The sequence below is a fragment of the Acinetobacter sp. 826659 genome, from assembly GCF_000588515.1.
Taxonomy (GTDB): domain Bacteria; phylum Pseudomonadota; class Gammaproteobacteria; order Pseudomonadales; family Moraxellaceae; genus Acinetobacter; species Acinetobacter pittii.
The window spans coordinates 115344-230686 of the sequence record NZ_JFYD01000002.1; the positions used below are offsets into that span (position 1 = coordinate 115344).

At 39.0% G+C, this 115343-nt stretch carries 109 protein-coding genes, 6 tRNA genes, 1 other RNA gene and 1 riboswitch (2 of these 117 cut by a window edge); of the genes, 68 read left to right on the forward strand and 48 right to left on the reverse strand.

Going from position 1 to position 115343, the window contains the following annotated elements; genetic code table 11:
• Positions 1–96: the 5' portion of a DUF2062 domain-containing protein gene (locus J663_RS05035; protein ID WP_017401861.1), read on the reverse strand. Its footprint begins 471 nt before the window's first position; only the first 96 of its 567 coding nucleotides appear in the window; its start codon is at positions 94–96; its stop codon lies beyond the left edge, outside the window.
• Positions 97–458: 362 nt separating this feature from the next.
• Between J663_RS05035 and J663_RS05040 the strand changes: the two genes are divergently transcribed.
• From J663_RS05040 to J663_RS05070, 7 genes are all read left to right on the forward strand, one after another.
• On the forward strand, positions 459–1052 hold the full coding sequence (locus J663_RS05040) for a LysE family translocator (RefSeq protein WP_005071033.1): 594 nt from the start codon (positions 459–461) through the stop codon (positions 1050–1052).
• Positions 1053–1166: 114 nt separating this feature from the next.
• Positions 1167–1736 carry a dCTP deaminase gene (gene dcd, locus J663_RS05045; RefSeq protein ID WP_003653416.1) on the forward strand — a complete coding sequence of 190 codons (570 nt, stop codon included), beginning with the start codon at positions 1167–1169 and terminating at the stop codon, positions 1734–1736.
• Between the two features lie 303 nt (positions 1737–2039).
• Positions 2040–3518 (forward strand): hypothetical protein, encoded by a 1479-nt coding sequence (locus tag J663_RS05050; RefSeq protein ID WP_033848242.1) that lies wholly within the window; start codon positions 2040–2042, stop codon positions 3516–3518.
• A gap of 230 nt (positions 3519–3748) precedes the next feature.
• Positions 3749–5782 (forward strand): hypothetical protein, encoded by a 2034-nt coding sequence (locus tag J663_RS05055; RefSeq protein ID WP_033848243.1) that lies wholly within the window; start codon positions 3749–3751, stop codon positions 5780–5782.
• Positions 5783–5797: 15 nt separating this feature from the next.
• Positions 5798–6523, forward strand: coding sequence for a DUF6160 family protein (locus tag J663_RS05060; RefSeq protein WP_032012510.1), 726 nt, complete (start codon positions 5798–5800; stop codon positions 6521–6523).
• 32 nt (positions 6524–6555) lie between these two features.
• Positions 6556–8967, forward strand: coding sequence for a DUF6160 family protein (locus J663_RS05065; RefSeq protein ID WP_033848245.1), 2412 nt, complete (start codon positions 6556–6558; stop codon positions 8965–8967).
• Positions 8968–9128: 161 nt separating this feature from the next.
• Positions 9129–10082, forward strand: a complete 954-nt coding sequence (locus tag J663_RS05070; RefSeq protein ID WP_033848247.1) for a DUF6160 family protein — start codon at positions 9129–9131, stop codon at positions 10080–10082.
• Between the two features lie 80 nt (positions 10083–10162).
• Here the strand turns inward: J663_RS05070 and J663_RS05075 are convergent, their stop codons facing one another.
• Both J663_RS05075 and J663_RS05080 read right to left on the reverse strand, forming a co-directional pair.
• Positions 10163–11107, reverse strand: a complete 945-nt coding sequence (locus J663_RS05075) for a tRNA dihydrouridine synthase (protein ID WP_068972712.1) — start codon at positions 11105–11107, stop codon at positions 10163–10165.
• An 84-nt stretch (positions 11108–11191) separates the two neighbouring features.
• Positions 11192–12001, reverse strand: coding sequence for a cytochrome C assembly family protein (locus J663_RS05080; protein WP_033848251.1), 810 nt, complete (start codon positions 11999–12001; stop codon positions 11192–11194).
• 140 nt (positions 12002–12141) lie between these two features.
• Here J663_RS05080 and ffh point away from each other — a divergent pair, with 140 nt between their 5' ends.
• Positions 12142–13554, forward strand: a complete 1413-nt coding sequence (gene ffh / locus J663_RS05085; RefSeq protein ID WP_002120334.1) for a signal recognition particle protein — start codon at positions 12142–12144, stop codon at positions 13552–13554.
• Positions 13555–13603: 49 nt separating this feature from the next.
• Here the strand turns inward: ffh and J663_RS05090 are convergent, their stop codons facing one another.
• Together J663_RS05090 and J663_RS05095 are read right to left on the reverse strand one after the other, a co-directional pair.
• Positions 13604–14338, reverse strand: coding sequence for a pantothenate kinase (locus J663_RS05090; protein ID WP_033848254.1), 735 nt, complete (start codon positions 14336–14338; stop codon positions 13604–13606).
• A gap of 14 nt (positions 14339–14352) precedes the next feature.
• On the reverse strand, positions 14353–15105 hold the full coding sequence (locus J663_RS05095; protein ID WP_033848255.1) for a biotin--[acetyl-CoA-carboxylase] ligase: 753 nt from the start codon (positions 15103–15105) through the stop codon (positions 14353–14355).
• Positions 15106–15135: 30 nt separating this feature from the next.
• On the opposite strand from J663_RS05095, the gene J663_RS05100 reads away from it, so the two are divergent.
• The 7 genes from J663_RS05100 to J663_RS05130 all read left to right on the forward strand — a co-directional run bounded on the left by J663_RS05100 (position 15136) and on the right by J663_RS05130 (position 25732).
• Complete coding sequence (locus J663_RS05100; protein ID WP_014205929.1) at positions 15136–15939, forward strand: sulfite exporter TauE/SafE family protein; 804 nt, start codon at positions 15136–15138, stop codon at positions 15937–15939.
• Between the two features lie 256 nt (positions 15940–16195).
• A complete protein-coding gene (locus tag J663_RS05105; protein WP_002120391.1) occupies positions 16196–16891 on the forward strand; it encodes a GntR family transcriptional regulator in 696 nt (231 codons plus the stop codon).
• A 10-nt stretch (positions 16892–16901) separates the two neighbouring features.
• The gene (gene smc, locus J663_RS05110; protein WP_033848257.1) at positions 16902–20351 is read left to right on the forward strand and encodes a chromosome segregation protein SMC; all 3450 of its coding nucleotides are present in this window, start codon (positions 16902–16904) and stop codon (positions 20349–20351) included.
• Between the two features lies 1 nt (position 20352).
• On the forward strand, positions 20353–21399 hold the full coding sequence (locus J663_RS05115) for a cell division protein ZipA C-terminal FtsZ-binding domain-containing protein (RefSeq protein WP_033848259.1): 1047 nt from the start codon (positions 20353–20355) through the stop codon (positions 21397–21399).
• A 94-nt stretch (positions 21400–21493) separates the two neighbouring features.
• Positions 21494–23533 carry an NAD-dependent DNA ligase LigA gene (gene ligA, locus J663_RS05120; protein WP_033848261.1) on the forward strand — a complete coding sequence of 680 codons (2040 nt, stop codon included), beginning with the start codon at positions 21494–21496 and terminating at the stop codon, positions 23531–23533.
• A 252-nt stretch (positions 23534–23785) separates the two neighbouring features.
• Entirely contained in the window at positions 23786–24250 is a 465-nt protein-coding gene (gene ftn, locus J663_RS05125; RefSeq protein WP_033848264.1) for a heteropolymeric bacterioferritin subunit Ftn, read from the forward strand.
• Positions 24251–24538: 288 nt separating this feature from the next.
• The gene (locus J663_RS05130; RefSeq protein ID WP_033848266.1) at positions 24539–25732 is read left to right on the forward strand and encodes an MFS transporter; all 1194 of its coding nucleotides are present in this window, start codon (positions 24539–24541) and stop codon (positions 25730–25732) included.
• 69 nt (positions 25733–25801) lie between these two features.
• On the opposite strand, the gene J663_RS05135 is transcribed toward J663_RS05130, so the two are convergent.
• Both J663_RS05135 and otsB read right to left on the reverse strand, forming a co-directional pair.
• Positions 25802–27235 carry an alpha,alpha-trehalose-phosphate synthase (UDP-forming) gene (locus J663_RS05135; RefSeq protein WP_033848268.1) on the reverse strand — a complete coding sequence of 478 codons (1434 nt, stop codon included), beginning with the start codon at positions 27233–27235 and terminating at the stop codon, positions 25802–25804.
• The gene (gene otsB, locus J663_RS05140; RefSeq protein ID WP_033848270.1) at positions 27223–28074 is read right to left on the reverse strand and encodes a trehalose-phosphatase; all 852 of its coding nucleotides are present in this window, start codon (positions 28072–28074) and stop codon (positions 27223–27225) included. The genes J663_RS05135 and otsB overlap by 13 nt, the downstream gene beginning before the upstream one ends.
• Before the next feature lie 356 nt (positions 28075–28430).
• Between otsB and J663_RS05145 the strand changes: the two genes are divergently transcribed.
• From J663_RS05145 to bioD, 5 genes are all read left to right on the forward strand, one after another.
• The gene (locus tag J663_RS05145; protein ID WP_033848273.1) at positions 28431–29162 is read left to right on the forward strand and encodes an alpha/beta fold hydrolase; all 732 of its coding nucleotides are present in this window, start codon (positions 28431–28433) and stop codon (positions 29160–29162) included.
• Between the two features lie 93 nt (positions 29163–29255).
• Entirely contained in the window at positions 29256–30536 is a 1281-nt protein-coding gene (gene bioA / locus J663_RS05150) for an adenosylmethionine--8-amino-7-oxononanoate transaminase (protein WP_033848275.1), read from the forward strand.
• Position 30537: 1 nt separating this feature from the next.
• The gene (locus J663_RS05155; RefSeq protein ID WP_033848276.1) at positions 30538–31695 is read left to right on the forward strand and encodes an 8-amino-7-oxononanoate synthase; all 1158 of its coding nucleotides are present in this window, start codon (positions 30538–30540) and stop codon (positions 31693–31695) included.
• On the forward strand, positions 31692–32441 hold the full coding sequence (bioC, locus tag J663_RS05160; protein ID WP_033848278.1) for a malonyl-ACP O-methyltransferase BioC: 750 nt from the start codon (positions 31692–31694) through the stop codon (positions 32439–32441). Before J663_RS05155 ends, bioC begins: the two co-directional genes overlap by 4 nt.
• Positions 32442–33086 carry a dethiobiotin synthase gene (gene bioD / locus J663_RS05165; RefSeq protein WP_033848280.1) on the forward strand — a complete coding sequence of 215 codons (645 nt, stop codon included), beginning with the start codon at positions 32442–32444 and terminating at the stop codon, positions 33084–33086.
• A 62-nt stretch (positions 33087–33148) separates the two neighbouring features.
• Here bioD and rluB read toward each other — a convergent pair whose 3' ends face one another.
• The 5 genes from rluB to J663_RS05190 all read right to left on the reverse strand — a co-directional run bounded on the left by rluB (position 33149) and on the right by J663_RS05190 (position 37092).
• Complete coding sequence (rluB, locus tag J663_RS05170; protein WP_016142048.1) at positions 33149–34072, reverse strand: 23S rRNA pseudouridine(2605) synthase RluB; 924 nt, start codon at positions 34070–34072, stop codon at positions 33149–33151.
• 41 nt (positions 34073–34113) lie between these two features.
• Positions 34114–34710 (reverse strand): SMC-Scp complex subunit ScpB, encoded by a 597-nt coding sequence (gene scpB / locus J663_RS05175; protein ID WP_002120355.1) that lies wholly within the window; start codon positions 34708–34710, stop codon positions 34114–34116.
• Positions 34707–35498, reverse strand: coding sequence for a segregation and condensation protein A (locus J663_RS05180; RefSeq protein ID WP_033848284.1), 792 nt, complete (start codon positions 35496–35498; stop codon positions 34707–34709). Before J663_RS05180 ends, scpB begins: the two co-directional genes overlap by 4 nt.
• 223 nt (positions 35499–35721) lie before the next feature.
• Positions 35722–36339: an L-threonylcarbamoyladenylate synthase gene (locus J663_RS05185; protein WP_002120255.1), complete on the reverse strand. Its 618-nt coding sequence runs from the start codon at positions 36337–36339 to the stop codon at positions 35722–35724.
• A 90-nt stretch (positions 36340–36429) separates the two neighbouring features.
• A complete protein-coding gene (locus J663_RS05190; protein WP_033848286.1) occupies positions 36430–37092 on the reverse strand; it encodes an elongation factor P hydroxylase in 663 nt (220 codons plus the stop codon).
• 96 nt (positions 37093–37188) lie between these two features.
• On the opposite strand from J663_RS05190, the gene J663_RS05195 reads away from it, so the two are divergent.
• The 6 genes from J663_RS05195 to lysM all read left to right on the forward strand — a co-directional run bounded on the left by J663_RS05195 (position 37189) and on the right by lysM (position 40859).
• The gene (locus J663_RS05195; protein WP_002120393.1) at positions 37189–37749 is read left to right on the forward strand and encodes a YceD family protein; all 561 of its coding nucleotides are present in this window, start codon (positions 37189–37191) and stop codon (positions 37747–37749) included.
• 74 nt (positions 37750–37823) lie between these two features.
• Positions 37824–38009: a 50S ribosomal protein L32 gene (gene rpmF / locus J663_RS05200; RefSeq protein WP_000290730.1), complete on the forward strand. Its 186-nt coding sequence runs from the start codon at positions 37824–37826 to the stop codon at positions 38007–38009.
• A 151-nt stretch (positions 38010–38160) separates the two neighbouring features.
• Positions 38161–39147, forward strand: coding sequence for an ACP S-malonyltransferase (gene fabD, locus J663_RS05205; protein ID WP_033848289.1), 987 nt, complete (start codon positions 38161–38163; stop codon positions 39145–39147).
• Positions 39144–39878, forward strand: a complete 735-nt coding sequence (fabG, locus tag J663_RS05210; protein WP_002120395.1) for a 3-oxoacyl-ACP reductase FabG — start codon at positions 39144–39146, stop codon at positions 39876–39878. Before fabD ends, fabG begins: the two co-directional genes overlap by 4 nt.
• Positions 39879–39962: 84 nt before the next feature.
• Positions 39963–40199, forward strand: a complete 237-nt coding sequence (gene acpP, locus J663_RS05215) for an acyl carrier protein (RefSeq protein WP_001279871.1) — start codon at positions 39963–39965, stop codon at positions 40197–40199.
• A gap of 186 nt (positions 40200–40385) precedes the next feature.
• The gene (gene lysM / locus J663_RS05220) at positions 40386–40859 is read left to right on the forward strand and encodes a peptidoglycan-binding protein LysM (RefSeq protein WP_033848292.1); all 474 of its coding nucleotides are present in this window, start codon (positions 40386–40388) and stop codon (positions 40857–40859) included.
• A gap of 44 nt (positions 40860–40903) precedes the next feature.
• Here lysM and J663_RS05225 read toward each other — a convergent pair whose 3' ends face one another.
• Positions 40904–41671, reverse strand: coding sequence for a hydroxymethylpyrimidine/phosphomethylpyrimidine kinase (locus tag J663_RS05225; RefSeq protein WP_033848294.1), 768 nt, complete (start codon positions 41669–41671; stop codon positions 40904–40906).
• 97 nt (positions 41672–41768) lie between these two features.
• Between J663_RS05225 and J663_RS05230 the strand changes: the two genes are divergently transcribed.
• Positions 41769–42443: an HAD-IA family hydrolase gene (locus J663_RS05230; protein WP_002120346.1), complete on the forward strand. Its 675-nt coding sequence runs from the start codon at positions 41769–41771 to the stop codon at positions 42441–42443.
• A gap of 58 nt (positions 42444–42501) precedes the next feature.
• On the opposite strand, the gene ribB is transcribed toward J663_RS05230, so the two are convergent.
• Positions 42502–43161, reverse strand: coding sequence for a 3,4-dihydroxy-2-butanone-4-phosphate synthase (ribB, locus tag J663_RS05235; RefSeq protein ID WP_033848296.1), 660 nt, complete (start codon positions 43159–43161; stop codon positions 42502–42504).
• 90 nt (positions 43162–43251) lie between these two features.
• Positions 43252–43402: riboswitch (FMN riboswitch) on the reverse strand.
• 176 nt (positions 43403–43578) lie between these two features.
• Here ribB and J663_RS05240 point away from each other — a divergent pair.
• Positions 43579–45363, forward strand: coding sequence for a DUF2157 domain-containing protein (locus J663_RS05240; RefSeq protein WP_033848297.1), 1785 nt, complete (start codon positions 43579–43581; stop codon positions 45361–45363).
• Entirely contained in the window at positions 45360–45920 is a 561-nt protein-coding gene (locus tag J663_RS05245; protein ID WP_033848299.1) for a GDYXXLXY domain-containing protein, read from the forward strand. Before J663_RS05240 ends, J663_RS05245 begins: the two co-directional genes overlap by 4 nt.
• A 45-nt stretch (positions 45921–45965) precedes the next feature.
• On the opposite strand, the gene panD is transcribed toward J663_RS05245, so the two are convergent.
• The 11 genes from panD to J663_RS05300 form a co-directional block, all read right to left on the reverse strand.
• Positions 45966–46346 carry an aspartate 1-decarboxylase gene (panD, locus tag J663_RS05250; protein WP_002120296.1) on the reverse strand — a complete coding sequence of 127 codons (381 nt, stop codon included), beginning with the start codon at positions 46344–46346 and terminating at the stop codon, positions 45966–45968.
• A gap of 131 nt (positions 46347–46477) precedes the next feature.
• Positions 46478–47059, reverse strand: coding sequence for an aminoacyl-tRNA hydrolase (gene pth / locus J663_RS05255; RefSeq protein ID WP_002120328.1), 582 nt, complete (start codon positions 47057–47059; stop codon positions 46478–46480).
• 20 nt (positions 47060–47079) lie between these two features.
• Positions 47080–47376 (reverse strand): 50S ribosomal protein L25, encoded by a 297-nt coding sequence (gene rplY, locus J663_RS05260; RefSeq protein WP_002120443.1) that lies wholly within the window; start codon positions 47374–47376, stop codon positions 47080–47082.
• Between the two features lie 96 nt (positions 47377–47472).
• The gene (locus J663_RS05265) at positions 47473–48423 is read right to left on the reverse strand and encodes a ribose-phosphate pyrophosphokinase (RefSeq protein ID WP_002120445.1); all 951 of its coding nucleotides are present in this window, start codon (positions 48421–48423) and stop codon (positions 47473–47475) included.
• A 36-nt stretch (positions 48424–48459) separates the two neighbouring features.
• Positions 48460–48534: transfer RNA gene (locus J663_RS05270), tRNA-Gln, on the reverse strand.
• Between the two features lie 91 nt (positions 48535–48625).
• Positions 48626–48700, reverse strand: a tRNA-Gln gene (locus J663_RS05275).
• Positions 48701–48720: 20 nt separating this feature from the next.
• Positions 48721–48795 (reverse strand) — tRNA-Gln (locus J663_RS05280).
• A 26-nt stretch (positions 48796–48821) separates the two neighbouring features.
• Positions 48822–48896: transfer RNA gene (locus tag J663_RS05285), tRNA-Gln, on the reverse strand.
• The gene (gene ispE / locus J663_RS05290; RefSeq protein ID WP_033848302.1) at positions 48895–49728 is read right to left on the reverse strand and encodes a 4-(cytidine 5'-diphospho)-2-C-methyl-D-erythritol kinase; all 834 of its coding nucleotides are present in this window, start codon (positions 49726–49728) and stop codon (positions 48895–48897) included. Before ispE ends, J663_RS05285 begins: the two co-directional genes overlap by 2 nt.
• 18 nt (positions 49729–49746) lie before the next feature.
• Positions 49747–50325, reverse strand: a complete 579-nt coding sequence (lolB, locus tag J663_RS05295; RefSeq protein ID WP_033848304.1) for a lipoprotein insertase outer membrane protein LolB — start codon at positions 50323–50325, stop codon at positions 49747–49749.
• Positions 50326–50329: 4 nt separating this feature from the next.
• Complete coding sequence (locus J663_RS05300) at positions 50330–52039, reverse strand: tetratricopeptide repeat protein (protein WP_005070953.1); 1710 nt, start codon at positions 52037–52039, stop codon at positions 50330–50332.
• 88 nt (positions 52040–52127) lie between these two features.
• Here J663_RS05300 and hemA point away from each other — a divergent pair, with 88 nt between their 5' ends.
• Positions 52128–53411, forward strand: coding sequence for a glutamyl-tRNA reductase (hemA, locus tag J663_RS05305; protein WP_005803203.1), 1284 nt, complete (start codon positions 52128–52130; stop codon positions 53409–53411).
• Here the strand turns inward: hemA and J663_RS05310 are convergent.
• Positions 53408–55276: a DNA primase gene (locus J663_RS05310; RefSeq protein WP_033848306.1), complete on the reverse strand. Its 1869-nt coding sequence runs from the start codon at positions 55274–55276 to the stop codon at positions 53408–53410. The two genes, hemA and J663_RS05310, sit on opposite strands and share 4 nt — an antisense overlap.
• Positions 55277–55433: 157 nt before the next feature.
• Complete coding sequence (locus J663_RS05315) at positions 55434–56597, reverse strand: outer membrane protein assembly factor BamD (protein WP_032004253.1); 1164 nt, start codon at positions 56595–56597, stop codon at positions 55434–55436.
• 71 nt (positions 56598–56668) lie between these two features.
• On the opposite strand from J663_RS05315, the gene rluD reads away from it, so the two are divergent.
• From rluD to J663_RS05335, 4 genes are all read left to right on the forward strand, one after another.
• The gene (gene rluD / locus J663_RS05320) at positions 56669–57721 is read left to right on the forward strand and encodes a 23S rRNA pseudouridine(1911/1915/1917) synthase RluD (protein ID WP_032038599.1); all 1053 of its coding nucleotides are present in this window, start codon (positions 56669–56671) and stop codon (positions 57719–57721) included.
• Between the two features lie 10 nt (positions 57722–57731).
• Entirely contained in the window at positions 57732–58469 is a 738-nt protein-coding gene (gene pgeF / locus J663_RS05325) for a peptidoglycan editing factor PgeF (RefSeq protein ID WP_033848310.1), read from the forward strand.
• Positions 58470–58658: 189 nt separating this feature from the next.
• Complete coding sequence (locus J663_RS05330) at positions 58659–59210, forward strand: flavodoxin family protein (RefSeq protein WP_033848311.1); 552 nt, start codon at positions 58659–58661, stop codon at positions 59208–59210.
• A gap of 153 nt (positions 59211–59363) precedes the next feature.
• A complete protein-coding gene (locus J663_RS05335; protein ID WP_033848314.1) occupies positions 59364–60635 on the forward strand; it encodes a hypothetical protein in 1272 nt (423 codons plus the stop codon).
• 50 nt (positions 60636–60685) lie between these two features.
• Here the strand turns inward: J663_RS05335 and smpB are convergent, their stop codons facing one another.
• Positions 60686–61162 (reverse strand): SsrA-binding protein SmpB, encoded by a 477-nt coding sequence (smpB, locus tag J663_RS05340; protein WP_002120348.1) that lies wholly within the window; start codon positions 61160–61162, stop codon positions 60686–60688.
• Positions 61163–61296: 134 nt separating this feature from the next.
• Between smpB and coaD the strand changes: the two genes are divergently transcribed.
• From coaD to J663_RS05360, 5 genes are all read left to right on the forward strand, one after another.
• A complete protein-coding gene (gene coaD, locus J663_RS05345) occupies positions 61297–61788 on the forward strand; it encodes a pantetheine-phosphate adenylyltransferase (RefSeq protein ID WP_005070938.1) in 492 nt (163 codons plus the stop codon).
• A gap of 1 nt (position 61789) precedes the next feature.
• A complete protein-coding gene (locus J663_RS05350; protein WP_033848316.1) occupies positions 61790–62053 on the forward strand; it encodes a YfhL family 4Fe-4S dicluster ferredoxin in 264 nt (87 codons plus the stop codon).
• Between the two features lie 27 nt (positions 62054–62080).
• Positions 62081–62436: RNase P RNA component class A (gene rnpB, locus J663_RS18560), an RNA gene on the forward strand.
• A gap of 64 nt (positions 62437–62500) precedes the next feature.
• Positions 62501–62577: transfer RNA gene (locus tag J663_RS05355), tRNA-Met, on the forward strand.
• A 148-nt stretch (positions 62578–62725) separates the two neighbouring features.
• Positions 62726–63910, forward strand: a complete 1185-nt coding sequence (locus J663_RS05360) for a porin (RefSeq protein WP_033848318.1) — start codon at positions 62726–62728, stop codon at positions 63908–63910.
• Between the two features lie 52 nt (positions 63911–63962).
• On the opposite strand, the gene J663_RS05365 is transcribed toward J663_RS05360, so the two are convergent.
• The gene (locus J663_RS05365) at positions 63963–64943 is read right to left on the reverse strand and encodes a LysR family transcriptional regulator (protein WP_005803192.1); all 981 of its coding nucleotides are present in this window, start codon (positions 64941–64943) and stop codon (positions 63963–63965) included.
• A 103-nt stretch (positions 64944–65046) separates the two neighbouring features.
• Here J663_RS05365 and J663_RS05370 point away from each other — a divergent pair, with 103 nt between their 5' ends.
• The 7 genes from J663_RS05370 (at position 65047) to J663_RS05400 (ending at position 72729) form a co-directional block, all read left to right on the forward strand.
• Entirely contained in the window at positions 65047–66159 is a 1113-nt protein-coding gene (locus J663_RS05370) for a tartrate dehydrogenase (RefSeq protein ID WP_005803190.1), read from the forward strand.
• A 20-nt stretch (positions 66160–66179) separates the two neighbouring features.
• Complete coding sequence (locus J663_RS05375; RefSeq protein ID WP_081404629.1) at positions 66180–67832, forward strand: BCCT family carnitine transporter; 1653 nt, start codon at positions 66180–66182, stop codon at positions 67830–67832.
• An 11-nt stretch (positions 67833–67843) separates the two neighbouring features.
• Entirely contained in the window at positions 67844–68818 is a 975-nt protein-coding gene (locus J663_RS05380; RefSeq protein WP_033848322.1) for an alpha/beta hydrolase, read from the forward strand.
• A 42-nt stretch (positions 68819–68860) separates the two neighbouring features.
• Positions 68861–69976: a carnitine monooxygenase subunit alpha gene (gene cntA, locus J663_RS05385; protein WP_033848324.1), complete on the forward strand. Its 1116-nt coding sequence runs from the start codon at positions 68861–68863 to the stop codon at positions 69974–69976.
• Between the two features lie 63 nt (positions 69977–70039).
• Positions 70040–71491: an NAD-dependent succinate-semialdehyde dehydrogenase gene (locus J663_RS05390; RefSeq protein ID WP_033848325.1), complete on the forward strand. Its 1452-nt coding sequence runs from the start codon at positions 70040–70042 to the stop codon at positions 71489–71491.
• 47 nt (positions 71492–71538) lie between these two features.
• On the forward strand, positions 71539–72495 hold the full coding sequence (gene cntB / locus J663_RS05395; protein ID WP_033848326.1) for a carnitine monooxygenase, reductase subunit CntB: 957 nt from the start codon (positions 71539–71541) through the stop codon (positions 72493–72495).
• Positions 72496–72652: 157 nt separating this feature from the next.
• Positions 72653–72729: transfer RNA gene (locus tag J663_RS05400), tRNA-Met, on the forward strand.
• A gap of 43 nt (positions 72730–72772) precedes the next feature.
• Here the strand turns inward: J663_RS05400 and J663_RS05405 are convergent.
• The 5 genes from J663_RS05405 to J663_RS05425 form a co-directional block, all read right to left on the reverse strand.
• Positions 72773–73801, reverse strand: coding sequence for a hypothetical protein (locus tag J663_RS05405; protein WP_033848328.1), 1029 nt, complete (start codon positions 73799–73801; stop codon positions 72773–72775).
• A complete protein-coding gene (locus tag J663_RS05410; RefSeq protein WP_033848330.1) occupies positions 73794–75419 on the reverse strand; it encodes an NAD+ synthase in 1626 nt (541 codons plus the stop codon). Before J663_RS05410 ends, J663_RS05405 begins: the two co-directional genes overlap by 8 nt.
• A gap of 385 nt (positions 75420–75804) precedes the next feature.
• Positions 75805–76365, reverse strand: coding sequence for a hypothetical protein (locus J663_RS05415; RefSeq protein WP_033848332.1), 561 nt, complete (start codon positions 76363–76365; stop codon positions 75805–75807).
• 161 nt (positions 76366–76526) lie between these two features.
• Positions 76527–76979, reverse strand: a complete 453-nt coding sequence (hemJ, locus tag J663_RS05420; protein ID WP_002120291.1) for a protoporphyrinogen oxidase HemJ — start codon at positions 76977–76979, stop codon at positions 76527–76529.
• Positions 76980–76997: 18 nt separating this feature from the next.
• On the reverse strand, positions 76998–78227 hold the full coding sequence (locus tag J663_RS05425; RefSeq protein WP_014205967.1) for a beta-ketoacyl synthase N-terminal-like domain-containing protein: 1230 nt from the start codon (positions 78225–78227) through the stop codon (positions 76998–77000).
• 300 nt (positions 78228–78527) lie between these two features.
• On the opposite strand from J663_RS05425, the gene J663_RS05430 reads away from it, so the two are divergent.
• From J663_RS05430 to rimI, 8 genes are all read left to right on the forward strand, one after another.
• Positions 78528–79847 (forward strand): EcsC family protein, encoded by a 1320-nt coding sequence (locus J663_RS05430; protein ID WP_002120376.1) that lies wholly within the window; start codon positions 78528–78530, stop codon positions 79845–79847.
• A gap of 200 nt (positions 79848–80047) precedes the next feature.
• Complete coding sequence (gene rpsL / locus J663_RS05435; RefSeq protein ID WP_002050319.1) at positions 80048–80422, forward strand: 30S ribosomal protein S12; 375 nt, start codon at positions 80048–80050, stop codon at positions 80420–80422.
• A 160-nt stretch (positions 80423–80582) separates the two neighbouring features.
• Positions 80583–81053 carry a 30S ribosomal protein S7 gene (rpsG, locus tag J663_RS05440; protein WP_001138055.1) on the forward strand — a complete coding sequence of 157 codons (471 nt, stop codon included), beginning with the start codon at positions 80583–80585 and terminating at the stop codon, positions 81051–81053.
• A gap of 177 nt (positions 81054–81230) precedes the next feature.
• Positions 81231–83369 carry an elongation factor G gene (fusA, locus tag J663_RS05445; RefSeq protein ID WP_002120436.1) on the forward strand — a complete coding sequence of 713 codons (2139 nt, stop codon included), beginning with the start codon at positions 81231–81233 and terminating at the stop codon, positions 83367–83369.
• A gap of 95 nt (positions 83370–83464) precedes the next feature.
• On the forward strand, positions 83465–84655 hold the full coding sequence (gene tuf / locus J663_RS05450; protein ID WP_005065785.1) for an elongation factor Tu: 1191 nt from the start codon (positions 83465–83467) through the stop codon (positions 84653–84655).
• A gap of 205 nt (positions 84656–84860) precedes the next feature.
• Positions 84861–85742 carry a metal-dependent hydrolase gene (locus tag J663_RS05455; protein ID WP_033848334.1) on the forward strand — a complete coding sequence of 294 codons (882 nt, stop codon included), beginning with the start codon at positions 84861–84863 and terminating at the stop codon, positions 85740–85742.
• A 235-nt stretch (positions 85743–85977) separates the two neighbouring features.
• The gene (locus tag J663_RS05460) at positions 85978–86853 is read left to right on the forward strand and encodes a metal-dependent hydrolase (protein ID WP_033848338.1); all 876 of its coding nucleotides are present in this window, start codon (positions 85978–85980) and stop codon (positions 86851–86853) included.
• A 108-nt stretch (positions 86854–86961) separates the two neighbouring features.
• On the forward strand, positions 86962–87423 hold the full coding sequence (rimI, locus tag J663_RS05465) for a ribosomal protein S18-alanine N-acetyltransferase (protein WP_002121701.1): 462 nt from the start codon (positions 86962–86964) through the stop codon (positions 87421–87423).
• Here rimI and J663_RS05470 read toward each other — a convergent pair.
• The 3 genes from J663_RS05470 to trxB form a co-directional block, all read right to left on the reverse strand.
• Positions 87409–88224, reverse strand: coding sequence for an arginyltransferase (locus J663_RS05470; protein WP_004703325.1), 816 nt, complete (start codon positions 88222–88224; stop codon positions 87409–87411). The genes rimI and J663_RS05470 overlap by 15 nt on opposite strands.
• 18 nt (positions 88225–88242) lie before the next feature.
• A complete protein-coding gene (gene aat, locus J663_RS05475; protein WP_033848341.1) occupies positions 88243–88974 on the reverse strand; it encodes a leucyl/phenylalanyl-tRNA--protein transferase in 732 nt (243 codons plus the stop codon).
• Between the two features lie 122 nt (positions 88975–89096).
• The gene (gene trxB, locus J663_RS05480; protein ID WP_002121722.1) at positions 89097–90044 is read right to left on the reverse strand and encodes a thioredoxin-disulfide reductase; all 948 of its coding nucleotides are present in this window, start codon (positions 90042–90044) and stop codon (positions 89097–89099) included.
• Between the two features lie 268 nt (positions 90045–90312).
• Between trxB and J663_RS05485 the strand changes: the two genes are divergently transcribed.
• Complete coding sequence (locus J663_RS05485; protein ID WP_033848343.1) at positions 90313–93366, forward strand: DNA translocase FtsK; 3054 nt, start codon at positions 90313–90315, stop codon at positions 93364–93366.
• 150 nt (positions 93367–93516) lie between these two features.
• The gene (gene rhtC, locus J663_RS05490; RefSeq protein WP_031947563.1) at positions 93517–94137 is read left to right on the forward strand and encodes a threonine export protein RhtC; all 621 of its coding nucleotides are present in this window, start codon (positions 93517–93519) and stop codon (positions 94135–94137) included.
• Between the two features lie 55 nt (positions 94138–94192).
• Here rhtC and J663_RS05495 read toward each other — a convergent pair whose 3' ends face one another.
• The 7 genes from J663_RS05495 to J663_RS05525 form a co-directional block, all read right to left on the reverse strand.
• Positions 94193–94732: a hypothetical protein gene (locus tag J663_RS05495; protein ID WP_033848346.1), complete on the reverse strand. Its 540-nt coding sequence runs from the start codon at positions 94730–94732 to the stop codon at positions 94193–94195.
• A 145-nt stretch (positions 94733–94877) separates the two neighbouring features.
• Entirely contained in the window at positions 94878–95165 is a 288-nt protein-coding gene (locus J663_RS05500) for a PA4642 family protein (RefSeq protein ID WP_033848348.1), read from the reverse strand.
• Between the two features lie 83 nt (positions 95166–95248).
• Positions 95249–95521 carry a cell division topological specificity factor MinE gene (minE, locus tag J663_RS05505; RefSeq protein ID WP_000896934.1) on the reverse strand — a complete coding sequence of 91 codons (273 nt, stop codon included), beginning with the start codon at positions 95519–95521 and terminating at the stop codon, positions 95249–95251.
• 2 nt (positions 95522–95523) lie between these two features.
• Positions 95524–96336 (reverse strand): septum site-determining protein MinD, encoded by an 813-nt coding sequence (gene minD, locus J663_RS05510; RefSeq protein ID WP_002121719.1) that lies wholly within the window; start codon positions 96334–96336, stop codon positions 95524–95526.
• A 66-nt stretch (positions 96337–96402) separates the two neighbouring features.
• Positions 96403–97131: a septum site-determining protein MinC gene (minC, locus tag J663_RS05515; protein ID WP_033848349.1), complete on the reverse strand. Its 729-nt coding sequence runs from the start codon at positions 97129–97131 to the stop codon at positions 96403–96405.
• Positions 97132–97251: 120 nt separating this feature from the next.
• Complete coding sequence (locus tag J663_RS05520) at positions 97252–98298, reverse strand: hypothetical protein (RefSeq protein ID WP_033848351.1); 1047 nt, start codon at positions 98296–98298, stop codon at positions 97252–97254.
• 16 nt (positions 98299–98314) lie between these two features.
• A complete protein-coding gene (locus J663_RS05525; protein ID WP_033848352.1) occupies positions 98315–99241 on the reverse strand; it encodes an acyltransferase in 927 nt (308 codons plus the stop codon).
• A 246-nt stretch (positions 99242–99487) separates the two neighbouring features.
• Here J663_RS05525 and J663_RS05530 point away from each other — a divergent pair, with 246 nt between their 5' ends.
• From J663_RS05530 to J663_RS05575, 10 genes are all read left to right on the forward strand, one after another.
• The gene (locus tag J663_RS05530) at positions 99488–100141 is read left to right on the forward strand and encodes an OmpA family lipoprotein (RefSeq protein WP_005070886.1); all 654 of its coding nucleotides are present in this window, start codon (positions 99488–99490) and stop codon (positions 100139–100141) included.
• A 193-nt stretch (positions 100142–100334) separates the two neighbouring features.
• The gene (locus J663_RS05535; protein WP_033848355.1) at positions 100335–102374 is read left to right on the forward strand and encodes a UvrD-helicase domain-containing protein; all 2040 of its coding nucleotides are present in this window, start codon (positions 100335–100337) and stop codon (positions 102372–102374) included.
• Positions 102375–102398: 24 nt separating this feature from the next.
• Positions 102399–102851, forward strand: a complete 453-nt coding sequence (dut, locus tag J663_RS05540) for a dUTP diphosphatase (RefSeq protein ID WP_002121799.1) — start codon at positions 102399–102401, stop codon at positions 102849–102851.
• 197 nt (positions 102852–103048) lie between these two features.
• The gene (locus tag J663_RS05545; protein ID WP_033848357.1) at positions 103049–104467 is read left to right on the forward strand and encodes a phosphomannomutase/phosphoglucomutase; all 1419 of its coding nucleotides are present in this window, start codon (positions 103049–103051) and stop codon (positions 104465–104467) included.
• Positions 104468–104482: 15 nt separating this feature from the next.
• Positions 104483–105388: an acetylglutamate kinase gene (argB, locus tag J663_RS05550; RefSeq protein WP_002121716.1), complete on the forward strand. Its 906-nt coding sequence runs from the start codon at positions 104483–104485 to the stop codon at positions 105386–105388.
• A 122-nt stretch (positions 105389–105510) separates the two neighbouring features.
• A complete protein-coding gene (locus J663_RS05555; protein WP_032057672.1) occupies positions 105511–106293 on the forward strand; it encodes a GNAT family N-acetyltransferase in 783 nt (260 codons plus the stop codon).
• 108 nt (positions 106294–106401) lie between these two features.
• Positions 106402–107250 (forward strand): class II glutamine amidotransferase, encoded by an 849-nt coding sequence (locus tag J663_RS05560; protein WP_033848359.1) that lies wholly within the window; start codon positions 106402–106404, stop codon positions 107248–107250.
• A 251-nt stretch (positions 107251–107501) separates the two neighbouring features.
• Positions 107502–107957, forward strand: a complete 456-nt coding sequence (locus tag J663_RS05565) for a bacteriohemerythrin (RefSeq protein WP_002121698.1) — start codon at positions 107502–107504, stop codon at positions 107955–107957.
• A 153-nt stretch (positions 107958–108110) separates the two neighbouring features.
• A complete protein-coding gene (locus J663_RS05570) occupies positions 108111–109178 on the forward strand; it encodes a membrane protein (RefSeq protein ID WP_033848729.1) in 1068 nt (355 codons plus the stop codon).
• Positions 109178–109492, forward strand: coding sequence for an RnfH family protein (locus tag J663_RS05575; protein ID WP_033848361.1), 315 nt, complete (start codon positions 109178–109180; stop codon positions 109490–109492). The genes J663_RS05570 and J663_RS05575 overlap by 1 nt, the downstream gene beginning before the upstream one ends.
• Before the next feature lie 64 nt (positions 109493–109556).
• Here the strand turns inward: J663_RS05575 and J663_RS05580 are convergent, their stop codons facing one another.
• A complete protein-coding gene (locus J663_RS05580) occupies positions 109557–109955 on the reverse strand; it encodes an outer membrane protein assembly factor BamE (RefSeq protein ID WP_002121740.1) in 399 nt (132 codons plus the stop codon).
• Positions 109956–110066: 111 nt separating this feature from the next.
• Between J663_RS05580 and fur the strand changes: the two genes are divergently transcribed.
• On the forward strand, positions 110067–110504 hold the full coding sequence (fur, locus tag J663_RS05585) for a ferric iron uptake transcriptional regulator (protein WP_002121758.1): 438 nt from the start codon (positions 110067–110069) through the stop codon (positions 110502–110504).
• 69 nt (positions 110505–110573) lie between these two features.
• Here fur and J663_RS05590 read toward each other — a convergent pair whose 3' ends face one another.
• Both J663_RS05590 and J663_RS05595 read right to left on the reverse strand, forming a co-directional pair.
• Positions 110574–111692, reverse strand: coding sequence for a PilT/PilU family type 4a pilus ATPase (locus J663_RS05590; protein ID WP_005070855.1), 1119 nt, complete (start codon positions 111690–111692; stop codon positions 110574–110576).
• Between the two features lie 19 nt (positions 111693–111711).
• Positions 111712–112749: a type IV pilus twitching motility protein PilT gene (locus J663_RS05595; RefSeq protein WP_002121749.1), complete on the reverse strand. Its 1038-nt coding sequence runs from the start codon at positions 112747–112749 to the stop codon at positions 111712–111714.
• Positions 112750–112875: 126 nt separating this feature from the next.
• Between J663_RS05595 and J663_RS05600 the strand changes: the two genes are divergently transcribed.
• Positions 112876–113568, forward strand: a complete 693-nt coding sequence (locus J663_RS05600; protein WP_033848363.1) for a YggS family pyridoxal phosphate-dependent enzyme — start codon at positions 112876–112878, stop codon at positions 113566–113568.
• A 200-nt stretch (positions 113569–113768) separates the two neighbouring features.
• On the opposite strand, the gene J663_RS05605 is transcribed toward J663_RS05600, so the two are convergent.
• Positions 113769–115343 carry the 3' end of an AAA family ATPase gene (locus J663_RS05605; RefSeq protein ID WP_033848364.1) on the reverse strand. It continues 2022 nt past the right edge of the window, so 1575 of the gene's 3597 nt are visible here — the last part of the coding sequence; its start codon lies beyond the right edge, outside the window; it ends in the stop codon at positions 113769–113771.

The window sequence follows — 115343 nt, forward strand, 5'->3', positions numbered from 1 at the left end:
AAGGGTTTTTTTACCAAAAATCCTTAGAAATTTCATATTTGAAACTTTCTCGGGGGAGGGAAGCCAAGATTGAAAAAAATGCTTTGCCATAATCATTAAGGGTAGTAAAGCGCGATGCTCTATATAAAAAATCAGAAACAATATATGAATTGAAACTTATTAAAAGCTTAAAATTTAAACTTACCAGTGCTATATATTTTTTATTATAAAGACTTTTGATGGAAAAATAGACTTAAAATAAAAATAGTTATGTTACTTAACTCAGAATCTATTTGAAAAGTATAACAACTGACCGTAAAGTTTTCTTCTCGACTTTATGTGATAATTTTGTAAATGTTTGTTTTTATATACTTTATTTTTATTTTGAAAATAACTTGAAATACTTTGTCTTACAATTACCTTTTGCCTTGTGACAGGATATCTATTAATCTGAGATGACTATATTGTGAGGTCATTCAATGATTTCATGGCTTTTTATTGGCTTAGTAGCCACAATTTTACTTACTCCAGGCCCAACCAATACTCTGCTCGCTTCTTCAGGAGTACAAGTGGGTTTAAGGAAGTCAGTAAAACTTATTCCAGCAGAAGTTTTGGGTTATGTAATCTCTATTTCTGCATGGGGAATGCTGATTGGAAAAGTGTCTAGCACACTACCAATGCTGCCGCCTATTCTAAAGCTATTGAGCGCTTGCTATATTATTTTCTTAGCCATCAAGTTATGGCATACGGCAAATCAAGAAGTTGAATTAAATCAGCCAACAATTCGTGCTCGTGAGTTATTCTGCGCCACTTTATTAAACCCAAAAGCATTACTGTTTGCCTCAGCAATTTTCCCAGTAGCTGCATGGAGTAATTTTCATATTTATTTAATTCATATGATGGCTTATTTAGCGCTTATTACCCCAATTGCATTGTTCTGGATTTTCTTGGGATCGGTTTTAGCATCTAAAAAAGTAGGTTGGTTAAATCAAACTAACTTGCAAAAAACTGCTTCACTTGTATTGGTCAGCTTTTCAATTCCAATTAGTTATTCTGCTTTACTGAACCTTTAAATGTACCGCTGAGCTATTCTTATTTGTTTGAGTAGCTTTGTGTTGTTTTCATAATTGGTTTTTTAAGTTAAAGTACGTCGAAATCAATGAATTTACCTTTTGGATAGAAAATACATGGCCATTAAGTCTGATCGTTGGATTCGCGAAATGAGCGAAAAACACGGCATGATTGAACCTTATGCAGAGAATCAAGTCCGTTTTGATGAAAATGGTGAAAAGTTGATTTCCTACGGGGTCTCTAGCTATGGTTATGATGTACGCTGTGCCCGTGAATTCAAGGTTTTTACAAACGTACATTCTGCAATTGTCGATCCAAAGAATTTTGATGACAAAAGTTTTATCGATATTGAGTCTGACGTTTGTATTATTCCGCCAAACTCATTTGCCCTAGCGCGTACAATTGAATATTTCCGTATTCCTCGCAATGTGTTGACTGTATGTCTAGGCAAGTCGACCTATGCTCGCTGCGGTATTATTGTAAATGTGACTCCATTAGAACCGGAATGGGAAGGTCACGTTACGTTAGAATTTTCAAATACGACAAATTTACCTGCACGTATTTATGCTGGGGAAGGCGTAGCACAAATGCTATTCTTTGAAAGTGATGAAGTATGTGAAACCTCTTATAAAGACCGTGGTGGTAAATACCAAGGTCAAACAGGTGTTACGCTTCCTAAAACTTAATGTTTCCTCGATGAAAAGATTTTAAAAAATAATGGGTCACTTAGGTGGCCCAATTTTATAAATAAAATTTTGTGAAAAGCGTTTATCGGAATTATGATAAACGACAGTTACCTTTTGTAAAAAATGATATAAAATGATCAATAAATAATTTGTTTTTTTGTTCTGCATCACAGAATTTAAAAGCAAATGTGGTTGATATAAGGCTCTCTTTGATAATTTTTAGTTAAATATTTATCAAATGCAGATAGGCCAAATAAAAAGAAATTAAACAGGATTATGCCCCCACGGATACGGAGGTCGGCCATGCGACAGTTTACGTCTCTTCATGTAGCTATATTAGCGCTTGGAAGCTTATGCTTTTCTTCGGCGCATGCTGCTTCTACATTAGTTCCTATGTCAGATGATGAATTATCAGCGACTCGAGGCCAAGCCTTGATGAGTATGTCTTATATTGCGCCTACGGATTCTGCAAACTTAGAAAAGCTCCGTAATAGCAATAGTAATATTGGTTTTTTCAAATTAGGTATGGAAGCTGAATTAGAAATTAACACCAATATTCGTAAACTACAGTTAGGCTGTGGCGGTGTTAATGGGGCAGGGGGCTGTGATATTGATATTGATAATCTCAGCTTAAGTGGTCAAAAATTTGACTCTAATGGTAACCCTTTGCCCATGTCAAGTGAAGACAGAGCTTCATCATCTGCTGTTTTAACAAATCCGTTCATAGAGTTTGCAATTAAAAATCCTAATTCTGCTTCGACTCGTGAGGTTGCTGGTCTAAGATTGAGTGCGGAGAAATTTATTGGGTTACTTACAGCTGGTACTGAAAATACGACTAGACCAAATGGTATTAATTCAATTTCGGGTTATATGCAGGTTCAATCCGATAGCAGTGGTTTAATTAAAGGTTATGCCACAACTTCGGCCACTCGAGATAATTTATATGGGGCAAACGCAGTTACAGGTCGTTTGCAAGCTTTAAGTGCAGGTAGCCTTGCTGAAGTTCAATTTATTACATCTAATGGGGGATTTAATATCCCTGGCATTCAAAATAACTATTTTGAGATTGCTCCGATTCAGGTCAATGGTAATCGTATCAGTTCTAAAGTCCTTTCTGCGCCGGTCAAAGTCCCTAATATTTATGTAGGACATAGTAGTTCTTATCCTGTAGATGGTACCGTGCAATATAATGCAGCAGGTCCCCATGACCCTACATACCCTGAACCGACTGGCATTTATACTCAAGGTGGTAAAGTTGAAGCTACTGTAACAGACTGCACTTTATTTGCTTGTTTAGTTGCTGGCCCAGGTAAAAAGTTTTCAAATGTATACATGAATGGTACGATTTCAAATATTACTGCGAATTTAAATTTAACACAGTCATTAGGTCTAATTCATAATTTACCTATCAACTCACCAATGTATTTAGCTCTGCAAAATCAGGCCTTGCAATGGCCTGGTGCGAAACCAGATGATATTGCTCAAAAAGGGTGGTGGATGTCTTTTGCACAACCAGTTAACGTCGGTAATATTATTCCTCAGGATGCGATTGATATTTCACCGTTATTTCCACAAATTTCAACTGCTGTTTCTGCATATTTACAATCTCATCCAGCGCAAACCTCAGATCTCGATGGCCTATTATTAGGAGCAGATTTAGATGTTAATATCGGTACTATTGATTTAAAAAATAGTCCGTTAACATTGAATTTAAATAATTTGCAGTTAACTAACCAAAACTTTAAAACTAACTGTCATGGTCCTAATTTGACATTTTGTTAAATCTTATGTGGATAGTTACACTAGTTTGCATTCATCGGAAAAGTAATTTTTTACATGCTTTTTTTTGCATTTGTGCAAATATTCTTCATAATAGAAATGTGGAAAAGTTGGCAATATCTTTTAGATTTGCTTCTTTGTCTAAGGTGAAAAGGAAAGATTCACCTGACCTCAAGGATTGTTAAAGAAAAATAAATATGGTGCACGGCATCGTATAAAACAGGAAGGTCAAGATGACTACACTTAATTATACGGTAAGGTTTCAAAAAACCGTTTTAGCAAGTTTAATCGGGCTTTGTATCAGTCAATCTAGTTTCGCGCTTGAAGAACTTTCTGATGCAGGTTTAAGTGAAACTACTGGTGAAGGTATTGCTATCTTGCCACAGAATACTTATATGGTATTTCGTGGCGCAGGTGCTAATGAAACACCAAATCAGATTTTAACTGATCGTACTAAAGATACTGGTTATATCAATTACGTACCTGTTGGTCCGTTAAGTATGACAGCCGCAGATACGAATAAAAATGGTTCAATTGATTCAGGTGATCGTGCAGTAGGTAAAGCCGATATTTTTCTTTATGGTTTAGCGCTTTCTAAATCTGATAATGATACTAATACAAGAATAGCCACTACTGATTCTGCCGCCACGATTTCAAGTTGGGGAACTGCTGTTAACCCATGGATTTTTAAAGTTGCTACAGAAAACTTAGTACCGAATTTTAGTGCGACAAATTGTAGTGGTGCAGCTGATCCAACTTGCCAAGTGACTAATTTAGCTCTAGAAGCACCTTTGTATGAGGTAGGAACAAAAGACGCTGCTGGTATAGATGCATATAAGCTAAAACTAGGCTTATGGACAGATATTTTTGTCCGAAATCCAAATAAAATAAATGGTGCTGCAGATCAATTTAATTATGGTGATTCAAATGGTTTAATTGGAACAAGTACAGATGCAAGTCGTGCAAACCGTCTTCGTTTACAAGGGATTTGGAATAACTTTAGTTTAAATGGTAGCCGTTTGCAGCTTTTCCAGACCCTAGGTGGAGCGACATCCGCGGGAGGAATGAGCCCTTTCTATAACGATACTTTAGGCTTTGCTGGAGTTATTCGTTTAAATAGTGGGGACGCCTCTAATTTAAGAGCAACGATTACTGCAAATACTCCTACCTCAACAGTTGGCCCATGGGTAAACCGTTACAGCACGCAATATACTGGCGCACCAAGTAATAATTCTCCAAGTTCAGACTGGTTATATCGTATTCGTAGCCAGACTACGACTGTTACATCAACAGGTTCATGGACCGCACCAACTGATAGTGCCATGAATAATGTATTACGTTTAAGTACACGTGAATCTGGTACTGGGCAGGGTAATTTAGTAACGCCTGCAATTAATGGCGGACTTGCTCCAACTTTTGATGCGAATGAAGGTTTGTATATTTATAATCCAAATATTAACCTTGTGTTAGGGTCTTTATATCAACCATTGGTTCTAAGCTCGGATGGCAAGAACTTTAGTTTAGAACTTGCGCGTATTCCAAATAAACCTGAAATTTATAAGAAAATCTATACAGACTATAGTGGGGCAGACAGTAGTTATTTAGGATCAACTTGTAATATTTATCAATGTGGTACGAATGTAACCTTAGGCGGTAAAACTTATCAAGGTTCTAGCGCAACACATAGTAGTATTTCATTTGGTTCAACTGTTTATAATGCTGCGACCAACACTTTAGAGGCTTTTAAAGGTAATAATACTCAAGATGCGGTCGGTATTTCATTTGGTAAGTTACCTACCGGTACTGTAGCAGCGCCAACGCAGACAAGAAACTTTTATCAATTACAAAATCAGGAACGTCGCGTAAATAGTTATACATGTAGTTTAATTTTTACTTGTTATGACTGGCAATACCGTACAGCAACAGGTTGGACTGGCAATGCGGGCTCAGGTTTACGATTTGATTCTCAAGGTGCGAACTGGGCTAATATAGATAGTACTGCTTATTATAACCCAACAGTAAATAATACAGGTTATACCTTAGCTGATGCAGGGAATGGAGCTCAGTTTGTTGTACCGAATGGTACTCCTTTACCTGATGCACTTTATAATAATGGACGTTGGACTACTACTACACCAAATGCAGATTTAAATACTTATAAATTATCAGGAGCACAAATCAGCTCTTCGATTAGTAATAACATGGGGTCTGCTGTCATTGACGGTGTTTTAATACAGCACTTGAAACTGACAACTAAAGGCCTATAAGAGGAGGAGAGTGATATGAAAAAAATAAGTACTTTAATCCTCGCTCTTTGTGCAACGGTCACTCATGCAGAGCTACAAACTTTAGACAATGAAGCATTACAGGCGATTAATGGTCAAGCTGGTGCTGATTTATCTTTAATGCTCAATTTAAACCAAACAGCTAACGGTGTATTTGACAATGGTAGTGGTGGTGTCTGTGAGAACGTAGAGTTTTGCCATATCGGCTTTGCAATTAATAAGCGTTTTGTACAAGCAGATGCAACGAAACCAAGTGGTTGGGCCGAAAATAGTGATAGTGGTAATAAACTTTGGCTCGTATTTAAAGGCGTACAAGGTACTTTAAATATTCAAAAGATGGGTTTGGATGGCGCTGATTTAAAGTATTTGGATAAAAATAATACTGAAATGATTAAGCCTGCGATTCAGCTTAGTTTTAGTGCGGCACAGCCAATTTTAATTCGTAACTTTGGTTTTAATGCTTTATCAATTGAGCAAGATAACTTTACCAGCTCAACAACAGCGCAAGGGTCGAGTGCAAATATGTATGATTATGCATATTTCAAAAAGCCAACTTATGCTGCCACTGCTAATAGTGCAAACCAGCAAGTTGCTACTGCAACACCATCGGCGTATGACCATGGACGTGAAACTGGTTTTATGGGCTTGATGATGAATGGAAATTTGGCTATCCAAGGAAAAGTCATGGTCTTTAGCTGTGATGGCAGCCATCCTCGTTGTTAAGGGCTAATGTAGATTTCAAAGGAACTGAAGTGATGAAAAAAAATAAAGAAAATCACAGCTCAAAGTTTATTTTAAACGCATTAACAACCAGCATGTTGTTAGTGAGCGGACATGTTTTTGCGTTAGAAGCTTTAACAGATGCTGACATGAGTGCTGTTAATGGACAAGATGGGATTTCGATTCAAACGACGTTTAATGAAATCAATATTGATAATGCTTACTGGGATGATCATGCAGGTACATCTAGTAGTGCAGATCAGGTCTTAAGAGCGCAAGCAGGCGGGATAAAAGTTCAAAAAAGTAATGCATCTAATCAGCCTTTAAGTACAAATTACCGTTTAGATGTAGGGAGTAACCCAACTACGGGTAAAACTGGACTCGACTTTTCTATGCAAAGCAGTCCATCACTTATTACCGTAAATAGCGTTAAAGTTTGTAATAGTTCAGCTACATGCTCGCCAACTTTAGGGCAGTTGGCTATTCAAACGACCTCTCCTTTAAATTTGGCACTTACAACCCAAGATGGCTTATTTAATGCAAATAGCCAGTCAAGCATGACGCTTGGTATTAATAATGCCAATATTTATTTAGGGCAATTAGATGCTCGTAGTCAGCTAAATCAGTTAATTTTAAGAAATTTTAACTTTAATTTTGTCGGTAAAGGAGCCATGCTGATTGACCCAATTCGTGGCGTGGTTTTACAGACAAATACTGGAACTAATGTCGCTGGTGTAGGACAAACCCCAAATAGTACCTATGGCTATGTTGATTTTAATCGTGTAGCAGATTCAGCTTCTGGTCTAACAGCAGGCACATATGTAGACAGTAGTGGAAAAGTAACTAATTCAGGCCTGAATATTGAGGTCATGTTAAGTTCTAATGTCGATAAAACTAACCCTTATGCTTTAGATGCAACCAATAGTCCCCAAAATGCGAAAGGCTTGATTCGTTTAGGTGCTAGCGGACGTATGGTAAATAGTTATTTACAAGTCCGTGGCATGGATGGTACGTCAGATACAACAATATTAGGTACAGCAAATACCGCTGCGGGTACGGGCTCAAGTAATAGTATTTTAGGTAATTCTGGAATTGCCTTTCGTATGAAAGGTGAATTCACTAAAGACAATGACTCAATGCTAGGCTCAGATGGCAAAGCAACCACTTTAGAAATTGGTGGAGCAGGTCTGAATGCCTATGGTTTCGAATTTGGTAATTTAACAGGTCTTAACTCAGCTACACGCGGTTATTTTGACAGCGGAAATATTTATTTAAATCTTGCTGATACAAAAACATTATTAATGCCAAACAACGCGACCTTAAATGCAATTCGTTTAGGGTCGGGTACTTTAACAACAGCTGCTGATTACCAACATAATATTCACCGTGATACGGTGACTAATCCGTTTAGCTTAATTCTTGCGATGCGTGGAGCAGAGTTTCAAGCATTTTCAAGACGCGGTCGTTTTACGACAAGTGCAAATGTTGCTGCTGCCAATCAGTTTGCAGATAATGGTGCAAATAATCAGTGGGGCTTAGCCTTACCTTTTTATAATTTAAATGCTAACGCTGCTGTATATGGTTTAGATGCACCAGCAAATAGTGCTTATTACTATACAAAAGATGCAAATGGTAAGCCTATTCGAAATGCTGTGGCTACATCTGGAACCACTTCGCGTTTAGGTTTTGGTATTGCTGCTGGAACTACGGGACGTGATGCGACTGGAACTAAAACAACCTCAATTTTATTAATTGATGGTTCTCCAAATGCTAATAATGGTGGTAGTCCTACTGATTATTACATGGGCTTACGTAATATCGATATGTTCCTAAAAGGCAATGGAAGTATTGGTTTAGAAAATGGCAGTCTTAATATTAGTTTAAAAGAGATGCTACTTGCTTTATCAACAGAAATTGCAGCAGGTTATTTACCAGGGGCTAAATATAAAACTTGTCCAGCGACGGGTTCATGTACTTCACCTATCGATAATTTTGCCAAAAATAATGATGTCTTATTTGGTCTAAAACTCCGTTTAGGTGGCGATCTTAACTTATCAATTGTGCCAAATAGTTCAATTGCAGATGGAAGTGCTTTAACTGTACTCGGCGATTTCACAGTGCCTGCGACAGCAACTGGAAATACGGTTCAAATTAGTGATCCGATTGATGGTTCTGCAATTGGTTTTGACAATATTACAGGAAAGCTAGCGTTTAATACCGCTTTGGTTGTGGGTAAAGATACAACAAGTGGTTTAGGTAAAGTTGGGGTAAATACAGCGGTTTATTTCAACCCTGATAAGAGTATTGACGGTGCATTACGTGTTAAAGATATTAATTTCTATCCGCCTTCAACAGGAGCGGGAGCACGTTTAGGTGAGCTTGCAATTACTGGTGGACGTTTAAATAGTAGCTTTAGTATTGTGCCTAGAAATGGGGCCTTTAACTAATAAATAAAAGTGACGATTATCGTCACTTTTTTATATAAATTTTATTTTAGTGTGATTGGATTTGCATTCGTCGGGTTATAGAGATAATTGCTTTGTACTTGAATATTATTCTGATAGTCTGAACAAATAATAAGCGTTTGTCTCTTAAGGATTAGAGCGACATGAAGAATAAAAATATAGGATATTGGCTGCTACTTGTCAGTAGTTCAAGTGTTTTTGCAATGCAACCTTTGGATGATCAAAGCCTTGCAGCAACGACGGGCCAAAATGGTTTAACTTTAGGAATTCAGGCCGATAAAGTTAAATTTAATCAAGTCGCACTTATTGATACTAACGGTATTGCTTCAACTTCTTATAACAGCAAGGCTGGTTTTATTATTGCTGGAAACTCTACTAATCCAGTTGCTGGTATAGAGTTTATTAAAGCCGCTGTATCGGGTAATCCTTCTTTTAATATTGCAATGGATACCGATGCTGGGGGTGGAAATCCTTTTTTAAATTTAGCTATATCTATGGGGAATGATGTAAACGGAATTCGACTTCTACCTTTTTCAGTTTATTTAGCCCCAAGTACATCTTTATCTAGTCCATCCGATTATGCATTAACAAGTTATGCACCAAAATCAATTTTTAGTTCGGGAACGACAGTAAATACGGGTGTAAAAGAAATCATTCGTTCTAGTGGAAATCTTGATATTAACTTTGTACAAACCAATAAACCCCGTTTAAACATTCAACTGGGTCATGCTGCCCAGTCCGTTATGGTTAAATTTGGTGGGGCAATTCAATCTATTTGTTCTGCTGCTACGGGTTGTCCAATTACTTTAGTGTCCGATAATACGGGTGCTACATTTGGGTTTAAGTTTGCAGGAACAAATACCTCAACTGGTTTTGTGTTAGATGGTTTTTATGCAGGAGTTGATCCAACTGGATTAACTTTTGGGAATACAGGCGCATCTAGTAAATTTGATGCTTCACTTAATAATGTCACTTTAGGGAATATGGGTACTCAAAATACAACAACGTTTAATAATTTACCTAATGGTTCTATGGGGAGTTTTGGTGTCACTGGTGTTTCTGTAACTGACTTTAAAATGAAAGTAAGCGGCTTTTAAAAAAGAATAATAGCTTAACCTGAAATACGAAAGAGGGTAGTTGTGAAAACAATCGCCCTCTTTTTTAAGGTTATAGCGAGTTAAATAGTATCTGATCTGGTATGTTCTAATTGTTGAACAATTTCATCTAAAGCTTTAATACGTTTCACTTGGTCCCATAATTCTTTCGCTTGAGGATAGGCTTTGGTCATCATGCCTAACCACTGCTTATAACGACCAACCATCCCAATTTCTGTTTTTGCTTGACCGTTTAAAAAGCGAATTTGTAAGTCAACGAGTTGTTCCCAACTAAATAATGCTTCATCCATATTTTGGCGAATGCATTGGGTTAAATCTGGAGTCGTTACCGCACCACGGCCAATCATTAAGTCTTCACAGCCAGATTGTTGCTGACAAGCTCTAGCATCAGCATTGGTCCAGATTTCACCGTTAGCAATCACATTAATTTTTAAAGCTTCTTTAATAGGTAGAATTTTTTCCCAATAAGCTGGTGGTGTATAGCCATCTGCTTTAGTTCGAGCGTGTACAGTTAACCAGCTTGCACCTGCATCTTCAACAGCGTGGGCATTTTCCATCGTATGGTTTTCATCAAGATAACCTAAACGCATTTTTGCTGAAACAGGAATGTGTGCAGGTACAGCATCTCTTACTGCTTTAATCAGCATATGTACCACGTCTGGCTCATCAAGAAGGACTGAACCACCACGATGTCGATTAACGGTTTTTGCAGGACAACCGAAATTAAGGTCGATTGCAGGTGCACCCAATTCAACAACTTTTGCTGCGTTTGCTGCCAGCATATCTGGATTATTACCTAGAAACTGAACATGAACAGGGGTACTGGCTGCTGTTTTACCATCATTTTTTAGTTCAGGACAAAAACTATAATAGATGTGGTCTGGCAAAATACTGTCTGTAACGCGAATAAATTCGGTCACACACCAGTCGAAATCACCAACAGATGTGAGTGTATCCCGCATGATCGGGTCAGTTAAACCTTCCATTGGAGCGAGTATGAGTTTCACAGTCTGTGTCACCTGAGTAAAACGAAAACAGCGTTATACGGGATATGCATAACGCTGTCTAGTATCGATTAAATTTTAATTTCTCTAGCGCCCTAAGATCATCTCAAGTACAAATTTACTGCCGATAAATCCGATTGCTAAAAGTACAAAACCTATTAAGGTAAAATGAATTGCTTTTTGACCTCTCCAACCAAGCTTGTAATGGCCGATCAGTAATGCACCATAGATAAACCAAGAAATAATACTAAATACGGTTTTATGAGCAAGATGCTGAGCAAAGAAGTTATCAATGGTTAAAAAACCAAATGTAAGCGCAATCGTTAATAAAATGAAACCAGTAATGATTAGGTCAAATAATAAAGATTCCATCGCCTGAATTGGCGGGAGTAAGTTGACCCAGAAACGTTTTTTTTGTTTCTTTTTGAGTTCACGATTTTGGAACCACATCAAGATCGCATGTATGGTTGCCATCAGTAAAACTGCATAGGCAGAAAGCGAAAGAATGATATGAGTATCAAGTCCTAACGAATGCTGTTCAATAAATTGATCTGGTCGACTAAAGGCAAATCCTAAAATAAGACCAATAGCTGCGACAGGAATGCCTAACAAGTTTAACGGCAAAATAGGGCGGAAAGTACTAAAAATTAAGCTTAACAATAACATAAGCCCCGATGTAAAAGACATCAGGTTAAATACATCGTAGTTAATTCCTGCTGGTGTAAGCATAGCATCGCATAAAACTGTGCCGTGCAGTACTAATGCCAAGATAGTAACAAAAGCAAATAACCATGAGTTTGGTTCACGTTTTGACATTAAACGAATAAACAGATACCAGAAAGAAGTGGTATATGCGATGAGTGCCAAAATTGTATAAACCAAGGGGAGGCTAATCATGTCAAACCTTTTTCAGGATTAATTCATCTATATAAGATATAAATTCGCTGCGAACTAAAGTATCCTATAGCATTCTATGCATAAATTTTCTATTTCGAGAAAGATTTTTTTGCAACTAGCCATTTTAAGCGGATTTTGCAATGTTTGATACCTTAACAGAACGACTCACACAGAGTTTAAGAAATGTTACTGGCTCAGGGCAGCTGACCGAAGACAATATTAAAGATACCTTACGTGAAGTACGTATGGCACTTCTTGAAGCCGATGTCGCGTTACCTGTAACTCGTGAATTTATCGCGAAAGTTAAGGAAGAGGCATTGGGCCAAGAAGTGATGACTCAGTTATCACCAGGCCAGGCATTTGTAAAAATTGTCTATGACGAACTCACCAAGATGATGGGTGAGGCGAATGAAACACTGGATTTAAGTGCGAAACCTCCTGTTGTAGTATTACTTGCTGGTTTACAAGGTGCAGGTAAAACAACAACTGCTGCCAAGCTGGCACGTTTCTTAAAAGAACGTCAAAAGAAAAAAGTAATGACTGTTTCTGCCGACGTTTACCGTCCGGCAGCAATTAAACAGTTAGAAACTGTTTCAAATGAAGTTGGCGCAGGCTTTATTCCTTCAGATCCTTCTGAAAAGCCAATTGATATTGTTAATCGTGCAATTGAACAGGCAAAAATCCAATTTGCCGATGTATTGATTGTCGATACAGCAGGCCGTCTACATGTCGATGCAGACATGATGGACGAAATTAAAGAATTGCATGCAGCAGTTAAGCCGACTGAAACCTTGTTTGTGGTTGATGCCATGACAGGTCAGGATGCTGCAAATACAGCAAAAGCATTTAATGATGCTTTAGCACTTACAGGTGTAATTCTTACTAAAACTGATGGTGATGCACGTGGTGGTGCTGCGCTTTCTGTGCGCGCCATTACTGGTAAGCCAATCAAGTTCTTAGGTATGGGTGAGAAGCTTGATGCTTTAGAACCATTCCATCCGGACCGTGTTGCTCAACGTATTTTAGGTATGGGTGACGTACTTTCTTTAGTCGAAGAAGTTGAACGCAAAATCGACAAAGAAAAAGCCGAAAAAATGGCGAAAAAATTGCAAAAAGGCGGTAGCTTCAACTTTGAAGATATGCTGATGCAATTTGAGCAAATGAAAAAAATGGGCGGCATGATGGGCTTCTTAGACAAGTTGCCTGGCATGAGCGGTGCAGGAATTCAGCAAGCGATTGAGCAAGCGAACCCTGAAAAGCAAGTCAAGAAGATGGAAGCTATTATCCAGTCAATGACTGTTAAAGAGCGCCGTAATCCAGACTTGATGAACCCAAGTCGTAAAAAACGTATTGCGGCAGGTTGTGGTATGGATGTTGCCGAAGTGAATAAACTTATCAAGCAACAAGCACAAATGGCCAAAATGATGAAGAAGTTTGCCAATCCATCTGGTATGAGCAAAATGATGCGTTCATTAGGCAATATGCAAAAACAATTTGGCGGCGGCGGTGGCGGAATGGGTCCACTGTTTGGTAACAACGACCAAAAGAAATAAACTTATAAAATAAAAGGCGCAGATAGCGCCTTTTATTTTATTGTGTGTTTTAGTCTTTAGGATAATGAGCAATATATTGTTGTAGTCCTTTGAGTAAAAGATCGGTTTCCACAACAGGCTCATATTTTTGTAAAAACTTGGCAAATAGTGTTGCATCGCCACCAGTTAGCAGCAGCTTTTTTGGAGATTGCTGCATAATATTTTCAATGGTACTAATCAGGCCTAATAAAATACCGTGATGTACTGCATCTACAGTGTTATTGCCCGGATTTAGGTTGTCAAAAGCTGAGTCTGGAATTTTAATACCCTTGGTATTTTGAATAAGAGCATCTCGCTGCAAATACAAATTAGGCAGGATGTAACCTCCTAAATGCTGTTTACCTTGAGTTAGGTCAATTGTGAGTGCTGTTCCGCAACCAATAATGCAATAGTTTTCATCTGCTTGAGCTACAGCTAACACTTGTAACCAGCGGTCAATCCCGAGCTGACTCGGAACTTCATAACCGCACTTTAACTCAGCATATTCAGCATGCACTTTGGCAAAAACAACAGGAATTTCAAGCCATTTTAAAATCTGCTGAATACGTTGATTGTTCTCGGTATCGAGTACTGAAGAAATTCCAATGCGATGCAGACCTTGATGTTTAAAGTGTTGAATTAACCCAAGTAATAAATCGGCAGGGGACTGTAAATGTAGCTCAGCTGCATGTTCAATAGTTTGCTGATTTTCAGTAATCCAATACTTTAAACGGGTGTTCCCGATATCAAGCCATAAACTTTTCATGGAAGAACACCTGTTTATTGATTCACTTGCGGTCTTAAGCGACCTTGATAAAACTGCTGTGGTTCTGGAGTTTCAAGAATTACTGCACCTTCATTGGAAATTCCAACGAAACGGCCATGTATCAGTCCTTGACTATGTTCAAACTGAACTAGCTGATTAATCCATGCAGCGTGGTGGTTAAAACGTCCTGCTAAATTGTAGCAGCCATGATCAAACCAGCGAGCAGCATTTTGAATTGCAACATAAAGCTCTGAAATTAACTCAAGACGACTCATTTGCTCTAGGCCTAAATTCTCTAAAGAGGTAATTGGCTGATCACTATCAGTCACGGGTGGTGTTTTTAAATTAATACCTACACCTACAATAGCCTGATGCTGAGACAGTGGTTCGACTAAAATTCCACCCCATTTACCCTGAGCACTGTATAAATCGTTTGGCCATTTCACTTGCAGATTCAGAGCTTGTAACTGGGGGATTTGCAAAATATTCAGAGCAACTTCAAGTGCTAAGCGACCATCTAAGGGTGTTCGAGTTTGCACCAATGTGCTTAAATAAATGTTTCCTTCAGGTGAAATCCATTGCCGTTGATGTTGACCTCGCCCTTGAGTTTGTTGAGCACTGCAAACCAAGCCCGTTGTAATGCCTTTTTGGGCAATTTCACGAATATCATCATTGGTCGAAGTTGTGGTTGCTTTTAATAAAACCACTTCTGGAAGCTGGTTTTTTGCGCTTAAAAGTTGTTGTAGTTGGCGAGTCTCTAAATCCATGTTGAATATGAGCAGAGTGGTAAAACATTTATGGAGTTAATCATATATTTACTCATTGGCGCAATTGCTGGTTTTACTGCCGGATTGTTTGGGGTTGGTGGTGGACTAATTATTGTACCAATCCTCTATGTGGTTTTTACCCAATTGCACTACGATCCCGCGGTAATCATGCATATTGCAGTCGGAACATCGCTTGCAACCATTATTGTGACGTCTTTTAGTTCTGTTTCAGCTCATCATAAAAAGGGTGCAGTACTTTGGCCTGTTTTTCGTAATTTAGCGCCTGGACTGGTGTTGGGCTCATTTTTAGGGGCGGGTATTGCCGACCTGATGTCTGGCCAGCATTTGCAACTTCTTATTGGTATTTTTGCGGTTGTGATGGCCTATCGGATGTTTAAAGGAGCACATGTAGTTGTTGATCCAACGCGTCAGCTCCCTTCAACCCCTATGCAATTCATGGCGGGGGGGGGGATTGGTATTGCCTCTGCAATTTTTGGAATTGGGGGAGGAAGTTTAACCGTTCCATATTTAAACCGTCATGGCGTGGTCATGCAAAAAGCAGTCGCGACTTCTGCCGCTTGCGGTTTACCAATTGCAGTTGCTGGAGCGATTGGCTTTATGTGGTTTGGTGCAAAAGAACAAATCTCAGTGCCTAACACGATTGGTTATGTACATATCTATGCGTTTATTGGCATTAGTGTCATGAGCTTTGTCACAGCGAAGTTTGGAGCAAAGGTTGCTCATGCGTTGTCGCCGCAGATGTTAAAAAAATGTTTTGCTTGCCTGTTAGTGGTGGTAGGCAGTTATTTTATTTATAAAGGCATTATGCACTAGAGACTAAAATCTTAAATTTATAAGACAGTGGTGTAAAAGCTTGAATTTTTAGGAATTCGAGCTTTTTTTATTCATAGAATATAAGAGCGCTCCAAGCTTTTATTCATCTGATTTTGGTGTTGTTTTTAAATGAGTTGGCTTAAAATGCAATAAAATTGTCAGACAATGACATAGTTTTTAATCGATGGGATCAGTTAAAAACAAGGATGCGAAAGAAAAGCATGGATTAATGCATATAAAAAGTAGCGGGTGATTTATGAATCTCGAAGACACAGAAAGTCTTTCTGAGCAAATTGTCAAATATATTAGCGAACAGATCATTAGTGGCGAGCTAGTAGAAGGCGAACGTATTCAAGAACTACGTATTGCCAAAGAACTTGACGTTAGCCGAGGATCAGTTCGTGAAGCATTGTTATTATTAGAGCGTACTCATTTAATTGAGATATTTCCACGCCGTGGGGCAATTGTTTCAGAAATGTCTGCACAACAAGTTAAAGCGTTGTTTGATACAAATATGATGTTATTGGGGCATATTGTACAACGCATGAGCGAAACATGGCGTGCGCATGAAGCAGATCAATTACAGTTGCTATTAGAGCAACTTCTTGAGCATGTCAAAGCAGGTGATATCGAAAAATTTTATGATGGGGTGTTCCAATATTTAGCTGAACAGCAAGATATGGTGGGTAATCCTTATCTAATGAAATTTTATAAAGAGTTATTACCTTCATTACGTCGTAGTTATTTTTTGACCTTAAATACCTCTAAGCGGGAACTACAAGAAGCATTTGCATTATTTAAACTCGTGACTGATGCAATTTTAATCCGAAAATCACAACAAGCCGCTTTATTTATGGAAGATTTTTGTCGACACTTACGTAACCTTGTGTTGGAATCGCTGACACGAATGAAACAGATTGAATTGGCTTGGGCAAGACGCTCACGCCGCTAGTTAGGGCATTATGCGTTTAAGCAGTTTAAAACTTTCCGGCTTTAAATCTTTTGCAGATAGTACAACCTTAAATTTTAAGGCTAACCGCACAGCAGTGGTTGGCCCAAATGGTTGTGGCAAATCCAATGTAATCGATGCAATCCGCTGGGTGATGGGTGAGTCAAACGCTCGTCAGCTCCGTGGTGGTAGCATGCAAGATGTTATTTTTACAGGGACTTCCAAACGTAAGCCCGTTGGTGTGGCCAGTGTTGAGCTACGCTTTGATAATACTTATGGAAAGTTGGGCGGATCGTATAATGCTTATAATGAGTTAGCTGTTCGCCGTCAGGTCACTCGTGAAGGTAAGTCAGAATATTTCTTGAATGGTACACGTTGTCGCCGCCGTGATATTACCGATATTTTCTTAGGAACAGGCTTAGGACCACGCTCATATGCGGTCATTGAGCAAGGCATGATTAACCGCTTGGTTGATGCCAAGCCTGAAGAAATGCGTGTGTTCATTGAGGAAGCCGCGGGTGTTTCTCGTTATCAGGCTCGTCGCCGTGAAACTTTGCAGCATCTTGAACATACAGAGCAAAACCTTTCACGCTTAGACGATATTGCACTAGAGTTAAAATCGCAGCTTAAAACGCTTAAGCGTCAGTCGGAAGCAGCGGTTCAATATAAAACTTTAGAAAGCCAGATTCGTACGCTCAAAATTGAAATTTTGTCTTTTCAGGCAGAGAAAAGTGTACGCCTACAAGAAGAATATACCGTTCAAATGAATGAATTGGGTGAAACCTTTAAATTGGTTCGCTCAGAATTAAGCACGATTGAACATGATTTAGAAGCAACCAGTGCTTTGTTTCAGCGACTTATTCAGCAATCTTCACCGCTACAACAAGAATGGCAACAAGCTGAAAAGAAACTATCTGAACTTAAAATGACTCTTGAACAAAAACAGAGTCTATACCAGCAAAATAGTACGACTCTCGTTCAGTTAGAGCAGCAAAGATTCCAAACTAAAGAACGTTTACAGCTTTCTGAATTGCAACTTGAAACACTGAATAATCAGCTAGAAGAACAAACAGAAGCTTTAGCTGGAGTTGAGTATACAGCGACGGAGGCTGAACAAAACTTTGCTGATTTACAGTCTCAGCAAAAACAAGCACAACAACAGTTTGAACAAATAAAAGCTCAGGTTGAAAAACAACAGCAGCAAAAAATGCAGATGTCAGCTCAAATTGAACAGTTGGGTAAAAATGTTCAGCGCATTGAGCAGCAAAAAGAAACATTGCAACATCAAGCAAACCAAATTCAATCGCATGTTCATGAAGATGAGCAGGGCGAGCTTGAGCAACTGCAACAGAAATTACTTGGCGAAATCGCGTCGCTTGAAACTGAAATTGAGCAACAATTACTGCATTTAGAGCAATCTCAACAGCAACATCAATCAAGTAAAAATCAGCAGCAAACGCTGAAAACAGAAATCCAAGTTTTATTATCAGAGCAGAAAAACCTAAGCCAGCTTGTTGCAAAGCAAAGTCCAAAACAACATCAAGATACGCTACGTTTAATGCAGGCTCTAGAGTTAACAGAGCAAGGTAAACCACATGCGCAGATTGTTGAGAAGTTTTTAGCAAAATGGTTACAAGCTCATATTCTTGAGACTGAACAAGTCTTTCAAGAAGGAGTTGCTCGCCAGCTAAAACCTTCAGAGCAAACAAGTAAATTTAAAGGTAACTTGGCTTGTTTAAATGAGTGGATTGCATCGCCACAGCTATCAATCTTTTCAAATGTAGCGATTGCACAAGATTTGACTCAAGCTTTAAATGAGCAAAAGCAGTTGCAACATGGCCAGTCTGTTTTGACTTTAGATGGCTATCATGTCGGGCAGGATTGGGTGATTGCCCTTATGTATGATGACGAAAGTCAAAGTGCACAAGGTATGCTGAGCCACCGTATTCGTCTAGATGAAATTGAACAAGCTCTTGAAAAGCAACAACCTCAATTACAAGCACTAGATGAAATTGTAGTTCAGCAAAAAGATGAATTAGCGCAATTACAGTCTGGTGTGCAGCACAAACAGCAAGTTGTGAAACAAAAACAAAAAGACTTGCAACAGCTTGATGTACAAATTGCCAAGCAACAAACCGCAGCACAAGCATTTTTATTGCAAAAACAGCAATTAAAAGATCAACTTGGTCAGTTAGATATGCAGCTTGAAGAAGATGCAATGCAAAAAGATGATCTTGAAATTGATTTGCATGCATTAGCAATTAAGCTCGAAACCATTTTACCTGACTATAAAACTTTGCAATTTCGGGTAGAAGAATTAACAGAGCAGTTAGACGAGCAGCAACAAGCCTTGCAACATCAGCAACAAGAACGTGAAATTTTACGCCGTAATAGCACGCAGACAACTCAACAGATTGAGTTGCTTGAAAAAGATATCTCATTCTTGCAAAGCCAATATCAGCAAATTAATGTTCAAATGGAGCAAGCGAAAAAGTTTGTTGACCCTATTCAATTAGAACTACCAAATCTTGAGTCAGAGTTTCAGCAACAATTTGCTCAAACTGAAAAGTTGCAAAAGAACTGGAATGAATGGCAGCTTGAACTCAATAGTGTGCAGGAAAAACAGCAGACTTTGACCGATCAGCGTCATCAATATCAACAAAAAGATGAGCAGCTCAGAGAACAACTTGAAGAGAAGCGTTTGGCATGGCAAGCGGCCAAGTCAGATCGTGAACATTACCAAGAGCAGCTCAAAGAGCTAAATGCCGAACTCCAAAAAGGCTTACAAATCGATTTAACTGAGCACCAGCAAAAACTGGAAAAAGTACAGAAACAGTTTGAAAAAATTGGAGCGGTTAACCTTGCCGCTTCACAAGAGTTTGAAGAAGTTTCTCAGCGTTTTGATGAGCTGAGTCACCAGATTCAAGATTTGGAAAATACGGTAGCTCAATTAAAAGATGCGATGAAAAGCATTGACCAAGAAACCCGTAAGCTGTTTATGACAACTTTTGATCAGATCAATCAGGAGTTGCAAAACCTGTTTCCAAAGGTTTTTAATGGTGGTGAGGCGAGTTTAAGTCTTGAAGATGACTGGCAATCTGGTGTTAAACTGATGGCAAGGCCACCGGGTAAGAAAAATAGTTCTCTAGCATTACTTTCTGGTGGAGAAAAGGCTTTAACAGCGTTAGCATTAGTATTTGCGATTTTTAGATTAAATCCGGCACCGTTTTGTGTACTAGATGAAGTGGACGCACCACTTGATGATGCGAATGTTCAGAGATATTGTAATTTGGTAAAAGAACTTTCTGAACATGTACAATTCATTTACATTACACATAATAAGCTGGCGATGACCATGGCAACTGATTTGTTGGGTGTGACCATGCCTGAACCGGGTACATCAAAATTAGTCACTGTCGATTTAGAACAGGCAAAAGAATACGGGTTAGTTTCGGAGTCATAGAATGGAAATCAATACGATTATTGGCATCGTTGTTGCCATTATAATTATGCTAATTGGCTTAAAAATGATTTTAAAAAAGCCAAACCATGCTGAACCCTCATTAGACAGTGATTTGCATATTAATCCTGATAGTAATCAACCGGTTATACCTAGGCACGTGAGAGATCAGCTTGAGAAAACTGAAGCTGAATCTGTAGCGGTGACTAGTGCAGAGCGAGTAGAACCGACTTTAAGCGAAGCTGCGCCGTCACAAATACCTGAGACAAAACAGTCAGAAATTGAGACCGTAGAACCCGCTAAAGCAATTCAAACTGAACAAACTCAAGCAGTTGTTGAAAACGCTTCTGTAGAAAAAATTAAATCTGAACAAATAGTACCAAGCTCTACCATTCATAAAGATGGTTCAGTTGAGTTGGTTGATACAGTTTCTGTTAAACCGGAAGCTGAAGCTTTAGCAAAAGAAAATCTGGAAGCTGAAAGCGAAAAAACTGAGCCTGAGTTGAGTTTAAACCCGAATATTGAAACTGCCGAAATTGCTGAGTTTGAAGGCGAGAGTAATATTCTGGATGTGCATTTACATGAACAGCAACGTTATGATGATGAAAGTGCATTAGCGATGGCTGAACAGATTATTGCGCTAAATGTTTATCCAAACCCTCGTCGTGCATTGTCTGGTGATAAAGCGCTTAAAGTGCTGTTAAAATATGGTTTACGCTACGGTGAAATGTCGTGCTTCCATCGTTATGAAAATACCGATGAGCCGAGTGTACTCATGTTCTCTGTATTGCGTATGACAGACAATGGACCAGCTGGGTTTGATCTTGAAACGCTATCTACTGAACAAGTTCAAGGGTTAGCATTTTTCCTTGCCCTTCCAAACAGTAAAGCCGTGACTGGTTTTGACATGATGGCGAGTATTGCAGGTTTAATTGCTCGCGAAATTGATGGCAAAGTTTACGATGAGAATAATCTTGAATTTACGCCACAGTTAAAAGAGCACTGGCGTCATCATGTGATTGATTATCGTCCGGCACAGGCGACTGCCTAGTTTTAATTTTTTACGTTCGTTGCGATAATTGCAACATATCTAGTCGCAGCTCAGGGTGGAGAAATTTCCACCCTTTTTTATGGTGAATAACATAATGGCAACAACTTCCGTGATCGAACAGATGCGTCAGCTTATTCAACTGATTGCAAAGCATAACCATGCCTACTATGTCATGGATCAGCCGACAATCTCGGACAGTGAATATGATCATTTATTTCACCAGTTAAAAGCTTTAGAAAAGCAATATCCTGATCTGGTTCAATCAGATTCGCCAACAACAAAAGTAGGCGGACAAGCTCTCTCTAAATTTCAAAGTGTGACTCATGTCGTTCCGATGCTTTCTTTGGGGAACGTTTTTAATCAGGAAGACTTGTTTGCATTTGCACGTCGTGTTGAAGAGCGTTTGCCTAATCAAAAAGTACAATACGAAGTCGAACTAAAACTTGATGGTCTTGCGATTTCTCTCTGGTATGAAAATGGCCTATTAGTACGTGGCGTTACACGTGGTGACGGAGAAACTGGTGAGGACATTACCCAGAACGTTAAAACGATTCGTAATTTGCCTAAAGTGTTACATTCAGATCACTTTGAAATTCCACGTTTGCTGGAAGTTCGTGGTGAAGTACTTATGCCAAAGTCCGGTTTTGAAAAACTCAATGCCGAACAGGAAGCCAAAGGCGATAAAACATTTGCAAACCCGCGTAATGCCGCAGCTGGTAGTTTAAGACAACTCGATCCTAATATTGCTGCGGCTCGACCTTTAGCATTTTATGCTTACGGCATCGCTCAATGTGAACCTAATCATGGCTTAACTACCATGCATGACAGCCTGCAATGGCTCACAAAACTTGGATTTGAAATTGCTGAACGTCAATATCTGTGTAATTCAATTCAAGAAGTACAGCAACGTTATGAGCAAATTCAGCAAGAACGTTCAGATTTACAAGTTGAAATTGATGGGATGGTTGTAAAGGTTGATGACTTAAAGCAACAGCAACAACTTGGTTTTTTAAGTCGTGAACCACGTTGGGCAACTGCTTATAAATTCCCTGCACAAGCTGCATTAACTACGGTTGATCAGATTGATTGGCAAGTGGGGCGTACAGGTACTTTGACTCCAGTAGCGCGTTTAAAGCCTGTATTGGTGGGGGGAGTAACGGTTTCCAATGTAACTTTACACAACATTGGTGAGATCCATCGCCTAGATGTACGTGTTGGTGACACGGTGAGTGTTTATCGTACAGGCGATGTTATTCCTAAAGTAGAAAAAGTTTGGCCAGAATTCCGTCCTGTTGATGCCGAAGTTGTACATTTACCTGAAAACTGTCCTGTTTGTGCTTCACCAGTTGTAATGCCTGAAGGGGAAGCTTTAGCACGTTGTTCTGGTGGACTGTATTGTGCTGCTCAGCGTATTGAAGCGATTCGTCACTTCGTATCACGTAAAGCTCTAGATATTGAAGGTCTAGGCGATCGTTGGGTAGAGTCTTTATTACATCTCGATTTGCTCAAAGATGTTGCAGATATTTACCATTTGCACGAACACCGAGAAACTTTACTCGGGATTGAAAAAATGGGCGAGAAATCGGTACAGAACCTAATTGATGCCATTGAAGCTAGTAAGAAGACGACTCTAGCACGTTTTATTTATGCTTTAGGAATTCGTGGTGTAGGTGAAACAACAGCTAGGATGTTAGCCAATACTTTCCAAACTTTAGAAGCGCTTAAAGCTGCTGATGTTGAAACTTTAAAGAAAACCCCAGATGTTGGTGATATTACTGCAGAGTGGATTGCTGACTTTTTCTTGGCACCGCACAACATTGAAGTGCTTGATCGCTTAATTGCAGCGGGCATTCATTGGGATGCACCGACTGCACCAACACGGCAGCCATTAAATGGCGAAAGCTGGGTATTAACGGGCACATTAGAGCAAATGACGCGTGATCAGGCTACTCAAATGCTACAAGCATTAGGTGCGCGTGTAAGTGGTAGTGTATCGAGTAAAACCAAATGTGTTGTTGCGGGCGAGAAGGCTGGTTCGAAATTAGAAAAAGCAGCAAAACTAGGTATTGCTGTTATGAATGAGACTGATTTCTTATCACTTATGGCAAGCTACGGGCAGACTTTAAGCGAATAGATCTACCGAAATAAGAACCATTGATTTTAGTTACAAATTTATAAATTGATGGTTTGAGCCATATTTTAACGCTTGTCTGAACTTATAAATTGGACAAGCGTTTCTTTTTGCAGAGGAAATTTAAATAACTTAAACTGTAAATGCGTATGTTTCTCATTTTAATTTGATAAAAATCATAAACTTAACTAATTTTTATTTTGCAATCATTTTTAAGATTGCCCATAATAGTCTTCATACGATAGGAGATTTATTATGCGTGGCAATCCAGAAGTCATAGACTATTTAAATATGCTCATTGGCGGAGAATTGGCTGCCCGTGATCAATATTTAATCCATTCTCGTATGTATGAAGATTGGGGTTTAAATAAAATTTATGAGCGTATTGATCATGAGATGCAAGAAGAAGCTTCTCATGCTGATGCGATCATTCGCCGTGTATTGTTCTTAGGTGCTAAACCAAACATGCATCGTGAAAATATCAATGTTGGTACAGACGTTGTATCTTGTTTAAAAGCTGATTTGGCGCTTGAATATCATGTTCGTGAAAAATTAGCGACAGGTATCAAACTTTGTGAAGAGAAGGGCGATTACATTAGCCGTGATATGTTGCGTCAACAATTATCAGATACAGAAGAAGACCATACATACTGGTTAGAAAAGCAATTACGTTTAATTGAGTTGATTGGCTTACAAAACTATATTCAATCTCAAATTTAATAAAAAGACCCAGCTAAGGCTGGGTTTTTTATTGGCTCATTTTAATAAAATGAAACCTTAACTTGGATGTTAATTTTGTCAAATTGAACATATTCAAAGCTTTACTATATAAGGCTTTGGCAGTTACAAAAAAGTCAGAAAAATTGTATCGCCCCCCCTGTTTTTTTTATGAAATTGTTTATAATTTCGCCAATAAAACCCTTGCCTAGAAATTTAATGAGGCAAGGGTTTTTCTATGGAAAATCGGTTGGTATGGATCGCCAATGATTTATGGTGAGTTCGCGAAATATGTTATTTACCAAACCTGCTGTTTTAAATACAGCTACTCTCCTAAGCACACAGCGTCTTGCAACACGACTAAGCTTTTTTAGTTTAGGTTTTGCGACTGCAGCTTGGGCACCTCTTATTCCTTTTGCACAGCAGCGTTTAAACCTAAATCATGCCGATTTTGGTTTACTTTTGCTGTGTATGGGTATTGGCTCAATGATTGCTATGCCTGCGACTGGTGCTTTAGTAAAGCGCTGGGGATGTCGTCCGTTAATTGCTTTGGCATTGATGTTGTTAATGGTCTTATTGCCTAGCCTTACGATATGGAGCAGCATTGTGACCATGGCTGTAGCATTGTTTATCTTTGGATCGGCAGCAGGATGTCTTGGAGTAGCTATCAACTTACAAGCAGTAGTTGTTGAAAAACATAGTGTGCGAGCTCTCATGTCGAGCTTCCATGGAATGTGCAGTCTTGGTGGCTTAACAGGCGCTATGCTTGTGACAGCACTATTAGCCGTGGGCCTTTCTCCTTTATTGAGCACTTTATCAGTTGTTATGATTTTGCTTGTTATTGGTGGCGTTGCTATTCCTTCTTGTTTAACGTCTTTTGAACAGGATGAAAAGCCACATGAAGATACAACTCAAGCACCGAAAAAATTTTATCGTCCTGATGGCATTATTCTGCTTATTGGTATGATGTGCTTTATTGCCTTTTTATCAGAAGGTGCAGCAATGGACTGGGGGGGTATTTATTTAACAAGTAAATATCAGCTTAATCCTGCTTTTGCTGGTCTGGCTTACACTTTCTTTGCGCTTAGCATGACGACTGGTCGTTTTGCAGGTCATATCTTGCTTAAGCAATGGGGTGAAAAAAATATTGTGACTTATAGTGCGATTGGTGCTGCTATTGGTATGGCTGTTATTGTAACGGCACCAGTGTGGCAAGTGGTTGTATTGGGTTATGCATTATTAGGATTAGGTTGTTCTAATATTGTACCCGTGATGTTTTCTCGTGTTGGTCGACAAAACAATATGCCTAAAGCAGCAGCACTTTCTTTAGTATCAACAATTGCCTATACAGGTTCATTAAGTGGGCCAGCTTTAATCGGTTTAATTGGAGAATGGACTGGTTTAAGTACGGTTTTAACAGGAGTAGCTGTATTACTATTTATTATTGCTTTACTTAACCGTTTTACATTAGTAAAGACAAATTAATTTATAAATAATAATCACCAAATAGCGAACCTCGAGAAATTAAATTTCTCGAGGTTCTTTTATTTAGATTTATAGAACCTGATAAATAGATTGATAATTATCTTGTAATAAGCGCTGAGGCTTCATTAGTAAAGTTGGTGTCTTTTCTAAATCATCCAAGAAATTGTTTCGCCAATTGGTAAGATCAGATGATGTTAATCCCTCTATCAATTGTTGATAACGATTAATACGCTCAGTTTTAGACATTTCTAAAGCCATTTTTAAAGTATCCATCATTGCGGCTCTATCTTGCGGATCAACAATCAAGGCTTGAGACATCTGTTCAGCAGCACCAGCATATTTAGATAAAATGAGCACACCTGGATTTTCTGGGTCTTGTGCCGCAATATACTCTTTAGCCACTAGATTCATACCATCACGTAGTGAACTAATCCAGCAAATATCTGCATGGCGATAAATATGCATGAGATTATGGTGTTGTACCGTGTCATAGCAGCAATCTACAGGTCTCCAGTCTTCATGTGCAAACTCTTCGTTAATTAACTCTAGCTTGGTTTTAAAACGTTGGTATAAGCGTTGATAAGCTGGAATATCGGTACGAGAAGGGATTGCCACTTGAAGATGTCGAACTAAGCCATGATATTCAGGGCTAGTTTCCAAAAAGGTTGCAAATGCATTAAATCTTTCAAGTAAACCTTTTGAATAATCAATGCGATCAACTCCAATAATTGTCTTTTGACGTGGTATTTCTTCAAAATTAAACACCGAAGAGGTCGCCAAATCTTGTTGGGCTTGCTTTTGTATAAGTTCAGGCTGAACACCAATTGGGTACGATTTAATTAATATTTGACGTTTTTTGTAGCTAATACTGTTGCTTTGAATTTTTTGAGCTTCGAGTAAATTCAGACAAGTCTGCATGCAGGCATTTTGGTCAATCTGAGTTTGTAAGCCAATAACATCATATTGACTCAAGTCTTGAATTAACTCATGGGCTACCGGAATTTTGTGCCAAATATTTAGACTGGCAAAAGGAATATGTAAGAAGAAACCAATTTTGTTTTGCATGCCTAATTCACGGCAATAGCGAGCCACACTAAAAAAGTGGTAATCGTGCACCCAAATAAGATCTTCAGGCTGAGCAAGCTCTTTTAGCTTTTGAGCAAATAAGCGATTAACCTTTTGATAGGTATTATATTCTTCTGCATCATATTCAATCAGATCATCTCTGCCATGCATTGCTGGCCACAAAACTTTGTTAGCAAAACCACAATAATATTGGGCATATTGCTGATGAGTGAGGGGGCAGGTAATGTAGTCAATTCCTTGAGAATAAGCCTGCTCAAACTCTGGCGCTTCGCTATCGGTAATTTGCTGCCCATTCCAGCCTAACCAGATGCCGTTACTATCATTTAGTGCATCTTGTACAGCTACAGCAAGACCGCCTGCTGAAGCTTTACCCGATGGCATACTTATTCTGTTCGATAATACGATTAATTTAGACATAATTTTTCTCCATTCTGATTTTGGCTATTTTTGACATATAAGCTTTTTATTCTGTTTTGAAATAAAAGAAGAAAATCCGCGACATTATCAATATCTTTTAATCTATATTTTGCTTGTGTTTCACCCAGACCTACTTTAATACTAAGGCCAGATTGCTGATTAATGTAAGTGAAACCAGATTCATCTGTTAAATCATCACCTATAAAAATAGGTAATACAGCAGGTAAATCAAGATGATTTAATATAGTTTCAATTGCTCTACCTTTATCAGCTTGGTTTGGGATTAATTCAACAACAAATTTTCCTTTATTTATTTTTAAGTGGGGGTGATTGAGATTAATTTGCTGCATAATATTAATAGCATTATTTTCTAAATTAGGATTTTTACGATAATGTAAGGCAATAGAATATCCTTTATCCTCAATTAATAATTCGGGATATTTTTCACAACTTTTGAGAATATCTTGTTTTAATTTTTTGAAATTAATACTGCTTAAATCTGGTCGAATATAATTTCCTGAATCAAAATAAATATCTAAACCATGTAAACCAGCAATTGGAACTTCAATAGGATGTAGTAGTTTGCTTGCTGTATCTACATCACGACCTGTTACAGCAATAACAGGTATATTTAATTTAGTAATTTTTTTTATAACTTCTAATGTAGTCTGTGGAATAAAACTATGCTCAGGATTAATTTGAAAGGGTGCTAGTGTGCCATCAATATCCAAAAATAAGCAGTAATTTTTATCGAAAGATAAGTTATTTATAATATCGTTGGGTGTAACAAAAGATGTATTTTTTTCTCTCCCATCAGATATTGTGTTTTGACTGTTCATATTAGCCTTCCTAATACTTTTTGATCAATAATTAATCTTCTAGCATTAAAATGAATTGATGAGTCATTTCTTTTAATAAAAAAACATAAGTATTAACATTAATTACATTGCATAATGGATTTATAGGCGAAGTGTGGAGTATGTTGTTTTTTGATTGGCTTCAATGTTTAGATAATTAAATTTTTGTATGTTTACTATGAATAATGCAGGTCTTGTTTATCAATATATTTCAGAATATTAAATACTCATAAATAGTTGATTTTACTTTTTGAAATCTAATTTTTATGTTGATTTTAAAAGATATTTTAAATCAATATTATTATATAATCCTTATAAAATCGGCTTTGAGCAGGCATATGAAGTTACAAAATAAAATTTTATTAATTACAGGTTGGGGAGTAGGTGTCGAACCTTTGCAATCCCTTAAATTGCATTTGGAAAAAATGGGGTTTGAGACACAACTTATTAATATTTTTAATGTTTTAGATAGTAACTTTCAAGAACAGCTTGATTTAGTGTCTGAGGTTAATGTGGTGATAGGCTGGTCTTTAGGTGGGCAGTTAGCAACTCAATTGGTTAATACTTTTTATGAACAAACAGGGCAAACTAAAACGTTAATTACGCTCGCTTCAAATCCATGTTTTGTTACCAACGATAATTGGCAAACTGCTATGCCTGCTGATGTGTTTAGTCAATTTAACACTTCTTTTTTACAAAACCCGCAAGCCACTTTAAAGCGTTTTTATTACTTAATTACACTCGGTTCATCTCAGGCTAAACAAGATTGGGTAAGCATACAAAACATAGCAAATCCGCCTTCAAGTGAATTGCTATCAGAAGGTTTGCAAATGCTTGAACAACTAAATTTGGTAGATAACTTAAAAAACTATCTAGGTCCGCAGCTTCATGTGTTTGCCGAGCAAGATAATGTTGTTCCTTGCAAAATTATTGAAAATTTCAAGAATATCACGACAGAAAACATGAATTATAAAGTGCTAAAAGGCGCTACTCATGCTTTTCCATATCTAGAAGTGGACCGAACAATTGAAGAAATCTGCCAATTTTTAACAATTCATCAGCAAAGTTAATAAGCTTTGGTTGATCTCGCAATTTTCTTTCATTCTTAACAGGTTTAACATGTGCTAAATGAAAGATTTAATTGCTGTAAAAGGGTATAGAGGATGACCGATAATTTTGATTTGGAACATATTTGGCATCCATATACCTCAATGACCCAACCTTTACCAACATTTAAAGTTAAACGTGCCTATGGGGCAACGATTGAACTAGATGATGGTACAACTTTAATTGATGGTATGTCGTCATGGTGGTGTGCAATTCACGGCTATAACCACCCTGAACTCAATCAGGCAGTGACAGATCAATTACAAAACATGTCGCATATCATGTTTGGTGGTTTAACTCATGATCCTGCCATTGAACTTGGAAAAATTCTTTTAAAAATTACTCCACCGAGTCTCGATAAAATTTTCTATGCAGATTCAGGTTCGGTTGCCGTTGAAGTTGCTTTGAAAATGGCTGTGCAATTCTGGACAGCACAAGGCCAACCACAAAAAACAAATTTTATTACTACGCGTTCTGGTTACCACGGTGATACATGGAATGCGATGTCTGTTTGTGATCCAGTGACAGGTATGCATCAGATTTTTGGTACAAGTTTACCGAACCGTATTTTTGTAGCAGCACCGCAAACCAAATTTCATGAAGAGTGGAATCAAGAAGATATTGCTGAGCTAGAACAAGCTATTCAGCAAAATCATGAAAACCTTGCTGCACTGATTATTGAGCCGATTGTACAAGGTGCAGGGGGTATGCGTTTTTATCATCCTGAATATTTACGTCAGGCGAAAGCACTTTGTGAACAATATAATCTGTTATTAATTTTTGATGAAATTGCGACTGGTTTTGGTCGCACGGGTAAGCTTTTTGCTTGGGAACATGCAAGAGTTGAGCCAGACATTATGTGCATAGGTAAAGGGCTAACAGGCGGCTACATGACGTTATCTGCTACCTTAACGACAAAGCAGGTTGCAGAAACCATTAGTCGCGGTGAGGCCGGGGTGTTTATGCATGGCCCAACCTTTATGGCCAATCCACTTGCTTGCGCGGTCGCTTTAAAAAGTACCCAATTATTAATTGAGCAAGATTGGCAGGCTAATATTGAGCGAATTGAACAACAGCTTAGCCAATATTTAACGCCTTTAAGTCAGCTTGATTATGTTGCCGATGTGCGAGTGCTGGGTGCAATTGGTGTAGTAGAACTCACCTTTAATGTTGATATGAAAACCTTACAGCAACAATTTGTAGACCGCGGAATCTGGATCCGTCCTTTTGGAAAATTAGTTTATGTGATGCCACCGTATGTCATCACGCATCAAGAGTTAAGCGATTTGCTCGAACAGTTGGTTGAAGTTGTTCAAACGATGCAGGGAGCGAATTAAGATGTCATTGCTTGAACATTTTTCTGCCGAATTGGATGAGTTAAAGCAACAAGGTAACTTTAGACAATTTACCCAAAATGTGCAGCACGGACGTTTTATTACGATCCAAAATAAAACGATGCTCAACTTAGCTTCAAATGATTATCTTGGGTTGGCTGCTGATATCAATCTTCGTCAAGAGTTTTTAGATAGCTTTCCAATCGAGCGTAGCTATTTTAGTTCTTCATCTTCACGTCTATTAACGGGCAATTTTGACGAATATGAACAATTAGAAAATAGCCTAAGCCAAGCGTTTGGTGGTCGGGCGGCACTATTATTTAATAGTGGCTACCATATGAATATCGGTATTTTGCCAGCTATTGCTGATAGTAAAACTTTAATATTGGCGGATAAGTTAGTTCATGCCAGTATGATTGACGGGATCCGTTTATCTGGCGCTCAGTATGTGCGTTATCGACATAACGATTTACAACACTTGGAACAACTCCTCCAAAAATATCATGATGATGACAAGATTGAACGAATCATTGTGGTCACAGAAAGTATTTTTAGTATGGACGGTGATGAGACGGATTTAGCCGCTTTAGTTCAGCTAAAAAAACGTTTTGCTAAAACTATGTTATATGTCGATGAAGCGCATTCAATTGGGGTTCGTGGTCAGCAAGGCTTAGGATGTGCTGAACAATATAATGTGATTCAGGAAATTGATTTTCTGGTCGGTACATTAGGCAAAGCATTAGCAGCAGTCGGTGGTTACATTATTTGTGATCCAATTATTAAAGATTATCTCATTAATAAAATGCGCCCACTTATTTTTAGTACTGCACAGCCTCCGATTGTTATGGCATGGGCAAACTTTATTTTTCAAAAAGTATTAGTCTCTCAATCTCAGCGTGAGCACTTAAAAAATATTAGCCAATATCTTCAACAAGCTGTTGTGCAAAAGGGTTATGTAAGCCCATCGCCCAGCCATATTATTCCAGTCATTGTTGGAGAAAGTCAGGCTGCGATCGATAAAGCGAAATACGTTCAGGAAAGTGGTTTCTATGCTATGCCTGTACGTCCACCAACAGTACCTAAAAACAGTTCGCGTTTGCGTATTTCTTTAACGTCAATGGTGCAGCAACATGAACTTGAAGAATTGGTGAGTTTTCTGTGAGTTTGAATAAAAACTTGGTTGCCCAGCGTTTTGCCAAAGCAGGGCAAAGCTATTCAGAACATGCAATTGTTCAAAAACAAATTTGCCAAAATTTAACAGGTTTAGTTCAGCAGTTTTGTCCGACTACGATGTCGCGTGTCTTTGAAATTGGTTGTGGTTCTGGCAATTTAACTTGTCTTCTTGCTACCTCTTTTCAGTTTGAAGAGTTAATTTTGAATGATCTATATGCAGATGTGCAGCAGCACTTTAGTCATCAAGAAAATTTAAAATGGTTGATTGGGGATATTGAAACTTTAGATTTCCCTCAGCAGCTGGATATGATTGTTTCAGGTTCAGCTTTACAGTGGATGCAAGATTTACCGCATTTGCTCGAACGTTGTAATGAGGCTTTAACTGAGCGAGGTTGGTTGTGCTTCTCAACATTCGGTTCTAAAAACTTATTAGAGATTAAAGAATTAACAGGACAAGGTTTAAGTTATTGGTCAGTTGAAAATTGGAATAGTGCCTTAATTCAGGCTGGTTTTGAGATTTTGCATTTGTCAGAATCAGAAACTCAACTCTATTTCGATTCACCTAAAGACGTGTTACAGCATTTAAAAGCAACAGGTGTAACAGCAACTGCTCAGCATCGTTGGACTAAGCAAACTTTACAACAGTTTTATCAAGATTATGAGCAGTTTAAGTGTGCCGAAGGATATTCCCTAACGTATCATCCGATTTATTGTATTGCCCGGAGAATGAAGTAAATGAGTGGCCAGATCTATTTTGTGAGTGGGATTGATACCGAAATTGGTAAAACCTACGCGACAGGTTTCTTAGCAAAATTATGGACTGAGCAGGGTAAAAAAGTGATTACCCAAAAACTCATTCAAACAGGTAACGCTGATATTTCTGAGGATATTGAAAAACATCGTGAAATTATGGGGCAGGGCTGGTTTCAAGAAGATCATGACAAGCTAACCATGCCTGAAATCTTCAGTTATCCTGCTTCACCTCATCTTGCAACACGTCTTGATAACCGAGAAATTGATTTTCAAAAAATTGAAAATGCAACCAAAACATTGGCGGAGCGTTTTGAAATCGTATTGTTGGAAGGTGCAGGAGGCTTAATGGTGCCACTAACCACCAGTCTGCTGACCATTGATTACGTCGCTCAGCATCAGTTTCCTGTTATTTTAGTAACATCGGGCCGTTTAGGAAGTATTAACCATACTTTGCTTAGTCTTGAAGCACTTAAGTCTCGTGGGCTGAAGTTGCATGCCTTGGTTTATAACCTAAAAGATGAATCAAAAGATCCATTAATTTCTCAAGATACTTCAAATTTTTTGAAAGATTACTTAGCTATTCATTTTCCCGAAGCTGAATGGATTGAACTGGCAAAAATGAATTAAGTTAAACAGGTTATAAAAAAACCGCTCTAATTTGAGCGGTTTTTTTACATCTTATGAATATTTTAGAACTTCTTCGAACCACGGTTAAAACCAGTCGCTTTACGTTGGTTCCCTGTGTTAACAGGAGCTTCTTTTTCATCATCACGACGTTGTTGACGTAAGTAACCGCCACGACGTGCTGCCATTGGTTTTTCAGTCATACGATCAGTACGACGTTTTGCCATACCAAATAAACCTGTACCTTGACGTGGTTTTAACTCAACTGATTTTGCTAAGTTGTCGATGTCAGTTTTGTCGAGTTCCATCCAACGACCAGTACGTAATTCGCGCGGTAAAATAACTGTGCCGTAGCGTGTACGTAATAAACGGCTGACTTTAAGATCTTGCGATTCGAAAATCCGACGTACTTCGCGGTTACGACCTTCTTTTACTACAACTTGGTACCAGCGGTTAATACCTTCACCACCAATTTCAGAGAATGATTCGAATTTGGCAGGGCCATCTTCGAGCTCTACTCCGTTGACCATGTTTTGGCGTAGTTTTGGCGTTACTTCACCCATTACTCGAACAGCGTATTCACGTTCGATTTCATTAGATGGGTGCATTAAGCGGTTAGCAAGTTCACCATCATTTGTGAATAGTAATAAACCAGTACTGTTAATATCCAGACGACCTACCATTACCCAGCGGTCATTGGCAATTTGTGGTAAATGATCAAATACGGTTGGGCGTTTTTCAGGATCATTACGTGAACAGATTTCACCCTCAGGTTTGTAATAAATCAGTACGCGACGACGAATTTCATCTTCAATCTGAAACTGAACTTTACGGCCATCAATGCGTAATTCATCGCCTGGTTCAATGCGCTCACCCACTTGGGCAACACGACCGTTTACACTCACGCGTCCTGCGGCAATAACCTCTTCCATATATCGGCGGGAACCTAATCCGATTCGCGCTAATACTTTTTGCAATTTTTCACTCATGACAGCACAACCTTAGACATAATGATCAACAGTCCACCTCTTTATGATTTCGGTGCATTTGCATCGAGAGCCATAAAGGCTTCCTTGGCGTTCTGTAGGGGAGGCAATTGGCCTAGAGAGGCTAGACCAAAAGCATTCAGAAACTGAGGCGTTGTAATTAGCAACGCAGGTCTTCCGGGTAAATCTCTAAAACCGGCTTCTTTAATCCAGTTCCAGTCAAATAGTGTTCTAAGAATCTGACTATTATTAGATACACCACGAATTTGTTCAATATCAGCTCGGGTAACCGGTTGATGATAAGCAATGACAGCCAGGGTTTCTAGTAATGAAGGCGACAGTTTTGTTGGTCGCTCTGGCCAAATTTGCGCAATAATACTACGATATTTAGATCTTACCTGAAAGCGAAACCCTTGTGCTGTTTCAATCAGCTCAATAGATCGACCATGTTGTAATAGCGCGAGCTGTTGCAAGAGCTGACGAAGCTGTTGTTTATTATATTGATTGTTAAATGCTTCTTTTAAGCGGGCAATTGAAACAGGCGCTTCACTGGCAAAGATAATTGCTTCAAGTTGTAATAAGACTTCATGATGTATGTCAGCTAATGACAAATCACTATTATTTTGTTCAAAACTACTCATATTGAAGATCCTTGAATTGCTAACGGGGCTTCAATACCAGTGGCAATAATTTTAATTTTCTGTTGGCGAGTCAATTCTAAAACTGCCATAAAAGTAACAACCATTCCCATACGACCTTGCTGGGGATTGAGTAATTCTTTAAAACTTAACACGTCACCAGACTCTAATTTCTCTTCAATATATGCAATACGTTCTTCGAGTAAAACAGGTTCTTGAGCGACAACATGGGTAATAGGTTCGGGGCGATTAAATACACAGAACAACGCATCATGTAGCGCAGAAATATCGTAACCTTCATAAACAGGAGAGATATGCCCTAAGCTTACATTGGCCCTAAATGTATCGCGCTCGAGAATTGGCATTTGGCCTAAACGCTCAGCTGCTTGCTTAATGCGTAGATAGGTTTCAAGACGATCAATAAGCTCCTGCTTAGGATCTTTTTCAATGCTTATAATTGTAGGTTTTGGTAGAAGTAGGCGAGACTTCAAGTCAGCTAATAAAGCAGCCATCACCATATAATCTGCCGTCAACTCGATATTTAAAGATTTCATGCTATCCATATAGGCCAAATATTGAGTCGCTATAGGAGCAATATCGAGTTGAATTAAATCGAAGCCATTTTTCTGAATCAGATAAATTAAAAAATCTAATGGACCTTCAAACCGCTCGAGCAAAATCTCAAATGCAGCTGGAGGTATATAGAGATCTTCTGGAATTTTGTCATGCCACTCATCTAAAACACGGATGTGTGGAGCGTCTTCCATGGATTGATGAAGTGATTGATTCATTACGATTATAAGCCACGCGAATTTTCAAAAGCATGAGACTTGTTATTCAAGTCCTAGACAGCTGTAAGTAGAAGAACAGCAGATAGTGAAAATCATTCTAAATGAATTGTGTCTTTTAATAAATTACTTAACGACTAAAGTGTAAAAAAAATCCAAAATAAATAAAGAGTATTTTTTTGAGTGATAATACTTTTTTTTAAACTATTGGTAAAAAAGTAAGTGCTTATTCAAAAGCACTTACATCGCCAACACCACGGCGGATAATTTCAGGATGTTCGCCCGATAAATCAACGATACTTGTACTGGTCAAGGTACCAAAACCACCGTCAATAAATACATCAATTCGTTTATCTAACTGATTTTCAATATCGTAAGGGTCATCTAGAGGGTCTTCTTGGCCTGGTAAAATTAATGTACTGGTGAGTAGGGGCTCGCCAAGTTCTTGTAATAAAGCCTGACAAATTGGATTACTCGGAATACGTAAGCCAATTGTTTTCTTCTTAGGGTGCATCAATCTACGAGGAACTTCACTTGTTGCAGGTAAAATGAATGTAGTAATAGCTGGTGTATTCGCTTTCAATAAACGATATGTCGCATTATCAACTTTTGCATAAGTTGCAATATCAGATAAGTCACAGCACATAATGGCATATTGATGTTTAGGCCCTAAGCCACGAATCTGTGCAATACGTTCCATGGCATTTTTATTACCGATTTGACACCCAATTGCATAGGCAGCATCGGTAGGGTAGACCACAACATCTCCTGCTCGGATACGTTCAACCGCTTGGGCAATGAGGCGTTGCTGTGGATTTTCAGGATGTACATGTAAATGCATCATATTTTAGAGACTCCATCACGCCAGTGTTAAAAATAATTATTAGGCTTTTTAAATGGCCTAGGCAAGCAATTAACGTAGCTTTTTTGTCAATTAATCAAGGAGTTCACGTTTAAATTCATTTAATTGTAAAGGTGTACCCGAACGTGTACATTGGCAAATAAAACCAATAAATGCTGCTGCATCACGTGGCAACTTAGCCTCACCCGAAAAGTAACGTTGCACTTGAGCATAAACGTTATCTTTAAATAGTTTGCCATCACCGCTATCACCTGTAAGGTTATCGAGTGAAACCCTAAATTTTCTGCCAAAAGATTGTGCAAATAACCATTCAATTGCTTGAGGCTTAATTTCTACTTGTTCAAATAAACTTTGCTGCTCTTGGGTGCGACCATCAGGTGCATACCAATAACCTAAATCTGGTAATAGACGTCTTTTTTCACCTGCAATAGACCAGTGACTAATTTCATGCAAAGCACTATTAAAGAAACCGTGAGCAAATTGGATCTTGGCTGGTTCTTTATTTGTCGCTGGGAAATATTCAGGTTCAAAATCACCACGAACTAATGTCACATTATGGTGGGAAAACCAGTGATTAAAGTGTAAAATAAGCCAATCAACTTGCTCAGACTCCGATTTTGAGCTTGACCATGGTGAGAGTTGCATTAGGTCAGGTACAAGAGTGTTCTGATGAGTTGAATGGGTGCAAACGAGTAATGAAGTGTTAACTTCAGGTTGCGGCTGCAACAGGTGCATTGCTTAATTTACCCCGAGTTCTGTCTAAAGAAGTGCAAAATTGTATCTTAATCTTTGACAGAGTACCGATGAATTTGTAGAATTGCCGCCTTAATTATGTCAGCAAATACCTTTCCGGCACAGATTGAGCCGTTTAAATGGGCTGAACAAGGCTTTACATGGTCAGGTCAACTGCCCTTGTCTCGCTTTGCTCGTATCGCTCGTGAAGCTGTTGGATCAATTGATAACCAATTGATCAACATAGACTGTAAGCTATCAATGGATGCATATCATCGCATTGTGTGGATGGACGGTCACATGGACACGAAAGTTCCAATGGAGTGCCAACGTTGTTTGGAACCTGTTGAAATGCCTCTTGTCTTAGACTTCCATATCGCATTAGTGGATGATGAGTCACTGATAGAGCGCTTGGATGAGGATGCTGATTTCATCGTTTTAGGTGAAAGTGAGTCTTCGACGAAAGGCGATTATGATACGCCTGCCTCGATTAACTTACTCGCATTACTAGAAGATGAACTGTTATTGTTGATGCCTTTATCTCCCAAGCATGATGCTTGTGAACATAAACATCAACCTACCATTCAGAATGTTGTCGAAGAAAAACGGGATAATCCGTTTGATGTTTTGGCAGGTTTGAAGGGTAAACTTAACTCATAATTTGTGTTATAATTGTGAGATAAGACAACTGAATTTGTTCTGATCCATTTTTTCGATCTTTGTAAGGAGCCATCATGGCCGTTCAGCAAAACCGTAAAAGTCGCTCTCGCCGTGACATGCGCCGTTCACATGACGCTTTAACCGAGAATGCATTAACAGTAGACCAAGCAACTGGTGAAACTCATCGTCGTCACCACGTGACTAAAGACGGTTTCTACCGTGGTCGTCAATTATTCGCTAAAGCAGCTGATGCTGAATAATTGCATGATATGCATTAAGCGTGATGCTTAAGTATAGAAAAAATGGGAGCGAAAGCTCCCTTTTTTTGTTGTTTTTCGCAATTATAAATATATAAATAACATGTTAAATTTCCGCTCCAGAAATGAGTGAAAACCCAAAAAAGGATTTCTTATGTCTGCTAAACGTCTTGAACAAGTAGCTTTAGCCACAAAAACTGCATTTGTGTTTCCTGGTCAAGGTTCACAAAAAGTCAGTATGCTTGCTGAACTAGCAGAACAGTTTAGTGGGGTCGGGCAAACTTTTGCAGAAGCTTCAGATGCTCTTGGATTTGATCTTTGGCATATTGCGCAAAGTGGCGAAGGTCTCGACCAAACAGAAAATACCCAACCTGTGTTATTAACTGCCAGTATCGCTTTATGGCGCGTATGGCTTGATTTAGGTGGTCTGGCACCTAAATACCTTGCAGGACATTCATTAGGTGAATACAGTGCATTGGTCGCTGCAGGCTCTATGAGCTTGGCTGATGCAGTTAAATTGGTTAACTTGCGTGGCAAACTCATGCAAAGTGCTGTACCTCAAGGTCAAGGGGCTATGGCTGCAATCCTTGGTTTGGCTGATGAAAAAGTGGTTGAACTTTGTCAAACCGTGAGTGCGTCAGGTGAAGGTTCTGTAGAAGCTGCAAACTATAATTCACAAGGTCAAGTTGTGATTGCAGGAAGTACAGCTTCTGTACAAGAAGTTATGGCTTTGGCAAAAGAGCAGTCAGCTAAAGCAATTGCTTTACCAGTGTCAGTTCCTTCTCATTGTTCGTTAATGAACCCTGCCGCTGAGAAATTTGCAGAAGCTTTGGAACAAACTGCCATTGAGCTACCTACCATTCCTGTAATACAAAATGTCAACGCGGGAATAGCTACCGATGTTGCTCAATTGCGTCAGGCATTAACTGCACAGTTGTACCAATCAGTACAATGGACACGTACCATGCAGTCTCTACAAGACCAAGGTATTCAATATATTGTTGAGTGTGGTCCAGGTACAGTATTGAGTAACCTCGCAAAGCGTTTACCAAATATTGAAAAAGCTTTTTCTATTGATAGTAAGAGCAAAATGGAAGATGCCCTAAATGCTGTTTTAGTGGCAGAAGGAAAAATTGCATGACACAAGAACGCAAAGTTGCATTAGTAACGGGCGCGAGTCGGGGTATTGGCGCTGCCATTGCCCAGCAACTTATTCAAGACGGTTATTTTGTTGTAGGTACTGCGACTTCTGAATCTGGTGCACAAAAGTTAAGTGATAGCTTTGGTGAACAAGGTGCAGGTTTGGCGCTCGACGTGCGTAATCTCGATGAGATTGAAGCAGTCGTTTCTCATATTGAACAGAACTATGGTCCTGTACTTGTTCTAGTTAACAATGCAGGTATTACGAAAGACAATTTGTTGCTTCGTATGTCTGAAGATGATTGGGATGACATTCTCAACATTCACCTTAAAGCAGTTTATCGTTTATCTAAACGTGTGCTTAAGGGTATGACGAAGGCACGTTTTGGTCGAATTATTAATATCAGTTCTGTTGTAGCTCACTTTGCAAACCCAGGCCAAGCGAACTATTCTGCTGCTAAAGCAGGTATTGAAGCATTCAGCCGTAGCCTTGCAAAAGAGATGGGTAGCCGCCAAATTACTGTAAATAGTGTGGCGCCAGGTTTTATTGCAACAGAAATGACAGATGCACTTAGTGAAGACATTCGCAAAAAAATGAGTGATCAAGTGGCTTTAAATCGCTTAGGTGAGCCACAAGATATCGCAAATGCGGTGAGTTTCCTTGCAAGTGATAAAGCAGGTTACATTACCGGTACGGTATTACATGTAAATGGTGGTTTATACATGGCCTAACGCCGATGTATAAACTTTTAAAAATTTTTATATTCAATTAAACTAGTGGCAAATTAAACGCCACAAGCAATGAGGAGAATTCCTGTGAGCGATATCGAACAACGCGTTAAACAAGCGGTTGCAGAACAACTTGGTCTTAAAGCTGAAGAGATTAAAAACGAAGCATCTTTTATGGATGACTTAGGTGCTGACTCTTTAGATTTAGTTGAACTTGTTATGTCTTTCGAAAACGACTTCGACATCACTATCCCTGATGAAGATTCTAACGAAATCACTACAGTTCAATCTGCAATTGACTATGTAACTAAAAAACTTGGTTAATTCGCATATTGCTGAATAAAAAGAAGGCCACCGTAAGGTGGCTTTTTTTATTTTAGAAAAAATTTAAGAGATACATAATTTTACAAGATCAACCTCAATTGATAGCAGAGGCATAACTTTTTTGAAGTATAACAATAAGGGTCAGTTTAATGACTTTACTATAAACAATAATATGAGGACTAAAAGATGGGTCTTTTTGATTTTGTAAAAGGTATTGGCAAGAAAAATACCGCACCAGCAGAACCACAACCAGCTCCGGCAACACCAGCAGAACCTTCTGCACAAGAAGTTGCAAATAAATTATTAGGTTTAATTAAGAGTTTAGGCTTAGGGGTAGACGGCTTATCTGTAACCTATAACGGTACTACTGATACCGCAATTATCAAAGGGCAGGTAAAAAGCCAAGCAGATAAAGAGAAAATTATTCTTATTGTTGGAAACATTGATCATGTGGCTCAAGTAGATGACCAGATGACAGTGGCAACTCCTGAACCAGAAAGTAAATTTTATACCGTGAAATCTGGTGACAACCTTTCAAAAATTGCGAAAGAAGTTTACGGTGATGCAAATCAATATCCAAAAATCTTTGAAGCAAATAAACCAATGTTAAAAGATCCTGATGAGATTTTCCCGGGGCAAGTTTTACGTATTCCTCAATAATTAAGATTAATAAAAAAGGCGCTTTAAGCGCCTTTTTTGTGCTTTTAAAAACGCTTTGGAATCTTTTGTCCGTTTGGTACAGGGGTGTCTGCATTTTTTAAAACACCGAATAACCATGTTTCAGCATGCTGTACTGCAATTTTTAAAGAATCACCTAAAGCTAAACGGCCAGCGATAAAGCTAGCTAAAGAACAACCTGAGCCGTGATATTCACCTTCAAGGCGAGGACAGCTACTACTCGCTGCTAGTTCACCATCGATATATAAACTATTTTTAATATGATCTGGTGTATCTTCGTGTCCACCTTTCACTAGAACAGCTTTAGCACCCATTTCAAAAAGCTTTTGAGTGGCTTGATCTAAATCAGTAATACCTGTTAGAGCACGTAATTCAACGGTATTTGGGGTAATAATTGTGGCTAGAGGGATGAGTTCAACAAATGCTTTAACGAGAGTTGCTTGATCACCTAAAGAGCCGCCACTGTTTGCGACTAAAACAGGATCAAGTACATATTGATAGTCAGGATGAGCGCGTAAAAATTCAGCTAGTGCAGCAATATTATCTGTCGTGCCAAGCATGCCTGACTTAACACATTTAATGGGTAAGTCACCTACAACTGCATTTGCTTGTGCTAATAAGAGTTCTTTTGAGGTTGCTTCGAAGCCAAATACTTGTTGTGAGTTCTGAATGGTGAGGGCAGTACATGCAATTGCTGCATGGGCACCACTTTGTCCAATTGCTTCGATATCGGCTTTTAAACTGCACCACCCCAAGGGGCTAAAACCCGAGAAACAAAGTACGGTTGGACGCACGGTTATTTCCTTTTCAATTTAAATTTACGTTAGTATAAGAGAGTTTGATTAAACTCTCGACCAATTGAATTAAATACTTTACTGGGTTAATGATTGAATGGCTATAAAACATATTTTGATTGATTTAGATGGAACCTTAACAGACCCAAAAGTTGGAATCCATACTTCAATTCGCTATGCAATGGAGAAATTAGGCTATCCATTGGCTGCCGATTTAGATATTGACTGGACAATTGGCCCACCATTAAAGCCATCACTCGCAAAATTATTAGCTACTCAAGATGATGCTTTAGCTGAACAAGCTTTACTTGCTTATCGCGAGCGTTTTTCGGTGGTTGGCCTATTCGAAAATGAAGTGTATCCATCTGTTGCAAAAACGCTTAGCGCTTTAAAAAAAGAAGGATATCGTTTATTTGTTGCAACTGCTAAACCAACGATTTATGCAAAACGTATCTTGGATCATTTTGAATTAAGCCAATACTTTGTACATATCTATGGGAGTGAGTTAACGGGTGAGCGCACTAATAAAGCTGACCTTATCCATTATATTCTTGAGCATGAGCAATTAAACCCAGAAGAGTGTTTAATGGTCGGTGACCGTCAATATGACGTTTTGGGTGCTCGTCATAACGGTATCGAGGCGGTAGCGGTGACTTATGGTTATGGAACAGCAGAGGAACTTGCTCAAGCACAGCCTAAAGCAATGATTAAGCAATTCTCTGAACTTTTGGACTATGTTGAAGAACTGGCAGCACAAAAGAAAGTTTCTTAAATATTATTAAATTTTAATTTGAAGGTTTGGCTTTGATCTAAAGCCAAACCTTTTTTGTTTAAATGCTGTGTTGCTGGCGGTATTGAACAAGTTCTTCAATCGTAATCACCGTTAAGTGATGAGTTTGAGCATATGCTAAAACTTGAATGCCCGACGCCATCGTGCCATCTGGATTGGTTAATTCACATAATACGCCAGCGGGTTTAAGCCCGGCTAGTCTTGCTAGGTCAATTGTTCCCTCAGTATGACCTCGACGAGTAAGGACTCCACCATTACGTGCACGTAATGGGAAAACGTGACCCGGACGATTTAAGTCACTTGCCACAGCACCATCTTTAATAGCGGTTTGAATAGTTGTTACACGGTCTTTAGCAGAAACACCAGTGGTAACGCCTTGAGCTGCCTCAATGGTCACTGTAAAAGCGGTATGAAACTGGCTTGAGTTTTGAGAAACCATTGGAGGAAGTTCTAAATGATCTGCTAGCTCTTCTGTAAGGCATAAACATACAATCCCTGAACCATCACGAATCATACGTGCCATTGTTTCTATCGTTAAAGTTTCGGCTGCAACAATTAAATCTGCTTCATTTTCGCGATCAAAGTCGTCCATAACCAAGACAGGCTTGCCTTGACGGATATCTTCTAATGCTTGTTGAATACGTTGCTCAGCAGGAGAGAGAGCTGAGAAAAAAAGTTCTGGTTGAATTAAGCTAGACATAATGAAACGCTCTCGTAAAAATACGGTGGAACATTTCAGGACTGATGTAAAAACAGGCTGGCACTGAAATAAAACGGATTTATCCCAGTTCGTCGTCTTCTTTCATCCGGACTATACCGTCGGCTTTGGAGTTTCACCAAATCTGCTCAAATTACACAATTTAAGCTCGTGGGCTTGTTAATCTATTTATAAAAATTAACTTTACCACCGGTGGGGAATTACACCCCGCCCTGAAGCGATGGGTTTTATTATAGCGCGCTTGATAGAATTGGCTAGATGCTTTTATAGAATGCTAAGTTTCTTTATGAATAGGCATTTTCATAAATCGAAATAGGCTTTTTAACAAGATCTTACTTGTTGATATGAAAATGGAATGCTATGTTTTTTATAGAAAATTATAAATAAAATAGGTGTTTCATGCAGATAAGAGACTATTATCCTCTGACCAATAGCTCGTTTATTCAGCATCTCCATATTTTCAGTTATGTATTTATGGCGGTAAGTATTCTGTATTTAATTGCTGCCAACTGGTTGATGCTTCCAGACAGTATTCAACTCGCGATCCCGCCCGTTATATTACTTGTAACAGCATGGTTCAGCACAAAAGATACTTTAAGCGATGGGGTTAGGCAGACCTTACATAGCGTTTGTGGTTTGATGATAGGTTTAAGCTTGGCTGTTATTGGACAGGTTTATCAAACTGGTGCAGACAGTTATTTGCTTTTTTTAATTTGGACATTGCTTTTACTGCCGTGGTTATATCGACCGAATATTGGAATCTTTGCTTTAATTTGTATTACCAGTCAACTTACACTTTTTTTATTTTTTAAACAGACTTTCTGGTCTGAAAAGTTTCCTTATTTATATTTAATCGCTCTAAATTTATTAAGCCTTATTGAGTTTTGGGTATGTATAAAGAAATATCGTGCTTTACGATTTGTCTTTATCGCTTGGTTCGCTGTTATTTCGATTATTGGAATGATTCAATATTTATCGAATGAGAATATTCCTTATCTAATTTCTGCCTTCTTTTCAGGAATAATCGCTTTTTATTATTTCTTCAAAAAAGACGATCAGTTATGTGCCAGTTTAATGGCTGCTGTTCTTGGTGTGACTGCAACGATATGGCTTGTAGATGGGATTAATAACCTATTTAAAGACTCTAATGAGTTCATTTTTTTATTGATTGCAGGCATTATTTTTATTTGGTTTGCGCTGATTAGCTATCTTTTAATAAAAATTTTTCGTCAAAGCCGCTTTTATGTCATTCCATTGGCAATTGGTGCTTGGCTTGCTGGCTTGGCACTTGCAGCTTTTACGCTGGTGTTTTGGGAGACTATTTCTTTAGTTATTGGAGTTGTTTTTGTTGGATTGGCGTTTATTCTTTTAAAGAAATCACAAAGCTATTTCTTTCGGCAATTTGCCTATTGTTTGTTTATCAGTGGGCAGACCGCTTTCTTGTTTCATCTTGGTTCAGAAACAGATCAAATTCTATGGGTTTTAATTGCACAGATTTTTATTCTATGTATTAGTTATTTTCTTAAACCACATTGGTTCTTCATTTTAATTCAAATGCTTGCTACGTATGGCATAGCTTTTATCTATTTGCTACAACTGGACCATTCATTGTGGTCGATACATTCTACTCAGACTTATTTAAATTTAACTTTGCTCAGTTACTTGGTTTTTAGTTTGGTAGTCTTACCTAAGAAGAAATCAATAGCTCTATATGAGCGTAGTATTTTTTTATTCGTACTGGTCGTAATTCTTGTAGCTTCTTTTTTTGATACTTTTATGGGGCTGGTACCAGAAAATTCGATAGATCAGCAGTTATGGGTTCTATATTTGCTACCTGCTGTCTGGTTACTTTACTTTAGTGTTCTTCATTTATATCGACAACTTCAGGGAATCACTTTTTTCGCCTTTTTAATATTTGGCGTGTTACTTATTGCATTGGGATATTTTGAAATTTTCATCCTGCTTATTATTTTAACGTGGGCATTAAAAAAGAAAGATTATATTGTGTATGGAGTGAGCTTAACTGTATTCGTATTTGTGTTTTGGCAGCTCTATTACAACCTACAAATAACTTTTCTAGCTAAGAGTGCATCTATTTTTATTTCGGGCATTGTTTTGTTGGCTCTGTCTTGGTTACTTCAACGTGAAAATAAAAATGATCTTGTTAAAGGAGAGAAAGAATGAAAAAGTATTTTTCTCTTATTCTTGCATTAGTCACCATATTATTTTTTGCAGGTTTAGTGGCGAAAAACGAATGGCATTTGCACCATAGTAAAAGTATTTTCATTGAGCTTAAGCCAGTTGATCCTCGTTCAATTTTACAAGGTGACTATATGGCACTGGCTTATGAATTACATTTACAATCTCTTAAAGCTCTTGCAGGAACTGAAAGTGAGGCTCTAGAACAGGTGATTTTTAATCGCTCTTCCGTTCCCGCAAAAGTTATTTTGGATTCACAAAATCGCGTAGTTCGTACAGTTTTAGATATCAATAATTCATTTGCTGGGCAGAGGTTAATTTTAAAAAATCCTGAAAATCGTTTGCAGGCTTTATATCCTGCCTCTCGCAGTTTCTTATTTGCAGAAGGCTTGGCTCAATGTTATGAAAAAGCCAAATATGCTGAATTTAAGGTAAATCCTAAAGGAGAGGCGATACTGTTCGAATTACGAGGAGAACAGCTTCAACCATTAAATTGTGAAAAACAAAAGAACTGGTGGGAAGGAACTATTAAGGATTTATAAAATAATAAAAGCCCGTCAATGCGGGCTTTTTATTCTTAAAATAAATTAGGCAACTTGAACAGGAATGCAATTCGCTGTGTGGTTGACTGTATTATTTGGATTAGCATATACCAAACGTGGTTTATGAATATTTGCTTCAGCTTCAGTAAAATCACCAAATGTAGCAATAATTACTAAATCGCCAACGTCTGCTTGATGTGCAGCACCGCCGTTTACTGAAATAATTCCAGAGTTATCTTCACCACGAATCGCATAAGTTGTGAAGCGTTTGCCATTGGTTACATTCCAAACATGAATTTCTTCATATTCACGAATACCAGCTAAGTCCATCAATACGCCATCAATTGCACAAGAACCTTCATAGTGAAGTTCAGCATGGGTTACAACTGCACGGTGAATTTTGCATTTTAATAAACGAGATAGCATGGCTAGCGTCTCCTGAGTAGACCTAAGATGTAGATCTTATGGTGAAATCTTTAGCTTTTGCGGTTGGCAAAGTGGCTGATGCGCATTTTGCTCCTAAAAAAGCAAGATAGCAAGCATGATTGTTCAACAATTTAAGTGGGTTTATATGCATTAATTTGATTCATGGCCTGTGGAACTTGTCCTTGAACAAGTAGCTTCACTTTAGAAAGAGCATGATCAATTGCAGCATCCATCAGACTTTGTTCACTACTTGGTGCTTTTCCAAGTACGTGACCTGAAACTTTCTCTTTCGAGCCAGGATGTCCGATACCAATACGTAAACGGTGAAAATTTGGACCAATATGAGGGACAATGTCACGTAAACCGTTATGACCACCGTGTCCACCGCCTGTTTTAAGACGAATTACACCTGGGTTCATATCAAGTTCATCATGAGCAATCAAAATTGCTTCGGGAGCAATTTGATAAAATTTTGCAAATGGAACCACACTTTGTCCAGAACGGTTCATAAATGTAGTGGGTAGAAGTAGACGGACATCGTGTCCTTCTATATTACCACGTCCACTGATTCCGTGAAATTTCGGATCATTTTTTAATGTAATGCCATATTTGTCTGCAAGCTGTTCAATGAACCAAAAACCTGCATTATGGCGGGTTTGGGCATATTCTGAACCAGGATTGCCCAAACCAACAATTAGCGAAATATTTGACACTAATCTACGCCTTTAAACACTTATGCGCGTTTGAAGTCAGCGTGCATAGGAGTGTTTTTAGATGGGTGACGTTGTAACGCTTGGATTTTAACGTTTTCAACTTTGTCGCCCACTTTGATTTCTACAACTTCTTCAAAGAAAGCATTGCTTTCTAAAGCTTTTACAAGCTCACGAAGTTCTAAAGTAACAGTTACAGGCTCAGCGTTGCCACCATAAATGATGGCTGGAATTAAAGCTTCGCGACGAAGGCGGCGGCTCGCACCTTTCCCTTGTTTGTCTTCAGCACGCGCTTGAGCGTTTAATACGAAGTTTGCCATGAGTAAATCCTCATTAAAGTTTAAAAGACTAAACTTGCGACCAGTTTAGTGATAGAAAACCCCAGCCAAGGCTAGGGTTTATAAAAAGCTGCAATATTATAAACTATCGAACATTGCACTGATAGACTCTTCGTTATTAATACGACGAATCGTTTCAGCAACCATGCTAGCAACAGAAACCTGACGGATCTTGCCTAAGGTCAATGCTTCTTCAGAAAGAGGAATGGTATCAGTCACAACCAGTTCATCAATAACTGAATTACGTAAGTTTTCAATAGCCTTACCTGATAGTACAGGGTGAGTTGCGTATGCAACTACACGACGTGCACCAAATTGCTTAAGTGCATCAGCCGCTTTACACAATGTACCAGCAGTATCGACCATATCGTCTACGATAACGCAATCACGATCTTTTACGTCACCAATTAAGTGCATAACTTGCGACTCATTGGCTTTTTGACGACGTTTATCAATAATTGCTAAATCGATGTCACCCATCTGTTTGGCAACAGCACGAGCACGTACTACACCACCAACGTCAGGAGAAACCACCATAAGGTTGTCATGTTGTTGTTGACGTAAGTCAGCAAGCAAAGCAGGAGTACCGTAGATGTTGTCGACTGGAATATCGAAGAAACCTTGAATTTGGTCAGCATGTAAGTCGATCATCACGACACGGTCAATACCAACTGTGGTAAGCATGTCTGCGACAACTTTAGCTGTAATCGGCACACGTGCAGAACGTGGACGACGGTCTTGGCGAGCATAACCAAAATAAGGGATAACAGCGGTAATACGACCAGCACTTGCACGACGCAAAGCATCTGCCATAACCAAGATTTCCATAAGGTTATCATTGGTAGGGGCACAAGTAGGCTGAACGATAAATACGTCTTTACCACGAACATTTTCAGTAATTTCTACTGAAATTTCTCCATCAGAAAAGTGACCGACTGATGCAGCACCTAGAGGGATATGTAAGTGACTTACGACTTTTTGAGCGAACTGTGGATGAGCATTTCCACTAAAAACGACAAGATTGGGCATGAAGCACCCTTGGCGGTTGGTATGTAATGAAATAGATGGCAGGGGCGGCTGGATTCGAACCAACGGATGCCGAGATCAAAACCCGGTGCCTTACCACTTGGCGACGCCCCTAATGCGGCAGAACTTTAATATTTTTGCAATGCAATGTCAAGATTAATCAACAAAAAGCATAGCAATTAAGTCTGTCTTTAAAATAAGAGAATGGCAGGGGCGGCTGGATTCGAACCAACGGATGCCGAGATCAAAACCCGGTGCCTTACCACTTGGCGACGCCCCTAAATTCGATGATATATATGATGGCAGGGGCGGCTGGATTCGAACCAACGGATGCCGAGATCAAAACCCGGTGCCTTACCACTTGGCGACGCCCCTAATATAATCATCATTACAGGTGAGGTTGGCAGGGGCGGCTGGATTCGAACCAACGGATGCCGAGATCAAAACCCGGTGCCTTACCACTTGGCGACGCCCCTAACTTGTAACCTTAAAATGATTAAGAGGAGATTCTTTTAAGCTATTTACCAAGTAAGATTTACATGGCGAATGCTTAAGAATTTCATCAATATTCATTTCATTCGTTACTTCAATAAAAACACAAGCACCTGTACCTGTAAGCTTTGCTTGACCAAATTGATCTAAATATTGCATTGCTTCTTCTACTTCAGGGTATAACTGCCGAGCCAGTGGCTCAAAGTTATTTCCAAAATTAGAAGGTTCTAACTGATAGGCGCAAAATTTAGTGGTCTTAGAGTCTCTTGTCAATGTTTTTTGTGAAAAAAGCAATTGAGTGCTGATAAAACAATCAGGTTTTAAAATAATGAACTGTTTTTGATCTAAGTCTATGAATGATAAATGTTCACCGATGCCTTCAGCCCATGCATTTTTACCATAAATAAAAATTGGAACATCAGCACCGAGCTTAACACCATAGTCCGCAAGTTGTTCTTGCTCTAGGCCACATTCCCATAATTGATTTAACACAATAAGCGTTGTGGCGGCATTAGATGAACCGCCACCTAGACCTGCACCCATTGGAATATTTTTTTCAATTTTGATGTGCAAGCCACAAAATTTTTTCGCATGTGGTTTTAGTATTTGAGCTGCCCGATAAATCAAGTTTTCTTCAGCTCGAACTTCACTTAACCCATCGATTTTGATTTCTTCGCCCAAAGTCGGTGTAAATGTCATCCAATCATATAAATCAATCAGTTGGAAAATAGTTTGTAGCTCATGGTAACCATTTTCACGTCGGCCTATAATATGTAAAAACAGGTTGAGCTTAGCAGGGGAAGGAACTCGAATCATAGATTTATATAATTAGACTTAGCGGTTTTGGATGACCATTGTAATACGGTTTTCTTTATCTTCAGCAAGAGCTTGCTTTAAAACCAGTTTGTTCGGCAAAGTTTGTTCACCATCGTAACTGAAATTAACCGTCCAGCCATCTTCAACCAGTTGGCTCACTCGATTTGCAGCGTCTTTAGTAATTTGAGCATTTAGCGTTGCTGGTTTGGCTAAAATCCAGCTCGTTAAGTGCGTAATTGGTGCTTGCCAACCTGTTGCTCGCTCTAAAAGTTCTTCTGGAGAGGCAGCGCTAATAAGTCCTGTTTTAGAACTGTTTAAAGTTACTTCGCCTGGTTTACCCTGAATTTGGGTTTTTCCAACGCCTAAAATGCCGCTTAACTCGATATCAAAATTATCTTGCTGTTGAAGCCAGGTAAAAAACGCACTACCAGTTTGCTGTGGTGTACGAACCCCAATCTTACCTTGTAAATTAAAGTGTTTTTCGTCTTGAACTTGTTGGGTGGCTGCAGGTTTTGGTTGAGTAAAATGCTGACAACCGGTTAGAAATAATACACTTGATCCACAGATCGCTGTGCACAGTTGGGCAAATTTGCTCATATATTTAACTCTTTTTTGCAGATGTAGGTAAAATTAACGCATCAAGCTGTTGTAATTGTGGATCATTGGCATGTTTTTGTTTAAGTTGTTGTAACACTGCGCTAAATTGCGTGAGTGACCCTTGCATATACAAAGCTTTAGCATAACGAACGCCAATATTTATATTATGACTAAGTTCATACGCTTTGCCTAAGGCTTCCGCCGCAGCTTCATAATCGTTCTGTAAAAATGCAATATAACCTAGAGTATCAAGAATTGAGGCCTGTTCAGGCGCATATTCTAATGCTTGCTCTGCATACTGACGTGCTTCTTTTAAACGACGGTTTTGCAGTGCCAGTGTATAAGCATATGCATTTAGATACGTTGGGCTGTTGGGCTCAAGTTGTAATAATTGTTTTAAGGTTTTGTCCAGCTTGTCACGGTCCGTATATGGATCAAGTAATAAAACTTCCGCATAAATCAGTTCTGGGTCGTCGGGTAGGTTTTTAATTGCTTCATCTAATAGATTTAGTGCAGCTTTTTTATTGCCCATTTTCTTTAAGATTTCAGCTTGAGCTTGATATAAGAAACTTGCATGTTGAGGATAATTTACTCGTTCTTGAGTAAGGAACCGTAAAGCATCGTGTAAATTTTCTTGTTTATCATATATTGCGATCAAATTTCGTCTCGATACCACATATAAACTGCCATCAACTAAACGATAGTATGCTTTTGCAGTTTCATAATGCTGTTTACGCTCCGCATTAATAGCTAAGTAGTAATACGCTTCATTTTGATATTTTGCCGAGTTTCGTAGGTCAACAAGATATTGTTCTGCTTTGTCATATTGCTTTAAATCAATACTAGTTAAGCCTGCAATAAATAAGGCTTCTTCAGCTTTAGGGTTGGTTTCTATAATCTTTTCAAGTTTTTCTAACGCAAGCTGAGATTGGTTAATTTGTATGAGATAGCGGATTTCAGCTAATCGAATATCTAAATTTTTCTTATTTTTACGACTCGACTTTGCATACCATTTAAGCGCACCTTCTTGATCGCTGAGAGCAATAAGTAAGTTTGCTTTCATTAAAATAAAGCTCGTTACTTTAGGACGTCGACGTAATGCTTTGTTAATGTTGGTTAGCGCAGTTTGTAATTGGCCATTTTGAGCTTCTAAATTGGCGATGAGTGCCAAAATAGAAGGATTGTCTTTTTCTGCGCTAGAACGTAAAGCTGTTAATAATACTTCTCGATCTTGCGCATTTTCTGGAGCAATGCTAGCTAAAATTTGTTCTAAATCGGCAGTGGGATCTATCTTTAAAATTTTATCTAATGTCTCAGCAGCAAGCTGATATTCGTGCGTTTTTAAAGCAATATGTGACAAATAAAATAAAGCTGGTACATCTTTAGGTTCTTGAGCTACCCAGTGTGTAGCAATATTTAACGCAGCTTGTAAATCATTATATTCAAGTGCAACGTCTAAAGCTCTCTGCTTAATTGATGTAGAGTTGCTTTTAATTGCAAGCACTGTGTAATTATGCAAAGCGTTTGGAATATCGTCATAAGCTAGAGCAAATTCAGCGACCATCGTTTGCTCTAGTGCCTGATCAAATGAATGCACGGCATAGGTCTCTTGCACAGGGCGTGCATAGACATACGAGGACATGCTACCTAACAACAAGAATGTGGTAGAATACTGTCTTATCGAAGCACCGTTAAAATTAATACGGCTATTCATTTGACGCAATTTTTATTGATCCAAAGTAATGCTTTTTATGACACCGATGTTGCACAATAGCATAAATTTAGCGAAATGATGATCTGATATGTCTTTCTTTGCATTGGGTGTCAACCATCAAACAGCTTCTGTAGAACTCCGCGAACAAATTGCTTTCAATGCAGAGCGATTAAGTCGTTTGCTTGCCGAACAACGCCATCACCAAAACTTAAAGGATTTGGTGGTCGTCTCGACCTGTAACCGTACAGAAGTTTATGCCATGGCAGAAAACGCCGAAAGCCTTCTAAAATGGTTAGCCGATGCCAATAATATTGATGTAAAGCAGTTAATTCATCATGTTTATCGTTACGAGAATACGCAGGCCATTACACATTTAATGCGAGTGGCGAGTGGTCTAGACTCTCTCATGCTTGGTGAGCCACAAATTTTAGGGCAGGTTAAAAGCGCTTTGGCATTGTCTAAAGAAGCTCAAACAGTCTCTCCTGAATTAAATAGTGTTTTTGAATACGCTTTCTATGCAGCTAAACGGGTACGTTCCGAAACAGCGGTAGGTAGTCATGCTGTTTCAATGGGTTATGCAGTTGCACAACTGGCCTTACAGGTTTTTAGTAAGCCTGAAAAGCTTACTGTTATGGTGGTTGCTGCGGGTGAAATGAATAGCTTGGTGGCTAAACATTTGGCTGAAATGGGTGTCGCGAAGATTATTATTTGTAATCGTAGCCGTGAGCGCGCTGATCAGTTGGCTCAGGAAATTGCACATCAGGTTGAAGTTGAAATTATTGAGTTTTCAGCATTAGCAGAGAATTTATATCGTGCTGATGTTGTGTCGAGTTGTACTGGAAGTTTATATCAAGTTATTGCTTATTCTGATGTTAAGGCCGCATTAAAAAAACGCCGCTACCAACAAATGTTAATGGTTGATTTGGCGGTACCACGTGATATAGATCCTAAAGTTGAAGCACTTGATGGGGTCTATTTATATGGTGTTGATGATTTACAAAGTGTGATTGATGAGAACCTTGCTCAACGTCGTCAGGCGGCTGTAGAAGCAGAGGTCATGGTTAATCAATTAGCTACTCAGCTTATTACGCATCAAAAGGTTAAAGAGGCGGGGAGTACAATTCATGCTTACCGCCAGCACAGTGAAGAGATTAGTCAACAAGAGCTTACACATGCGTTAGAAGCTTTGCATCATGGTGAGAATGCTGAACAGGTGTTACAGCAATTTGCTCACCGTTTGACGCAAAAACTTATGCATCCCACATCTATCTTGTTACGTGAAGCTGCTAAAGCAGAAAATCCTGATTATTTTGAATGGTTACAACAGCATTTACAGGATGTATTTGATCATGAGCGTAAGCCAAAACATTAAGACAACAACTTTAAGCTAATTTGTTTTGTTAATTCATTCAATTGTTGTCTTAGATTTCTTGATTCAATTAAAGAAATCGGTGATTTCAGCTTCTGACGTAAATATCTTTCTTGCAGACTTAGCGAATATTCCTTAGCTAACTTGTCAGCTACCTCAGGTGCCTGTGTTAATGCCTGAATATTTGTTCTCTGCATAATATCGGCGATTTCATGACAGTAACTACTACACGCACCAAGCACATAATAAGTTGCCAGCTCTTGATCATCCGGTAAATCATCAAAAATACGGTTTAAGATTGCCAGTACTTTAGCCAATAATTCATCTTGCTGAATATAAGCCCGTAATCCTTCGAAATGAATATAAAGAAAAGGATGATGCATTAAAATTGCAATCGCAAAATCTTCGTCTTTGGTTTGAATGTTAAAAGATAAAGATGCATCGTGACTAATTTGTGGGGTAAAACGTTTACCTAAACCGAGTTTTTCACGGAAAGATTGAGTAAGCAAGTAGCGGAAAGAACCTTGTTTAGGTAAGAGTTCAGTTAGTTCTCTGAGTTCTCCCATGACTAAACTTTTCCCTTCAGGCGTACTGATATCGTGTTGACCTGTTAAGTGAGCAAACACGAAATCGGACAGAAGAGGAGCTTGTTGTAATAGTTTTTGGAAATTTTCGAGTCCTTCTCGACGGATGAGAGAGTCGGGGTCGTGATCATTCGGTAGAACAAAAAATTTGAGTTCGCGACCATCATTGAGAAGGGGTAAAGCAATTTCTAAAGTTCTGCGTGCTGCTTTTTGACCTGCTGCATCACCGTCAAAAGCAATCGTAAGACGACTATTTTGTTTAAATAAAATATTAAGGTGTTCAGTATTACTTGCAGTCCCTAAGGTTGCTACAGCTCCTGTAATGCCATATTGCTGAAGAGCAATGACATCCATATAGCCTTCAACCATTAACCAATCGCTAGATTTAAGCTTTCTACCCTCATAAAGTCCATAAAGTAGCTGATTTTTATGAAAGACTTCTGAGTCCGGCGAGTTGATGTATTTGGGTTTTATTTCATCATTTAAGGCACGCCCACCAAAACCAACCACTCGGCCTTTAGGGTCGCGAATTGGGAAAATGACGCGGTCACGTAACAAATCAAAATCACGCCCATTATCACTTGAGCGGATAAGTCCGAGTTGTTTTAAACCGTCAATATCATAAGGAAAAGCTTTTTCTAGATGTTGCCAGTCTTCTGGAGCATAGCCTAAGCGCCAAAGTTGAATCGTCTGATTGGTTAGTCCACGCTGTTTAAAGTAATTTTTTGCCTTTTGACTATGAGGTAATTGTTGTTCATAGAACTGAGCAACATTTTCCAGTAAGTCATATAAATTACCTTCTTGAACTGGTTCATCAAAGCTAAACGGCTGTTCGAACTGAGCAAAAGGGTCATCAAAAAATACGGGTTCAAGCGTGTTGTAGCTTTCATCTGATGGCTGCTGTGAAGTTACAGGCTCAGCCGTATTTGTTTTAACAGCGGGTGGTTTTGTAACCTGACGGGTATAAGATAGTTTTTTATTCTCAGTATTATCTTTGGGTAATTCAATTCCGGTACTGCTCGATAATTCTTTCATTACCTCAATAAAGTTTCGGTTATCAATATCCATAAGAAAACGGATTGCATTTCCGTTAGCCTGACAACCAAAGCAGTGATAATACTGCTTGTCACGGTAGACATGGAATGATGGCGTTTTTTCTTGATGAAAAGGGCAACAGCCGGAATATGTACGTCCGGTTTTTTTCAATTTCACACGCTGACCAATCAGATCGACAATATCTGTGCGATCTAGAATTTGATCAATCGTATGTTGTGGAATTGCCATAATTCAGATAACCGTATTAAAACTTGATGAGACAGTGAGTCAGAATATTCTGACATGATGAATCGAGATATGCCCAATAAATATTTTAATATTTTATAAAAACAAACAGGCAAGTGATATCACTTGCCTGTTTGTTGATGTTTTTTAAAGCTTAAACTTATTGAGCAGCGTCATCCGCACCTTGTGTTGCCTCATCTGATTGAACATCAGTTGAAGCTTCAGTAGAGGTTACAGCTGGTGCAACAGTTGTATTTTCTGCTGCTTGTGACTCAGGCTTGTCTAATAAACCGAAGCTTAAACGGTTTGTCCAACTACGTTCAGACTTAGGAGCTTCAACAGGTGTTTGCTCTGGTGCTTCAGTTTCTTCTTTATCTGAATTACCAATTAAACCAAAACTAACACGGTTGAGGAAACCACGTTTTGGAGCTTCTGCTTCAGTTGTGCTCTCTGGCGTTGCAGCAGTCGATTCACGACCAAAAATACCTAAAGTTGCACGGTTGATCCAGTTACCTTCTTTACGAGCAGCACGCATGTTAACTGTGCCGTCTTTTTTTACAAGGCTTGGATAATTAAGTTTTAAAACTTCAATATATTGTTGCGAAGTAGCTTTATCACCTAACTTGTCATAGCTATATGCCAAAGTGGCTAAAGCTTCTGGAATTTGAGGTGTTTGTGGATAGTGTTCAATCACCCATTGCGAACGTTCTGCAGCGGCGATCCAAGCTTTACGCTTAACGTTGAAGCGAGCAGCAGTCATTTCATTTTCAGCAAGTTCTTGCCCAATGAATTTCATACGCTGAGCAGCATCAACAGAATATTGGCTACTTGGGAAACGACGAATTAAATCAACAAAGTTTTGATACGCAACTTTTAAATAACTCACATCACGATGGGACTGTTGCAAAGAGGTATAACGCATCAAACTGTCGTAGTTTTGCTCCATATTGGCAACAGCACGAACATAATAAGCATAATCCACATTTGGATGTTGAGGATTTAAACGAATAAAACGTTCTGCTAAGGCAATGGCGCCTTCATAATCTTTTTGTTTAAATTTCGAATATAGAAGTTCAAGTTGTGCTTGTTGAGCGTATTGTCCAGTCGGATAATAAGTATCGATTGCCTCTAAAGACTTGGTCGCATCAAGATATTGACCACGGTCAAGCGACTTTTGGGCCTTTTCGAAGTAAGCTTGTTCACTAGATTGAGGGCCAGTATCGACCACTTCTTTTTTACTTGGATTGCTGCTACAGCCCACAAATGCAGACGCTACGCCTAAAGATAAGGCAAGCATCGTAATTTTATAACGTGGTAGCGACATAAAAACTCCTCTGTTATGTTGGGCAATGAGCTACAATTGCGCTATTAAACCACTTTTATCTCAATGATCAAATGACTTCAGCACAATCTTCAAACACAAACTTCTCTGAAACCGACTTCAATTTACTTGAAGATTCTGAGGATGCAGATAACCATACTTCTGATACAACTGCAACACGTTTATCGTTGCAAGTTCAGCTAGATGAAACCTATCTGGGACAACGTATCGATCAGGTAGCAGCTTTGGTGTGGAGCGAGTTTTCGCGTGAAAAGCTCAAGCAATGGTTGAAGGATGGCCATCTGTTGGTGAATGGTAACATTGTCAAGCCTAAGCACCGTTGTGAAGGAACAGAGCTACTTACGCTCGAAGTAGAGCTCGAAGCTCAGACGACGAGTCAACCTGAAAATATTCCACTTAATATTGTCTATGAAGACGATGATATTTTAGTCATTAATAAGCCAGTAGGCATGGTGGTACATCCAGGAGCAGGCAATAGTTCTGGAACTTTAGTGAATGCTTTGCTTTACCATTTCCCAAAATTGGCAGAACTTTCGCGCGCTGGTTTAGTACACCGTATTGATAAAGATACCAGCGGTTTACTGGTTGTTGCTAAAACTCTGGAAGCTCAGTTTTCTTTAAGTAAACAGTTGGCAAATAAAACGGTTTACCGTGTATATGATTTGGTTGTTTATGGAAATATTATTGCTGGCGGTACGATTGATGAACCAATCAAACGCCACCCAGTTGACCGTGTGAAAATGGCAATTTTACCGGGTGGGCGAGATGCGGTAACTCACTACAATGTAAAAGAACGTTTTAAAGATTTTACCCGTGTACAAGCTCGTCTTGAAACAGGACGAACACATCAGATCCGTGTGCATTTTAGTTATATTGGTTACGGTTTGATTGGCGATCAGGTTTATATGAACCGTGTACGTGTGCCAGCTGGTGCATCTGAGTTGCTCATTGAAACTTTACGTGGTTTTAAACGTCAGGCATTGCACGCAGCGAAATTGGGCTTGAAACACCCTCGTACTGGTGAAGAAATGCTGTTTGAAGCGCCGTGGCCTGAAGATTTTACACATTTAGTGAATGTGTTGCGTTCAGAAAACGCTGCATATTAAGGACGTGCATATGGAATTTGTTCAAGGTTTACCTCAAGGCGTATTTGTAGGGCAGACACGTGTTCAGCATCCTTTGGCATTGCCAACAGGTCAGGTTGAGTTATCTGGCTTTAATCTGGCTTTACATGTCAAAGATGAGGCACAACGTGTTCAACAGCATCGAATGATATTGTTAGATGAGTTTGCGGAATTTGGTGTTAAAAAAATGACATGGATGACCCAAACGCATAGTACGATTTGCCATACTGTAAATGAACAAATTCCCTTTAAAGCTTTAATTGGCGATGGTTTGGTCACCCAAACAAAAGGTCATGCTTTAATGATGATGACGGCTGATTGCTTACCTGTCGTGTTGGGAAATGCCGAAGGCAGTGAAGTTGCTAATTTGCATGCGGGTTGGCGTGGTTTAGCAGGTGGCATTATTGAAAATACAGTGGCCGCTATGCAGAATCCTCCAACTTGGGCATGGTTAGGAGCTGCTATCAGTCAACCTTGTTTTGAAATTGGGGCTGAAGTAAAAACTGCTTTTTTTGATAAATATCCAGAATTGGAAACAGCCTTTGTTGAGGGCGTGGCTCCAAATAAATTTCATGCAGACTTATATGCCATTGCACGCTTTATTTTGCAAAGTCTAGGTGTGCAACAAGTCTTAGGTGGAGATCAATGTTCTTATCAACAGGGTGATGAGTATTTTTCTTATCGTCGTGATGCGAAGACAGGACGTATGGCTACGTTTGTTTTTATGTAAGTTTTGATAACTTCCTTAAATGACTCTCTTATTTTATATTTATTAAAAATAGGAGAGTTTTTTATTTAATTTGAAAATATTTCTATAGTATGTACTAGTGAAAACCTTATATTTCATATTTATAGATGAAGGTTTAGCAAGTGTTAATAAAATGATAAAATAGAAAAAATCGCTCAAAATTTTAATCTTATGTCTTTGCCTGAAAAACATCTCTCTATTGTCTACCACAGTCCATATGGTCATACCGCGAAGGTAGCTTCCGCTATTGCTGCTGGGGCAGAGGTGATGGGTGTAAAAGTACATTTAATGAATATTGAACATATTGATTGGGATGCGCTTGATGCATCGCATGGTATTATTTTTGGTTCGCCTACTTATATGGGAAGTATGACTGCCGACTTTAAAAAGTTTATGGACAGTACTTCTAAACGTTGGAAAGAGCGTTTGTGGCAAGGGAAGCTTGCAGCTGGCTTTGCAAACTCAGGTGGTCTAAGCGGCGATAAATTGGCTGTATTACAACAATTAAATATTTTTGCGATGCAACATGGCATGCTTTGGTCAGGTTTACCTTTAATGACGACAGGTCATGGCGAAAAAGATTTAAACCGATTATCGAGTTGTTTAGGTTTAATGACACAGTCAGATAATGCACCTGTTGAAATTACTCCTCCACAAGGCGATTTAGATACTGCAAAATGGTTTGGCGAATATATTGCTGGATTGCTTTACAGAATAAGTTAAATTAAGTTTTTGATTAAAAATAAATAAATTTAATTGTTTTATTTCGCTTACAAAAAGGTTGTATTTTTTTTGTTCTTTTTTGATTATTTTTTACCAAATGGTTTATTTGGACAATGATGTCTAAATCCTAATAAATAAAAAAACGGAATAATCATGAAAAACTTTTTAACAGCTCTTTGTATAACATGGAGTACTTTGAGCTATGCTAATTTAGAATCTGCGAATCTTGTTCCACTTAGTGACACAGAACTCTCAAAAGTCGAAGCGCAGGCTTTATTTTCATTTACCTATCCCGACCCAAAACAAGCCGATGCTTCAATGAGTCAGCAAAATATTGGTTTTTATAAATTAGGCTTGGAAGCGAATCTTGAATTAAATGCCAACGTTAATAAGTTGCAATTAGGATGTGGAGGGGTAAACGGTTTAGGTGGCTGTGATATTGACATTGATAACTTAAGTTTAAGTGGCTTAAGTGATACCAGCGATGGGCGAGCCTCTTCTTCTGCTGTTTTTAGTAATCCTTTTATTGAATTTGCAATTAAAAATCCAGACAGTGCAGCCTTGAGAGAAATTAAAGGCTTTCGTTTGAGTGCTGAAAAGGTGATGGGACTGCTGACTATGGGGCTTGAAAATTCAGAAACGCCAAATGGCATTAATAGTTTAAGTGGTTATTTGAAGATTAAAGATACCACTGGTTTAGCCTATACAGCCGCCCGTAATATGTCTTATCAAGATACAGGCAAGACTATTGATGGAACTGTTAATGCATGTATCGGACTTTGTATTCCTTTAGGATTTAACTCGTCTGATTATAATTTGCAATTACAACAGACCACGGCACCTATTGTAATTAATGGTCAAGTCATATCTGGTTCACGAATGAACAATGTCATGCTGAACGGGGTGGCAAATATTGATCAACTTAATTTCTCTGGAGATCTGAAAGCTTCTATTAATGCTGCACTAGGGTTACTAAATTTACAAAAGAATGTAACGGGTAGCATTACTGGATTAAGAGCGGCGCTCACGGTTGATCAAAACTTAGGATTTATTCATAAAATTGAACTAAACAATCCTTTCTCACTTTCCTTGCAAGGCCAGCAAATATTTTGGCCAGGTGCAGATGCTGCAGCAGAGCGAGGGTGGTGGATGGCTTTTGACGATGAAATTGATATTGGTAATGTGACGCCAAGTAAACAAATTGAGATCACTAATGATGTGTTAAAACAAGTGGTAGATCCAATTAGTGCTTATTTAACTGCAAACCCAGTAAGATGTAATCTTTTAAATTGTTTGTTTGGCGAAGATTTAGCAGTGGGTGAGGTTAAATTACCGAATACGATTGTAAATTTCCCATTGAAGGATTTACAACTTAAAAATCAATCTTTTGCACCCAACTGTTATGGCAATTTAAAATTCTGCTAAATTCATAAGTAATAAAAAAACCTTTAAAGTTAACTTTAAAGGTTTTTTTATTACTTATGAAATATACGAGCTTTATCACGCTGCCAATCGCGATCTTTTTCAGTCGCACGTTTGTCGTGAAGCTGTTTACCTTTCACAAGCGCGATTTCAAGTTTAACCAAGTGACCTTTCCAGTAACATGCTAAAGGAACACATGAGTAACCTTTTTGGTTAACTGAACCTGTTAGCTTTTCTAGTTCTCGGCGTGATAATAATAATTTACGTGTACGTGTAGCTTCAGGTACTACATGAGTAGATGCTGAAAGGAGCGGTTGAATTTGTGCACCAAATAAAAACGCTTCACCATTCTTAAAAATGACATAACTTTCTGTCAAACTCATGCGACCAGCACGTAAAGACTTTACTTCCCAGCCGAGTAAAGACATACCAGCTTCAAATTTTTCTTCGATAAAATAATCATGGCGGGCACGTTTGTTTTGTGCGATGGTTCCGCCATTATGTTTTTTCACTACTGTCGCTTTCGCCATAATTCAAACTTCCACAATTATGCCTATTGTGCCGTAAACTGATGCTAAGGTGAAGTTTTTCCTGCACGTCAATATTTCGCCTGATGTATAACTTTTGCTAAAATAGGTTCACAATACAATTAGAGTACTAGCGGATGTCTAAAACGCGTGTAATTTATCCTGGAACATTTGACCCCATCACGAATGGACACGTTGATTTAGTTACTAGAGCATCAAGAATGTTTGATGAGGTTGTAGTAGCAATTGCAATTGGACATCATAAAAACCCTTTATTCAGTCTAGAAGAGAGAGTTGAACTGGCCCAAACATCACTCAGCCATTTATCAAATGTTGAATTTGTCGGCTTTGATGGTTTACTAGTTAACTTTTTCAAAGAACAAAAGGCAACAGCAGTACTTCGTGGTTTAAGAGCAGTTTCTGATTTTGAATATGAATTTCAACTTGCCAATATGAACCGTCAACTTGACCCACATTTTGAAGCAGTATTTTTAACACCATCTGAGCAGTATTCATTTATTTCTTCGACATTAATTCGGGAAATTGCTCGTTTAAAAGGGGATGTAACCAAGTTTGTTCCGCAAGCTGTGGTTGAGGCCTTTGAACGTAAACATCAACAAGGTTGGTAAAGTGTCGTTATATATCACCGATGAATGCATAAACTGTGATGTTTGTGAACCAGTTTGCCCAAATGAAGCCATTTTCATGGGTGAAGTGATTTATGAAATTCATCCAGATTTATGCACTGAATGCGTTGGTCATCATGACCAACCGCAGTGTCAGTTATTTTGTCCAGTAGACTGTATTCCTAAAGATCCGCAGCATGTGGAAACGGAAGATGAGCTATTCGAAAAATATAAAAAATTAATTGCTCAAAAAAGCACAAGCAATTAGTAAATAAATTTGTTAATATGCGCCCCTGAGGTGAGCTGGATGGTCGCTGCTGTGGAGGTCTTCGTGACTGAAGCAGGGGAGGAAAGTCCGGGCTTCATAGGGCAGGGTGCCAGGTAACGCCTGGGCGGTGAAAGCCGACGGAAAGTGCAGCAGAGAGTAGACCGCCTCATTCGTGAGGTAAGGGTGAAAGGGTGCGGTAAGAGCGCACCGCGTGTCTGGTAACAGTTCACGGCATGGTAAACCCCACCAGAAGCAAGACCAAATAGGAATCCTGAGGTACGGCCCGTACTGGATTCGGGTAGGTCGCTTGAGCGTATGAGTGATTGTGCGCCTAGAGGAATGACCATCCTCGACAGAACCCGGCTTATAGGCTCACTTCACCTCATTTTATTTAAAATTTTTCTTGACGTGCGTTAAAGAAGTTAAGATAATGCGCGCACAGTTTTCGGCTATGTAGCTCAGTTGGTTAGAGCACCGCACTCATAATGCGGGGGTCACAAGTTCAAGTCTCGTCATAGCCACCATTTTATAGACCACGCTCCTGCGTGGTCTTTTTTTATGCTCATTTTTTGATTAAACACAGTTTGTAAAGACCGACTTTATAGTTATGGCATTGTTTGTCTAGATCAATTTCTTCATGTTCTTATAACACTTAACAAGGATGTTGAAGACATGAAAAGGTCATTATTATTTTTAGGAATTTTAAGTTTAACGGCGGGAGTAGAGGCTTCTGCGGCTGATCTAAGTTGGGGAGATCCAACTTTAGATTCTGGTCAGTTTAAAATTTCTGGCGCAGTACGTTCCCGCTATTTGCATAAAGATTATGTAGTTGATGCAAATGAAGGTTCTCAAAATGATGATTGGCGATTAACTGATATTAAATTAGTGCTAGGTTATGAAAATCCAGATTGGATTGCAGGTGCGGATGCCCGTTGTTATCAATATGATCGCTTGTGTGATGCGATTTTTCTAAAAAAAGCTTGGGTAGGTTATAAATTATCTGATCAGCAGAGAATCACGGCAGGTTTGCAACCCGTTGATTTTGGCTTTGGCGAATTTTGGGGAAGTAGCTATTACGAAACTCTTTTAAATACTGTCGGTTTAGAAGATATCGATAATCTGGGGATTAAATATAAATTTGCAGATGATAAATATAATTTGACCCTAGGATTCTATCCCACTGATGGCGGAAATTATAAGGGAACTTCAAAGGACTCAAGCAGATACAGTGGTAACTTTGTGGAAGCTGATGATTTAACCACAGGTACTAATATCGAAGAAAAGAATATGTGGATTGCTCGAGGATCTAGAAAATTTGAACTTGATAAAGCTCAAAAATTTTCGACCGAGTTAGGTGGTTCAGTTTGGTACTCTGATTTAGAAAATAAAAGAACAGACGAAGATGGACACCGCAAGTCATGGAACGTTTTTGCTCAAACACAATATCAAGCATGGCAATGGATGTTCTTAGCGGGCAAGCAAGATGTCACGAATGGCGATAATTTATTTCCAAATAGCTCAACCATTGGAGCATTTGATTACCCGTATCAAGTCGCTAATAAGGGTAAATATTTGGTTAATGAAATTAACTATACCTTTGCTCAGTCATTCCACAAACTTGAAAATATTAAACCTTATATCTCTCATAGCCGCTTCTTTAAAGATGAGAATGGTTATAAAGACTCTGAACGCTTAATTGCAGGGGTTTATTTTAATTACAAAGCCATTGGTATTCAGGGTGAATACATTATGAGTAAAAATGATCCAATGGTTGGTGGTGGGGCTGATGGCCTTGCACAAGGTAGCAGTAATGATTGGGATAAATTATTTTATCTTTCAATCGGATATTATTTTTAAAATTTAAAAGCGATTTATTGCCCTAAGTGAATACACTTCACTTAGGGCTTTTTTATAGAAAGACTTTTTCAGGTGGTGGATCTCGTTTGAAGGCTGGTGAAATGAGTTGTCCACGACTTAGGTTTTGTACATGCTGTAAACGATTGAGCAATTCGTTTTGAATAAACAAAATACAGGTTTGTAATTTAGATGAGCTTTTGAGTCGTGATGGATAAACTGCCCAAACATCAGCATCTTGCCAATATTCGGGCAAAATGTGTTGGAGTTGACCTGTAATTAATTCATCTGCAACATCCCAAATTGATCGGAAAATAATCCCGTGGCCTTCTATGGCAAGTTGATGAATAATTTCGCCGTTATTCGAAACAAAACGTGGTTTGATATGCACTGAGACATCTTCAGAAGCATGCCTAAATTTCCATAGCACAGACGATTGATCACGCTCACTAATCGTCAAACAATCATGTGTTTGCAAGTCTTCAATGCTGTCTGGTACGCCGTGTTTAAGTAAATAGCTCGGTGCTGCGCATAAAATTCGAAAATTAGAAGCTAACTTCTTCGCAATCATGTTTGGCGCAATTTCATTACCAATTCTAATATCCAAATCAATACTGTGTTGAATCAAGTCTTTGGTATTGTCGATGGTGTCAAAATGAATCTGAAGTTTTGGATAAAGCATCATTAATTTAGACAGAATTGGTGCAATATGCTTTCTGCCAAAACCAAAGCTACTAATAATATCCATACGACCGGTAGGCGTACTGAGTGGGTTATTTACCAGTTCACAGACTTCATCAAATTCTTCAAGAATATTTGAAACTCTCTCAAGGATGAGTTTGCCATCTTCTGTCAGACTAACGTGACGCGTGCTGCGATGAAAAAGTTTGCAGCTTAACGTGTTTTCTAAAATATTAATTCGCTTGCTAATAAAAGCAGGCGAAGTCCCTAGTTCCTCAGCAGATTCGACAAAACTTTTTAGTTTGGCGACTGTGCAAAAAACCTTTAAATCCGATAGGTTAGGTAGATTGTTCACGATCCGTGTCCATTGGAGTGATAGTTCTGTTGTTGATCATTTTTGCTTAAAACATCATGTTTAAGCCATACAAGGATATTAGTCGAAGGTGTGAAGGAAGCTTATGGCAAAAAGATATAAAGTTGCCACGATTGCAGGCGATGGCATTGGTTTAGAAGTTCTACCAGAAGGCATTAAGGTTGTAAAGGCAGCAGCAGAGAAGCATGGTATTGAGCTTCAGTTAGATGCTTTCGATTGGGCAAGCTGCGATTACTACCTTGAGCACGGCAAAATGATGCCAGATGACTGGTTTGAAACTTTGCAGGGCTATGATGCAATTTATTTTGGCGCTGTAGGCTGGCCAGATAAAGTACCTGACCATATTTCACTATGGGGTTCGCTGCTCCAGTTCCGTCGCGGTTTTGACCAATATGTGAATTTACGTCCAGTGCGCTTAATGCCGGGTGTTAAATGTCCCCTAGTAGGTAAAAAACCGGGCGATATCGACTTCTACGTGGTCCGTGAAAACAGTGAAGGAGAATACTCAGCCATTGGTGGTAAGGCTTTTGAAGGAACAGATCGAGAGTTTGTTTTACAAGAAGCTGTATTTACACGTCATGGCGTAGATCGCATTTTGCGTTATGCATTTGAGTTTGCAAATCAGCGTGACGCGAAAAAAATTACAGCAGCGACCAAATCAAATGGTATTGCCGTCAGCATGCCGTATTGGGATGAACGCGTTGATGCGATGGCAAAACAATATCCACAAATTCAGGCCGATAAACAGCACGTTGATATTTTAGCAGCTCGTTTTGTTTTACAACCTGAACGCTTTGATGTGGTTGTTGCATCGAATTTATTTGGCGACATTCTTTCCGATTTAGGCCCTGCATGTACAGGAACTATTGGTTTGGCTGCTTCGGCAAATTTAAACCCAGAAAGAAAATTCCCATCATTGTTTGAACCTGTACATGGTTCAGCACCAGATATTTACGGTAAACAAATTGCCAACCCAATCGCTGCGATTTGGTCAGGTGCCATGATGTTCGAATTCTTTGGCGAAGATGATGAACGCTGCATTCAAGCAGGTCAGGACATTATGCAGGCGATTGAGAATGTATTAATTAATGGGCCAAAGACAGCCGATATCGGCGGTCAGGCAAAAACTTATGAGGTAGGAGATGCAATTGCATCGTGTGTAGCCCAAATTAAAATGGACGTGTTCGCTATGGAATAACGCCATCCAAAAATGGATGTATGGATATGGATAATCAAAACACAAAAATTTATACGGATAAAGTTCTTGCCGTAACCAGTTTACTGTTTGTATTTATTTCAGTTGCTGGTTTGGCGATTTATTCGCAAGAGTCGATCAAGATCGCTGCAACATGGATGCAGTGGACGACATCGGTATTTACCACCCCAGTATTACTGTTTGCTTTTTTAGCCATTATTTTTACTTTTGGTCTAGCTTTTAGTAAATACGGCAAAATCAAACTCGGTGAAGGAAAGCCTCAATACACCACGATGTCATGGATTTTTATGTTCATCTTGTCGGGTATCGGGTCTTCTACATTGTACTGGGGCTTTTTGGATTGGGCTTACTATTATCAAACACCTGGTTTGAGCTTACCGCCTGAGTCAGCAGAAGCATTGAAATATAGCGTGGCTTACTCGTTTTTTCACTCAGGTTTAAGTGCATGGGCAATTTATGCTTTGGCATCAATTTCTTTGTGCTACAGCTACCATGTTAGAAAAAACAAAGGCTTAAGTTTGGCTTCTGTGATTGAAGCGGTGACAGGCTTTAAATCAACAGGTGTGGTTGGGCGTTTAGTCGACTTAATGTTCTTGCTTTGCATGTTTGGTGCATTAACGATTTCGCTTGTACTCACTGCCGTGACATTTACCAATATTTTGTCTCAACTCACAGGTATCCCAAATACCTTTATGACCAAAGTCATCATTATTTTGGCAGTTTCGGTTCTGTTCGCACTTAGTTCGTATGTAGGTATGGACAAGGGCATGCAGCGTTTAAGCCACATGGTGTGCTTAGGTGTAGTGTTATTTGCGATTTATGTACTTTGCTTTGGTCCGACTCAATTCATTTTGAATAATTCATTAATGAGTTTTGGATTAATGGCAACCAACTTTGTCGACATGAGCTTGTTTACCGACCCAATGGGTGATGGCAAGTTTACCCGTGAATGGACTGTATTTTACTGGTTGTGGTGGATTTCATATGCACCGGGTGTGGCACTGTTCGTAACGCGTGTTTCTAAAGGCCGTACTATTAAAGAGGTGATCTTTGCCATGGTAATTGGCGGTAGTGTTGGTCTTTGGTTCATCTTTGGTGTGTTTGAAAACTACAGCGTTTATAGCTTTATTCATGGGGCTGTTAATGTACCGCAAATCTTAAGCCAACAGGGTGGTGAGGTTGCAATTGGTCAATTGCTCAGCCTATTACCTGCTGGAAAGCTGATGATGTGGATTTTCCTCGGCATTATGGTGGTGTTCTTGGCAGCACATATGGATGCGGTTGGGTATGCGGTTTCAGCAACATGTACACGCGGTTTAAGTGAAGGGCAAGATCCATCGCCAAATGCCCGTCTGTTCTGGTGTGTCATGCTGACTTTGGTTCCGATTGCCATGATCTTTAGTAAGGCACCTTTAGACACAATGAAAACAGCAACTATTGTGACGGCTTTACCATTCATTGTGATTATTCTGATTCAAACCTATGGCTTAGTGAAATGGTTGATTCAGGATTATGCCAAAGTCCCATCACATTTAATTGAGCAACAAGGTTATGATGATGCGGAAATTGGTTTAAACCAGACTCAAGATGAACATGCAAAACGGATGCAACTTGAGCTAGCAAGCTCAATCAAACTGGATAGAAAAACCAGCTAGAGGGAACGGTAATGACTACATGTGAACAGACCACTTATGTCTTAAGTGAAGAAATGCAAAGTCTAGTGTACTGGAACAGCATTTATTCACCAGCAGATGCAGATATTGACTCAGTCCGCGCGGCATATGACGCGATGTGCCGACACTACACTTTGCCACGTGATGACAAGTTAGATGTAGAAGATCGAGTGATTGCAAATGAAGAGCATTCAGTACCTGTTCGCATCTATTCACCAAAAACTAAACGACCTGAAGCTGGTTGGCCATGTGTGTTGTATTTACATGGTGGCGGTTGGATGGTGGGTGGCCTCGATTCACATGAGTTTATTACCAGTTATTTGTGTCAGGACCTAAATGCAGTTGTCATTGGTGTGGATTACCGCATGGCACCAGAGCATCGCTTTCCAGCAGCTTTTGAAGATTGTTTAGCAGTTTATCAATGGCTTAAACAGCATGGTTCTGACTGGCAGTTTGATAGCGGAAATATCGTTCTAGCAGGCGATAGCGCAGGCGGTAACTTAGCAGCAGCTCTTGCAGTGCATCTACAGCATAGTGGTTTACAAGCTCAAGGTCTGGCTTTGGTTTATCCGTGTTTAACTACAGCACTTGATACACCAGCCGCACAAAAGCATGCCCATGCGCCGTTACTTACAACGGAAGATATGCATTTTTATTTAAAGGAATATGCACCGAATTCACAAGATTGGCAGGATTTACGTCTAGCACCTTTATTGGCAACTGATTTTTCAGATATGCCTATGAGTTTTGTAGCCGTTGCAGAGTATGACCCTTTAAGTGATGACGGTTATTTCTTTACCCAAAAATTGGAACAAGCAGGTATCCCTAACGAGTTCCATTTAGGCAAAGGTTTGTTACATGGCAGTTTACGTCTCATGCGTGATTGCCCTGAAGTTCAACAGTTATATCAAAACGTGCTGAGTGCGATACGCCGCATGTTTGGCAGTGTCGAAAAGATATCAATTTAATATCGAGTCATTTGGACGAAAAGAATTTAATGGAGTAAAAACATGAGTGCAGTTGAAAAATTACCTGAAGATTTTTGCGCAAACCCAGATGTTGCATGGACTTTCCCTAAAGTTTTCTATACTTCATCGCAAGTTTTTGAGCATGAGAAAGAAGCAATCTTTGCTAAAAGCTGGATTTGTGTTGCACATGGCAGTGAATTGGCACAACCAAATGACTATATTACCCGTAAAGTAATTGGTGAAAATATTGTCATCATTCGTGGTAAAGATAGTGTTTTACGTGCGTTTTATAATGTATGTCCGCACCGTGGTCACGAGCTTTTAAGTGGCAGTGGTAAAGCAAAAAATGTAATTACTTGTCCATATCATGCTTGGACATTTAAGCTAGATGGTAGCTTAGCTTTGGCACGTAATTGTGATCATGTTGAATCTTTCGATAAAGAAAACTCAAGCATGGTGCCTTTAAAAGTTGAGGAATATGCAGGATTTGTTTTCATTAATATGGATGAAAGTGCGACATGCGTAGAAGACCAGCTTCCGGAATTTGCTGAGCGTTTAAATCAAGCATGTAGCGTAATTAAAGATTTGAAACTGGCAGCACGTTTCGTGACAGAAACGCCAGCAAACTGGAAAGTAATTGTCGATAATTATCTAGAATGTTACCACTGTGGGCCTGCACATCCTGGTTTTGCCGATTCGGTACAAGTTGATAAATATTGGCATACCACACATCAAAACTGGACATTACAGTACGGTTTTGCTCGTTCATCAGAGAAATCATTCAAGCTTGATCCATCTGTAACAGATCCTGAATTTCACGGTTTCTGGACTTGGCCTTGCACGATGTTCAACGTACCACCGGGCAGTAATTTCATGACTGTAATCTATGAGTTTCCAGTAGATGCAGAAACGACTTTGCAGCATTACGATATTTATTTCACCAACGAAGAACTCACTCAAGATCAGAAAGATTTGATTGAGTGGTATCGGAATGTATTCCGTCCTGAAGATTTGAACTTGGTAGAAAGCGTACAACGTGGTTTGAAATCACGTGGTTATCGAGGTCAAGGCCGTATTATGACTGACAAGCAACGCTCTGGTATCAGTGAACATGGTATTGCTTACTTCCAGCATTTAGTGGCGCAGCATCACAAATAAAACAAATGGATTTATTCAGGTGTAAAGATGATTTACACCTGACTCTTCAATTAGGAAGATGATATGTCGAGTTTACAAAGTACTGAATTATTTCAGCAACAAGCCTATATTAACGGGCAATGGCTAGCTGCACAGTCAAATGCAACGGTTCCAGTGACTAACCCAGCAACAGGCGAAGAAATTGGCACAATTCCAAATATGGGAGCGGCTGAGGCGACTCAAGCAGTTGAGGCTGCTTATACGGCTTTACAAAGTTGGAAAGCTTTAACTGCCCAAAACCGTGCAGATATTTTATTGGCTTGGTACAAACTGGTTCTCGAACATACCGATGAACTTGCTTTAATTATGACCATTGAACAAGGCAAACCTTTGGCAGAAGCGAAAGGTGAGGTGCGTTATGCTGCATCATTTATTCAATGGTTTGCCGAAGAAGGCAAGCGTATTTATGGCGATGTGATTCCAACCGTCAATAATCAGCAGCGTTTTATTATTAGTAAAGAACCTGTGGGTGTTGTGGCTGCTATTACGCCGTGGAATTTCCCAATTGCTATGATTACGCGTAAAGCAGCACCAGCTTTAGCAGCTGGATGTACGATAGTGATTAAGCCAGCAAATGAAACACCTTACTGTGCTTTAGCGATTGCGAAACTTGCCGAAAAAGCAGGTATTCCAGCTGGTGTAATTAATGTTGTTACCGGTAAATCTCAAGAAATTGGCTCAGTATTTACTTCGCATGAAAAAGTGAAGAAATTGACCTTTACTGGCTCAACGCCAGTGGGCCGTTTATTAATGCAGCAGTGTTCAAGCACCATTAAAAAATTGGCGCTTGAGTTGGGCGGAAATGCTCCTCTGATTGTATTTGACGATGCCGATTTAGATAAAGCTGTACAAGGTGCGATTTTTGCCAAGTTCCGTAATGCAGGCCAGACCTGTGTTTGTGCTAACCGCATTTATGTACATGACAATATTTATCAAGCTTTTGCCGAGAAGTTTGTACAAGAAGTACAAAAGTTTAAAGTCGGTAATGGACTTGAAGATGGTATGCAAATTGGTCCATTAATTAATGAAAAAGCAGTGTTAAAAGCACAACAGTTGATTGATGATGCAGTGAGCAAAGGCGCTAAAATTGCTTGCGGCGGTAAACAGCATGCTTTAGGACAAACCTTCTATGAGCCATCCGTTTTAACGAATGTTGATCGTACGATGGAAATTGTCCAAGAAGAAATTTTTGGTCCAGTTGCGCCGCTTATTCGCTTTACAGATGAAGCAGACGTCGTTTCTCAAGCAAATGACACGATCTTCGGTTTGGCTGCGTATGTTTATAGCGAAAATATTTCACGTTTATGGCGAGTGTCAGAACAGCTTGAATATGGAATGGTCGGTATGAATGCCACAGCAATTTCAAATGAAGTTGTACCATTTGGTGGTGTGAAACAATCAGGTGTTGGGCGTGAAGGCTCAAAATATGGTCTTGAAGAATTCATGACCATTAAATACATGTGTTTAGGGCTTTAAGGATAAGCCCTAACAACAAAAATATGCGGTAAAAGAAGGATTCTAATATGGCGAGTCATTATGAAATGTTCCCAGCGGTTGTTACTCGTGTGGAACAGCTAACCCCTTTAATCAAACGGTTTACGTTCAAACGTCAAGATGGGCAGAACTTTCCTCGATTTAGTGGGGGAAGCCATATTATTGTCAAAATGAATGAACAGCTTTCAAATGCATATTCATTGATGAGCTGTACGCAAGATTTATCAACTTACCAAGTCTGTGTTCGTAAAGATGTGGAAGGTAAGGGTGGTTCAGTGTTTATGCATGATCAGTGTAATGAAGGCTGTGAAATTCAGATTTCAGAACCAAAAAATTTATTTCCATTAGCTGAAACAGGCAATAAACATATTTTAATTGCAGGTGGAATTGGTATTACACCATTCTTGCCTCAAATGGACGAGCTTGCAGCACGTGGTGCAGATTTTGAGCTACATTATGCTTACCGCTCACCTGAACATGCGGCTTTGTTAGATGAGTTAAAGCAGAAACATGCAGAACATGTGTTTAGTTATGTTGACTCAGAAGGTTGCTCATTAAAGCTGGATGAATTGATTTCATCACAACCTAAAGGCACACATGTGTATGTTTGTGGGCCGAAACCCATGATTGATGCTGTGATTGATTGCTGTAATAAGCACCGTTACCGCGATGAATACATTCACTGGGAACAATTTGCCTCAACAGTTCCTGAAGATGGTGAAGCATTTACAGTGGTACTTGCCAAATCTAATCAAGAAATTGAAGTACAAAGTAATCAGACGATTTTACAAGCTATTGAAACATTAAATATTGATGTGGAATGCTTATGTCGCGAAGGCGTATGCGGTACATGTGAAACTGCTATTTTAGAAGGTGAAGCAGATCACTTTGATCAATACTTAAGTGATGCAGAAAAGGCTTCACAGAAGAGCATGATGATTTGTGTGTCGAGAGCTAAAGGTAAAAAACTAGTATTAGATCTTTAATATATTTCTGTGGCCGATCAATTGTTTAAAGCAAAAAGATGCTAAAAAAAGAACAAATAATGATGATCTGAATCTTATTTGTTCAATTGATGGGCATTAAGGGTTTTTACCTATTGACCTGCTATACAGAACTATAGATAATGCGCACACAGTTTACGGCTATGTAGCTCAGTTGGTTAGAGCACCGCACTCATAATGCGGGGGTCACAAGTTCAAGTCTCGTCATAGCCACCATTTTAAAAACCACGCTCCTGCGTGGTTTCTTTTTATCTATTTTTTACTCATTGAAATGTTTTTCAATTATATCAAGTGTTTTTGAGCTTTGATAAAAGGGAGCTAAAAGCGCTTGAAGTAAAGGTTCTAAAATACCGTGCTCATTAAAGGCATCCATAACCTTCGGATAAAAACGTAAAGCTTCGGTTTGTAAGTCGCTTTCAGTTAATCCAATCTCACTTAATACTTCAAATAAACTTTGATCTTTATAAAAGTCATAAAAAACTTCCACGCCATACAAAATCAGATCTTGCATAAATTGTGACTGGCGTAATTCTTTCCAGTATTCATAGATTAAAACAAAAAACTCTTCAACATCGAGAGGAGTGAGCTGTTTCATAAATTCATACATTTTTTTATGTCTAATATCTTCCCAAACATGGCGTACTAGACTTTCTAAATCTTCACTCGATAAAAGACTTAATTCTGTGAGTTGCTCATGAATAAAACTGGCAATCCAAGTTTCAAGTTTATGCTCAAGGCGTTGCTGCTGTAAAAAAGAGAATTTTTTGAGCTTATGTTGCCATTCAAAATGGTAGTCATCGACTCTAGATGCTGTTAGAAGTTTTGGTAATTTTTGTTCTAAAGTTGAGGTTGCAATGTATTGGCAAAGTTGTTGTACAGAAGGACTAGTTCTTAAAAACTGATTAAGATAATGAGGAATATGCTCCATTTCCAAAAATTTAGAAAGCCACATTTCAAACTGGTGATCAGAGACCAAATCTTGTAGCGGAATTGGAGACTTCATCGCAGATAAATAAATACGTTGCGCGATTTCCCCAATAAACTCAAGTAAACCGGCACCTAGCTGCATTTCAAAAGCATAGCGTTTCACAACGGCTTGTAGTTGTTCTAAATCAACAACCTCATGGAGCTTGATTTCATCAGCATGTTGCATAAACAGTTGAATGAACTGCTGGAAATAAATAGGTGAGTTTTCTATAGATAATTGTTTTTTGAAAAATTCCACTTGCTCAAGCAAAAGTGCTTGAGCAAGTGCTGTAGTTTTTGATGAGTTTTTCTGCTCAGTCATTCGCTGTCCAACCGTTGACAATCGGATAACGTCGTTCGCGACTAAATGCGCGAGAAGTAATTCTCGGGCCAATCGCACCTTGACGACGTTTGTACTCATTACGATCAACTAAACGGATGACTTTTTCAACAACTTCTTTATCAAAACCTTTGGCAATAATGTCGGCCTGACCTAAATCTTCTTCAATGTATGCGTACAGGATGGCATCCAATACATCATAAGCTGGTAAAGAGTCTTGGTCTTTTTGATCCGGGCGAAGTTCTGCTGAAGGTGGGCGGGTAATCACACGCTCAGGAATAACCGGAGTTTCACTTAAGCTATTACGGTATTTTGCTAATTCAAACACGATTGTTTTATAAACATCTTTTAGAACCGCAAAGCCACCAACCATATCGCCATAAAGCGTACAGTAGCCAACTGAAAGTTCAGATTTATTTCCTGTGGCAAGGACTAAATTACCGAACTTGTTTGATAAACCCATAAGCAATGTGCCACGAGCACGCGCTTGTAAATTTTCTTCAGTTGCGTCAGCTGGTGAATTACCAAAGAAAGGATACAGGGTTTGCATGAAGCTATTTACGATTGAGTGAATTTCAGCAATACCGAAAGTTACACCCATACGGCGGGCTTGTTCAGCCGCATCTTCTACACTAATTTGAGAAGTGTAAGTATAAGGCATCATTACAGCTTGGACTCTTTCAGCACCGATTGCATCAACAGCAATCGCAAGTGTAAGGGCAGAGTCGATACCACCAGAAAGACCCAAAATCACACCAGGGAAGCCTGAGCGTTCTACATAGTCACGAGTTGCCATGACTAAACCTTGATAGATCTCAGCAAACGTTTCTAATGCAGGAGCAGATTCAGTGACTTTATATAACTTTGTATCACGGTCAAATTCAGCAATATAAATGTCTTCTTTAAAGCTTGGAGCTTGTAAAGCAATTTCACCATTTTGATTGCTGACAAAACTTGTGCCATCAAAAATTAAATCGTCTTGTCCGCCCACTTGGTTAACGTAAACAATATTTAGATGAAGTTGTTTTGCAAGTTCACTTAAGGTCTGTATACGGTGTTGTGGTTTGCCGACTTCATATGGTGATGAGTTGAGTACAAGAACTGTATCAACATTTAATTGGCTCAACTGTTTGACAGTGCTAATTGACCAGATATCTTCACAGATTAATACACCAAACTTATGCCCAAGATATTCGAAAACTAAGTGCTGATGGCCTTTTTGGAAATAGCGTTTTTCATCAAAGACGCCATAGTTTGGTAAATTGTGTTTGTTAAAAACACCCAAAACTTGACCGTCTTTCATGACAGCAGCAGAATTATAACGTTGACTATCTTCTGTCTGGTTTACGAACCCGAAAACCATAACAATATCTTTAACTTCGGCAAGTTGTGCAAAAGCCTTTTGCATACGTTTATTTAAATTTGGACGTAACAATAGATCTTCAGCTGGATAACCAATAACAGAAAGCTCGGGAAAAATAATCAGGTCAGCGTCTTGTTTTTTCGCCTGATTTACTTGCTCAATCATCTTTTGGGTGTTTGAGTCAATATTGCCAATATGCGGAGAAAACTGAGCAAGGGCAACTTTAAAACTTTTCATTCAAACCTAATCCTAGATCATAACGAATATAGATACACACAGTGTTGATTTTTATGAATATAATTTTTCAACGATGTGTATGATACGATAGTAAACAATTAAAATAGTAAACAAAAATGTCAAGATCAATAATATATACCAATCCCATATTTTCTGCGTAAAAATAACGAGATTTTCTGTATAGAATAGAAACAGGCTTCATTATTTTTATTGTTTGTATACTGCCTTATCACACGCTAATTTGGAATAAGTCTGTTCTATTTTTTTCAATAATTTGAATTGAATAAGCGCACTTTTATAGTTTAGATAAGTATTTCTGATTTATAAGAATTCTCATTTACATTACGCAAAAAATGTTACGTTCAAAGCGAGATTGATTATTTAGTTACAAATGAAGTTGAGGTGAACAGATAATATTTGGGATTTTTCCAGAGCAAATGTCGCGCGCAATTTCGCCTTGCTGTTCAATATTATACGTACTAAATGCCTTGTCAGGGTGATAGGTGTATTTGTAGGGATTGTAACTTTTAAAGCTTAGGTAATAGGCTGATTGTAATAAAGCACCTTTAAATAGTACATGAATGCCTTTTTGATATTGCATGACATGGGTGAGTTCGTGAATAAAAATACCCTGCATAAACTTAGATTCTAAAGCGTAATTTTCACTGTAATCAGCAGGATTGACATAAATATTCCCATTTGGGGCCATGAAAATACCGCAACTCTGCCAAGGGAGGTAGCGCGTAGCAATAATTTTAGGCCGTTCGCAATCAAGCATGTCACCGAAAACCATTTGCGCTAATATTTTTTCTTGAGCAGTCAAATGTCTAATCGGATAGTTTTTTAGGTGACGGAAAATAAAAAGTGTAATAAGAATAAATGGTGTATGGATTAAGCGTTTAAAGGCATTAAAATTTAGCATAGCTTTGCCATTAAATGAGTTCATCTATTTCTTTAGCATAGTATAGATTAGGTATTGCTAAATAAAGAGGTAGGGTATTGATTAATTTTATAGTTCTGTTTTGAAAAATATAATTGTTTGAATAGATTGTGCATTTTATTAGGATGAATAAAAGAATTCTTGGATAAGAAAAGCAAAAGCCCCAGTTAAAACTGAGGCTTTACAACAACTAAAATCACAACAGCAAATAAAATTAAGGTTGGCATTTCATTAAAGAATCGCCAGAACTTATGTGATTTATAGTGAGCATTTCCGATGAGCTTTTTACGATAATAGCCACATACCAAATGATAAATCACTAATAAAGCCACTAATCCAACTTTGAGGTAAAACCATGTGGCTTGATGGTAATGTCGAGTTGCATCACCCCACTCTACAAGGAAATGGGCGGTAATTAATGTAGCAATCATTGAAGGCCACATAATTCCACGATACAACTTGCGTTCCATTACCTCAAAGCGTTGATGACTTGCAGCATCTTCACTCATAGCATGATAAACATATAGACGTGGTAAGTAGAACAAAGCAGCGAACCAGCAAACCACGGCAATAATATGTAATGCTTTTACCCACAAAAAAGCATCAGAAGGTGCATCCATCGATAATCCTAGGTGGGATTATGCATCCCACTTCTTGAAAATAAGGCAAGCGTTAACACCGCCAAAGCCAAAACTGTTACTCATTACAGTATTCAATTTTGCATCACGTTTTTCAAGTACGATATCGAAAGGTTTTGCGCCTTCATCAAGTTCAGTCACGTTGATGTTTGGTGCAATAAAGTCATTTTGCATCATTAGCACAGAGTAAATAGCCTCCTGTACACCAGCTGCACCCAAACTATGACCTGTCATAGATTTGGTTGAGCTAAGAGGAGGTACGTTACCTTCACCAAATGCACGTTCCATTGCTTTAAGTTCTGTAATGTCACCAGCTGGAGTAGAAGTACCATGTGTATTTACATAGTCAATTTTCTCTACGCCATGTTGCTTAGCTTCTTCAAGTGCCATTAATACACAACGTGTAGCACCTTCACCACTTGGAGCAACCATGTCCGCGCCATCACTGTTCGCAGCATAACCTACTACTTCAGCTAAAATGTTCGCACCACGTGCTTGCGCGTGCTCAAGTGATTCAAGTACTACGAAACCACCACCGCCAGCAATAACGAAGCCGTCACGGTCTGCTGAATATGGGCGAGATGCTGTTTCTGGAGTGTCGTTATATTTCGAGCAAAGTGCGCCCATTGCATCAAACAATAAACTTTGAGACCAGTGATCTTCTTCACCGCCACCAGCAAGCATAAGGTCTTGTTTGCCAAGTTGAATTAAGTTGTACGCATAACCAATTGCATCTGCAGAAGTTGCGCAAGCACTTGTAATAGTATGTGAAATACCTTGTAGCTTAAATGCAACACCTACGTTTGCAGTAATGGTGTTTGACATGTTACGTGGTACAAAGAATGGACCCACTTTACGTGCGCCTTTAGTCTCTAATAATTCTGTCATTTCAACAACAGAAGCAGTTGAGCCCCCACCTGAACCACCTGCAATACCATAACGTGGATTACCAGCAAGTTGTTCAGGAGTAAGGCCTGCATGTTCAACTGCAGCTACAGCAGCGTTGTATGCATACATCGCACATACGCCCATGAAGCGTTTTAATTTACGGTCGATATTATCAAAGTCTTGTTCTGCAGCAGCGCTGACATGACTTTTAAAATTGAGTTCAGCATAAGTTGGGTTAAAACGTGTCCCGGAGATTCCATTTTGAAGTGAATGAGTAACTGCTTCTAAAGAGTTACCGATACATGAGTTAATACCCATACCAGTGATTACAACACGTTTCATCTACAGGTCCCTTTATGGTGATATTTAAGAGTCTATCGTGTTCAACAGCTATGAAAATGAATAGGAGAATATAGCTGTAAGAAGACGGGACTCATGTTTTTCGTTGTTAACATGATAGCAGAAAGGATTTTTATTTCTTATGGCAAATCTTTATGACAATTTTACATTTAAAAAAAATAACCAAATACATAGTATGTTGCATTTAGGGTTAACTAAAATACACACATTCAAGTTGAGATAAATCCACATTCCACCTAGTATTTATCTCTAATTAGATAAATTAAAAAATCGAGGTACTTGATGACAAAATTTAATAATAATCAATCTGACAATTTGTTTTCTCAGGTCTTCGGAGTGGCTAAAAAGCTCAGTTCTACAGGATTGAGTATCTTGCAACAGAACCAATCAGGTGACGTCAGTAAGGTAATTGAACCAATCCCAACTGGAAAAACTGTTGAAGGTAGATCGAGAACAAAAAGCCCATTTGAAGTTGAGCAATATGAAAGTCCTCAACAAATGCTAAGAGAACATTTACCAAAAGTCACACGTCAGGTATTTGGTCGACATTTTAAAAAAGTAAATGGTGTTGCTACATTTCTTTCGCCAGATTGGGATGAAAAAATCTCAGGCCACTTATTTAATTGGTTAAATGACTTTAGTTCAAAAAGTACCTTAACTGAAAAAATCCTAGAAGAAGCGGGTGCTAAAGATTTATTTGAATTAACTAAAGATACAGGTCGTTCTCAACGTCTAAGTCAGGCGCTTATAGAACAAAATAAGCTCATTGCGACTGTACAAGGTGCAATTACAGGTGTATCAGGCGTTGTTGGTGCAGCTGTAGATATTCCAGTTTCATTGGTTTTGGTTTTAAGAACTATTTACCAGACAGGAAGGTCACATGGCTTTGATCTGCTGGAGGTAGCAGACCAAGATGTTGTTGAGTTTATTTTTAAAGAAGTTGATATTAGCTTGATTGCAGAGAAGCAAACTCTCTTGTTGGCTTTAAAAACATTACGAAATATGTTGGAAACTCAAGATATTCATCAATTTCAGCAAGTATTAGGATCAACCACAGATATAGATACTTTAAAGAACTGGTTAACAGATGAAGAAGGGGAGTTTAAATGGGAATGGTTAAATCGTATTCCTAAACTTTCAGCTTTTGGTAAGTTTACCCCAGTTGCAGGGGCTGTTTTAAGCGCAGTATATAGCTGGAAATTACAAGAAGATGTAGGACATAAAGCTCAGGCGATTTTTGGAGCTGCAAGACATTATTTAAATGAACATCCAAGTGAGCATTTATCTCCGCTACAGGCTTATTATGCTGCGGTTACACTCATTCAAAAAGCAAGCCCAAGACTTTTAAATGTAGGTGAAGATGGCAATATTCATGCTGCTCATCATCATAAAGTAGAAAATCACGAGGTAATCTCGAAAGTATCTATTGTGTTAAAACCTACAGAAAGCGAAAAAAGTGAAGAGAAAGTTCAGGAAAATGTTCATAAGGGCTTAGAAAAACTTGCTGATAAACATGTGACAGAACATGAGCATACTGAACAAAAGCCTGCTCTAACTCCAGAGGATGATGATGAGATATTGGAAGATAAAAAATACTCTTAACAATACGCTTACAAAGTGAAGGTTTAAAAAGTAAAAATAGCCTCTATTTAAATTTGTAAATCGTGCTGTCAAACATTGATATGGTCAACATTTGGTAAGTATTGCCGTGTTGACCATTTTTGCATCTTGGCTTACAATTATGTGCCCTTAAAAAGAGGTATTTTCTTTTTAAGGTTTTTTAATAACGGGAGAATTGCCATATGGCAACAACGAATCAGTTGATCCGTAAGGGTCGTACGACTTTGGTTGAAAAATCCAAAGTTCCTGCGTTGAAGGCTTGTCCACAACGTCGTGGTGTTTGTACACGTGTTTATACAACTACACCTAAAAAACCTAACTCAGCTATGCGTAAGGTTTGCCGTGTTCGCTTAACTTCAGGTTTTGAAGTATCTAGCTACATCGGTGGTGAAGGTCATAACTTACAAGAGCACAGTGTTGTTCTTATCCGTGGTGGTCGTGTTAAAGACTTACCGGGTGTACGTTACCATACCGTTCGTGGTTCATTAGACTGTGCTGGTGTTAAAGATCGTAATCAATCACGTTCTAAATACGGTACTAAGCGTCCTAAGAAGTAATTCTAGGAAACTAGTCGAATAAGCCCTTTAGCGTTTCGCTTGTTTGAATTCTTCATAGATTTGTAATTCAAGCGACGTATAGTAAGGCCAGCGTCGTGTACATGACACTTGTACAAACTGCTGGATCATCCTGAAGTGTCATATTATTAGGTGTATTAAAATGCCAAGACGTCGCGTAGTCGCTGCTCGTGAGATCCTTCCAGATCCAAAATTTAGCAGCCAAACAATCGCTAAATTCATGAACCACGTAATGCAAGATGGTAAAAAATCTATTGCAGAAAGTATCGTTTACGGTGCTTTAGAACGCGTTCAAGAAAAAAACAAAGTAGACCCAGTTGAATTTTTCGAGACTACTCTTGAAAAAGTCCGTCCTATGGTTGAAGTAAAAGCACGCCGTGTTGGTGGTGCTACTTATCAAGTACCTATGGAAGTACGCCCATCCCGTCGTACTGCCTTAGCTATGCGTTGGTTAGTAGATGCTGCTGCTAAGCGTTCTGAAAAAACGATGGCTTTACGTCTTGCTGGTGAGTTGCTTGATGCAGCTGAAGGTAAAGGTGCAGCAATCAAAAAACGTGAAGATGTGCACCGTATGGCTGAAGCTAACAAAGCCTTCTCTCACTACCGTTTCTAAGCGGATAAAACAGGCCTTATTCAGGAGAATATTCATGCGTACAGCAGCTCGATTCAACATTGCTCTCTATCAAAGTGGGGGCTTTGCAGGTATTTAAGTTGCCTGTTTGGATATTCGCGCGCATCAATTTAATTGGTGCGTCCTGTTTTAAATATAACATTTAGGAATGTAGACATCATGGCTCGCCAAACCCCAATTACTCGTTACCGTAACATCGGTATTTCTGCGCACATTGACGCAGGTAAAACAACTACAACTGAACGTATTTTGTTCTACACAGGTGTATCTCACAAAATTGGTGAAGTACACGACGGTGCAGCAACAATGGACTGGATGGAACAAGAGCAAGAGCGTGGTATTACAATTACCTCTGCTGCTACGACTTGTTTCTGGTCTGGTATGGGTAACCAATTCGAACAACACCGTATCAACGTAATTGACACCCCGGGACACGTAGACTTCACAATCGAAGTTGAACGTTCTATGCGTGTTCTTGACGGTGCGTGCATGGTTTACTGTGCTGTAGGTGGTGTACAACCTCAGTCTGAAACTGTATGGCGTCAAGCGAACAAATATAAAGTGCCTCGTTTAGCATTCGTGAACAAGATGGACCGTACTGGTGCAAACTTCTTCCGTGCTGTTGAGCAAGTTAAAACTCGTTTAGGTGGTAATCCTGTTCCTATCGTTGTGCCAATTGGTGCTGAAGATACATTCCAGGGTGTTGTTGACCTTATCGAAATGAAAGCGATTATCTGGGATGAAGCATCTCAAGGTATGAAGTTTGAATATGCTGATATCCCAGCTGACCTAGTTGATACGTCTAACGAATGGCGTACAAAAATGGTTGAAGCTGCGGCTGAAGCTTCTGAAGAATTAATGGACAAGTACCTAGAAGAAGGTGATCTTTCTAAAGAAGACATCATCGCTGGTTTACGTGCTCGTACATTAGCTTCTGAAATTCAAGTAATGCTTTGTGGTTCTGCGTTCAAGAACAAAGGTGTTCAACGTATGTTGGATGCTGTAATTGAATTCTTACCATCGCCTACAGAAGTTAAAGCGATCGAAGGTATCCTTGACGACAAAGACGAAACTAAAGCGTCTCGTGAAGCATCTGACGAAGCTCCGTTCTCTGCGCTTGCGTTCAAAATCATGAACGACAAATTCGTAGGTAACTTAACATTCGTACGTGTTTACTCTGGTGTTCTTAAACAAGGTGATCCGGTTTATAACCCAGTTAAAGCTAAGCGTGAACGTATCGGTCGTATCGTGCAAATGCATGCGAACGAACGTCAAGATCTTGATGAAATCCGTGCAGGTGATATCGCAGCGTGTGTAGGTCTTAAAGACGTTACAACTGGTGATACATTATGTGATGAGAAAAACATCATTACTCTTGAGCGTATGGAATTCCCAGAGCCAGTAATTTCATTGGCTGTTGAACCAAAAACTAAAGCAGACCAAGAAAAAATGTCTATCGCTTTAGGTCGTTTGGCTAAAGAAGATCCATCGTTCCGTGTTCGTACAGACGAAGAATCTGGTCAAACAATTATTGCTGGTATGGGTGAACTTCACCTTGACATCATTGTTGACCGTATGAAGCGTGAATTCGGTGTTGAAGCTAACATTGGTAAACCAATGGTTGCTTACCGTGAAACGATCAAAAAGTCTGTTGAACAAGAAGGTAAGTTCGTACGTCAAACTGGTGGTAAAGGTAAGTTTGGTCACGTATATGTACGTCTTGAACCGCTTGATGTTGAAGAAGCTGGTAAAGAATACCAATTCGTTGAAGAAGTTGTTGGTGGTGTAGTACCTAAAGAATTCTTTGGCGCGGTTGACAAAGGTATTCAAGAACGTATGAAGAATGGTGTATTGGCTGGTTACCCTGTTGTTGGTATTAAAGCGACATTATTCGACGGTTCTTACCATGACGTCGACTCTGACGAATTATCGTTCAAAATGGCAGGTTCTTATGCCTTCCGTGATGGTTTCATGAAAGCGGATCCTATCCTTCTTGAACCTATCATGAAAGTTGAAGTAGAAACTCCAGAAGACTACATGGGCGATATCATGGGTGACTTAAACCGTCGTCGTGGTATGGTTCAAGGTATGGACGATCTTCCTGGTGGAACAAAAGCAATTCGTGCAGAAGTTCCTCTTGCTGAGATGTTTGGTTACGCGACTCAAATGCGTTCTATGTCTCAAGGTCGTGCGACTTACTCTATGGAATTTGCTAAATATGCTGAAACTCCACGTAACGTGGCTGAAGGCATCATCGCTAAATTCCAAGCTGGCGGTAAAAAAGGTGACGACGAGTAATCTTTCGATTACTATAAGCCCAAACTAATTTCTTAGTTAAAAACCAAGTGCTCATGGGGTGACCCTCCATGAGTAGTTTATAAAGGAAGATCATCATGGCTAAAGCCAAGTTTGAACGTAATAAGCCACACGTAAACGTGGGCACAATCGGTCACGTTGACCATGGTAAAACAACTTTAACTGCTGCGATTGCAACAATTTGTGCAAAAACTTACGGCGGTGAAGCGAAAGATTACTCACAAATCGACTCAGCACCTGAAGAAAAAGCACGTGGTATTACAATTAATACTTCACACGTAGAATACGATTCTCCAATTCGTCACTACGCGCACGTTGACTGCCCAGGCCACGCCGATTACGTTAAAAACATGATTACTGGTGCTGCTCAGATGGACGGCGCGATCCTTGTGTGTGCTGCGACTGACGGTCCAATGCCACAAACTCGTGAACACATCCTTCTTTCTCGTCAGGTTGGTGTACCTTACATCATCGTATTCTTAAACAAGTGTGACCTTGTTGATGATGAAGAATTACTTGAATTAGTAGAAATGGAAGTTCGTGAACTTCTTTCTACTTATGACTTCCCAGGTGATGACACTCCAGTTATCCGTGGTTCTGCGCTTAAAGCGTTGGAAGGCGATGCTGGTCAATATGGTGAGTCTTCAGTTCTTGCTCTTGTTGAAGCGCTTGACTCTTACATCCCAGAACCAGAACGTGCTATCGATAAAGCATTCTTAATGCCAATCGAAGACGTATTCTCAATTTCTGGTCGTGGTACTGTAGTAACAGGCCGTGTAGAAGCTGGTATCGTTAAAGTTGGTGAAGAAGTAGAGATCGTTGGTATTAAAGATACAGTTAAAACAACTGTAACTGGCGTAGAAATGTTCCGTAAACTTCTTGACGAAGGCCGTGCAGGTGAGAACTGTGGTATCTTACTTCGTGGTACTAAGCGTGAAGACGTACAACGTGGTCAAGTACTTGCTAAACCAGGTACAATCAAGCCGCACACTAAATTCGACGCAGAAGTATACGTACTTTCTAAAGAAGAAGGTGGTCGTCACACTCCATTCTTAAATGGTTACCGTCCACAGTTCTACTTCCGTACAACTGACGTAACTGGTGCGATCCAATTACAAGACGGCGTTGAAATGGTTATGCCAGGCGACAACGTTGAAATGTCAGTAGAATTAATCCACCCAATCGCAATGGACCCAGGTCTACGTTTTGCGATCCGTGAAGGTGGTCGTACTGTAGGTGCTGGTGTTGTTGCGAAAGTAACTGCATAATCACTTTCAGTGAAAAAAAAGCGCTCTTTTTAGAGCGCTTTTTTTATACCTAATTGTCTAACAATCACTATAAAGGCTGGCCCTAACTGATATTTCAATGTCCTTATTTCCCCTTAATCCTTTTTATTAACTTTGTATGATAAGAATCAAGAAAACGAACAATAAAGTTTGAGTAACTAGGGTTACTTATTAAGGAGCTTTGGGTATGAATGCTAAAGTGAATATTACGAATCGTGCAGGTGCAAGCTTTCCAGTACGTCGTATGAATTTTGACTTTAATGATGTACCAGAATATTGGATGAATGGTTCTGCTGGACTCACACACTTTATGACTGCATTGTCAGCACTGTTTCCCGCTGGTGAGAAATTCTTTATAGATAGTGTAAGAGCAGTACGTTATCACCCAGCTATTAAAGATGATGAAGCGCTCCAAAAAGAAATTAGTGCTTTCATTGGGCAAGAAGCAATGCATACTCAAGAGCATGTAAACTTCAATGCTTCTGCTCAAAAGTTTGGTCATGATGTAGAAACGTTAGAGAAATTTACCGATACGGCAATTCAAACAGCCATTAAAACTTTTGTAAAAATTGTCAAACCTTTCGGTATGACAAAAGAAATGGTTGACTTGACTGCTACAACGGCTCTTGAGCATTTTACCGCTACTATTGCTTCGCAATTATTGGTCAATAAGCACATTCAAGAGCTTATGACAGATGAGACAATGTCAACAATGTGGTATTGGCATGCGATTGAAGAAAATGAGCATAAAGCCGTAGCTTATGACGTGTACGAAGGTGTGTTTGGTAAAGGCATAAAAGCTTATGCGTTACGAACCAGTTCTTTGGTATTTGCTATGACTTTAATCTTTTTGATTCAGTCATCTTTCGTGCTTCGTTTATTAAAGCAAGATAACAAGTTGAATTTAAATGAACTATTAGTAATTTATAAATACGGATATAGCCCATCTAAAGGTATTATTAGTGGTATGGCTAAAGAAATGTTAGCATACTTTAAACCTGGCTTTCATCCAAATGACCTAGATACCGTTGGTCTATTGAAAACATGGAAAGCAAAATTAGGTTTATAGATTTAATTCATGATCTGTAAAGGGCCGATAGAGGCCCTTTTTTATTTTTCTACAACTATTTTAAAGAGATCATGGAGCAAATATTGCACCTTTATGTATCTATGAATGACCTCATCTGATATTTCTCTGTCCTCATCTGCACTTAATTGGTACATCGAAAGACGTATGATTATAAATATTAAGAAAATAAATAAAGTTATATGTGAATTAGCTATTCACTTAAAAGGAGTCTGAGATGAATGCTAAGGTAAATATTTCCAATCGTGCTGGCGCTAGTTTCCCTGTGCGTCGTATGGATTTTGAATTTGCTCAGGTCCCACGTTATTGGGCAAATTATGATGCAGCATTAACACATTTTATGACAGCATTATCGGCCCTTTTCCCAGAAGGTGAGCAGTTCTTTGTAAATAGTGCGCGTGCTGTTCGAAATGATCCAAAGCTTGCTGATCCAGATATTCAAAAAGAAATTAGTGCTTTTATTGGTCAAGAAGCGATGCACTCCAAAGAGCATTTAGCATTTAATGCTTCAGCACAGGCTTATGGTTATGATGTGCGTCATATGGAAAAGCAAACAGGAAAAGTCATTAAGATGGGTACAGCTGTTGTAACCAAATTAATGAAACCTTTTGGCTATACCAAAGAAATGATTGATTTGACTGGAACATGTGCACTAGAACATTTTACATCGACCATTGCAGCTGAACTTTTACAAAATCCTGAAATTCAGGCTATGTTCCAAGATGACACTATGTATCATTTATGGATGTGGCATGCAGTTGAAGAAAATGAACATAAAGCTGTCGCATTTGATGTGTATACAAGTATGTACGGACAAGGTCCGAAAGCTTATTTTATGCGTTCAACAGCCTTGATTATTGCAATGGCATTAATCTTCGCAACTCAGTCTTATTTTACTGCTAAGTTACTCAAGACTGACAATAAATTAACTTGGAAAGATACCAAATACATGCTTAAGTTTATGTATGGTCGTAAAGGTTTTATGACTCGTCAAATTCCAGAATTGCTTGATTTTTTAAGACCAAAATTTCATCCAAATGATTCTGATACCACAGCATTGTTGGCAACTTGGCGTGAAAAATTAGGTCTTTAACAAATACTGAAAAAAGGGACAATTCAATTGTCCTTTTTTTTTGCTCGTTTTTTCTTGGGAAGTTTTTATAATACGCACTACTTTAGAATCTTCATTGCGTTGAAACTCATGATTCGTATTATGCAAAACACTGATGTGGATATTGTCGTTCAAATTGAAAAATCAGTTCAGACCCATCCGTGGTCAAGACAGCAATTTATTGAATCTTTGAACTCTTATCAATGTACAGTGATTGAGTCACAAAACAGAGTGGTTGGGTTTTGTATTTTACAGCCTGTTTTAGATGAAGCTAATTTGTTACTCATGGCAGTTGACCCTAAAATGCAAGGGCAGGGTTTAGGATATGAGTTATTAAGTGCATCAATTGAAAAATTAGAAAATCAACCAGTACAAATCTTTTTAGAAGTCCGTGAAAGTAATAAAGCCGCTATTGGTCTATATGAAAAAACAGGCTTTCACCAAATTGATCTGCGTCGCAATTATTATCCTACCCAAGATGGTGGGCGTGAACATGCAGTCATTATGGTAAAAACCTGTACAGATGATTTCGCATCTTTATTTAATGATTAAATTATTCCATTCAGAAGGTAACGTAGTCATAAGAGACGTACCTAGCTGTTGAATTTCTTCTGGTGATAATGACCTGTTTAAACGGCGCCATTGTCCATCGAGCAGAAGTTCTAAAGGTGTATATTGAGATTTATAGTTCATTTTAGCTGAATGCGGCACCCAATAGCCTAAGTAAAGATATTCTAAACCGAGCGATTTCACATATTCAATTTGGTTAAGAATAGAGTAAACACCAAGTGATCTGCGATGCTCATCGGGATCAAAGAATGTATAGACAGCCGATAGTCCATCATCCATTAAATCACAAGTAGAAACGCTAATGAGCCGATTGTCTTTCCAAAGCTCAAGAAAAAAACTATCTGTGCAGCTATGTACTAAAAACTTTTCAAACTGGTCTAAGCTCGGCGGAAACATATCACCATCTGCATGGCGTTCATTAATATAGCGTTCGTATAAATCATAATGAATTTGTGCTGCTTGTCGCGTAGGTAGAACAGTCATGGTGAGATCTTGATTTCGTTTCCATGCTTTTTTTTGCATGCTGTTCATTTGAAAATCGGCAACTGGAACACGACAAGACAGACATTGTCTACATAGGTGACATTCAGGGCGATAAACAAAGTCGCCACTACGGCGAAAGCCTAAACGAGAAAGTTCCGAAAGAGTGACCACATCAATTCGATGGATGGGATCTAAAAACACCATGCGTGCTGATTTATTTTCTAGATAGCTGCAATCATGAGGTGGAGTAATATAATACTGCAGATCATTTAAAAGGGACTTCGGGTGATATGATTTCATGATTGGTCCCTCCTGTTATCATTCCATTAATTTTGCATCTAATGCTATTGTTTTACTTGAAAATACACGTTCTTGATACTTTTTCCAATTGATAGAGGGGTGAATAATTACATCTTGTAACGATTTTAAGTAGTCTTGACGAGAAAGTGTACTGGCTCCCAGACTAATTAAATGACTGTTTACGAGTTGGCAGTCTATCCATGGTAGCTGATTTTCTTGTCCAATGAGCATTAATGTATAAAAAGCCATTTTTGAAACATCGGTTTCGTTGCTAAACATTGACTCACCAAAACATCCTTTACCAATCGTAACACCATATAAACCTCCTACAAGCTCCTCTTGTTGCCATATTTCAATACTGTAACCATAACCAGCATTAAACATTTCACAGTAGCCTTGAATAATATCTTCACTAATCCATGTTTCGTCTGCATAACTTCTTGGCAAAGAGCAAGAGCGAATAACTTGTTCAAAGGCATGATTAACCGTAATTGCATAGTCATGTTTTTTCATATTTCTCAGTAATGACTTGCTGGGCTTGTAGTTTTGAGGGTAGATCACGCAACGAGGTTCTGGGCTCCACCAACAAATAGGCTCATCTTCATTAAACCAAGGAAAAAGACCATGGGTGTATGCTTCATATAGGGTAGAAGGGGAGAGGTCCGCTCCGATACAAATTAAACCATGCCCATCTGGATCGGCCTCAATGGGATCAGGAAAAATGAATTGGGAAAGTGGAAGTGTATTCATAAAAATAAAATAAGATGAGCTTTAAGGTTATGCTATAAAAATTAATATATGTCAGCTAGTCATTATTCTAAAAAAACAGCCGTTATAAGAACGGCTGTTTTAAAACTCTAGAAATCTATTAATTAAAGATTATCTAGATATTTTTCAGCATCTAGGGCCGCCATACAGCCAGACCCAGCAGAAGTAATCGCTTGGCGATAAATGCTGTCAGCGACGTCACCAGCAGCAAAAACACCAGCTACAGAAGTCGCTGTTGCATTACCAGAGGTACCGCTTTGCACTTGGATGTAGCCATCACGTAGGTTTAACTGGCCTTCAAACATTCCAGTGTTTGGCTTGTGACCAATTGCTACGAACAGACCATGAACCTCTACGTCTTGCTTAGAATCATCTTGAGTTGATTTAAGGCGAACACTGGTTACGCCAGTATTGTCACCCAATACTTCTTCAACTTCGTGGTTCCAGATAATGCTGATTTTGCCTTCTTTTTCTTTGGCAAATAAATGATCTTGCAAAATCTTTTCAGAACGTAAAGTATCACGGCGATGTACTAACGTTACATGTGAAGCAATATTTGATAAATAAAGTGCTTCTTCAACAGCAGTGTTACCACCACCAACAACCATTACTTTTTGGTTTTTGTAGAAGAAACCATCACATGTTGCACATGCGCTTACGCCTTGTCCCATAAAGTTTTGTTCAGACTCTAGGCCAAGATATTGAGCTGTAGCACCAGTTGCAATAATCAAAGCGTCACATGTGTACTCTTCCATGTCACCTTTTAAAACAAAAGGACGTACATTTAAGTCCACTTCGTTAATATGGTCATAGACGAGTTCTGTACCAAAGCGTTCAGCATGTGCTTGCATACGATCCATTAATGCAGGACCTGTTAAACCTTCAGGATCGCCCGGCCAGTTGTCAACTTCGGTTGTTGTTGTAAGTTGCCCACCTAGTTGTAAACCTGCAATTAAAGTAGGTTTAAGGTTTGCACGCGCTGCATATACTGCTGCACTATAGCCCGCAGGGCCAGAACCGAGAATAATTAACCGAGAATGACGAGCACTCATTGAGGGTATCCTTATTTATTTCGAGAATTTTGAAAATTATACGTGAATTTGCCGATCAATAGCGTTAAATCAATGTGGATAATATTGATCAGGTCAATCGAATTAAGTTATATAACAATATAGAAGTGCCTTATGTTAACAACAACTGTAAAGAATCATGCACCTTTTTTGTAAGAACAGGTGCATAATATAAAGTTCATTCGTTGAAGATCTAAATATAGTTCTTCACATCTCTAAACCAATAATTAAATGGGTTACAGGACAGTATATGACTGCGGTGTCAAGTGTTTATGCACAGCGCTTATTGATGACATTATTCTTGGTTTCTTTTGGTATTTATATGTTTCTGGCAACAGTAACATATACACCATTTGACCCGGGCTGGATGCATATTTCCAGTGATACTCAGCAAGTATCCAATGCAAGTGGTATTGCTGGCGCATGGATTGCAGATTTGCTGTTCGGTTTTTTAGGATGGGCAAGTTTGCTTATTCCAATTTTCCTTTTCATTGAAGCAATTCAGGTTTGGTGGCCACGTAGTTTCCTAAACCGCCCATTTCGTTATGCTGCACAATTCTTCTTAATTTTAGTTGTATCTAGCTTACTTTATTTACACTGGAATGTGCCGGCAGATACTTTAGATAATGCAGCTGGGGGAATTATTGGTTATGAGTTAGGTCAAAGCCTATCTCAATTGTTAACAATTTACGGTGCAACCTTATTTTTACTGGTTTTCGGGGTCGTGTTGTTTACGCTTGCATTTGGGGTGCAATGGAGTAAAACATGGGTTACGCTCAAAGCTACACCAAGTTATTTACAAGATTTATTTTATAAGAACGTATCTCCGAATGAATCGGATTATGACTTAACAACTCAACCTGCCACCAAAGCAGCCGCGGTTAAAGTTGCTGATAATGCAGAAACGAATGCGAATGCTTCAGATGAGAAAGAAGCATCAGTTCAATCTGAATCAACTCAACCGCAATCTACCACAACGCGACATGATGCAGTTGCTGAGCGCTTATTTGCAGATGTGCTAGCGAAAGAGCAGAGCCGACCTGAACCTGTTGCAGATACCCCAGTTGCAAATACTCAGAACTTTGAGCATACGCTTGAACAGGCTCATAAACTTGAACGAGATAGCCAACGTTTAGTTGCGACTGGCGAAGTATGGCGTGCTTTACAGCGTGATGATGCGAGTCATAAGCAAGAAATTGATGCGCTTTTAAGAGCAGCTGATGATTCGACAGAGACAGAGCAAGTTCCTACTCATGAGCAATTTCAGCAAACAATTTCTCAAGTAAATCAAAATCAACCATCATCTAAACAAGACTTACATGGTCTTGATTGGAATGATGATGAGATTTTTGATGAGTTGCTTGCCGCGGTTCCAAACAGTAAAACTGCAACAGATGTGCATACACCATTTGTTCAAGATCATCATGTAGAGGCGGAACCAACTTCGCAATCTGTTAATATTGCGAATGAAACATCTTCAAATATTTCAAATTTAAATCAATCACCTAAAAATTTAGCAAACGAACAAATCTTTGAAGATTTTGATGATTTATTAATAGATGAAGACATTGCCCCAACTGAACCTGTGAGAGCAAGTAGTTATGCGCAATCTTCAGCATTTGTAAAAGCTCCTATTCAAACGACTATTCAGGCCGACAAACTTTCAAAAGAAGAGTTTATTGAAGCTTGGCAGGAGACTGCTGGAAAACCGCAGGAAAATGCTGATTTTGATGAAGACGATTTCGATTTTGATGCACCGTTAACAGATGCATCAGGTCGCCCAATGTCTCGTGCAATGCAAGTTGCTAAGAAGCGTTTGGATTTGCCAACTTTACCAGGTCTTGATTTACTCGATAAGGTCGATCCAAATAAGAAAGTCAACTTTACTGAAGAGCAACTTTCACGTTTGTCTGAATTGCTTGAAATTAAATTACAAGAATTTAACGTTAAAGCACAGGTGGTAGAGGCTCAACCAGGGCCAGTTGTAACTCGCTTTGAGTTAGATTTGGCACCCGGTGTTAAAGCTTCTAAGGTCACGAATATCTCACGTGACTTGGCGCGTTCAATGTCGATGGCATCTGTACGTGTGGTCGAAGTTATTCCTGGTAAACCATACATTGGTATTGAGGTGCCAAACAGTGCCCGTGAAATGGTACGTTTGATTGAGTTATTGGAAACACCAACATATCGCGACCCAAGTGCACTCATTAGTATGGCGATGGGTAAAGATATTTCAGGTAATCCTGTACTCACTGATTTAGCGAAAGCACCACATATGTTGGTTGCTGGTACGACAGGTTCTGGTAAATCGGTTGCGGTCAACTCGATGATTTTATCGATGTTGCTTAAATATACGCCTGATCAATTACGTTTAATTCTAATCGATCCAAAACAGCTCGAACTTGCAAACTATAATGATATTCCACATTTATTAACTCCAGTCGTTACTGACATGAAAGATGCGGTAAGTGCTTTGAACTGGTGTGTGAATGAAATGGAACGCCGTTATAAACTTATGTCGTTCTTAAAAATTCGTAAATTAAGTGACTACAACCGTAAAGTTGAAGAAGCGATTGCGAATGGCGAAGACTTAATTGATCCGACTTGGAAGCCAAGTGACTCGGCGACACAAGAACGTGCACCTCATTTAACGCCATTACCATCTATTGTCATTGTTGCGGATGAGTTCGCTGACATGATTATGCAAGTGGGTAAAAAAGCAGAAGAAATGATTACCCGTTTGGCGCAAAAATCTCGTGCTGCTGGTATTCATCTATTGCTTGCAACTCAACGTCCCTCTGTTGATGTTATTACTGGTTTGATTAAAGCCAATATTCCAACGCGTGTAGCACTACGTGTAAACAGTAAAATTGACTCGCGTACTATTTTGGATGCAGGTGGTGCAGAAGACTTGTTAGGTCACGGTGATATGCTGTTCTTAGGACCAGGTAAAATTGAGCCAGAACGTGTACATGGTGCTTTCATTAGTGATGATGAAGTAAACCGTATTTGTGATGCTTGGCGTGAGCGTGGCGAGCCTGATTATATTGATGAAATCTTGACTCCATTTGATGAAGAGCCAACGTCACGTGGCTTTGAAGAGGGCGAGGGCGGTTCTGACCGAGATGCACTTTATGATCAATGTGTGTCATTCGTATTAGAAACTCGAAAAGCGTCTACATCTTCGCTACAGCGTAAATTTAGCCTTGGTTATAACCGTGCTGCTCGTATTATTGATCAAATGGAAGAGAATGGCATTGTGAGCTCAATGGGCCCTAATGGTAAGCGGGATATTCTAGTTTAAGACAATATAATTTAAGCCTCTTCGGAGGCTTTTTTATAACTTAAATAAAGTGAACCTATTTATAAATGACTTAAAGATTTTATCGTCTAGTAAAAAATGCTAATGTATTTTCCCTAAATAAATAACAATGAATTAAATCAGGAGAAAGACATGTTATTAGCTCTAATTACTTTAGCCTTTATTCACTTTTGTGCACTTATCACTCCTGGGCCTGATTTTTTTCTTGTATCTCAAACCGCCATTAGTCGTTCTCGTAAAGACGCTATGCTGGTCGTTGCTGGTATAACGGCAGGGGTTATGTTTTGGGCTTGTTTGGCACTGATGGGGTTAAATCTTATCTTTGAAAAAATGGCTTGGTTAAAGCAAGGTTTGCTCATTGCTGGTGGCTTATATCTGTGTTGGTTGGGCTATCAGATGCTACGTTCGGCTTTTTCAAAAAATCAGCAAGAGGGCAATGTTGCTGTTGAGCTCCCCAAAGCACCTTACTTATTTTTTATAAAAGGTCTAATAACTAATCTATCAAATCCGAAAGCTGTTATTTATTTTGGTAGTGTTTTCTCTTTATTTTTAGCTAATCCTCAACTTGATCAAGTTCACTGGCTACTCTTTATTATTGTCACAGTCGAGACAATTTTATGGTTTTGCTTTGTGACTTTTATTTTTTCATTACCGAGTTTTAGAGCAGCTTACCGTAATTTTTCAAAATGGATTGATGGTATTTCGGGCGGTATTTTTACCGTATTTGGTATTTTCCTGATTGGTAATCGATAAATTTAGCAATTAAAAAAGCCTCTAAAAGAGGCTTTTTTAATTGCTAAATTTTAGATCACTGATATAGGAATAATATAACAAAACTGACAAGAATCAGCAGCCACATGATAGATCCTATAATAATTAAAATGATTTGAGGTGTATTGAATTTTTCTTGCTCAATTGTCGTATTTAATTGTTTTTGTGCATAGTTCAACGCTTTAAAGGCTGGGATTAAAAATATAATGCTGCAGAGCGAGATAAGCCAGTAAGGATCAGGTAGGCCAACCAGTAAAGATGCAATGAGATATCCTAGATACATCCAAACTGAAGAGAAATCATTAGTATACCCTTGTTCTTTGGCATAGTTTTTTATGTGATTAAATAGTGAATATAAAAATAATATAGAAAAAATTGCACGAGCAGCGGGCATAATATTTAACTTATCTTTGATTAGAAAAAATCGCCATGCCTTAAACATCCACCAAATTGGGTATAAGCCAAACGAAATTAAGGATAGAAAGATAAATTTATTAACACTAATAATTTTTAAATTTTCTATATGATTTGACTGGATGGATTGTGTTTGTTTTAAATTAATATGTTCTGGGTTCATAAATTTATATTTAGAATTAAATGGTGTTGATGACTTTAAGATTATCTGTAATAAATGTAAATAATTTAGGTAATTAAATAAACCACATAATCTATCTCTTAAGTTTTACTAAGATAGATTATGCAGTCTTATTCAAATAGAAAAACTAGGCAAACTTTGCTAGAACTTCTAAAAATGGTGCCGATTGACGCGGAAACTTAGCAATCACGTCATGAATGCGTTCACCTTCAGGATTTGTTGCATTGATATCGCGTCCGTCCGCAATAAATTGCGTTAAAAGACGCTCATAGTCTGTTGGGCGCATATGTTTGAATGCATGGTAGAGCACATGAAAATCTGCATTCACACCACTTGGAGGAAGTTGGTTGAGGTAGGCAAAAACACGCTCATCGGACCATTCTTCATTGAAAGTTGCTGGCTGTGATAATGCCATGACAATCTCCTCATTTTAAAAAAGGCAAAATAACTTGCGTTATTTTGCCTTGATTCTGATTTATTGAATAGTCAGAAATAGAATTATCGTTCTTCAGGTAAATTGATATTCATTTCTAACATTTCGATATTAGCTTCAGAGCGAACTTGCATTTGGATATGCTGTTCACCTACACCGCTAACATAACGACTAACCACTTGCATGATTTCTTTTTTCATCTGATCAATTTTGTCTTGGCTTAAACGGCGGCCTAAACCTTGTTCAGAAGCAACAATAACTTTCAAACGATCTTTGGCAGTTTGAGCACTTGATGGTTTTTCTTCGCTGCTAAATAATTTACTCCAGAATCCTGCCATATCTACGCTCCAAATAGTCGTGCTAACCAGCCTTTAGGTTGAGCTGTGATGTGTCGATAAGGACGGTCTTCACCAAGGAAGCGTGCAACCAAATCATCATACCCCTGACCAGCTTTAGTTTCTGAATACAGAATAACTGGCTTACCTTCGTTTGATGCTTGTAATACACTTGGACATTCTGGAATAACACCTAATGTCGGTACGCGTAAAATATCTTTAGAAATATCATCAATTGTCAGCATTTCCTGACGGTCAGCACGTTCCGGGTTAAAACGTGTAATACATAAATGTTTACGTATACGCCCTTCGTTGTGTTCAACTTTCTTGGTTTTGCTATCTAACATACCAATAATACGGTCAGAGTCACGTACTGAAGAGATTTCAGGGTTTGTTACAATGATTGCTTCATCTGCATGATACATGGCTAAAATTGCACCACGCTCGATCCCTGCAGGTGAGTCACAAATGATGTAATCAAATTCTTGAGATAGCTCATCAATAACACGAGCAACACCTTCGTCGCTCAACGCATCTTTATCACGTGTTTGTGAAGCCGGTAAAATATAAAGGTTTTCGATATCTTTATCGCGAATAAGGGCTTGCTGCAGACGTGCTTCGTTATTAATAACATTAACAAAATCGTAAACAACACGACGCTCACAACCCATAATCAAATCAAGGTTACGTAAGCCTACATCAAAATCAATCACAACAGTTTTATGACCACGAAGGGCTAAACCTGTTGCAAAAGATGCGCTCGTTGTAGTTTTACCTACACCACCTTTGCCTGATGTTACGACAACAATTTTGGCCACCGAATCCACTCCTATTATGGTCATACACCCTTAAAAGGGCTGTTTTTTGGTGATTTGCTTAATAAATTAAAGTTCTAGAGCTTCAAATTCAAGCTCTTGCTTTTCATTTAAATAAATATGTACTGGCTTTTTTACCACATGTTTAGGGATATCATCTGCGACACAATACGTTCCGGCAATGGAAACGAGCTCAGCCTCTAAAGATTGGCAAAAAATGCGTGCAGCTGCGTGCCCGCCCGCACCAGCAATGACTCTACCACGAACTGTGCCATAAATATGTATATTTCCTGAAGCGATCACCTCGGAACCACTATTCATGCCAGCCTTTAAAATAATATCGCCGTTATCTTGTACAAGGGATTGGCCTGTACGCAAAATTTCATCATGATAAGAGGTAATATGAGCGACCGCTATCTTGTTTAGTGGTTTTTTTGTTTCTGCTGAAGACGAGGCAGGAGCTGTAGCAGGTTTTTCCACAATAGCCACTTGTTCAGCTGTCGCTTTAATGCGTTGTAATGGTTGATCTGCCGGTAAAACAGGGAATTGAATAGCGCGAGCCTCATCTCCTAAAATACCGTCGATTACCGCCATTGGTTGTAAACCCAAGCTCACCAGAAGTTGAATCAATCCAATTAACTCTTGCTCAACTGTACTGTCAATAATCACTAAAGTTCCTTGATAGGAACCTTCATTTAAAATATTTGATAATTGCTGGCGGATCACATCATGATCATTGGTATCGAAGGTTATCCTGCTAAAGTTAACCATTCTGCCGGTAATCCGTATATCAGCCATAAGTCTTCCTTCAAGGCGTTAAACGAGCTGTAATATCGTTAAGTTTATTGTAAATAGGGCAAATGCTAGAACAATTCGTGCCAATTCTCTAGCGTGATTCATAAAAAATTAAATAAATGCTTATTCTTTGATTCGATCATACTCCGCAAGGGTTTGTTGCCATTGTTTGACCTTGACTTGTTTACGTACAGACTCCAGTGTCTCGAACACGACAGATTCAACCAATTGCTCAAGCTGACGATTATTAATATTGATTTCACTTACTCTTTGAGAAATTAATTGATAAGTAGGATTTGGAGCATCTTGAGATCCCTCAATTAAAGGTTCAATTAAACCTGCACTAATATTTTCACCTAATCTTTGACCAATGCTTTGAATTTGCTGTTCAATGCGGCCACCGACTAAAGGAATTAAGCGTAATAATTGAGTTAGCTCAGGCGTATCAATAATGGCTTGATCTACAATTTTGCCCACACCTTTTGTAATGGCAGGCTTTTGTTCTTTTAAAGCGGTGGCTAAAGATTCTTGTAATAATGCGGTTAGAGCGACAGTAAATTGCTCACGATGATGATTAACCAAGTCATGAATAATCTGTTTATGGCTAGAACTGGTTTGAAGTTCATATCTAATACCATCAATCACGGTAATTACAACGCGGTCAGATAATTCTTCCATTACGACGCGATAATAAAATAGCCCAGTTTTCCGCCAGCTTTCTGGAACAACTGGATAACCCAACTCATGTAAACGGTAAGCAATAATTCCAGCACGGAATAAACGTAAAAAACGAAGTTGAGGAATAATGGCTAAAATTTCATACCAGTGAATAAAAGGGAAAAAGAACCAACGCTTATGGTGCTTGTTGATGATCGCAATAGCCCAGCGTACAAGCAGCTCAATAATTAAAAAACCAATAAACCAAGCTTCTGATGTAATCACCCAAGGATGTAGTGAAGTACGATAAAAGCTGAGTACTTGGGGCAAGTGAATATGTTCGAAGAACCATGCTCCAATACTGCTCATTAAAAAGAAATTAGTCGCAAGACAGAACAAGTTAAAAATGATAATAAACACCATAAAGATGTCGTAGACCAAAAACAGCTTAAATGAAAGGCTGTTTGGGTCTACATGATGGTATTTCGTTTTTTTCCCAGAACTGTTTTGCATAATAACGGGTGCTTTCTTAAATATTTGCAGTGGTATATTGAGACTTCATTTGCTCAATAAGTTGATCTTTTTCGGTCCAAATGTCATGAACCCATTGCTGAAAACGTTCACGATAAGCTGTGTCATCTTCATAGTTGCCGCCAAGCACCCAGTCTGGAATTTCAATTTTACGTAAGTTAACCGCAATTTTAGAAACATCCCCAAGCCAGAAATCGCTATATCCCGGTACACCATCAGGATAGACGATGGTCATATCAACTAGGGCATCGATTTTGTCACCCAAGATGTTTAATGCAAGCGCCAAGCCACCTGCTTTGGGTTTTAGCAAATGCTTATAAGGGGATTTTTGCTGGTCATGTTTTTCTTGAGTAAAACGAGTACCTTCCAAATAATTTAATAGGGTGAAGGGCTGACTAAGAAGTTGTTCACAGGCTTTACGCGCCTCCATCATGTCACGGTCTTTAAGTTCAGGATTCTTTGCGATCTGTTCTTTAGTGTGACGTTTCATCATTGGGAAGCCTAAAATTTTAAATGCTTGGCCAACAAAAGGAATAAAGATGAGTTCCCATTTAGTAAAGAAACGGGTAAGGGGCATACGGGTTAAACCAAAATATTGATTTACAGTCGTGTCTACCCAACTTTGATGATTACAGGTCATGAGATAACGACCTTGCATATTCAGATCAAGCCCTTCATCAATAGTAATGTCCCATTTTAGATTAGGAAGAACATGGTCAATTAGCCAATTATTTACCCCTAACCAGCTATTTGTAATTTGAATATTAGTTTCATCTATTTTTGATGATTTCTTTAAAAGCTTGGTCAGACCTAATGCAAGAACAGGGGGACCATGAAAAAAAGTACTTCCTGTAATGACTGTACCTACAGTGAGTCCACGTGTAATTTTTTTTAGCGCAGATTGTTTATTGGGTGCAGTTGGCATATAAATGACCCCGAATGTCTCAAATCCATAGAAAAGTTGTTCAACTATAACTGTCATAATATGAAATACAACGTTATCTTAGACAACAATGAAGAAATTGTGATGAGCTAGCATCTTAAAGTGCATCAAAATATTACAAAAACATAACTAAACTGTTTATTATTAACAAAATATCAATGTTTTATACTTCCTTTTTGTTTCATTATTCATTCAGACAACAAAACACACAAAGTGAGGAGGCATGCAATGCGTGCATTAGTTATTTCAACAGTGGTAGGGGCAGCAGTAGTTCTTTCTGGTTGTCAAACAACTGGTAATAATCTTGGTGGCGTTGAATACGATAAAGCCGCATTAGGTACTTTAATTGGTGCAGCAGCTGGTTATGGTATTTCTAAATCAAATGCAAACTCTAGCCGTCAAAACAACCGTGCTGCGGCAATTGGTGCAGTTCTTGGTGCTGCTGGTGGTGTATATCTTGACCAGAAAGAGAAAAAACTTCGTCAACAAATGGCGGGTACTGGTGTAGACGTTGGCCGTAACCCAGATGGTTCTGTTCAATTGATCATGCCTGGTAGCATTACTTTTGATACAAACAAATCAAACATCAAGCCAAACTTCTACGCAACTTTGAACAAAGTGGCTCAAACTTTGGCTGAAGATAACAAGAGTGCAATTCTTGTAACAGGTTATACTGATAACACTGGTAATGACTCTATCAACATTCCATTATCACAAGCACGTGCTCAATCAGTACGTAGTTATTTAGCTAGCCAAGGCGTATCTGCTAGCCGTATCGACGCGCAAGGTTATGGTTCATCTAACCCGATCGCAGATAACTCAACTGCATCTGGCCGTGAACAAAACCGCCGTGTAGAAATCAGCATTTATGCTAAACAATAAGATCTAGTTTATTGTTTCAAAAACCACCTTCGGGGGGTTTTTTTATGGGTGCAGTACAAGAAATAATCACGACATTCTGCGGCGCATAAATTGCATTATTAGACATCATTTATACATATCCATAGATTTACTATTGGGATTCTAAAAAAGAGATGACTATAATCATGCTCGAAAAATTAAGAGGTAATACACGATGTCATCTGCCAGTCAATTGAACAACAAGCAAGAAGAAGCCATGAAATATACTCAGGGCCCTTTATTGGTGCTTGCTGGCGCTGGTTCAGGTAAAACATCGGTAATTACGCGTAAAATTGCCTATTTGGTGCAACATTGCCGTATTCCTGCGCATCGTATAACCGCGATGACCTTCACAAACAAAGCTGCACGTGAAATGAAAGAACGTGTGACCAAGCTTTTGTCGCGTGAAGAAGCAAAAGGTTTATCTGTTTCTACCTTCCATACTTTTGGTTTAAATCTTTTACGTTTAGAACTTAAAAATTTACCTTTAAAAGCTAATTTTTCGATTTTAGATGCAGACGACTGTAAACGTATTTTGATGGATTTGATGCATCGCGACAATTTATCGGGTGCAGAGAGTAAAGAATTAATTGCCAAGGCAATGAAGAAAATTTCAGATTGGAAAAACGATCTGATTTTGCCTGAACAAGCGCATTCGACTTGTGAAACACCAGAAGATGTCCAGTTTGCCCATCTTTATCAACTTTATGAACGTAATTTACGTGCCTACAATGCTGTCGATTTTGATGACTTGATTGTTATGCCAACACGCTTATTGCAAGAAAATGCAGAAGTACGTGACAAGTGGCAAAACCGTGTCCGTTATTTATTAGTCGATGAATATCAAGATACCAACACCGCGCAGTATATTTTGGTCAAACTTTTAGTTGGGGTAATGGGGCAGTTCACCGCGGTAGGTGATGATGACCAGTCAATCTACGCATGGCGTGGTGCTAAGCCCGAAAATATGGCTTTGCTTAAACAGGATTTCCCAAATCTACATATTATTAAACTTGAACAAAATTATCGTTCGACCAGCCGTATTTTAAAAGCAGCGAACTGTGTGATTCAAAATAACCCACATATTTTTGACAAGAAATTATGGAGTGATAAAGGGCATGGGGAAGTCATCCGAATCATTACATGTCGTAATGATGATGATGAAGTAGAGCGCGTGGTCAAAGACCTACTGACTCATAAACTGATGAACGGTAAGAACTGGAAAGATTATGCTGTGTTATATCGCGGAAACTTTCAGGCACGTGTGTTAGAAACCCAGCTTCGTCAAATGCAAATTCCGTATAAACTCTCTGGCGGTACATCGTTCTTCGCCCGTGCAGAAATTAAAGACGTGATGAGTTACTTACGTCTTATTATTAATCCAGAAGATGACAGTGCTTTCTTACGAATTATTAATACGCCTAAACGTGCGATTGGCCCTGTTACTCTAGAGAAACTAGGTTTATTTTCACAAGAAAATAATTTGTCTTTACTCGGTGCTTCTGCTGACCAGCGTTTAAGCATGGTGCTTCCTAAAAAGGCAGAAACACAGCTTCATGAGTTTGCTGACTTTATCGCGACATTTACTCGTGAACTCTTAGAAGATGATGAGCCTGTGCCTAAAGTTCGTCAAATGATGAATGAAGCGGGTTATATGGATTACGTTCGAGAACAGTCAGCAACACCTGCACAAGAGAAAAGTAAACTCGATAATATCGAGAACTTATTTACCAGTATTCAAAATCTGATTAATCGTGCTGAAGATGTTGATGAAAAGAATATTGAAAGTGTCATCCGAAAACTAGTTTTGCTCGATCTGTTAGAACAGCAGCAGGAAGAAGAAGATACAGATAAAGTTAACCTTCTTACTTTGCATGCAGCAAAAGGTCTGGAATTCCCATATGTATACATTATGGGACTTGAAGAAGAACTATTGCCTCACAAAAACTCGATTGCAGCAGAAACCATTGAGGAAGAGCGCCGTCTCATGTACGTGGGAATTACACGTGCACGCCAAGGTTTAACTTTAACTCTAGCGGAACAGCGTAAAAATGGTGGACAGATGAAACAAATGACGCCTAGCCGTTTCCTTGATGAGCTTCCGCAAGATGAGCTTGAGTGGTTAGGGCGTAAAAAGAAAATTGCGGCTAATGTTGACCCTAAAGAACAGGCTCAACAATATCTGGCAAATTTAAAAGCTTTATTAAAGCGTTAATTTTTTTAATTTTTAGGAAATCCCATGAAAGTTCAAGTGAAATTGCTCGATCCGCGTTTAGGTAAAGAATGGCCTTTACCTTCATATGCAACAGCAGGTTCAGCGGGTTTAGATTTACGTGCCTGTTTAGATGAAGCAATTGATATTGAACCAGGACAAACTGTTTTAGTTAAAACAGGTATGGCAATTTATATTCATGATGTAAATTTTGCTGGTTTAATTTTACCGCGTTCAGGTTTAGGTCATAAACACGGTATCGTGCTTGGCAACTTAGTTGGTTTGATTGATTCGGATTATCAAGGTGAATTGATGGTTTCAGTTTGGAACCGTGGTCAAACCACATTCCGTTTAGAACCAGGTGAACGTTTGGCACAATATGTTTTAGTACCAGTCGTACAAGCCGAATTTGAGCAAGTAGAAGAGTTTGAAGAAACTTTACGTGGCGCTGGTGGCTTTGGCCATACAGGTAAACAATAAGTTTTTTAAATATTAACGAAAATCAAACGCCTGTTGAACAGGCGTTTCTTTTTACATCTTGAATGTTACAAAGGATTATATTACAACACGCTTTACTCATATTCTTTTAACTTTTTTAGCAAACAAACCTTTCAAAAATTTTGAATAATCTATGTTTTTGCGATAGATCGAATTGATCTTTAAATAGAAGATACGCTATGAATGTAAGACACTCATTTCCAAAAAGTATTTTTCGTGCTTACGATATTAGAGGCAAACTTTCTTACTTAACCACGGACGTTGTCCGTTCAATTGCCTACGGATTGGCACAACAATACAAACAAGCAAAACAAACTCAATTAGTGATTGGCTATGATGCCCGTCTCACAAGTCCAGCCTATGCACACTTAATTGAAGAAATTTTAATAGAACAAGGTTTAAAAGTGACCAATATTGGTTGCTGTTCATCCCCAATGATGTACTACATCGCACGAGATTTTGGTGGTAATGGCATCATGGTGCCCGAAAGCCATAATCCAAAATCTGACAATGGTATTAAGTGGATTTTAAAGGGTGAACCGCCGTCTCCAGAAATGATTCAGCAGGTGGGTGAAGAAGCTCAAACTTATGTACCATCTCATTCAATTTCTGTACTTGAGTTAACCTTACCGCAATTTAAAGCTGAATTTTGCCAACAATACCAACAAGCTATTTTTAAAGATATTCAGTTAAAACGTCCTTTAAAAGTTGTTTTAGATGGTTTGCATGGCTCAGCCGGGCATTGTTCAAAACTAATCTTAGAAAAAATGGGTTGTGAAGTCATTGCTTTACGCACCAATCCAAATGGTGAGTTTCCAGACCATGCACCAGACCCTTCACATGCAGCACATTTAACTCATTTGCGTAAAGCCGTGGTCGAGCAGCAGGCGGATATCGGCATCGCTCTTGATGGCGATGGAGACCGTGTTGTTTTAGTCGATGAAAAAGCACAGATATTGACAGCGGACCGCTTATTGTCACTTTTTGCGCAAATGTGCCTTGAGCAGCATCCAGAGCAAGAAATTGTTTTTGATGTGAAATGTTCACGTATGGTTCAAGAGACCGTCGAGAAACTCGGCGGAAAAGCAAAAATGATCCGCACGGGAAGTAGTTTCCTAAGGGCTTATTTATCTCAATCGAATGGACGTGCCATTTTTGGTGGAGAATATGCAGGTCATTATGTGTTTAATGATGGCCGTGGTTTTGGCTACGACGATGGTTTATATGCTGCATTACGAGTAATGGAGTATTTTACCCAATCTGATGCCGCTACAATTTCTGAATTATTTGCTCCATATCCAGAAAGATGTTGTACAGAAGATACCTATATTGGTACTTATCAGTCTGATCCAAAGTATGTATTACAAGATATTGAGATTTTAAGTCATCGCTTAGGGGCACGTATTAGTAAAATTGATGGCGTACGTCTTGATTTTGATGATGGTTTTGGCATTATTCGAGCATCAAATACTGGTGAATACTTTACAGTACGATTTGATGCAGATAATCCTTTACGATTAAAGGAAATCCAGCAAAAATTTGTGGATATGTTGCAAGAACACTATCCGCAAATTGCACAAGAACTTTCAGAGGCCTAAGTAAGGAGAGGCGTAATGCCACAACATCAGCATATCGGTGTCGACAAAGCAAAAATCTTGATTGAAGCTTTGCCGTATATTCAACGCTTTACTGGTAAAACGCTGGTGGTGAAATACGGTGGCAACGCAATGACTGATCCAGAGCTTGAAAGTTCATTTGCCCGAGACATCGTTTTACTTAAAACTGTAGGATTAAATCCGATTGTTGTTCACGGTGGTGGACCACAAGTGGACTCATTCTTAAAGCAGTTAGGCCGTGAATCTGACCGCATTGACGGTATGCGCGTAACTGATGCTGCAACCATGGAAGTGGTTGAAATGGTGTTGGGCGGCAGTGTAAATAAATCAATCGTTAACCTGATTAATAAACACGGTGGACGTGCGATTGGTTTAACGGGTAAAGATGGTAATTTACTTCGTGCCCGCAAATTGCTTATGGAAAAGCAAGAAGAAGATGGTTCTATCAAACATATCGACTTGGGTATGGTTGGTGAAGTGACAGGCGTTAAAACAGATGTATTGGAAATGTTCACCCAAAGTGACTTTATTCCAGTTATTGCGCCGCTAGGTGTAGATGAAGAAGGCAATACTTATAATATTAACGCTGATTTAGTTGCAGGTAAGGTTGCAGAAGCATTAGGCGCTGAGAAATTAATTTTGCTCACCAATATTAGCGGTGTGCTTGATGAAAATAAAAATCTGTTAACTGGCCTTACGACACAAGAAGTTGATCGCCTCATTGAAACAGGTGTGATCTATGGCGGTATGATTCCTAAGGTAGGCTGTGCGCTTGATGCCGTTAAAGGCGGCGTTGTGAGTGCGCATATTGTTGACGGTCGCGTGCCACATGCAACATTACTTGAGATCTTCACTGATCATGGTGTTGGAACGCTGATTTCTAACCGAACTAAAACAGCTTAAGAAATCCATTATTCTCAATAAAAAGATCACCCTAGGTGGTCTTTTTTTATACCATCTTGATTTGGTCATTTTTTTGTCATGAGCTTTGACTAGTGTAGGGGGTGTCACTAGGAGCGTTCATTATGCTGGAAAAATTTAATCAATATCGCCAAACCTGGACTTTACCTTTAAATCGTCATAAAGCAATAAATCAGACGCAATTTCGTTTTGAGTGGGTTGATAATTTAAAAGAATTACAAGATGTACAACGGTTTCGTGCACAACAATTTAGTCAACAATTCGGAATCAAGTTTGAAGATAACTTAGACCAAGATATTTACGATTTTGGTTGTGAACATGCGGTCTTGCGTGAAAAGTGGACTGGAGAAATTGTAGCGTATACGCGTCTAAAACTATTTCAAGGCCATGAAATAGCACAGAGTTATAGTGCACATGAGTTTGATATTGTTCCTCAATTATCCCATCTTCCAAATGTGTTAGAAATAGGCCGTACTTGTGTGCATCCTCGCTTCCGTAATGGTAAAGCGTTATCTATGCTGTGGTTAAACCTTGCACCGAAAGTGCTATGGTCAATGCGTGCTAAATATTTAATGGGCTGTGTCAGTATTCATTTGCAAGATAATTTGGCTAGAGCGTACTACACGCATCGTCAGATTCAGCAGTTACCTGAAAGCAAATCGATTGATATCCGTTCGAAAAAAATCTATGAACCTGAATATCCTGAGTTTAGCTTTCCACAAGATGAACGTATGCCAAAGCTATTCCAAATGTATCTGAGCATGCAGTCAAAACTATCGAAACAGGCTTTTTTTGATGAAGAGTTTAACTGTTTGGATTATTTTGTATTTCTTGAGGTGAATAAAGTCGCGACCTCATTTGTGATGAATAAAATGGTGCAGCGTTAATCATATTTTCTATTTTGTAATAGCCAGCACATATTGAGATTTGCAAGCACTTTTACTCTCATGCACAATAGAGCAGATGGGGTAATTAGAAGTAGTTTAAAAAGCGATATGTGCCAGCTATTAGGAATGAATTGTGCAACACCAACGGATATCACTTTTTCCTTCCGTGGTTTTTCACAGCGTGCAGGAATTACCTCAGATCATAGTGATGGGTTTGGCATTGCATTTTTTGAAGATAAGGCGTGCCGTTTATTCGTTGATAACCAATCGGCAGTTGAGTCTCCAATTGCCGATCTTATCCGTAATTATCCTATTAAATCACGTAATGTGATCGCACATATCCGCAAAGCTACTCAAGGTAAAATCACTTTAGAAAACTCTCATCCGTTTATTCGAGAGTTGTGGGGGCGACACTGGATCTTTGCCCATAATGGTGATTTACATGACTTTAATCCGCCGTTAAGTGGACGTTTCACACCAGTAGGTAATACCGATAGTGAGCGTGCATTTTGTTATTTGCTCGATCAACTCGTTGAAGCTTTTGGTTATGAAGAACCAAGTCTTGAACAGATATTTGAAGTGTTAGAAAAGATTTCTCCGCAAATTGCGGAATACGGCACATTTAATTATTGTCTATCTAATGGCAAAGCATTATTTAGTTATGCCATTACTAAATTACATTGGCTCGTTCGTGAATATCCATTTAATCATGCGCATTTAATTGACTTAGATGTCGAAGTCGATTTTAGCCAGGTAACCACTCCAGAAGACCGTGTGGCAGTAATAACCACTGAACCTTTAACACATAATGAAAATTGGACAGCATACCAACCTGGTGAAATGATTTTATTTCAACATGGTCAACCAATTAAAAAGGCTATTACCTTTGTAGAAAGATTAAAGCGCGAACAGGAAAATCCTGAACTTAAACGTATTACGCGTGCAGATCAGTATTAATATAAAATACATTTAAAATATATGAATAAGGATATTTATATATTTTTATCATTTAATAATTAAATAGTTTGTTTAAAAAATACTTTATTATTTTAGTTGGTTAATTTTAATTAAATATTTTAAAAACAATAACTTGAGTTGAATATAATTTTTATATGCTAAAGCCGACAAAATAGGTTTGTTTTTATTTATATTCTTTAAATATATCATGGAGTTTATGCAACGATCATTAATCATCATTGGGGAGATGTATGAAAATGAAATGGGCTTCAGAATATAATACGGGTATTGATGTTATTGATGAGCAACATAAACGAATACTTGATTATATTAATGAGATTGATGATGTAAAAGATGAAGAGGATAGACGTCGTATTAAAGATGTTCTAGACAATATTATCGATTATACGCAATCACATTTTACTTTCGAAGAAAGTTTGCAAGAGGAAGCTGATTATAAATATCGTGTACCTCATAAACGTGTACATGATTTATTTATTAAAAAAATAGAGTTATATCGTGAACGTTTTGAAATGGGGCACACGATTGAAGCAGAATTACAAGAAATTTTGGCTAAATGGTTAATTAACCATATTCAACATGATGATGCCGATTATGTAGGAGCAGTAAAAGAAAATATGATGGGAATTATTAGAGAAAAAGAAAAGAAAAAAGGGAAAAACTGGTTTGCTCGGTTTTTCTCATAACCTGAAATAAAAAGAACTCATAATTTCAGTTAGCGCGGCAAACTATCGATTCGGTAGTTTGCTTTTTTTATTGAGCAAACTTTGATTTTCAAGCATGACACGGGCAAAATATCTCTAGTCTTTTTCAAGGAATGCATAATGCAGGACATACCTATGTCACGATGGTTATCGCCCCTGATGGCGTTTTGCTTATCTTTCATCATTATGGCGACATTGGCACCCACAATGGGAATCCAGATTGATCGTCAACTCGATTTCTGGTTATTGTGGTTAGGCACAATGTTGTTATTGGCACTACCAGTTTGTTATTTGGAAATTGCTTTAGCAAAACGGTCGAAGACTACAGCCTTAAATGCTTTATCAAGTTTAACTCGTGAAGCAGATAGTTCCCCAAAATGGCGTTTGGTTGGCTGGCTTGCGGTTATTTTTATTCCATTTTTAGCTGGTAATGTATTAAGTACAACTGGCAATTTACTGACTACACAACTTAATAATAGTGTTTCAGGGCAACTTGTTTTTGCTGGTCTTGCTGTTGTGGCCCTCATTTTATCCTTTATTCCACGTCAGATTTTAATCTTACTGATGACGATTGGTGTAATTGCTTCTCTTGTTTTAGCTAACACGATGGGAACGACTTTACAGCCTTGGCACTGGACCAATGTTGAGTTTAAAGAATGGGGTAATGCGACTGTACTTGCACTTGTTGCAAGTGGATTAGGCTTAGGGCTTTACTGGCAAAATAGTGTAGGTGCTGTTCAGTCGCAAGAGGGTGCAACGAAAACTGTTCTTCCAATTTGGTTAGCTCAGTTAATTGCTGTGATTGCCTTTGGTTTCTTTTCTTTACAAGCACAGCTTCCTGTTTTTACTTGGATCTTTACCGCAGTAATGACAACAGCGTTATTTGTGCAATTGGCTAGAGAGCAGCTTGCTCAGCGTCAGCTTATGCCTATTTTACAGTGGGTGATTATTGTTGTAACGATTGCTGTTTGGGCTGTGCCTGAGCTTCATAACATCTTTACGCTGATTTTGATGCTTTGGGGATTACTCATTTGCTTGATCTATGCCATTTTTGCTGGCTGGGTTATGAAAATTAGCCATTTACGTAAATCTATGAATTTTAGCAATGAGTTGTTTTATAACTTATGGCGCATTGCGGTACGTATTGTATTGCCGCTTTCAATTGTTATTGCCATGATTGCGGTGATTGGACAAATTATCTGATGGAAAAAGCTCAGCAAGTGTGGGTTGCTTATGCAGCCCCAGAGCAACAGTTTTTAGTTGCTATTCCATTTCAAGCTGGTATGACTGCATTACAAGCAGTTGAGGTGAGTGGTTTGCAGACACAGGTCAGTTTGTCTGAGCCATTACAACTTGGCATCTTTGGTGCAAAAGTTGAAGCACATACGATTTTGCAAGCTGGTGATCGAGTTGAGATTTATCGACCTTTAACGATCAATCCCAAAGATATACGTCGTAAACGCGCTGAGAAAAACCCTGTGGGGCGATATATTAAAAGTAATCGCTTTAAGCAATAAGCCCCATAAACAAAACCCCTCAAAGTATTTCACTTGAGGGGTTTATTTTTATTAGAAAAAACGATTATAGTGGTGGTGCAGTTAAAATCGCTTCTTTAGAAGCAGGTAAACCTGGTTGCGATTCTGGAATAGTTTCTAAACCTTCAATTTTAGTTACAGTACCAGTTCCATCAAAGTAAATTTTTAAATGCTGACCATGTGCTGCGGGGATTTTAGCTTTTTTAGCATAAGTTCCCGGGATATAGTTGTAAATGTAGTCCCAACGTAGAGGATTTAGAGGATCAGTCACTGTTGGACTACCAAGCAAAAAACGCACTTGCTGGAAATTCATGCCGACTTGTACTTGAGAGGCTTGAGCTTTGGTCAATGGAGTCCCTTGAGGAATATCAACCTTATATACACCAAAGATTGAACAACCAGCAAGGAGTGAAGTGACTAATAACGTCAGCACGAGTTTTTGCATTTTGCTACACTATCCCAATAAATTATGATGCATTTGATCAAAGGATAGATCATACTTCATCTAAATTCTATTGCCTATTCCAACTTGAGATTTGTTGAGAGACCTTTTTTCATGCCTATTTCCAATCAAGATTTGCGCAAAGCTGGACTTAAAGTTACCCTTCCTCGAATTAAGATTTTGGAATTATTAGAAAATTCAAAACAACATCATCTTAGCGCTGAAGATATTTACAAGACTTTGTTAGAACAAGGGGAAGATGTCGGCCTTGCGACAGTTTACCGTGTGTTAACACAATTTGAAGCTGCAGGTATCATTCAGCGCCACCATTTCGAAAATAATCATTCTGTTTTCGAAATTATGCAAGAAGATCATCACGATCATTTGGTTTGCCATAATTGCAACAAAGTTATTGAATTTACTAATGATGTTATCGAGAAAGAACAACATGCTGTAGCTGAGCAACATGGGTTTACCTTAACGGGTCACTCATTAAACCTCTACGGTTACTGTAACGAACCTGAATGTCAGGAAGTGCTGCGCAAGAAATAATCGTTTTCACATAAAGAAAACAAATAAAAAAGGAAGGTTACGTTTAACCTTCCTTTTTTTATGAAGAAATTACTGTCGGTCGAAGGTTAAATGCTGATTTGTGCCTGCAATTTGCTCAGGACCTTCTTCGGCAAGCTTAATTGTTAAACGTAAATCGTTTGGTGAGTCGGCATGTTTTAATGCATCTTTGTAGGTAATTTGGCCTGACTTATAAAGATCAAACAGTGCTTGGTCAAAAGTTTGCATACCGAGTTCACGTGAGCGTTTCATTAAATCTTTAATTTCATGAATTTCACCTTTACGAATATAGTCTGAAATTAATGGGGAGTTAATGAGAATCTCAATCGCTGCACGGCGCGAATTACCATCAGGCGTTGGAATAAGTTGCTGTGCAATCATGGCCTTTAAGTTAAGTGATAGGTCCATGTAGAGCTGGCTATGACGGTCACTTTCAAAGAAGTGAATAATACGGTCAAGTGCTTGGTTGGCGTTGTTCGCATGCATTGTGGCTAATACAAGGTGACCTGTTTCGGCGAAGCCAATCGCGTAGTCCATAACTTCACGAGAGCGAATCTCACCAATTAAGATTACATCGGGTGCTTGTCGCAAAGTATTCTTTAAGGCAATTTCGAATGAGTCTGTATCAATCCCGACTTCACGTTGAGTAATGATGCAGCCAGCGTGTTCATGAATAAACTCAATCGGGTCTTCAATGGTAATGATATGACCTTTAGAGTTATGGTTCCGATAGCTAATCATTGAAGCTAAAGAAGTCGATTTACCTGTACCTGTTGCCCCTACAAAAATAATGATGCCGCGTTTGGTCATCGATAAATCTTTAAGCACAGGTGGTAATTGCAAGTCATCAATTGAAGGAATTTTAGTTTCAATTCGACGTAGCACCATACCTGGCATGTCGCGTTGCTGAAAAGCACTCACACGAAAGCGGGCAGTTTTATCACGGTTCATAATGGCAAAGTTACATTCACGAGTCTCAGCAAATTCTTTGCGTTGTTTTTCACTCATGATGGAATGTAATAGTTGTCCAATAATTTCGCCTGAAAGACTATTTTTTGAAATGGGAACAATTTGCCCGTTAATCTTCATCGATGGTGCAACGCCATCTGTAATAAAGAGGTCGGATGATTTTTTTTCAACCATGAGGTTGAGTAGGTCATTAAAATCCATATTTATTCTCTAGTTATTTTTATAGGAATGATTCTGGCTGTTTGGCAGCAGTACGAGCCGTTTGTGGGCTGATCACACCGCGAGACACCAGATTTTTTAAGCTTTGGTCGAGGGTGGTCATGCCATGATTTGCGCCAGTCTGAATAGCTGAGTACATTTGCGCGACTTTATTTTCACGAATTAGGTTACGAATGGCAGGAATACCAATCATGATTTCATGAGCTGCGACACGTCCGCCGCCATTCTTTTTAAGCAGGGTTTGTGAAATTACAGCCTGTAATGATTCAGAGAGCATGGCACGAACCATATCTTTTTCTTCGGCAGGGAATACGTCAATCACACGGTCAATGGTTTTCGCAGCAGAAGTGGTATGCAGCGTGCCAAACACCAAATGACCTGTTTCGGCAGCGGTAAGCGCTAAACGAATAGTCTCAAGGTCACGCATCTCACCGACCAAAATAATATCTGGGTCTTCACGCAGTGCTGAACGTAGCGCCTCATTAAAGCCGTGTGTATCACGATGCACTTCACGTTGGTTAATCAAACATTTCTTAGATTGGTGTACAAATTCGATAGGGTCTTCAACCGTTAGAATGTGGTCATAACGATTTTCGTTGATGTAGTCCATCATCGCTGCAAGCGTCGTTGATTTACCCGAACCTGTTGGACCTGTCACCAGTACAATCCCGCGAGGATAGTCACAAATGTCTTTAAAGATTTGTCCTAAGCCTAAATCTTCCATGGTGAGTACTTTGGACGGAATGGTACGAAACACTGCACCCGCACCACGGTTTTGGTTAAATGCGTTTACACGGAAACGAGCAACGTTGGGCACTTCAAAAGAAAAGTCGGTTTCGAGTTTTTCTTCGTAGTCACGACGCTGTTTATCATTCATGATGTCGTAGACCAAACGATGAACATCTTTATGATCTAGAGCAGGTAAGTTAATGCGACGGACTTCACCATCAACGCGAATCATTGGTGGCATGCCAGCAGATAGGTGTAAATCGGACGCGCCATTTTTCACAGAGAAGGCGAGTAGCTCTGTAATATCCATAATTTCCCCAAGTAAATCAAAATATGTCATTATTTTGTAGAATAATATACGGCTTTCACCGAGGCTTACCAACACCTCGCTTTAGGTGAAAAGCAAAAAAGTTTTTTGAAAATGAGAACCTTGTCAATGAATTACCTGCAAGATGCGCGTCAGCACGTATTACAGCAAATCCAAAGTGCTTGTGAACATGCTCAACGTGCGCCTGAAACTGTGCAACTTTTAGCCGTATCGAAAACACATCCAAGTGAAAGTTTGCGTGAAATGTATGCAGCAGGACAAAGAGCATTTGGCGAAAACTATTTGCAAGAAGCTTTGGAAAAAATCGAAGCTTTACACGATTTAGATATTGAATGGCATTTTATTGGTCATGTTCAACGCAACAAGACGAAGCATTTGGCCGAGAAATTTGATTGGGTACATGGTGTAGATCGTTTAATTATTGCCGAGCGATTATCTAACCAACGTGGCGATGATCAATCTGCACTTAATATTTGTTTGCAAGTCAATATTGATGGGCAAGACAGTAAAGATGGTTGTGCACCAGATGAAGTTGCCGAGCTGGTTGCTCAAATCAGTCAATTACCAAAAATCAAGTTACGCGGTTTAATGGTCATTCCAGCACCTGACAATACTGCTGCATTTGCAGATGCTAAAGCCTTGTTTGATGCTGTTGAAGACCAACATGCCCACCCACAAGATTGGGATACTTTAAGTATGGGAATGTCGAGTGATTTAGAAGCTGCAATTGCTGCTGGTTCAACCATGGTTCGTGTAGGAACAGCCTTATTTGGTGCTAGAGACTATTCGCAAAAAGGCTGATGTAAGCTTTATCTTACAAAAACTGCGGGCTTTTGCTGCTATGGCAGACAACGTTTTTTTCGTACTATGAACTCATCAGGAAACAGGATGTTTCTAAGAATAACAATAAACAGTGATGAATGGATGCATACAGGTACGACAGGAGTTATACCAACGCAGAATCTAAAAAAGCCCCGACAGGATGTCGGGGCTTTTTAGTTTTAACCTACAACTTCAATGGTACTTGCGCCAGCACCAAGTGGTTTCACCTGAATTTGAACAGGAATACGCTCATGCATTTCTTGAATGTGTGAAATGAGAATGACCTGACGTCCCTGATTTTGCAATTGATCTAAAGCATTCATGACCATGTGCAAAGAAGAAGCATCCAAAGTACCAAACCCTTCATCAATAAACAGAGATTCAATTTTCATTGAGCCCGAGGCCATATTGGCAATGGCTAAAGACAAGGCAAGCGCTGTTAAGAATGATTCACCGCCAGATAAAGAGGCAACAGAGCGGGTTTCTCCATCCATATCGTGGTCAATAATCGCAAGACTTAAAGACTGATCTAGGCGTTTAAGCGTATAGCGCTGAGATAGCATCGCCAGTTGCTGGTTGGCATGTTCCACTAAAATATCTAGGTGATATTGCTGGGCATAGTCGCGGAACTCTTTACCTTTTGCATCACCAATCAAGCCTGAAATTTTGCTCCAGCGATGTTCTTCTTGCTGAATATTTTGAATTTGCTCGGCATATTGTTGCTGTTTAGCCAGATTTTGCTGATGGACTTCAAGCTTAAGCTTGAGGCGATCACGTACTTCAAGCTGGGCTTTAAGCTCTGCAATATTGTCTTGAATAAGGCTAACAAGCTTTTCATATTCAATATCTGGCTGAGTTTGTAAGTGCTCGCTTAATTGCTCTTGCATGGTCTTAAGAGCAGAAGAAGCTTCACTTAATAAACGCTCGGCATGATTAAGACGATTACGAATGTCTTGCTCTTGGGCGGAATTGATTTGCATGAGCGCCGTAAGATCAGTTGCCTGAAAATCAACGTGGGCTTTTAACCAGTTTTGAATTTGCCCATCAATTTGCTGCTGGTACTCCGCAGTGTGTTGATGTTGATGCTTGAGCTGATCGAGCGCCTGTTTTTGCTGCTCAAAGTGCTGTCTGGTTTGTTCAAAACGTTGTTTAGCCTCGTGATACGCGGTTTGTTGTTGCTGACGTTTAGCGTCATGCTCAATTAGCCATTCGTGCGGTTTAATATCAGAGAGGCCTGTCATTTGCTGAATGAGCGACACCGCTTTTTCATTATTTTGTTGGCCTTTAAGCGTAATCTCTTGGAGATTTTGATCGATCTCATCAATTTGCTTGACCATTTGTTCAAAGTTAGCAGTCAACATTTTAAGTTCTTGTTGCTGCTGTTCAAAACGATGTGAAAGCTGTTCTTGTTGCTCAAGCTGCTTAGCGCGTGCATCAAGAATAGTCCAAGTCTGCTTAGCCGTTTGGCTACTCGACTGCTGCCATGCGTGCTGTTCGGCTTCAGATAAACACTCAACAATATGTTGAACTTGTTGTTGCCATTGCTGTGCTGTATTAAGCAAACTTTCATTGCGCTGAATAGATTGAACAAGCTGATTGTGATGTTTAATCGCTTGGGTTAAACGCAAGTTTTCTGAGTCAAATGAATTTATGGCAGTTTGCGCGGCTTGTCTGAGTTCGTTCAGCGTTAGCAAGATCTGCTCAGGAGCTTGATTAAGCTCCATATGTAATTGATTGAGCTTAAACGTTTGCTC

Excerpts from the sequence above, each read along its gene's own strand:
- J663_RS05050 (WP_033848242.1), top strand. The coding sequence starts at position 2,040 with ATGCGACAGTTTACGTCTCTTCATGTAGCTATATTAGCGCTTGGAAGC.
- J663_RS05040 (WP_005071033.1), top strand. The coding sequence starts at position 459 with ATGATTTCATGGCTTTTTATTGGCTTAGTAGCCACAATTTTACTTACT.
- smpB (WP_002120348.1), bottom strand. The coding sequence starts at position 61,162 with ATGGCGAAAGCGACAGTAGTGAAAAAACATAATGGCGGAACCATCGCA.
- J663_RS05185 (WP_002120255.1), bottom strand. The coding sequence starts at position 36,339 with ATGATGCATTTACATGTACATCCTGAAAATCCACAGCAACGCCTCATT.
- J663_RS05115 (WP_033848259.1), top strand. The coding sequence starts at position 20,353 with ATGGAAATCAATACGATTATTGGCATCGTTGTTGCCATTATAATTATG.
- J663_RS05245 (WP_033848299.1), top strand. The coding sequence starts at position 45,360 with ATGAAAAAGTATTTTTCTCTTATTCTTGCATTAGTCACCATATTATTT.
- J663_RS05090 (WP_033848254.1), bottom strand. The coding sequence starts at position 14,338 with ATGAAAAGTTTATGGCTTGATATCGGGAACACCCGTTTAAAGTATTGG.
- J663_RS05145 (WP_033848273.1), top strand. The coding sequence starts at position 28,431 with ATGAAGTTACAAAATAAAATTTTATTAATTACAGGTTGGGGAGTAGGT.
- J663_RS05370 (WP_005803190.1), top strand. The coding sequence starts at position 65,047 with ATGGCAAAAAGATATAAAGTTGCCACGATTGCAGGCGATGGCATTGGT.
- J663_RS05560 (WP_033848359.1), top strand. The coding sequence starts at position 106,402 with ATGTGCCAGCTATTAGGAATGAATTGTGCAACACCAACGGATATCACT.
- ligA (WP_033848261.1), top strand. The coding sequence starts at position 21,494 with ATGGCAACAACTTCCGTGATCGAACAGATGCGTCAGCTTATTCAACTG.
- J663_RS05230 (WP_002120346.1), top strand. The coding sequence starts at position 41,769 with ATGGCTATAAAACATATTTTGATTGATTTAGATGGAACCTTAACAGAC.
- rimI (WP_002121701.1), top strand. The coding sequence starts at position 86,962 with ATGATTCGTATTATGCAAAACACTGATGTGGATATTGTCGTTCAAATT.
- J663_RS05425 (WP_014205967.1), bottom strand. The coding sequence starts at position 78,227 with ATGAAACGTGTTGTAATCACTGGTATGGGTATTAACTCATGTATCGGT.
- J663_RS05570 (WP_033848729.1), top strand. The coding sequence starts at position 108,111 with ATGTCACGATGGTTATCGCCCCTGATGGCGTTTTGCTTATCTTTCATC.
- J663_RS05535 (WP_033848355.1), top strand. The coding sequence starts at position 100,335 with ATGTCATCTGCCAGTCAATTGAACAACAAGCAAGAAGAAGCCATGAAA.
- J663_RS05545 (WP_033848357.1), top strand. The coding sequence starts at position 103,049 with ATGAATGTAAGACACTCATTTCCAAAAAGTATTTTTCGTGCTTACGAT.
- J663_RS05155 (WP_033848276.1), top strand. The coding sequence starts at position 30,538 with ATGTCATTGCTTGAACATTTTTCTGCCGAATTGGATGAGTTAAAGCAA.
- J663_RS05190 (WP_033848286.1), bottom strand. The coding sequence starts at position 37,092 with ATGCACCTGTTGCAGCCGCAACCTGAAGTTAACACTTCATTACTCGTT.
- pgeF (WP_033848310.1), top strand. The coding sequence starts at position 57,732 with ATGGAATTTGTTCAAGGTTTACCTCAAGGCGTATTTGTAGGGCAGACA.
- J663_RS05580 (WP_002121740.1), bottom strand. The coding sequence starts at position 109,955 with ATGCAAAAACTCGTGCTGACGTTATTAGTCACTTCACTCCTTGCTGGT.
- minE (WP_000896934.1), bottom strand. The coding sequence starts at position 95,521 with ATGGCAGGATTCTGGAGTAAATTATTTAGCAGCGAAGAAAAACCATCA.
- fusA (WP_002120436.1), top strand. The coding sequence starts at position 81,231 with ATGGCTCGCCAAACCCCAATTACTCGTTACCGTAACATCGGTATTTCT.
- J663_RS05195 (WP_002120393.1), top strand. The coding sequence starts at position 37,189 with ATGTCAGCAAATACCTTTCCGGCACAGATTGAGCCGTTTAAATGGGCT.
- J663_RS05590 (WP_005070855.1), bottom strand. The coding sequence starts at position 111,692 with ATGGATTTTAATGACCTACTCAACCTCATGGTTGAAAAAAAATCATCC.
- J663_RS05315 (WP_032004253.1), bottom strand. The coding sequence starts at position 56,597 with ATGTCGCTACCACGTTATAAAATTACGATGCTTGCCTTATCTTTAGGC.
- scpB (WP_002120355.1), bottom strand. The coding sequence starts at position 34,710 with ATGAGTAGTTTTGAACAAAATAATAGTGATTTGTCATTAGCTGACATA.
- J663_RS05130 (WP_033848266.1), top strand. The coding sequence starts at position 24,539 with ATGTTATTTACCAAACCTGCTGTTTTAAATACAGCTACTCTCCTAAGC.
- J663_RS05095 (WP_033848255.1), bottom strand. The coding sequence starts at position 15,105 with ATGGATTTAGAGACTCGCCAACTACAACAACTTTTAAGCGCAAAAAAC.
- fabD (WP_033848289.1), top strand. The coding sequence starts at position 38,161 with ATGTCTGCTAAACGTCTTGAACAAGTAGCTTTAGCCACAAAAACTGCA.
- J663_RS05335 (WP_033848314.1), top strand. The coding sequence starts at position 59,364 with ATGAAAAACTTTTTAACAGCTCTTTGTATAACATGGAGTACTTTGAGC.
- J663_RS05500 (WP_033848348.1), bottom strand. The coding sequence starts at position 95,165 with ATGGCATTATCACAGCCAGCAACTTTCAATGAAGAATGGTCCGATGAG.
- J663_RS05105 (WP_002120391.1), top strand. The coding sequence starts at position 16,196 with ATGAATCTCGAAGACACAGAAAGTCTTTCTGAGCAAATTGTCAAATAT.
- rhtC (WP_031947563.1), top strand. The coding sequence starts at position 93,517 with ATGTTATTAGCTCTAATTACTTTAGCCTTTATTCACTTTTGTGCACTT.
- lolB (WP_033848304.1), bottom strand. The coding sequence starts at position 50,325 with ATGAGCAAATTTGCCCAACTGTGCACAGCGATCTGTGGATCAAGTGTA.
- J663_RS05180 (WP_033848284.1), bottom strand. The coding sequence starts at position 35,498 with ATGAATCAATCACTTCATCAATCCATGGAAGACGCTCCACACATCCGT.
- ffh (WP_002120334.1), top strand. The coding sequence starts at position 12,142 with ATGTTTGATACCTTAACAGAACGACTCACACAGAGTTTAAGAAATGTT.
- J663_RS05310 (WP_033848306.1), bottom strand. The coding sequence starts at position 55,276 with ATGGCAATTCCACAACATACGATTGATCAAATTCTAGATCGCACAGAT.
- J663_RS05300 (WP_005070953.1), bottom strand. The coding sequence starts at position 52,039 with ATGAATAGCCGTATTAATTTTAACGGTGCTTCGATAAGACAGTATTCT.
- bioA (WP_033848275.1), top strand. The coding sequence starts at position 29,256 with ATGACCGATAATTTTGATTTGGAACATATTTGGCATCCATATACCTCA.
- argB (WP_002121716.1), top strand. The coding sequence starts at position 104,483 with ATGCCACAACATCAGCATATCGGTGTCGACAAAGCAAAAATCTTGATT.
- cntA (WP_033848324.1), top strand. The coding sequence starts at position 68,861 with ATGAGTGCAGTTGAAAAATTACCTGAAGATTTTTGCGCAAACCCAGAT.
- J663_RS05575 (WP_033848361.1), top strand. The coding sequence starts at position 109,178 with ATGGAAAAAGCTCAGCAAGTGTGGGTTGCTTATGCAGCCCCAGAGCAA.
- J663_RS05375 (WP_081404629.1), top strand. The coding sequence starts at position 66,180 with ATGGATATGGATAATCAAAACACAAAAATTTATACGGATAAAGTTCTT.
- J663_RS05390 (WP_033848325.1), top strand. The coding sequence starts at position 70,040 with ATGTCGAGTTTACAAAGTACTGAATTATTTCAGCAACAAGCCTATATT.
- J663_RS05495 (WP_033848346.1), bottom strand. The coding sequence starts at position 94,732 with ATGAACCCAGAACATATTAATTTAAAACAAACACAATCCATCCAGTCA.
- J663_RS05530 (WP_005070886.1), top strand. The coding sequence starts at position 99,488 with ATGCGTGCATTAGTTATTTCAACAGTGGTAGGGGCAGCAGTAGTTCTT.
- bioD (WP_033848280.1), top strand. The coding sequence starts at position 32,442 with ATGAGTGGCCAGATCTATTTTGTGAGTGGGATTGATACCGAAATTGGT.
- J663_RS05470 (WP_004703325.1), bottom strand. The coding sequence starts at position 88,224 with ATGAAATCATATCACCCGAAGTCCCTTTTAAATGATCTGCAGTATTAT.
- cntB (WP_033848326.1), top strand. The coding sequence starts at position 71,539 with ATGGCGAGTCATTATGAAATGTTCCCAGCGGTTGTTACTCGTGTGGAA.
- smc (WP_033848257.1), top strand. The coding sequence starts at position 16,902 with ATGCGTTTAAGCAGTTTAAAACTTTCCGGCTTTAAATCTTTTGCAGAT.
- aat (WP_033848341.1), bottom strand. The coding sequence starts at position 88,974 with ATGAATACACTTCCACTTTCCCAATTCATTTTTCCTGATCCCATTGAG.
- J663_RS05380 (WP_033848322.1), top strand. The coding sequence starts at position 67,844 with ATGACTACATGTGAACAGACCACTTATGTCTTAAGTGAAGAAATGCAA.
- J663_RS05595 (WP_002121749.1), bottom strand. The coding sequence starts at position 112,749 with ATGGATATTACAGAGCTACTCGCCTTCTCTGTGAAAAATGGCGCGTCC.
- J663_RS05405 (WP_033848328.1), bottom strand. The coding sequence starts at position 73,801 with ATGACTGAGCAGAAAAACTCATCAAAAACTACAGCACTTGCTCAAGCA.
- hemA (WP_005803203.1), top strand. The coding sequence starts at position 52,128 with ATGTCTTTCTTTGCATTGGGTGTCAACCATCAAACAGCTTCTGTAGAA.
- J663_RS05415 (WP_033848332.1), bottom strand. The coding sequence starts at position 76,365 with ATGAACTCATTTAATGGCAAAGCTATGCTAAATTTTAATGCCTTTAAA.
- ftn (WP_033848264.1), top strand. The coding sequence starts at position 23,786 with ATGCGTGGCAATCCAGAAGTCATAGACTATTTAAATATGCTCATTGGC.
- fabG (WP_002120395.1), top strand. The coding sequence starts at position 39,144 with ATGACACAAGAACGCAAAGTTGCATTAGTAACGGGCGCGAGTCGGGGT.
- fur (WP_002121758.1), top strand. The coding sequence starts at position 110,067 with ATGCCTATTTCCAATCAAGATTTGCGCAAAGCTGGACTTAAAGTTACC.
- J663_RS05460 (WP_033848338.1), top strand. The coding sequence starts at position 85,978 with ATGAATGCTAAGGTAAATATTTCCAATCGTGCTGGCGCTAGTTTCCCT.
- J663_RS05330 (WP_033848311.1), top strand. The coding sequence starts at position 58,659 with ATGTCTTTGCCTGAAAAACATCTCTCTATTGTCTACCACAGTCCATAT.
- J663_RS05430 (WP_002120376.1), top strand. The coding sequence starts at position 78,528 with ATGACAAAATTTAATAATAATCAATCTGACAATTTGTTTTCTCAGGTC.
- J663_RS05055 (WP_033848243.1), top strand. The coding sequence starts at position 3,749 with ATGACTACACTTAATTATACGGTAAGGTTTCAAAAAACCGTTTTAGCA.
- J663_RS05135 (WP_033848268.1), bottom strand. The coding sequence starts at position 27,235 with ATGTCTAAATTAATCGTATTATCGAACAGAATAAGTATGCCATCGGGT.
- J663_RS05080 (WP_033848251.1), bottom strand. The coding sequence starts at position 12,001 with ATGATTAGCCTCCCCTTGGTTTATACAATTTTGGCACTCATCGCATAT.
- J663_RS05240 (WP_033848297.1), top strand. The coding sequence starts at position 43,579 with ATGCAGATAAGAGACTATTATCCTCTGACCAATAGCTCGTTTATTCAG.
- J663_RS05565 (WP_002121698.1), top strand. The coding sequence starts at position 107,502 with ATGAAAATGAAATGGGCTTCAGAATATAATACGGGTATTGATGTTATT.
- J663_RS05520 (WP_033848351.1), bottom strand. The coding sequence starts at position 98,298 with ATGCAAAACAGTTCTGGGAAAAAAACGAAATACCATCATGTAGACCCA.
- trxB (WP_002121722.1), bottom strand. The coding sequence starts at position 90,044 with ATGAGTGCTCGTCATTCTCGGTTAATTATTCTCGGTTCTGGCCCTGCG.
- tuf (WP_005065785.1), top strand. The coding sequence starts at position 83,465 with ATGGCTAAAGCCAAGTTTGAACGTAATAAGCCACACGTAAACGTGGGC.
- J663_RS05100 (WP_014205929.1), top strand. The coding sequence starts at position 15,136 with ATGGAGTTAATCATATATTTACTCATTGGCGCAATTGCTGGTTTTACT.
- J663_RS05265 (WP_002120445.1), bottom strand. The coding sequence starts at position 48,423 with ATGCCCAATCTTGTCGTTTTTAGTGGAAATGCTCATCCACAGTTCGCT.
- J663_RS05485 (WP_033848343.1), top strand. The coding sequence starts at position 90,313 with ATGACTGCGGTGTCAAGTGTTTATGCACAGCGCTTATTGATGACATTA.
- J663_RS05600 (WP_033848363.1), top strand. The coding sequence starts at position 112,876 with ATGAATTACCTGCAAGATGCGCGTCAGCACGTATTACAGCAAATCCAA.
- rpsL (WP_002050319.1), top strand. The coding sequence starts at position 80,048 with ATGGCAACAACGAATCAGTTGATCCGTAAGGGTCGTACGACTTTGGTT.
- J663_RS05065 (WP_033848245.1), top strand. The coding sequence starts at position 6,556 with ATGAAAAAAAATAAAGAAAATCACAGCTCAAAGTTTATTTTAAACGCA.
- dcd (WP_003653416.1), top strand. The coding sequence starts at position 1,167 with ATGGCCATTAAGTCTGATCGTTGGATTCGCGAAATGAGCGAAAAACAC.
- rplY (WP_002120443.1), bottom strand. The coding sequence starts at position 47,376 with ATGGCAAACTTCGTATTAAACGCTCAAGCGCGTGCTGAAGACAAACAA.
- rpsG (WP_001138055.1), top strand. The coding sequence starts at position 80,583 with ATGCCAAGACGTCGCGTAGTCGCTGCTCGTGAGATCCTTCCAGATCCA.
- J663_RS05360 (WP_033848318.1), top strand. The coding sequence starts at position 62,726 with ATGAAAAGGTCATTATTATTTTTAGGAATTTTAAGTTTAACGGCGGGA.
- rluD (WP_032038599.1), top strand. The coding sequence starts at position 56,669 with ATGACTTCAGCACAATCTTCAAACACAAACTTCTCTGAAACCGACTTC.
- J663_RS05060 (WP_032012510.1), top strand. The coding sequence starts at position 5,798 with ATGAAAAAAATAAGTACTTTAATCCTCGCTCTTTGTGCAACGGTCACT.
- rpmF (WP_000290730.1), top strand. The coding sequence starts at position 37,824 with ATGGCCGTTCAGCAAAACCGTAAAAGTCGCTCTCGCCGTGACATGCGC.
- J663_RS05555 (WP_032057672.1), top strand. The coding sequence starts at position 105,511 with ATGCTGGAAAAATTTAATCAATATCGCCAAACCTGGACTTTACCTTTA.
- hemJ (WP_002120291.1), bottom strand. The coding sequence starts at position 76,979 with ATGGATGCACCTTCTGATGCTTTTTTGTGGGTAAAAGCATTACATATT.
- rluB (WP_016142048.1), bottom strand. The coding sequence starts at position 34,072 with ATGAGTGAAAAATTGCAAAAAGTATTAGCGCGAATCGGATTAGGTTCC.
- minC (WP_033848349.1), bottom strand. The coding sequence starts at position 97,131 with ATGGCTGATATACGGATTACCGGCAGAATGGTTAACTTTAGCAGGATA.
- otsB (WP_033848270.1), bottom strand. The coding sequence starts at position 28,074 with ATGAACAGTCAAAACACAATATCTGATGGGAGAGAAAAAAATACATCT.
- coaD (WP_005070938.1), top strand. The coding sequence starts at position 61,297 with ATGTCTAAAACGCGTGTAATTTATCCTGGAACATTTGACCCCATCACG.
- dut (WP_002121799.1), top strand. The coding sequence starts at position 102,399 with ATGAAAGTTCAAGTGAAATTGCTCGATCCGCGTTTAGGTAAAGAATGG.
- ispE (WP_033848302.1), bottom strand. The coding sequence starts at position 49,728 with ATGATTCGAGTTCCTTCCCCTGCTAAGCTCAACCTGTTTTTACATATT.
- J663_RS05410 (WP_033848330.1), bottom strand. The coding sequence starts at position 75,419 with ATGAAAAGTTTTAAAGTTGCCCTTGCTCAGTTTTCTCCGCATATTGGC.
- J663_RS05525 (WP_033848352.1), bottom strand. The coding sequence starts at position 99,241 with ATGCCAACTGCACCCAATAAACAATCTGCGCTAAAAAAAATTACACGT.
- panD (WP_002120296.1), bottom strand. The coding sequence starts at position 46,346 with ATGCTATCTCGTTTATTAAAATGCAAAATTCACCGTGCAGTTGTAACC.
- J663_RS05455 (WP_033848334.1), top strand. The coding sequence starts at position 84,861 with ATGAATGCTAAAGTGAATATTACGAATCGTGCAGGTGCAAGCTTTCCA.
- J663_RS05070 (WP_033848247.1), top strand. The coding sequence starts at position 9,129 with ATGAAGAATAAAAATATAGGATATTGGCTGCTACTTGTCAGTAGTTCA.
- ribB (WP_033848296.1), bottom strand. The coding sequence starts at position 43,161 with ATGTCTAGCTTAATTCAACCAGAACTTTTTTTCTCAGCTCTCTCTCCT.
- lysM (WP_033848292.1), top strand. The coding sequence starts at position 40,386 with ATGGGTCTTTTTGATTTTGTAAAAGGTATTGGCAAGAAAAATACCGCA.